Below are 115,343 nucleotides of genomic sequence, written 5' to 3'. Positions count from 1 at the left end.
GGAGACGTATCAACGTTATCTGTTGATATTACAAATCTACGCACAATCATTTCAGAAGTTGTCCGTAAAACTACTGAAGGTGTTGACATGTCCGAAGCGAAAGTTGTTGTTGCAGGCGGACGCGGAGTGAAAAGTGCAGAAGGTTTTGCGCCGTTACAAGAACTTGCTAACCTTTTAGGTGGAGCAATTGGTGCTTCTCGCGGAGCTTGTGACGCGGATTACTGTGACTATTCATTGCAAATTGGACAAACAGGTAAGGTTATTACACCGGACTTATATATCGGAGTCGGTATTTCAGGAGCAATCCAACATATGGCTGGAATGTCTAACTCGAAAATTATCGTCGCGATAAACAAAGATCCAGAAGCAAACATTTTCAAAGTAGCTGATTACGGCATTGTTGGGGACTTATTTGAAGTCATTCCGATGATGATCGAAGAAGTTAAAAAAATTCAAGCCAACTAATTAAAAAGGGCTTGTCTAGTTGCTTTAAATAGAACAGGTGGGGAAGCAGCTCGACTTTTCCCCACCTGTTTTTGCTGTTTATTTTTAAGGGGAATCGTTTTATTCGATTTTGAAAATAGACAGTTCGAGCATAAGCATATATTTAGCCGATGAATTTAGTGCGTGTTACAATGTAGTCAGAGTTACCGATTAAAAGGAGGAAATATTAAATGGCTATTATTAACGCAACTGATAAAGATTTCGCTGAAAACGTAAAAGAAGGTGTCGTACTTGTTGACTTTTGGGCACCTTGGTGTGGACCTTGTAAGATGATTGCTCCAGTTCTTGAAGAGCTTGACGGAGAATTTGAAGGAAAAGCAAGTATTGTTAAAGTAGATGTTGACGATAACCAAGAAACTGCTGGTAAATATGGTGTTATGTCAATCCCTACACTTTTTCTATTCAAAGACGGAGAAATCGTCGAGAAAGTTGTTGGATTCCAACCAAAAGAAGCACTTGCAGAACTAATCTCAAAACACGCGTAAACATTCAAAGCATAATTAATCAAAACCGGGAACCTTCATTGGCTGCCCGGTTTTTTAGTAGGTGAAACTTATTGAATGAATTAATCGAACAAAAACTATCGTTTCTACCTGAGCAACCTGGTTGTTATTTGATGAAAGATCGGCAGGGAACGATCATTTATGTAGGTAAAGCAAAGGTGCTAAGGCAACGTGTACGTAGTTATTTCACAGGGACGCATGATGGTAAAACCCAACGATTAGTAGGCGAAATTGAAGATTTTGAAACAATAATTACGTCATCCAATATTGAAGCATTAATTCTAGAGTTGAATTTAATAAAGCAATACGATCCGAAATATAACGTCATGCTAAAAGATGATAAAACGTATCCTTATTTAAAAATCACAGCCGAACGGCATCCAAAACTAATTATTACAAGACAAGTAAAGAAAGATAAAGGTAAGTATTTCGGTCCGTATCCGAATTCATTCGCAGCGACTGAAACTAAAAAATTACTTGATAGAGTTTACCCTTATAGAAAATGTTATACGATGCCTGATCGTGTCTGCTTGTATTACCATCTTGGACAGTGTTTAGCGCCTTGTGTTAAAGAGGTTACCGCAGAAACATACAAAACTATGGTGGATGACATTACACGCTTTTTAAATGGTGGCTACAAGCAAGTAAAAGATGAGTTGACCGTGAAAATGCAAGCGGCTGCGGAAACGCTAGAATTTGAACGTGCTAAAGAGTATCGCGATCAAATTACGAACATTGAGATGGTTATGGAGAAGCAGTCGATTACAATGAACGATTTTACGAATCGCGATGTTTTCGGTTATTCTGTTTTTAAAGACTGGATGTGTGTGCAAGTCTTTTTCGTTCGACAAGGTAAACTCATTGAACGTGATGTCTCCTTGTTCCCTGTATATCAGGAGCCAGAAGAAGAGATGCTGACATTTATTGGGCAGTTTTATGGGAAGTCAGAGCATCTAAAACCGCAGGAAATTTTGCTTCCTCCAGGAATCGATTCCGATATTATTCGTCAACTGCTAGATGTAAAAGTTTATATTCCACAACGCGGTAAAAAGAAGGATCTTGTTCATATGGCGATGAAAAATGCGGAGAACTCTTTAAGAGAAGAGTTTCACCTGATTGAGCGTCAAGAGACACGAACAATAGGTGCTTGCGAAGAACTTGGTGCAGCGATGAACATTGCAGTTCCGCTACGTATAGAGGCATTTGATAACTCACATACACACGGTGCAGATCCAGTGTCGGCAATGGTGTCTTTTGTAGATGGAAGACCCAACAATCGGGATTACCGGAAATATAAGACGAAGACAGCGGAAGCGCATGATGATTATGGCGCGATGAGAGAAGTTGTGCGCAGGCGATATATTCGAGTTTTGAAAGAGAACTTACCACTGCCAGACCTGATTGTCATCGATGGTGGAAAAGGGCATATGGAAGTGGCCCGCGAGGTTATCGAAGACGAACTTGGTCTATCGATTCCGATTGCAGGTTTAGCAAAAGACGATAAACACCAAACGTCACAATTGTTATACGGGAACCCAGTAGAAGTCATACCGCTGAAAAAAACAAGTGAAGCCTTTTATTTGTTGCAACGAATTCAGGATGAGGTCCATCGATTTGCAATTACGTTCCATAGACAAAAAAGGGGAGCAAGCTCTTTTACTTCTGCATTAGATGGCTTATCAGGTGTGGGTCCAAAACGTAAGAAAATGTTGTTGAAGCATTTTAAGTCGGTAAAGAAAATTCGCGAGGCTACTGCAGGGGAGCTTCAACAAGCGGGATTGCCGTTATCTATAGCAGAATCTGTTGCAAAGCATTTTAGTGAAGAACAGGACACTGAAAAATAGAAAAGGAGATGCAAATGTTCCTTCTGCATCTCCTTTTTGCTATATCTTCGTTTTTGGGTCCCATTTCACATGTATCAAAATGTGCGGATCATTTCGTTTATTGATTTTTTCAGCAAAGCATTCAGTTAAAACACCATTTAGTTTTTGATATTGTTCTGCAATAAAACCAGCTTCGAGATGAAACGTTCTTTCTTTTATATTTATGTATTCACTATCATTTTTTAATTTGAAGAACGCTTCATTTTTCGCTTCTTTTTCAAGAGTGAGTGAACCCCATCCGGCTTCTAAAAAGAAAGTAGGTAATTCTTCTACGTTGAAAACTGGAAATTTTCTAGCGATTTCTTTTCCAGACCAATATAAAATATCGCTCTCATGTGGCCCGAGAATACTTGGCAGCACATGATCTCGTAATAGTTCATAGCCGAATTGGGTCGGCACTCCATACGTACTTTTTTCCAATTTAGTATGCAACCCTTCCAAAGTAATATAATCTGACATTTCATACAAGTAAAGATAAGCTCGTCTTGACCTCTTCAGACTGGAGGAGTACAATAGACATGTTCTAATATTGTACCATGAAGAGGAATGCCGTCAACGAAATTCACGTGTCAAAACGATGTCAATCGCTGACTGCTAACTCAGTAATAAGGGAGGGTAAAAGACTTGTCAAGAGAATCTGATTTTTTCATTCGCCGTCTTCATTCATTGCTTGGTATCATTCCGGTAGGGCTTTTTGTCGCTCAACACTTAGTGATTAACCATTTTGCAACACGCGGTCCTGAGGCATTCAACGCAGCATCTGATTTCATGGGGAATTTGCCATTTGTTTTATATTTGGAATGGTTTATTATTTATATCCCACTCATGTTTCATGCGTTTTATGGTCTCTACATAGCTTTTACGGCGAAAAATAATGTTAAGCGTTATGGCACGTTCCGTAACTGGATGTTCATGCTTCAACGTATCACGGGCGTCTTCTTAGTTGTGTTTATCGCATGGCACGTCTATGAAACAAGAATCCAGAAAGCGTTAGGAGCAGAAGTGAACTTTGATATGATGGCTAATATTTTAGGCAACCCATTCATGTTTGCATTTTATGTTGCTGGCGTACTGGCTGCGACATTCCATCTATCGAACGGTTTATGGTCATTCCTAGTAACATGGGGAATTTCACAATCACCACGTTCACAACAAATTGTAACTTACGTAACGATTGGAGTTTTCCTTGTACTTTCAGTAATCGGAGTACAAGCACTTCTAGCTTTTGTAGTTTAACCTAAATGCAGATTAAAGACTAATGCGTTATTAATTTTATTAATTAAGTAGCAACTAATTGAGGAGTGAACAAATAATGACGAAAAGCAGATTGATTGTCGTCGGTGGCGGACTCGCGGGCTTGATGGCAACTATCAAAGCGGCTGAAGTGGGTACTCCGGTTGACCTATTTTCAATTGTCCCGGTTAAACGTTCCCACTCAGTGTGTGCCCAAGGCGGTATTAACGGCGCGGTAAATACAAAAGGTGAAGGCGATTCGCCAGCAATTCACTTTGATGACTCTGTCTATGGCGGAGATTTCCTTGCGAATCAACCACCAGTTAAAGCAATGGCGGATGCAGCACCTGGAATTATCCACTTAATGGACCGTATGGGTGTAATGTTTAACCGTACGCCAGAAGGTCTTTTAGACTTCCGACGCTTTGGTGGAACATTACATCACCGCACAGCATTTGCGGGCGCAACAACGGGTCAGCAGCTTCTGTATGCACTTGATGAACAAGTCCGTAAATTTGAAGTTGATGGTCTCGTTACGAAGTATGAACACTGGGAATTCTTAGGTGTTGTTTTAGATGATGAAGGTACATGTCGCGGAATTAAAGCGCAGAATCTTCATTCGATGGAAATTCAAGTATTCAAAGCGGATGCAGTAATTATGGCAACAGGTGGACCGGGAATTATTTTCGGGAAATCTACAAACTCAGTTATTAACACTGGGTCTGCGGCATCAATTGTCTATCAACAAGGTGCATACTACTCGAATGGTGAGTTCATTCAAATTCACCCAACAGCAATTCCAGGAGATGATAAACTTCGTCTCATGAGTGAATCTGCACGTGGTGAAGGTGGTCGTGTATGGACGTATAAAGACGGTAAGCCTTGGTACTTCCTTGAAGAAAAATATCCTGACTATGGTAATCTAGTACCTCGTGATATTGCAACACGTGAAATTTTTGATGTGTGTGTAAATCAAAAGCTTGGTATAAACGGAGAAAACATGGTCTATCTAGATCTTTCACATAAAGATCCAAAAGAATTGGATATTAAACTAGGTGGAATTATTGAAATCTATGAGAAGTTCATGGGTGACGATCCACGTAAAGTTCCGATGAAAATTTTCCCGGCAGTTCACTATTCAATGGGTGGATTATGGGTAGATTACGATCAGCACACAAATATTCCAGGTCTATTTGCAGCAGGCGAGTGTGATTATTCTCAACACGGTGCAAACCGCTTAGGAGCAAACTCACTTCTATCTGCAATTTATGGTGGAATGGTAGCTGGACCGAACGCTGTTAATTACATGAAGGGCCTTAAGCGTCATGTAGAGGATCTTCCTTCGACGATTTTCGACGCAGCTCTTAAAGATGAACAGCAAAAGTGGGATGATACACTTAAAATGGATGGAAATGAAAATGCGTATGTATTGCATAGAGAACTTGGAGAATGGATGACGGATAACGTTACTGTTGTTCGTTACAACGATCGTTTGGAAAAGACAGACGAAAAAATTCTTGAACTTCTTGAAAGATACAATAATATTAATATTAACGATACGCAACTTTGGTCGAACCAAGGTGCAACATTTACTAGACAACTTAAAAACATGCTATACTTAGCTCGAGTTATCACGTTAGGTGCATTAAACCGTAACGAAAGTCGTGGCGCGCACTACAAACCAGACTTCCCAAATCGTGATGATGAGAACTTTATGAAAACAACGATGGCAAAATTCGACGGAAAGTCGGCTCCAATCTTCCATTACGAAGAAATCGACGTTTCCCTTATTCCGCCACGTAAACGCGATTACTCCGCGAAGAAAGGAGAATGACGTAAATGAGCGAGACAAATGCTACTGTTCAAAAGACGGTTAAATTTGAAATTCTTCGTCAAAATTCAGCGGATTCAAAGCCATTCTGGGAAGAATTCGAATTAGAATATAGACCGAATATGAACGTTATCTCTGCACTCATGGAAATTCGTAGAAACCCTGTAAACGCTAAAGGGGAAAATACAACTCCAGTTAACTGGGACATGAGCTGTTTAGAAGAAGTTTGTGGTGCATGTTCGATGGTTATTAATGGTCGTCCTAGGCAGTCATGTACTGCGCTAGTTGATCAGTTCACACAACCGATTCGACTTGAGCCGATGAAAACATTTCCAGTTGTCCGCGATTTAATCGTGGATCGACAGTTTATGTTTGACTCACTGAAGAAAATCAAGGCATGGGTTCCAATTGATGGAACGTATGATCTTGGAGAAGGTCCACGTATGCCTGAACGCAAGCGTCAATGGGCGTATGAACTTTCGAAATGTATGTCATGTGGGGTTTGCCTTGAGGCTTGTCCGAACGTGAACGACAAAACGAATTTCATTGGTCCGGCACTTCTATCACAGGTTCGTCTGTTCAACACGCATCCAACAGGTGCGATGAACAAAGATGAGCGTTTAGCTGCTCTAATGTCTGACGGTGGAATTGCAGAATGTGGAAACTCACAAAACTGTGTAGTTGCATGTCCAAAAGGAATTCCTTTGACGACATCAATTGCTGCGATGAACCGCGCAACTTCAATTCAACTATTCAAGAACTTCTTCGGAAGCGACCATATGGTAGACTAATTAATGTCGCCAAATCCTGTCCAAGTATGTAATGTACTTGGACAGGATTTTTTTATGTAAAGAATAGGAATTCTTTACTTTCATTCATAATTGAAGTCTAGTAGTATAATGAGAGTGAGTGAATGCTCATTCACTTATTGATTATAATGTAGAGGGGCAAATAGAGTGAATGCAAATTACATAAAAGATATTTCAAGGTGGGCTTCCAAGTTTGAGTTTTCTGTGAGTGTGTCCGTAAAGTTTTCTGAGACGGATATGTTTGGTCATTTGAATAATATTGTTCCATTTGCTTATTATGAGTATGCGCGCATCGAATATTTTAAACATATAGGCATGATAAACGAATGGTTTGATCCAAAAGGAATGACGATTCCTGTTGTAGCGGATATGCAATGTGATTATTTGAAACAAATATTTTTTGATGAAAAATTAGATGTCTATGTGATGACTGAAGCTTCAGGAACATCTTCTGCCGATATTCATTATATGATTAAGAATGAGAAAGGTGAAATTGTATTAACAGGTAGAGGCTCTGTTGTACAGATTAATCGCGTTACAGGTAAAAGCGAACCTTGGACAGAAAACGCAAGAGCACAAATTAATGGTGAATTAGTCAAATAGCCGTCACAGCCTGAGCTCTAGTCACATATTTTAAGGTGAAAGTGATAGGAGGGGGCGCGTCTTGACAGATGAATCGAAACACCGTTCATTGCTTACAGCAAGGGAACGAGAAATCTTTAATCTGCTCGTTGACGATAATACGACAAAAGATATCGCAGGACGGCTCGGTATCAGTGAGAAGACTGTCCGAAATCATATTTCGAACACGATTCAGAAGTTAGGAGTATCGGGTAGAGCGCAAGCGATTATCGAGCTTTTACGGCTTGGAGAATTGGTGTTGCGCTAGAAAAGTATTGCCTTACGGTAAGAAAAAGGTGACAATGGGAAGATAGGAATAGTTTTCAGGGAGTTGATCTACTTGTCGGAACAGATAACACCACAAATAAATATGAATGACGACATTGCTCGATTGGAGAAGGAGCTTAGGCACATTTCTGCAATCATCAAGCAACAAGGCCGAAGAATTCTTAAGAATTACACGATAACCCCACCGCAATTTATTGCATTGCAGTGGCTATTTGAACATGGTGATATGACGATTGGGGACTTATCGAATCGAATGTTTCTTGCATTCAGCACTACGACAGACCTTGTCGACCGAATGGAAAAAAACAATTTAGTACAACGAATTCGAGATGAGCAAGATCGTCGTGTCGTTCGAATACACCTGCTTAAAGAGGGCGAACGTGTAATTGAAGAGGTTATTGACAAGCGTCGAGATTATTTAGATACGGTGTTATCTGATTTTGATCAAGAGGAAATTAAGAAGTTTTCCTTTTTGCTTTCAAAACTTCATGAAGAGATGAAAGAGGACTGAGGGATTCGATTGGATGCATCTATTGGTATTATCGATTCGGGTGTTGGAGGTTTAACCGTAGTCAAAGAAGTGATGAAACGACTTCCAAATGAATCGATAATTTATATTGGTGATAGGGAACGTTGTCCATATGGGCCGCGACCGGCTGAAGAAGTTCGCGCATACACAATAGAAATGGCTGCTGCATTATCCAAGATGGGCATTAAATTGCTAGTAGTGGCTTGTAATACGGCAACAGCTATAGCGTTAGATGATATACGCGAACTGTTTAGTTTTCCAATTATCGGAGTCATTACTCCAGGGGCACGTTCCGCTGTCAATGCGACCAAGACTGGTAAAATCACTGTTCTTGGGACGACTGCTACAATAAAAAGCAGGGCATATGATTATGAAATTTGGAATCTGTTACCTGATGCGACTGTCTATCGGTTAGCATGTCCTGATTTTGTAGCGATTGTCGAAAGTGGTCAATACAACTCGGAAGAAGCAAGCAAAATGGTTAGGAGAACTCTTGGTGAAATTGAAGATAAAGATTTTGACGCGGTCATTTTGGGTTGTACACATTTTCCGCTGTTAGAAAAGCACTTCGAAAGTCAATTGCCTAAACATGTAAAAATTATTTCATCAGCAATTGAGACTGCTCGGGATGTTGAGCAGGCACTTTTGATTAATGGAATTCGAAATCTTTCAGAGAAACCAGTTCAGCCCATTTTTTTCTCAACTGGGTCTATCAATAACTTTCGGGATATTGTTACTGACTGGCTCTCAATCAAAGAACCTGACGTAAGGCACATACAGTTGTAAAAACCCAGAATGTCGATTTATGACGTTCTGGGTTTTTGCGTATATGAATTAGGTTATGATAAGATGAGTGCGGTATTAAAATGGCGGAGGGAAACTAATATGAGACATGAAAGCAGATTAGCGAATAGAATTAGACCTGTAACAATAGAAACGGATTACTTAATACATCCGGAAGGTTCTGTATTAATTTCCTTTGGGAATACGAAAGTGATATGTACAGCTACGATAGAAGAGCGTGTACCTCATTTCTTACGCGGTAGCGGAAAAGGTTGGGTTACTGCAGAGTATTCCATGTTGCCACGCGCTACAGGACAGAGAACACAACGTGAAGCGTCGAAAGGTAAACTTGGCGGCAGAACGATGGAGATTCAACGGTTAATCGGTCGAGCGCTGCGAGCAGTGGTGGATCTTGAAGCTCTTGGTGAACGGACGATTTGGATTGATTGTGATGTTATCCAAGCAGACGGTGGGACAAGAACAGCTTCAATTACCGGAGCATTTGTGGCAATGACAATGGCCGCGGCTAAAGTACACACAGATAAAAAATTAAAAAAGTTTCCAATTTCCTCAATGCTAGCAGCAATTAGTGTAGGGAAGACATCTGATAATGAATTGATTGTCGATCTTGACTATGTAGAGGATTCGTCTGCAGCAGTTGATATGAACGTAGTTATGACAGGTGAAGGCGCATTCGTAGAGCTTCAGGGTTCTGGAGAAGAAGCGACATTCACTAGAGAAGAAATGAATGGACTCGTCTCATTCGCTGAAGAAGGTATTCAAGATTTGTTTGCAATACAAACAGAAGTACTCGGTGATATTGCGGAATTAATCGGAACAGTGGAAGGCGAAAAATCGTGAAGGAAGTACTAATCGCAACGAATAATAAAGGAAAAGTGAAGGATTTTGAAACACTTTTCCTGCCACTGGGAATTCGCGTTTTGTCTTTGAATGATATTGAAGAGGCTATTGACGTGGAAGAAACGGGTGACACATTCGAAGCGAATGCGATATTGAAAGCAGAAGTTGTTGCTGATATGCTTGGAATAGTAGTTATCGCCGATGATAGTGGTCTTGAGATTGATGCGCTACACGGAGCTCCTGGCGTTTATTCTGCGCGTTTTGCAGGCCCTAAGAAGAACGATGAAGACAATATCGATAAAGTGCTTGCAGAAATGAGCGAAGTACCTCAAAACGAACGCACAGCACGTTTTAGATGTGTATTAGCGATTGCTGGACCCGGTCGGACAACAGAAACGTTTTCGGGTAGTTGCGACGGTCAAATTATCCATGAACGACGAGGGGCAAATGGATTTGGATACGATCCAATCTTTTTCGTACCTCAAAAAGGATGTACGATGGCTGAACTTTCCTCGGAAGAAAAAAGCGAACTATCGCATCGTGGTGCTGCACTTTCAAAACTTCAAGAAAAGCTTCCTAAATGGATAGCCGGAGCGGAGGATAATTAATGAAGATAGTAGTTATGAGCGATTCACATGATGATGTAGGAACGGTGGAAGCCGTTTCCTCACTACAGGGGGATGCAACTTTTCATTGTGGGGACAGTGAACTTGAATTTGAGCACCCTTTTTTAAGTCACATGCATAAAGTAAGAGGCAATTGTGATTTTGACTCGAGTTATCCAAACCATGTCATTGTTTCAATTGGTGGAAAAACAATTTTTATGGTCCATGGACATGAACATAATGTAAATCAATCGCTTTTGTCCCTACATTACGCAGCGTTAGAAAATAACGCAGATATCGTTTTGTTCGGCCACACTCATCTTTATGGAGCGTCAATGATTGAAGGGGTCCTGTTTGTCAATCCGGGCAGTACAATGCAGCCAAGGGGCGGGAAACATCCGACGTACGCTGTGATTGAGTGGGATAAAACCATACGGGTAACGTTCAATAATATGGAGCATAAACAAGTCGATTTCATAGAATTAAAAAACATTTGAAAAAAGCGTTGACATTATATGAATAGTTGCCTATACTAATAAATGTCGTCACATTCGAGTGACTGATTTACAACATGTCTCAGTAGCTCAGCTGGATAGAGCAACGGCCTTCTAAGCCGTCGGTCGCAGGTTCGAATCCTGCCTGGGACGTACATAATTTATGGCAATAAAGTCAAAGAAAAGATCTTCACAAACGTTTAAGTTATAGCGTTTGTGAAGATTTTTTTAATTTAGCGATTATAATCCAACCGTGTCTAGAGGAGATGGTAGATAGAATGGATTAGAGTTTAAACTAAATAGAAACAAAATAGGTAAGTTGTCGGCAAAGAGTAAAGAATTTACTCCTTACCGACAACTTTTTTATTTGTTTTCAAACTATTTTTGAATCGATTACGAATATACTTATAGGGTGGCAAGGAATAGTGGGGAAGTGTGTGATGAAAGATGGACAATGAAGCACTTTGGATTAAGAAAATAAAGCGAACGGGGAACGAGTCTGCGGCAAATGCACTCGTTTCTAAGTATTACAAAGAAATCTATGCATATCTTTATAAGCAAACACTTGACAATGATTTATCGCTCGACCTTACGCAGGAAGTTTTTATTAGCGCTTTGAAATCAATAAAGCGGCGTTTCGAACTTGGTTGTATAAAATTGCTTCTAACCGGCTTGTCGATTATTACAGATCGAAAAGTTATCGGTATGCACAAATAGTAGAACCACTTGAGGAATATGACATTGAAGATATGTTTGATTTAACAGTTGCACTTGAATATAAAGAGGATTATGAGAAAGTAACTGGATTTGAGTATGACTATAAGTTTTTGCTGTTAGTTAATTCACGCCAGAATAGGATGTAATAATGAAGAATATAACCAGATTACTATTGAAAATACGACCTTATACTGTTTACTGGTTAAGCAAACTAAATTTAAAATAGATGCAAAGAAAATCTTTAACTGACATCTCTTCCTTCTGATTTTCAAGTGGATGAATCTCAATTAGGTATAGAAGTTTTCCAATATGCGGTACAATAATAGAAATACGCTACTTCTAAAATTGGGAGGTTACTCATTTGTTTGAAGTCATTAATAAAAAGAAGTTACAATTAGATGCTGCTCGTCCATTGCCGAAATATACATTGAAAAGTTTACGAGAAAAATTATTTCTAGAGTGGACCTATAATTCGAACGCGATTGAAGGAAATACGTTAACCATGAACGAAACGAAAGTGGTTCTTGAAGGAATTACAATTGGTGGTAAGACACTAAGAGAACATTTAGAGGTAATCAATCATCGTGATGCAATTACATATGTTGAAGAAATTGTTCAAATGAAAGAACCATTTTCTGAATGGCAAATAAAAAATGTACATCGTTTAGTACTTAAAGGAATTCATGACGAGTACTCGGGTGTGTACCGTAAAGAACAAGTTTTTATTTCTGGCGCTAGACATACTCCACCAGCGCATTATTTGATCCAAGAAAAAATGGACGAAATGATGACTTGGTATCAAAACGAAGGTGTGCATCTACATCCTGTTGAGCGGGGGGCGATGTTACATGCTATTTTTGTTGGCATTCATCCTTTTATAGATGGAAATGGACGCACTTCAAGACTTTTGCTTAATTTAGAAGTAATGAAGGATGGATTTCCACCAGTTATTATTAAGGTAGAAAATCGATTAGCCTATTATGATGCACTTGACAAAGCACATACGACAGAAGATTACAGTGACTTTATTGCATTAGTAGAACATGAAGTAGAAGATTCTCTTGACTTATATCTGAGTACAATTGGTTAATCCGCGCTATATCAACCTTCTAACGAAGTTAAAGCATCGGTCTATGAGCGGTCAAGTTGCGAACATAGACGTGAGCTTTCTAACTCTACGTTAGGAGGATATTGTTATGATAAAATCAAATTTAGATATTGATCAATTTATGAGCCGATTATTTATGTGAAATAACAAGTAGTTCTCGTTCAAGGCTCTTGATTAAATGAAGAATATACGGAATTATTAAGACGTTCAGAGGAGTCTGAATTATACATCGTTTGCCATTGGAGTTTTGTATCATTGAAAAACAATATAGATATTACATTCTTTGGATTGATATTCATTATGGAAGCGTGTCAAATTGATAGCCTAGATTATAGAGATGAGGGGAATTACCTTGTATCATCATACTAGAAATTAGGTTTCGATCATCTTATTGCGATTCAAAAGGTGTAGTTACAAGAATCATTGATAAAAATGAAATAGATGTATATTGTGTTTATTGTCCTGAAACAGATGAATGTTATTATTTTGATCCTAAGTTATTTGATCAATCGCTAAGCTTAAGAGTAGAGGTACCGAAAAATAATCAAATGCATAACGTAAAGTTTGCAAAGGACTTTCGGGAGCTCCCGGAGTAACTCATCCTTTAAATTTCGTATCCAGAACATTGAAAAATGATTCTTATTCATAAAGATGCAGGATCGAATTCATTGAGAAATCTTGATATCCAGAATGTGTTTAAATGCGATAGTAGATGAAACTTCGATGCACATTTCTCATATCCCAACTAAATAGCTAATCTTACAACGTTACTCAAAATGATACCCATGGATTCTTACTCGCAACTCTTTTTTAAAAAAACCGATAACAAAAACGACACGATGAGAAGCGCTAGCGCCTATCATCGTGTCGTTTTAATATTAATTTAGTGAGAACTTCCGTCTTCTTAACTAATCAATTCTCTAAATCTTTAAGGTCTCGTGAGGATTTAATAAAGATTGACGCGATTAGCCCAACAGTCGCAAGTGTTAATCCAAAAAGAAAAGCAGTTTGAACACCAGCGGTTAAAGATTCACTAGCTGCGGACGGAGCTAGGGGGTCCGTTAGGCTATTCAAATAGGTTGTTTGGGAAGTGGACATAATTGTAATAGCAACAGCTGTACCGATTGCACCCGATACTTGTTGCAAGGTATTCAGTAAAGCAGTCCCATCTGGATAAAGATCTCTTGGAAGTTCGTTCAGCCCGTTCGTTTGCGCGGGCATCATGACTAAAGAAACGCCAATAAAAAGCAATGAATGCAAGATGATCACAGTTAAAATAGAGGTTGATGTCGTTACGTTCGACAAGTTCCATAACATAATCAACATAATTATAAATCCAGGTGTAACGAGTCCTCTTGGTCCGTATTTATCAAAAAGTCGGCCAGTTATTGGAGACATGATTCCGTTTATAATTCCCCCTGGTAAAAGGACGAGTCCTGCTGTTAGCGCAGCTAGTCCTAAGCCAGTCTGCAAGTATAACGGGAAAAGGATCATTGAAGATAAGATAATCATGAATGTTAGAAACACACTTAAAACACCTAATGTAAACATCGGATATTTAAATGCGCGTAGATCAAGCATCGGCTTCTCCATTCGAAGTTGTCTTATTGAAAATAGAACAAGCGCAATAATCCCAATTGCAATGGTCCAAATAACAATGGAACTTCCCCATCCCTTTTCTCCAGCGATACTAAAACCATAGACAATCCCACCAAAACCAATCGTCGATAAAACAATTGATACTATGTCTATTTTAGGTTTAGTTACCGTAGAAACGTTTTGCATATAAAAACCTCCTGCAAGTAATGCAAGAAGAAGAAAGGGAATCGTGACCCAGAAAATCCAATTCCAACTTAACTTCTCAATGATTAAACCTGAAAGGGCCGGTCCAATCGCTGGTGCAACCATCATTACCAATCCCATTAAACCCATAATTGTCCCTCTTTTATTAATCGGGAAAATAAGTAAAACGGTATTGAACATGAGTGGTATTAATAAACCCGTACCAATCGCTTGAATCACACGACCCAGTAGTAAAACACCAAAAAATGGTGACGATGCTGCAACAGTCGTTCCAAGTATAGAAAAGATTAAAGATGCGATAAACAACTGGCGTGTGCTAAACCATTGAATCAAAAGAGCTGAAATAGGAATTAATATCCCTAAAGTTAATAGATAACCTGTTGTCAGCCATTGAACTGTAGAGGAAACAACGTTAAATTCCATCATTAAACTACCAAGCGCCATATTTAAAGCTGTTTCACTAAATAATCCAATAAACCCTGCAATTAAAAAAGAAATTAATATTGGAATCGGCCGAATGACTTGATTTTGTTGCTTTGCAATTGTTGACATAAATAATTCCTCCAATGGTCTATTAGAAGGTTAGTGTACTGGTACAAGTTTGTCAATTATAAAACGTTAAGACATTAGCTTGTTCACTTCGATTGAATGCGATTTTCTCGTGGTCGAATGATTCCAAAATGAATAGCACGAGTTAGAATGGAACATCCTAATAAACAGATTAGAAATGGGGGGACTTCGTTGCATATTACAAAAGTATTCTGGTATGCAATCATCATATGTATTGCAATTGTACTTTGGGGATCTTTTGCCCCAGATCATTTAAATGAAATAACCACTTCTGCGACTAAGTTTATTTATAATCAATTTGGTTGGTTTTATATGCTTGTCATCGTTGTAATGATTAGCTTTTGTTTGTATATGATGTTCTCACGCTTCGGTAAAATCAAACTTGGAAAAGACGACGATGTCCCGGATTTTAGCTTGACTGCTTGGTTTGCCATGCTATTTAGTGCTGGTATGGGCATTGGGCTCATGTTCTTTACAACAGCAGAAACAATTTCGCATGCATTCATTAAATCTCCAAATGCTGTGCCTGGATCGGAACAGGCAATTTTGGATTCCCTTCAATACACTGCGTTGCACTGGGGATTTCACGGTTGGGGATTATATGCTGTTGTCGGTCTTATCTTCGCCTATTTTAAATTTCGTGTCGGTGCCCCTGGGTTAATTAGCGCAACACTTGAACCATTATTTGGAGCAAAGGCAATGCGTGGTCCAATCGGGCAAGTCGTCGATACACTTGCTATCTTTGCAACTGTCGTTGGGGTTGCATCTACCCTCGGATTCGGCTCGGCGCAAATTAATAGTGGGTTAACATTTATGTTTAATGCACCAAAAACATTTTGGTTTCAATTGCTTATTTTAATTATAGCGACTGTTATTTTTATCATATCCGCCTGGTCAGGTATTGGAAATGGGATAAAGTATTTAAGTTCGATTAACTTGTGGCTTGCAATCTTACTTCTGTGCACGCTATTTATTGTAGGGCCCTCGATGTATATATTAAATATGTTTACAACGACAATTGGTAATTATATAAGCAACTTTATACAAATGAGTTTCGAGCTAAAACCAGTAAACGAAGATCAACGGACATGGATTAACGAATGGACAATCTTTTATTGGGCGTGGTGGATCTCATGGGCACCATTTGTTGGAATGTTTATTGCGCGCGTATCAAAAGGACGTACAATCAAACAATTTATTACAGGGGTATTAATCGCACCTACACTTGTAACAATGATCTTCTTTGCTGTCTTTGGTGGCTCGGCACTGAACTTGGAGCAACACGGGATTGCCAAGCTCTCTGAATTAGCTACAGAAACGGTGACATTCGGCATGTTTCAACATTATCCAATCGGAACGATACTATCCTTTTTGACGGTTATCGTCATTGCAATATTTTTTATAACTTCAGCAGATTCAGCCACATTTGTACTCGGTATGTTTAGTACAGGTGGACAACTAAATCCATCGAACCTAGTGAAAATTACTTGGGGACTAATCCTTTCAGCGATGGCTGCAATCGTTATGTACTCTGGTGGGATTGGTGGATTTCAGAACATGCTCATTATTGCAGGACTTCCTTTTTCCTTTATTCTTATTTTAATGCTCCTTTCCTTTTATAAAAAGATCAAGCAAATGGAGTAAATGGCGGAGCAGATACTATTATCGATGAGGCGGGATTATAAAATGAGGCTACTAAACGTTCGTAGAGGTCAGTTTGTTTACTATAAAAATAAATTGCACAAAGTATATTCTGTAAAAACATTCCTAAAAGAGTCTGTTCACCTCATTCGACTGGAGGATTATGAACAACAGCTTGCTACAGCGAAAGACATTGATTATTATAAGCCTAGACATTTAGACAGCTTTATTTTCCTTCAAAAACGTTATACTCTGGATAAAAACGTCAAGGCTAAAGTTGGAGATTTCATTTTAGTAATCAACCCGAAACCAGATTTGCTTGATCACCACCATCTTCATGCGATAGAAATCGTTTCATCGATTGAGAAAAATGGTGTAGTTAGTAATAAATCGAATGGCATCAAACACAATGAATATTGGGTGATGGTACCTGGACTTGAAGAGGATGCAACGATTATTGACTTACAACATCAAGTGGAAGATTTATCGGATGAAGAAATATTGCACCAGGCAGAAGCTGAATTGCCGGAAACGTATATACCTAAAATCGGTGATGTGTATCAAAAAAATGACAGCGACCCTGTTGTGCAAGCAATGATCATAGCTATAAAAGGGCAAGATGTATATTTAGGTGGCAATTTAGAGGTGAAAATGAGCCTGTTAATTGATAATGAAAAATGGAGTTATGTGCCCAATGTGTTGGACTATTAATATGAGGAGACAGAAATAATTAATTTTAGTATTGACAATTTACTTTTAAAACTAAAGCGGGATTTTATGATATTGCCTTCCTAACTAGTATTATCTCTCGTTCAACGGTGCCTGGTATTAAATATCCTGACTCATTTTCACGAAGGAAATAGCGGGAGAATAGAAATAGTTCTATATGCATACGCAATTGAACGTGGCATAGAATGGGCGCTAATCTTTTTATAGATTAGCGCCTGTAGTCCGTACAAAAGGAATATGCATCAATTCGACCAAACAAGTGACTTTAATTTGAACGATCGTTAAGTGATTGTATACTTATTTAATATGACCTTTTTATACGAATTGTAAGGGTGAATAACATTGTAATTTACTCATTCAGCACATTCTTCAAAGTCCATAAATAGAAAGGCAATGCAAAGGGGGAATTAAAATGGATTATGTATTAGATCATGTTGGAATAGCGGTCAGAAGCATTGACGATGCTCTTCCATTCTATCTAAACGTGTTAAACGGGACAGTTGAGGATCGTTATACAAGTGATGTACCTGGTGTTGAAGTACATGTCGCAGTCGTTCGAACCGAGGATAAAATGATTGAATTATTGGAGCCGACGAATAAGAATTCTCCAATCGCTCGGTTTATCAGACAAAAGGGGAAAGGTGTCCACCATGTCGCATATCGGGTGGACGACTTGGACAAGGCAATAACTGATGCAAAAAAGAAAGGGATCCGTTTCTTGGAAGATACATTACGCACGAATGCGCGTGGAAGAAGGTTGATTTACATGAACCCGGCATCCACAGATGGAACGTTGTTTGAGCTTTGTAGTTATTCGGAGGCTACGTGAAAGTCAGATGGATAGTCATATTTAATAGAAGCGCACTGTATAGGATTTTAGAATAATCACTAGGATAAAAAGGCTAAGAACACTATCTCAATTTATCGATTTCATGGTATGATATATCCTACTAATGCCATGACATTGAAAGAAGGTGCAAAAGTGACAGTATATTCCAAGAGAACTAGGCATTTATTGTTTATTCTGTTTGTCACGGTTCTTCTCTTGCCTTTCATCTACCATACACCTACTCATGGCGCAGTTCATGAAAATACATCGTCAGAGACATTTGATTTAGGTATGTACTACGAGATTTTGCAGGATTCAACGAATTCCATTACGATTGACGAGCTGATAGTTGGAGACTATGACTCTTCATTCACACCGAGTACAGAGAAATATTTAGCCTTCTTACATACGAATGATACAATATGGCTGAAATTAAATGTAACCGATATCATTACAAATGATGGACAGATCCATTGGTTGGAATATAACGACAAAATCGAACACCTTACCGTACACGTTGTAAAAGAAGATGGGTCTTACGAGTCATTTGAAAGCGGACTGTTCAACTTAGAGCAACAACCCTTTCACTATCCATCACTTTTATTTCCTATAGAAGGTCCAGAAGTAAAGGAACTCTATCTGCAATTAAACGGCCAGCTACCGTTGACAATATTTACTAAGCTTTACTCCAATAACAGTTTCATAGAGAATGTCATCTCGTATAAATTTTATACAGGTACCTTTTATGGGTTTTTATTAGCTTTGGCATTATACAACCTATTCCTATATTTTTCTTTCAAGGAACGATCTTATTTATACTACACACTCTATATGTTCAGCTTTATGTTGTATCAGGGCACTATGAATGCATTCGATGTAGAGTTATTCGGGCATATCGCTCCACCTTGGCTGTTCACAAAAACACTTGGTCTTAGTTGCAATTTGATGGTTATTTTCATGATATTATTCGGCAAGGAATTTTTAGAAATGAAACGGCATTTGCCCAAAAGCAATCGTTTCCTAAATATCTCGATTGGACTTGCGTTGCTATCGTCAATTGCTTTATTTACAGGAGTTGGCCAATACTATACGGATATATTCATCACGACAATGGCTCTTATCGTCCTGATTTTTCTCTGGATCTCGGGTTTGAGGCTCTTGTTGAAGGGACATAAATCTGCGCGCTTTTATATTTTGGGTTGGAGCATTTTACTTGGAACGATGATTATTCAGGGGTTAGTCATGCTCGGTATCATGCCACTTTCGTTGGCTGTCTTCGAGGAAATACCTGCATACAGTGCAATGTTTGAAGCTCTGATCTTATCACTGGCTTTGGCGGATAAGATTACGTTGATTATTAAAGATAATCGACAGACTCAAAAAGAGTTAAATGAAACGCTTGAAATGAAAGTACTAGAACGAACCGAACAACTTGAAAAAATCCAGGTTGAGTTGGAACATCTTGCAAACACAGATCGCCTGACTCAAATACCTAATCGAGTACTGTTGGACACTGTATTGGCAAGTGAATTCAAGCGCTCCCAAAATGAAAATACTCCTTTTTCTGTCATTCTTATCGATCTTGATGATTTTAAAAGCGTCAACGATACATTCGGTCATCAGGTTGGCGATTATGTATTAGTGGAAACAGCGAAGCTTTTTAAATCATCCGTCAAGGAATCCGACACGGTCGGTCGCTGGGGTGGGGAGGAGTTCCTCGTCATTTGTCCATCAACTTCTTTGGAAGATGCTATACATCTTGCCGAAAAGATGCGAGCAACACTAGCGAATTTCCAATTTGAAAAGGTAGGTCGGAAAACGGCTAGTTTTGGGGTCGCTTCGCAAATACCAGGTGATACATCCTATTCCGTCATTTCGCGAAGTGATAAGGCTTTATATGTCGCAAAAGAAAACGGCAGAAATCGTGTTGAGTTTGTCAAGATGGGGCAGGGCGAAGAACCTCTGCAATTATGATCTAGCCAGCTTCTTTTATTAGTGAATTGATGCGTAATTTAGGGATTTAGTGTTTAATTAAGAATAGACTAAGAGTCGAGAAACCAGTATGAGGTTGGCTCTTGGCTTCTTTTTATTTGGACCACGATTTACTGTCAAAGGAGGATGTATGTGTTTCTCAGGAAAATAACATTACTACAAGAGAAGATACCTTCACAGGAAAACTATCCGTTTTCAATCCCGATTATAAAAAATCTGAGAGAAATTACTATTGAAAACAATGTGACGTTTTTTGTTGGGGAGAATGGCTCAGGAAAATCAACATTGTTGGAAGCAATTGCTGATCGATGTGATTTTAATACGGCTGGTGGTGGGCGGAATAATAGCTATGATGTTTACGCCTCCGAATCAGAACTCGGAAAGTATATTAGACTCTCGTGGCTACCTAAAATAACAAATGGATTTTTCTTGCGAGCGGAATCCTTCTATAACTTTGCAACACATATTGATGAAACCGATGACAATGGCTTTCAAAGTTACGGCGGGAAATCTCTACATCAACAATCTCACGGTGAATCCTTTTTTTCATTATTTCTTCATCGTTTTAAAGGGAAAGCAATTTACTTATTGGACGAGCCAGAGGCGGCTTTATCACCATCAAAGCAATTATCTTTTTTAAGAATCATTCATGACTTAACTTTAAAAGGAGATGTGCAGTTTATTATTGCAACTCACTCTCCAATCTTACTTGGTTATCCAAATGCCTCGATATTAAGTTTTGATAACGATAGGATTACAGAAATTGATTATGAGATGACTGACCATTATAAAATAACGAAGTTCTTTATGGATCGTAGAGAAAAATTACTCTCGGATCTATTTAGTGACGAATAATTAGCGGTCGCTCTACAATGAGCGGCCGCTAATTTTATTATATGGCTACCAAATGGAAAGCAAAATTAGTCGTTATTACTTGGAAAAGCAAATGTTGATGCGGATTCGCTGTTTTCTTCAAACCACTTTTCTGAAACGGTTTTGGTTTTGGTGAAGAAACGCGCCTGGTCTGGCCCGAACATATGTCCATCGCCAAATCTAGAGCGTTTCCAACCACCAAAGTTATGATAACCAACAGGGATTGGAATTGGCACGTTGACTCCAACCATGCCGACGTCGATTTCTGTTGTAAATTTACGAGCGGCTGCCCCGTTATTCGTAAAAATTGTGACACCGTTTCCGAATTCGTGGGCATTGACTAAGTCGATTGCTTCCTCTAACGAATCTACCCGAACGACGTTGCGAGCAGGACCGAAAACTTCTTGCTCATAAATTTCCATGCCAGGTTTGACGTTGTCCAATAGGGTAGGGCCTAGATAGAAGCCATTGGAATTGTTGGCGATGTCTGGGTTGCGACCATCACAAACGAGAGTTGCTCCTTCATCTAGGCTGCGGTCGATAAAACCGATGATTGCATCCTTAGATTGCTTTGTAATAACAGGGCCAAAGTCAACGTCTGAATCTGTATACGGACCTACTTTTAATTTTCCGATTTTGTCGGCCAGTATTTTAATAAGGTTATTTGCAGTTTCTTCGCCAACGGGAATGATTGTGGAAATGGCCATACAGCGTTGCGAAGCAGCCCCATAAGCAGCGCCTAAAAAAGCGTTGGAGACTTGTTCTAAATCAGCATCAGGCATGACAATCATATTGTTTTTGCCCCCACCTAATGCTGTAACACGTTTTCCGTATTTTGAACCGGTTGTGTATATATAATCAGCAACCGCTGTCGATCCTACAAACGAAATGGCTTCAACGGAAGGGTTTTCTAATAGCTCGTTGACCGCATCTTTGTCGCCATTAATGACTGTCCAAACTCCATCTGGTAATCCTGCTTCTTGCCACAGTTCCGCTAAAAATAATGCAGAGCAAGGCACACGTTCAGACGGTTTTAAAATGACCGAATTTCCGACAGCAATCGCCATACTTGTAATGGCGAGTGGCACCATCACTGGAAAGTTGAAAGGGGAAATCCCTGCAACAACCCCGAGAGGCGCTTTTGAGGAATACGCATTAATATCCCCACCGACATTAACAGAATACTCACCTTTTAAAAGGTGTGGGGCATTAATGGCTAAGTCCACGGACTCTAAACCACGCGTGATTTCTCCTTTGGCATCTTCGGTTGTTTTCCCGCTTTCAAGACAAATGATGTCAATGAGTTCATCCATTCGGGTGGTCATTAGCTGACGAAACTTCATAACAACTTCAACGCGTTTCCCAAGCGATAGCGCACGCCATGCAGGAAAGGCTGCTTTAGCTGTTTGGATTGCGGCTTGTACTTCCTCTTTCGTAGCAATAGGGACGCGGGCAATTACTACACCTGTACTTGGATTGAAAACATCTGAGAAGTGACCACTTGTTCCAGCTACAATTTCTCCATTAATAAAATGCCCAAGTTCTTTTACCTCTGTATTCGTTATCATATATCCATTTCCTCCTTTGATTTACGCTTTTCTCAATAGTCCATTGAAAGCGCTTGCATATATACATTAAACGATTCGACTAACTTAATACAATGCTTTTGTTGACTATCAATGAAAAATAGATAGAATTCCAACATCTCCATAATATTACGGGAGGACGAAATATAGTACGTTAAATCAAGATTTTTCATCCTAGTACAAAAAATCTTCATAACTAGTGTGTATTTAGTAATCTAATGACAGTGAGTGAATCATCATTCATATATTGCTTTTCTAATTACACGTTACTATTTAATGCGCTAACACATCTTCTATTAAAAATGCCATATACAAATTGGTTTTTGTAAATGGGTTGGTGGCATCGATATCTAATAGCTGTTCTACTTTTTTTATTTTATATAGGACGGTGTTGCGATGAATGAATAAACGTTCACTAATTTTACTTGTACTGCCATTTTCTTCAAGAAAAATGCGTAAGAATACCACGTAATCGGTATTATGCAGATCATCATACCGATAAAGTTGTCCGAGCATGTCTTTACTAAAGGATTCAATTAAATCCCTGTTTTTCACACCCATGATAATTTTATAGGCTCCAATTTCTTTATGTTTGTATAAGAATCGATTATTGTGCAGCTGTGCTAACTGAATGACAGTAAGTGATTCCTTATAGCTTTTATGAATATTTTTGCAGTCATCATAAAAATTACCTTTGCCAATAATGACATTTAAGTTACCGTTTTTCTGGGTAACTTTATCGTAGATATCTTCAACTGCTTTTGAGAAAGTGCTGTAGGATTTAGTAATTTGTGTTCGGTTGATTAGAAAGATGAGGTGATTTTTATGTTTCAGTCTTAAAAAGCGTTTATATCTATTTTGAAATGCGTGCTGAATGAGGAACTCGTACGGATCGATGCTCCGTGCATCTGTTGTTGTACAAGTGATGATGGCTAATTCTGTGCCTTGTGGAAATCCAAATTGTGTTAAGTTTTGCCTTGTGGAATCGACGTGCTGTTTGTAGTTAAACAGAAAGTTGTAAAGGACTTGGTCTTCGGTGGATTGTTCGCGTTCGTGAGTTGCGATAAATTGAAATGTCGTTTTTAATAGATCGGCTATACGTCGGCCCCAAGGCATTTTAAAGACAGGTAATTGATGCTCATTGGCAAACGAGATGACCGATTCAGGGATGTCAGGAATGTTTGGTCCTGTATTCACGATAAAACCAGCTACCTTTTTAGAGTGCGCAAGTTTAACGAGTTGATCTAAGGATGTATTTTTGTGTGGAAAATTAATACCTGTTGTTACAACTAATTCATTTGGTCGGCAAAGTATCATTGAATCAATGCATTCTACAACGTTAATCCCCGTAACTCTTCGAAACATACCACTTTGTCCAGCGACTAGTGTTAGCATCGGGAATTGAGACCCTTCTATTATTTTTCCAATTGTTGACATAACAACCCCCCCTTAATCATAAACATACCGTACCACAAAAATTGTGCACTTGCACATATCTTTTTGGTTTACTATCTATATCTTCCGAATACTTTGTATATTATGATTTTAGTAGCGAACCCAGATTATTAATAACTAAGAAAGAAGGGACTTGCATATGTATAAGTGTAATAGTAGTCGGTTGCAGGATTCAATTGAACAGTTCAGTCAATTTGGTGCAACTGCAAATGGGGGCGTAACCCGATTATCCCTTTCAAAAGAGGATGTATTAGCAAGAGACTATTTTTGTGAACTATGCAAAGAGTTAGGCATGGATATTCAAGTAGATGACATGGCGAATATCTATGCGCTTCTACCAGGTAAACGAGATTGCCCACCAATTGCAATCGGATCGCATTTAGATTCTGTTGAAAAAGGTGGCAGGTTTGACGGAGTTTTAGGTATTTTAACTGCAATAGAGGCGATACGCACATTAAAGGAAAATAACATTGAAATCGAAATTCCAATAATGCTTGTAAATTTCACGAATGAAGAAGGTGCGCGCTTCGATCCAGCGATGATGAGTTCCGGTGTCCTTACTTCCAAATTTACTAAAGAAAAAATGCTCCAGTCAGTAGATAAAAATGGCATTACATTCCAAGAAGCATTACGAACGAGTGGCTATGAAGGGAAGCAAGAATATCGATTGACTGAAGCCCTCGCATTTATTGAGTTGCATATTGAACAAGGGCCGGTATTAGAAGCAGAGCAACTTGAAATTGGAGTGGTCGAGGGTGTTTTAGGAATGGTGTGCTATGAAATTACCGTGACAGGTGAATCAAATCATGCTGGCACTACTCCGATGTCGATGCGTAAAGATCCGATGATTGTGGCGTCTTATATCATTTCTTCATTGCATGAGCAACTCGGAGAAATTGATGAAGAACTGGTATTCACATTTGGACGTATGCACGTGACACCTAATATCCATACAGTCATTCCGAACAAAGTAGTGTTTACAATGGATTCGCGTCATCAAGATCCAGAGGTGATGCGCAAGGTGGAGAATCTAGTAACAGGACTAGCCTCAGAGGAAAATGGTTGCCGCATTCAACCGGTCAAGCTATGGGGAAGAGAAACAGTATTTTTTGATGAAGTTATTTGCAATGAAGTGGAAAATGCATGTCATGAACTTGGTTATTCCTCGAATAGAATGTTCAGCGGAGCGGGTCACGATGCGCAATATATCGCAAGTATTATCCCATCGGCAATGATTTTTGTTCCGAGTATCAATGGGAAAAGTCATTGCGAAGAGGAAGTAACAACATTTGAAGACTGCACCAAAGGAGCAGACGTGATATTGGAAACCGTGTTGAAACTTCAATCGAAGCTCAGTAAGAGTGGAAAAATCACGCTAAACCAATGAACGACTGTGATACCAGGTGTTCAAAAAAACAACATTTATTATTTGAAGGGTGAGGGTACTATGAAAAAAGTGATTACAGGCGGACTCGTTGTGACAGCTTCAGATATGTACGAAGCAGATATTTTAATAGAGAACGGAAAAATTGTACAAATTGGCCAAAGTTTATCGGTCGAAGGAGCAGAAATTGTAGATGCAACTGGTAAATACGTCATGCCTGGAGGGATTGATCCGCATACGCATTTAGATATGCCGTTCAACAACACCGTGACAGACGATGATTGGAAATCGGGTACAATTGCGGCTGCCTTCGGTGGGACAACGACCATATTGGACTTTTGCCTATCTGCGGGGGAAGAAAAACTTGCGACTGCTGTGGAAAAGTGGCATGAGAAAGCGAAGGGGAAATCAGTCATTGACTACGGTTTTCATTTAATGATCGGTGAATTATCGCCTGAAACAGAGGCCGAGTTACCAGTGGTACTGAAGGAAGAAGGTATAACGTCTGTCAAAGTGTTCATGGCTTACGCAAAAGAATTCCAGGCGTCAGATCGAACACTGTTCAAAGCCTTAAAAATTGCAAAGGACTTGGATGCAGTAGTTATGGTGCACTGTGAAAACGGTTCAGTCATCGATGAATTAGTAGAGGAGGCGAAACAAGCTGGGCAGACTGCACCAATTTATCACGCACTGACGCGTCCCGCAGAATTAGAAGGCGAGGCGACGAAACGAGCTATAGAACTAGCGCATATCGCAGGAGCAAAGCTTTATGTTGTACATGTGACGTGTAAAGAAGCACTAGATGAGGTAATTTCAGCGCGTGAAAAGGGCTATGACGTATACGGGGAGACTTGCCCACCCTATTTAACGCTTGATCAGTCAGCCTTAGCACAGCCAGGTTTCGAAGGAGCCAAATATGTTTGGTCACCACCTCTTCGTCCAAAATATCATCAAGAGCATTTGTGGAATGCGTTAAAGTCCAAGCAACTGCAAACAATTGGCTCAGACCAATGTTCATTTAGTTTCAACGGGAAAAAGCAATTGGGATTAAATGATTTTTCTGAAATTCCAAATGGTGGACCGTTTATTGAAGACCGTTTTAGTATTTTATTTTCTGAAGGTGTTTCGAAAGGACGAATTTCAATCCATGACTTCGTCGATATGATTTCAACGAGTGCTGCAAAAATTTTCGGTCTATATCCGCAAAAAGGAACGATTGCAGTTGGTTCGGATGCGGATATCGTTATTTTTGATCCTACAGTAAAACGTGAACTATCAGCGAGCACTCACCATATGAATGTTGACTACAACCCTTATGAAGGATGGGAAGTAACAGGAGAGCCTATCAGTGTACTTGTGCGTGGGGAATATGTCATTAAAAATAAAAAGTTTGTAGGAACATTAGGTAGTGGCAAATATATGAAGCGTGCATTAAAGCCGGCGATTGCACAACCGATCAACGTGTAGACATCAATCCATAAGGGGGAATGTTTAAATGACTTCGCAACTCGAACGAAATTTTGAAGAAGTAATTAGCAAGATGTCAAAAAATGAAGCGATGGAAGAAGCGAATCGCTGTTTGTACTGTTATGACGCTCCTTGTATTACAGCTTGTCCGACGAGTATTCAAGTCCCGAATTTCATCAAAAAGATTGCTTCCAGTAATATGTTAGGTTCGGCCAAGACGATTATGGAGGCGAATCCCGTTGGAGCAAGTTGTGCACGCGTATGTCCAGTCGAAGTGTTGTGTGAAGGTGCATGTGTGTTAAATTCATCAACCAAGCCAATTAAGATAGGACAACTACAACGTTATGCAACGGATTGGGCAATCGAATCGGGCGTCGAGCTCTTTAAAAAAGGAGAATCAAATGGATTAAAAGTAGCGATTGTTGGTGCTGGTCCAGCTGGTTTAGCTGCAGCGAGAGAGCTTAGTCGCTTCGGTTATAGTGTCACTATTTTTGAGGCAGAAGAAAAGGCGGGTGGCTTGAATAACTATGGTATTGTCTCATTCCGATTACCAAATAATGTAGTTGAATGGGAAGTGTCACAAGTTGTTAACCTTGGTGTGGAAATTAAAACAAACACAACAGTAGGTGTGGATATTTCTGCTGAAGAGATTTTAACACAATATGATAGCGTTATTTTAGCTGTCGGTATGGGATCCGTGCCCAATCTCGGCATTAAAGGAGAGGAACTGGTTGGCGTTCACGATGCTATTGAGTTTATTAAACAGACGAAAGTGGGTGTATTGACAGAAGACTTAATTGGTAAGCGTGTTGCGGTTATCGGTGCAGGTAACACTGCCGTCGATGGAGCAACCAGTGCCGTTCGATTAGGTGCCAATCAAGTAGATATCCTTTATAGAAGAACGGAAAAAGAAATGACTGCCTATCAATTTGAATATGAATTTGCCAAGCAGGATGGCATCGGATTTAAGTGGTTGACAGCTCCGAAACAAATTATTGGGGACGAGTCGGGGAAAGTAGTAGGACTTGAATGCGTGAAGATGAAGCTCGGAGAAGCGGGTGCAGACGGCAGACAACGACCTGAAGTAATTGAGGGATCCGAGTTTGTTATTGAGCTGGACGCGGTCATCAAAGCAATCGGACAAACGCGCTTTGTTTCTCTTATCGAAACGTTCGGATTACAGCATACGAACGGAGTAGTAGATATTGATGAAACGACAATGCAGACATCGAATGAAAAAGTATTTGCTTGTGGAGATGTCGTGTTCGGCAATGGCCAGGGAGAAGCAATGGTGGTAACAGCTGCGCAACAAGGAAAAGATGCGGCTTACATCATTCATGAGCGTTTAAGAAAACCGAGCGAGATTGCATAGGGGGGATGTAGCATGGCGGACTTACGAATTGACTTAGCAGGGATTAAATCACCAAATCCATTTTGGTTAGCATCGGCACCACCTACGAATTCTGGCTATCAAGTGCAACGTGCATTTGAAGCGGGTTGGGGTGGCGCAGTTTGGAAAACATTGGGTGAACCAATTTTGAATGTTTCCTCACGTTTTGCGGCTGCTAACTATAACGGGCAGAGGGTTGCGGGCTTTAGTAATATTGAGCTCATTACAGATCGTCCGTTAGAGGTTAATTTACAGGAAATTCTAGAAACGAAGAAAAGGTTTCCAAATCATGCCATCATCGCTTCATTGATGGTTGAGCCACAGCAAGACAAGTGGCATGAGATTGTCAAAAGAGTAGAAGCTGTGGGGGTTGATGGGCTTGAGCTTAATTTTGGTTGTCCACATGGCATGGCAGAACGAGGAATGGGATCCGCCTCAGGGCAAGTTCCTGAATTGGTTGAAAAGCAAACATACTGGGCGAAGGAAGTTGCACGAACACCGGTTATAGTCAAGCTAACGCCAAACATTACAGACATTACTGTGACTGCAGAATCAGCAGTGCGTGGCGGGGCTGATGCCGTAAGTATGATCAATACGATTAATAGTTTAGTAGGTGTAGATTTAGATTCATGGAATACCGTGCCTCATGTTGCTGGAAAAGGTGCGCATGGTGGATACAGTGGACCTGCTGTCAAACCGATTGCATTAAATATGGTTGCAGAATGTGCACGAAATTCTTCTGTCAATGTACCAATTTCAGGAATTGGTGGAATATCCAATTGGCAGGATGCTGCGGAATTTATGTTGATGGGTGCAACAGGCGTACAAGTATGTACGGCGGCGATGCACCACGGATTCAGTATTGTTGAAGATATGATTGATGGACTGAGCAATTATCTGGATGAAAAAGGAATTGCCTCAGCAATGGACCTAGTCGGACGTTCGGTTCAGCGTTATTCCAATTGGGGTGACTTAGATTTAAACTACAATATTGTTGCTGAAATTAATAATGATATTTGTATTAATTGCAATAAGTGTCATATCGCGTGTGAAGATACGTCACATCAATGTATCGACCTATACACGGAAAGTGGCCGACCGATGCTAAAGGTACGAGAAGTAGATTGTGTAGGTTGTAATTTATGTGCAATTGTTTGTCCGGTAGAAGGTGCGATTTCAATGGTTGAAAGAAAGTCGGTCATTGCGCCAATGTCTTGGAACGAACGTCAATCCGTTATCGGCAATTTTGCTCGATAAAAATGAGTGCGCTTGGTTGTTTAAAGATATGAAGGTATATGTTTTTGACTATAAAGTTGCTTAGAATTCAGCGCCTAGCTCACTGTGGAAAAGATAAAATTTCCAAAAGTCAAAGAGCGACTTCTGAAAATTTTCCTATTTCCTTCGCGAGCTAAACAGGCGCTTGCGCTTTTCTATAATAACTGGAAATCTAATATAAGGGAGAGACATGTATGACAAGTGGTGGCGATTATTTAAAATCACCAGATTTACTTCCAGTTACACATCCAAAAAGAAGTGTTGGGACATTTGGTTTTGCAGTGATTTGGGTAGGAATGGCAATTGTTTTAGCTGCTTTTGCAATTGGTGGATCCGGTATTATAAGTTTATCATTGCCAATGGTGATTTTAGCGACGATAATAGGTTCTGTTTTAATTGGAATATTGATGACATTAATCGGAGATATAGGTGTTGAGCACGGTTTGTCCTTCCCTGTTTATATGCGTGCTCCATTTGGGACAATCGGCACTCATTTACCGTCTCTCGTACGTGGAGTGACAGCAGCATGTTGGTTTGGGCTTAACACCTATTTTGGAGCTATGGCCATCAATGGGATTTTGAACATATTATTTGGCTTTGATTATTGGTTTTTATGCTTCCTAGTATTCGCGGCATTGCAGTTATTTAACACATCTCTCGGGATTAAATCGATTGAGCGCTTTGCAGATTTTGCAGCACCGGTAATTATTCTAATCTCGTGCTGGATGTACTATACGCTTGCTGATCATGCAACGACAGATGGGAAAAATGTGTGGACTTGGATAGAATCACCGACAACGGGATTGGCAGCATTTACAGCATTCATGGTCGTTATCATGGCGAACATGGGATTCTGGGCAACGTTAGCAGCAGATATGCCGACACTATCTCGGTTTTTTAAAGCACCAAAAAATGAGCGCAATTGGTTCAAACGCAATAAAACGCAGTTAGTCGGATCTTTAATCGTCATGCCGATTACCAATACATTTATTGTAACGATAGGTGCAATAGCTTATATGGCTGTAGGATCTGCGGATCCGATAAATGCCTTGCAGCAAAGTGCAACCGGAATTGTATTAGGAATATTGTTGCTAATGATTGTATTGGCCCAATGGTCAACAAACACATCTGCAAACGTTATTCCGGCGGCAACGATATTTTCGAACATTGGTGGACCCAAGGTGCCGTTCTGGGTTGGTGTTATCATTGCGGGTCTTGTAGGAATCTTAGCGCAGCCATGGAGTTTGTTTGGTATCTTAGTCGATGCGCTATTAATCATTGGCGGTATTTTAACGGCAATTGTGGGAATATTATTCGCTGATTATTATTTAATTCGTAAACGTCGTGTAAACGTAAAGGATTTGTACGAGTTAGACGGGCAATATCGGTATATGAATGGCTTTAATTTAGCGGGTTTAATCGCTTGGGTAGTTGGAGGTGGATTAGCCAATATGTTCCCGACGTATTCTGCATTAGTCGGCTTTTTTGCCGGGGCACTAGTGTATTATGTTTTAGCGAAATATTGGTGGTTTAAAAAGTACCCGCAAGCTGAATTAGACAATCCGAGTGACGCGGAGTATTTAGGAATTACAGTTGGTCACGATTGGGACAATATCTCTGTAAAAGCAAGTGAAAGTAAAGCGGCTAATTAGGAAAGAGGGGTGTGTGAATGTCGGATCATTTGTTAAGTATGGATGAAATGAAAAAAGTAGATGACTATTTAGACAAGGGCTTTCATGTCCATTCCGTGTATGAAAATTTAAGTGGGATGTTTGTCGAGTTCGAACGGCAAGAGGAAGAAGCTAATATGCAAATTCTGACTGCTGATGCACGGAAATATTTTGCTGCAAAGCTCCTAGAACAAACAGAGTTATAAATGGGAATTTCAATTTAATAGGAAGTAACGAAAACTCTATTCTATTACTACTGGAATAGAGTTTTAATATTGTCTTTTTATCTTCGGGATGACCTATTTTGTTCTAAAGTGTGAGGTGCAACTCTGACATAATTCAGAATTGTGTCAGAATTGCACCGTGCACAGGCAACGACAATCAAGTCCATGTAGTATAATAGATAGGGTAGGAAAATTACATATTAAAACTTTCGGACAAAATGTTGCAGGAGTAGCATTAGAAGGAAAGTATATAAAAAGAAAGAGGAGATAACTATGCCAGAGGCGAAAAAGATTTTGGATTATATGGAAAAGCATAACGATGAGTTTTTAGAAGTGTTAAAAGGAGCAGTGCTTTTAGAAACCCCAACTGAAGGCGATAAGTTAGATCTAGAAAAATGTAGAAATTATTTCGCGAAAGTTTTTGGTGCCATAGGTTTTAAGTGCACAGTTGTTCCAAGTAATGATAGTCGTTACGGCGACCACTTACTTATGGAATTAGGTGAGGGTGAAGAGCAAGTTCTTTTTGTTGGTCATTATGACACCGTCTATCCAAAAGGTGGATTTGGTGGGTTATGGAAGCATGAAGATGCAAAGGTTTGGGGTCCCGGAGTCCTAGATATGAAGGGCGGAAACGTCCAAGTATATATGGTTGCCAAAGCACTTAAAGAGCTTAATTTGCTTCCCGAAAATAAAAAAATTGTATTTTTCTTAAGTTCAGATGAAGAGGCAGGAAGTTATTCATCGCATATGCATTATGAAGAATTGGCAAAAAAGAGCAAGGCTGCTTTTGTTATGGAAAGTGCAAAAGGCGATGATGTAGGTGGCTTAAAGAGGGGTCGCTATGGCAGAAGTAATTATACATTTATAGCAGAGGGCAAACCTGCACACTCTGGACAGGAACCAGAAAAAGCCGAGAGTGGTTTAATGGAGTTGGCTCAACAGGCTATTTATCTAGAAAGTTTAACCGACATAGACAATGGTATAACGGTTGCATGTACTTGCTTAAAAAGTGGTCATGCTGGATGGCCTACAGTTCCAGGTGACGGTGAACTGACAATTGATGCAAGGTTTTCATCATCAGAGAAGGCTTATGAATTTGATGAAGTGTTCAAAAATCTGAAATCTTTCAACCCAAATGTGAAAATAACGACGAAGGGTGGAATAGAAAAACCTCCGTTTGATGAAACAGACGATAGACACAAAGCTCTTTATACGAAAGCGAAAGAAGTTGGAAAAGAGTTTGGATTGGAAATGGATGGAATCATTACAAGAGGAGGAAGCGATGGGAACTTTACAGCATCTGTTGGCTGTCCAACGCTCGACGGTATGGGAATGAGTGGGGATTTTGTACACCAGCCAGGTAAGGAATATATCAATACGGATCATATTTCAATAAGAGGTGCATTTGTAGCACGTATGGTACTTGAAGTATTACGAGATTAAATAAAACAATGAATATGCTATGAATTGCACCGTGCACTGGCATCAAGATTTATTCAACGGAACGATTTCGGGGAGAAATTACAAAAATCTTTGCATTTGGCGTGTAAAGGACTCTAAAAGTGAAGTCTCCGTAGATAAGGATTATTTGATTTCAATCCCCCACTTCTAAACTAAGAGAAAGTGGGGGTAGTTTAAACGTGCCAATTTAGTAGATGAATATATAATTGGAATTATTCCTGTGATACTTGGAAGGGGTCGTTTATTATTCAAGGGGGATTATCCGAAGATAGATTTACATCCTGACTGCGCAATAATCGTCGATGGAATATCAATGTTGACATATAGTAGAAGATAGACTTAAGTAGTAAAATCTTGATAGGTATGATATAGAGGAAGAAAGATTAATATTCGCTATTGTTGAAAGGTTGAGTGATTTTCAAATCACTTACCTTTTTATTTTTTCATTAATTGCGACGCACACATGCACATAATTTAACCACAGGATTTTTCAGTTTGAACTATTGAAAAATAGGGAAGTGAAAGGTGAAGGAGCTGAAATACTATTGAATAAAACTATTCTTTGGAACCGTATAAAAATGCCTATTGCTTCTATTATTTGGTTGACAACAATGATAAGTATTGTAATGACAACATATAACTTTATTGAGCCATGGATGTATTCAGCTTTTGCACTTATAGCGGTTATTTTTTTCGTAGGAACGGATCGTCTTTCTTTTTTTATTTATATTCTTTTAACTGTTAGTTCTGTATTTGTTGCACTTGTATTTGCTTTTATTCATGAATGGACTACTGCTGAACAAGTGTGGGGAATAGCTATCCATTTTGTATTTCTAATTCATTTGTTTGCTTTGTATAGCCTAGCGAAGTATGTTTTTCAATTTAGTACAGAGAATAAGTTTCTGAGGGAACTCGTATTTCAATTAGAGGGTTATATATCAGAAAGTGGTATTTTATCACACGTGGAATTTGAAAAACGGGCAACAGGTATATTGGCGGGAATGTTAAGGAGAAATGAAGTAGGTTATTATGTTTATGTGGATCTATCTACTATTCCTCGTTCGATTAAGCAAACGGTTATGATGTCAGTGGGAACAATTTTACAAACGACAATAAGAAATCATTATGATCTCGTGGGAAGACATGACAACAATAGTCTCGTGCTTTTACTTCAAAATATAGGTCCTGAAGAATTTGAAATTGTAAAAGGAAGAATAAAGGGGAATTTAGAAGAACGATTTGAAGAAGAGACACTAAAAAAAATAAAATGGAGTATTAAAGAGACAGAAGGACATGCTACCTTGCCGAAGCAGGTGATTCATTCATGAAGCAGCGAACCATAATTTTACTTCTGCTTTTCATAGTATTTATTGTTTTAATAATAGTAGGTGCGATATTTAATATCCTTTACGTGTTACTCTTTACTACATTGCTATTTTTAACTCTTTTATCTTATTATTCTTTATTGCTAGTTGCAGGTGTTTATAATCGATTAAGAACACCGAAGACTCCAATATTGGACTACTATCCCGGTGTCGACATTTTAATTCCTGCACATAACGAAGGCGTTGTTATTAAAGATACGATTGAAGCGATGATTGCTATTGAATATCCGGGTGATTTACAAATTTTTATATTAAATGATAATTCAATAGATACTACTGCGGAAATAGCTCAAGTTTATGATGATGCATTTAAGAATGTGCATCATATTAGAGTACCACCAGGAGAGCCACGCGGAAAATCACGAGTGCTGAATCACGGCTTAAGTATTTCCTTCAATAAATATTATTGTGTGTACGATGCGGATAATCAACCAGAACCGGATGCATTAATAAAGTTGGTCGCTACGGCCGAACAAGATGAGCAATCTGCGGGTGCTGTAGGCTATGTTCGAACGATGAACGAATCAGCGAATTGGCTTACGCGTATGATATCTATTGAATTCCAAGTTTTTCAGTTGCTCATGCAATCTGGAAGATGGCAGTTATTTAAGACGGGCTCTTTGACCGGAACCAATATGCTAGTCAAACGATCTGTAATTGATAGCTTAGGTGGCTATGATCCGTATGCGATAGCTGAGGATGCCGAATTAACATTGCGCATTACAAAAGCCGGTTATTTTTTACCGATTGTTCCAGATTCGATTACATGGGAGCAAGAACCTGAAACGCTTTCTGTCTACATAAAGCAAAGGACCAGGTGGCTTCAGGGAAATCTATATATAGTTGAAAAAACATTAACATCTCCGGGTTACTTTCGTGGAAAACTACTTGTCCATTCAATCCATCAGTTGATGGTATATGTTATTTTTTGGCTTTTTCTTCTCGTTTCTTATGTTTGGTTCATTTTGGGGATATTCGATGTGTTTACAATTGAAAATAGCTACCCGTTATTGTTTATCTGGTATCTATCTTACATTATTTATACAGCACAACTTTTTGCGGCACAGGCGACACAACGAACATTTACACCCATCAACATTTTTATAAGTATTATTATGTATTTTACGTATGCACAACTCTTTTCATATTTGTTTGTCCGAAGCTTAATTTTATATATAAAAGCTAAAAAGAATCGAGAAGTCATCGGATGGGATAAAACTGAACGTTTCGAGGGAAAAACATAAGTTCGATCAAAACAAATGATGTAACAAGTAAATATATTCAAAAAAACACCCTCAAATTCTTTAAGAATTTGAGGGTGTTTTTAGTTTGCTGTGCCTGTGTACCACACAACTTTGAAACAATTCTAAATTGTGTATGAATTGCACCGTGCACAGGCACCCCAAAAAAAATATTATTCCTTATACTTTATAGCAAGGCCTTTCAAGAAGTTCCGCGCATATCTGTCTCCGCATTCTTTGTAATTTCTATGCCCTACTTTTCTCAACACGGCCCCAAGTTCACCTTTTGAAATTGAAATTCCAGCGAGTTCCAATATAGTAAGCATGTCCTCACTAGTAAGGGAAAGGGCAATCTTTACTTTTTTGAGTAGAAGATTGTTCGGCATGTCTTCAATTGTTTGGACAGTTGCTACGTTCACAGTATCTCCTGGTTTTTGCTCTTTTGGTCCTCTTTTGAAAATGATAAGACCATTTAAAAAGGCGTCTAACATAGAAAGAGTACATTCCTTTCGATCCTGAACCGGAGAATCAGCATCTACCTTTTTTAGTAAAGACACGACTTCGTCTATCGATACATTCAAATTACCAAGTTTAAAAATCTCTACCATTTCTGAATTCTTTATATCTAATGCATATCGCAAGCGAATTAGAATATCATTATTATCCATTAAAAAACCTCCAATAAATTAAATCAATAAATTAATAATAGCACAGATGGACAAATTTAACGTTTTTCAATATGTATCGAATCGTATTTTACAGATTTCCTTTTTCTTGCATAAAGTTTTTCACAATAAGCCATATTGTACAGTGATGAATGCAACTAGGAGGATTGAATATGAAAAAAGAAACTAAAGTGAAACGCGAGATGGATAAAATGAGAATGGAAGCTTCTACCGACTTTATAGAAGTCTTGGAAGAAAAGGCCAAGAAACAAAAGGAGTACTGGTACGCTGGGCCTAAAGATTATAGAAAAGCATTAATTGAGAAGTCCCAAGAAATCCTAGGAAATAATGAGAGAACTGAATAACTCCATTTGACTGCCGGCAGTAGTGGAATAAAAACTTTCGGAAATACATCTAGAATTCAAAAACGGCCGGGTGCACGAATGCACCCGACCATTGCTCAAATTTATTTTATTGTTACGAAAATATATATGTCTGCATTGTACTCATCGCCATAGAAATCGACAGTGTTGACTAGAATACTCATTTTAACTTGTTCACTGTCATGTGTTGTGAAAGCTTTTTCAATTGATAACGTATTGTTGTTCATAGCCGAACTGTCAAGAGTCGACTTTAAAATGGGCAGTAGATCAACTTTAATTAATTCGTTGCTGTTTTCATTTTCTAGTAGCATCCAATAGTTGTTATTAGAGAGTTGTTTTATCAAACGATAACTTGACATCCCATTTTCAATTAAGGTAGGCTCGTCGGCATCGACTTCCTTCATTGAACTATTGATGTACATATGCGTTAAATAGTCAGGGTTGCCAATATTTAATACAGATTTATCCTCCCAATTCAAAGTTGCAAACTTTGGCTCAGTGCTTTCTTCATCGGTCAAGGCGTAAATTGGGTTAAATCCAAACGTTCCTTCAAAGTTACTTCCTTGTATTGAATAATCCGAAAGCCAATCTATCTTATTTGTATAACTCATGTTGTCTAAATAAGAAACTGTCTGTGTAATGACCCTTTTATCCTCAATTGAAACAGTTGAATTGGGAATGATCTTGTTGTTTTCAAACATATTATTGGACTCCAATGTTTTTTCAAGCAAATGTATTTGGTTGCTGCGACTTACTGTGAACGCATCGATAGGTGGAGTAATCGAAATTGCCGATAAAACGATTAAAATTGGTACGAGTAATCCGTTCTTTCGAATAGGTAAAAAGCTGAAGATTAAACCAATCACAATTGCATAAAATCCAAACAGGATCACGTAATAACGCCCATGAGTAATTCCCATTTCGCTAATTTTTAAAATGGAAGCGATAGTTTGGAATAGCACAATTGGAACGAGAACTTTCGGGAATATCATTCTAAAAAAGGAAGCGAACTTGTTCTCTAAGTTACTGGCAAGTAAGTAAACGATGAGCACAGTGATTGTATAGGAAACCAAAAGTGGTTCCATTAAGTTCTTTGTCCAAAATTCACCATCCAGATTCAGCAAGATATAAGTGATTAAAATTATGGTGTAGATTGCTGTTAATGGAATGATTATATAAGATATTAAAATCTCTAGAATTGTAGGGCATGCAATCGCTTTTTCGATTTGATGTTCTCTAACCTGAAGTTCTTCCAATGGAATATCATTGTCTTTCTTGCCAAGGTACGCAGGTATAAATGACAAGAAAAAGATGGGTGAAAATAATCCCAATACGATAATTAAAGCATGCGGAATCGTTTTGTCGTTTACTGAAAAAAGAAGATTGTCAACCGTGAAAATTACAAGACTGATACCGCCAGCAATTACAAGGGTAAATAAAATTGTAGTGAAAAATGCTTTAAAAGCAGACATAAATGATTTGTTAAAAGTTAATTTATTTTTAATTGATGGTACCCATATGAAGCCCATTAACAGTGCAAACATTGTAATTCCAGTCTTTGTTGAAGTTTCAATATTGAAGTTTGAAGAAGGATGGATGGCGAAAAAGAATAAAACCGAGAAAATTATTGAGCCTAACATGAGAAGTGTTCGTTCATTTGTTCTCGTGAAAAACCGTTCATAAATATGTTGTGCTAAAGCACTTACAAATGCCCCAACCAAAAATGTGAATGTTAGTTTTAAAAGCTCTTCTGTTTCAGAATTAATGGAGACAATGTTCACTATTGTAGAAGCAACTAGAAACAGTAGTGTTAATGGATAACGAATTGACGCCTCGATTAGTTTTTTGAACTTGACTTCCATTATAGATAGAAATTTAATGGTAATCACCTCTTTCGTAGTCTAACTTCAGATGGTGTATGTTAAATAAAAGAATTATGTCTTTAAGAATATTCTAACTCTTTTATATGCATTTGTATATTATTCGTAAAGACAAGAGAATGGAATCGCTTTTTTCCTTTGGATAAATTATAATTGTAGTCTTGACCGTTTAAGTTCTTTCGTTTAGTCTTTTAGTAGCAAGCGTAAGATAGATTGCACTTAAAATGATAGTTCTATTAGAGTAATGGAAGGGGGTGTGCAAAATGCGGAGGAAATATGGTCGGCTTCGTAAAAAAGAAAATCTGATTGTCTTTCCAGGAACTTTCGAAAGGCTTGTTGAAAAGGGAACGGTCTTTGTTGAAAATGGAGAGTTTGAAGATGCAGTAGAAGCATTTGACCAGGCGATCGTTTATGAACCTCATAATCCAGAATTCCTAGTACCTTATGCCATCGCTTTATATGAAGTGAAAAACTTTGCCAAAGCAAAGGAAATTGCGACTCAACTTTTACATAGTGGAACATCAGAATACATAGAAGCAATGGAATTGTACCTAACGATTAGCATTCAGTTACAAGAGTATGAGGAAGTAGAAATAACGATTGACGCATTAATTAGCGAAGGAATTATCCCTAGCGATCGTTTGAAGAAGTTCAATTACTTACGTGATTTAAATAATCGTTTGGCAAAGCGATATGGTGAAGACTTACCTACACTTGTGGATACATCTTTTACAATGGAAGCTTTTAATGAAATGGATTCAATTATGCAGCAACATGCACTAGCTTCTTTAGAAGGAACAGATTTACAAATCGTGTTGCCTTTACTTCTAGAAATTGTAAAACGATCGGATTTATCGCCACTTGTTATCACATTTGGGCTTACCCTTTTACATCAGATTGGTTTTTCAGAAGAAGTAACCGTTCAGAAGTTTGGTTCTGAATTAACAATAATACCTGCAGACATGGCGCTGCCTGGCCAAGACGAAGTAACAAACAATGTGATTGCTGCAATCGAGCGGATGCTTTCTAAAGATCCATCCCGTCTTGAACTTGCAATAGGTACAGTCGAGAAGTTTGCGATTACAGCATTTCCTTTCGGTTGGGGGGACTATGAAGTAGATGAGATAGCAACAGCATACGTTCAATACATAGATAGCCTATTCTCAGGAACTCATTATCCGGAGACCCCGCTGGATCAATTTATTAAACAAATCGATACAGAAACGGAATTGGAATTAGAATGAAATTTGTTGTAAGATGAACAGACTATGATATACTTAGTTAGTTGTCAATTGGTTATATACGTACGAAAATATATCGATTAAAAGATTCGGAGGGTTTTTATTATGTCAGTTGAATGGGTAAAAAACGAAGGTAACACGGGTACACTTACGGTTGAGGTGCCTGCAGAAGAAGTAAAAGTAGGTATTGATAAAGCATTTAAAAAAGTAGTTAAAGATGTTCAAGCACCGGGTTTCCGTAAAGGAAAAATGCCACGTGCAATGTTCGAAAAAATGTATGGTGTTGAATCACTATATAACGATGCACTTGATTTCATTCTTCCGGTAGCATACGGAAATGCTTTAGACGAAGCTGGTGTTGATCCAATCGATCGTCCAGAAATCGACATTGAGCAAATGGAAAAAGGTAAATCACTAATTTTCAAAGCAGTCGTTACTCTTAAGCCAGAAGTAAAGCTTGGAGAATACAAAGGCCTTGAAGTTACTCGTCTAGATACAGAAGTTACAGACGAAGAAATCGAAGAGCAATTGAAAGACCGTCAAACAGCTTTCGCTGAGCTTGTAGTTAAAGAAGAAGGCGAAATTGAAAATGGGGATTCAGTAAAACTTGATTTTAAAGGTTTTGCAGATGGAGAGCCATTTGAAGGTGGAGAGTCAGAAGGATTTGACCTTGAAATTGGTTCAGGATCATTCATTCCAGGCTTTGAAGAGCAAATGATCGGCATGAAAGTCGGAGAAGAGAAATCAATTGAAATTACTTTCCCTGAAGAGTATCATGCTGCAGAACTTGCTGGAAAACTAGCTACGTTTGAAGTGAAAGTTCATGAAATTAAGTCAAAAGAAATTCCAGAACTTAATGACGAACTAGCTAAAGAAATCGACGAAGAAGTCGAAAGTCTTGAAGCACTTCGTACGAAAATGAAAGAACAAACAGCAACTGAAAAACTAAGTGCGTCTGAAACTGCACTTCGCGATGATCTTGTAGAAGCAGCTGCAACAAATGTTGAAGTTGATATTCCACAAGTAATGATCGATACAGAAGTTAACCGCATGATGGAAGAGTTTGGTCAGCGTCTTCAATCACAAGGCATGAACCTAGAGCTTTACTTCCAATTCTCAGGTCAAGATGAAGAAGCACTTCGTACACAAATGACAGAAGATGCACAGAAGCGCGTTCGTGTTTCACTAACACTTGAAGCAATCGGTAAAGAAGAGAACTTAGAAGTAACTGAAGAAGAAATAACAGCAGAACTTCAAAAGATGTCCGATCAGTTTGGTATGGAGATCGAACAAATTAGAGAAACTTTAGGTGGAACGACTGTACTTGAAAATGATCTTCGTTTCAATAAAACAGTTGAGTTTCTTGTTGAAAATGCAAAGGTTATTGAATAAATAAGTAATATAAGGACAAGGTACGGTAGACCGTACCTTGTTTTACATAGAATAAGGTAAGTTAAATTAAAAAATATAGAAGAATCCTAAATAGTTGATTATAGTCGCTTAATCTTGTAAGATTGGCACGTGAATAGGGGTGAGCATAATGTTCAAATTTAATGATGAAAAAGATAATTTAAATTGTTCTTTTTGTGGTAAATCACAGGAACAAGTACGTAAACTTGTAGCTGGTCAAGGCGTTTATATTTGTGATGAATGTGTAGAACTTTGTGCTGAAATCGTTGAAGAGGAAGTTGGGCTTGAAGAGGGATTTGAGCTTAAAGACGTTCCGAAACCGAAAGAGATACAAAGTATTCTTGATGATTATTTAATTGGTCAGGACCGCGCGAAAAAAGCGCTTTCAGTAGCCGTTTATAATCACTACAAACGTGTAAATTCAGGTAGTAAAATTGATGATGTGGAACTATCTAAGTCAAATATTGTACTTATCGGCCCAACTGGGAGTGGTAAAACGTTATTGGCTCAGACACTTGCACGCATCCTTGATGTACCATTTGCAATAGCAGACGCGACTTCTTTGACTGAAGCAGGTTACGTTGGAGAAGACGTTGAGAATATTTTATTGAAGCTTATTCAAGCAGCAGACTACGATGTAGAACGCGCTGAAAAAGGCATCATCTACATCGATGAGATCGATAAAGTTGCACGTAAATCTGAAAATGCCTCGATAACTCGTGATGTTTCAGGTGAAGGTGTTCAACAAGCATTGCTGAAAATTCTTGAAGGTACCGTTGCAAGCGTTCCTCCACAAGGCGGACGAAAGCATCCACATCAAGAATTTATCCAAATAGACACTACGAATATTCTGTTTATCGTTGGTGGTGCTTTTGACGGTATTGATGATATTATTAAACGTCGTGTCGGACAGAAAGTCATTGGGTTTGGAGCAGATCCAAATACAATCCCAGATGATGTTTCTCTTCTATCTAGATTGATTCCAGAAGATTTACAGCGCTTCGGATTAATTCCTGAATTTATCGGCCGTTTACCTGTTCTTGCAAGTCTTGAACAGTTGAGTGAGGATACGCTTTTCCAAATCCTTACATTGCCGAAAAATGCGATTGTAAAGCAATATCAAAAAATGCTTGGCCTTGATGATGTTGAATTAGAATTCGAAGAAGATGCGTTGCTCGAAATTGCTAAAGAAGCAATTGAACGTAAGACGGGTGCACGTGGACTTCGCTCGATAATCGAAAATATTATGCTAGATGTAATGTATGAACTTCCTTCGTTAGAAGAAGTGAAAAAGTGCATCATTACACAAAAATCTGTATTAGGTAAAGCAAGTCCAATCCTTCTAACTGAAGAAGGTAAGGAAATTAAGATTGGAAAAGACAAAAACTCGGCGTAAGGCCTAAAGGATGAAGCTGACTCCGAATGTGCGTATACATATGCGCCCTACGGTAGTCGGCTTTTTCTACATATCGATGAAAATATTGACAGAGGTGACTTCGGCATGGGAACTATTAAAAATGAACAAATACCATTACTCCCGCTTCGTGGGCTACTCGTATACCCTACGATGGTTATACATATTGACGTAGGACGAGAACGGTCCGTATTTGCGATTGAACATGCGATTGCAAAGAATAATTTAATCTTTTTGGCAACACAGCAAGACATTACTGTAGAGAACCCAGATCCAGACGATCTTTATGAAATTGGTGTTCTTGCTCTTGTTAAATCAATGACTAAATTACCGAATGGAACGTATCGCGTTCTTATTGAAGGAATGGAACGAGCGGAGTGGATGCATTATCAGGAAGATGATTTATTTCCAGTTGTGGATGTAGTCAGTACTCCAGATAGCGTTGAAAAAGATCCTGAAACGGAAGCACTTATGAGAACGCTTCTTCGTTATTTCAAAAAGTATTCGAAAGTTTCAAATAAAGTTACGAGGGAAACATACGACTCGGTTGCGGCAATTGAAGAGCCGGGAAGACTCGCTGATATGATTGCCTCTCATTTGCCACTTAAAATTGTTGCGAAACAAGAAGTGTTGGAAGAGTTTGACGTCAATGAGCGTATGGAATGGCTTCTAAGTCGTTTATCTAATGAGCAAGAAGTGCTTGAACTGGAACGAAAAATTAACAATCGTGTAAAAGAAGCGATGGAACGAACTCAAAAAGAATTTTATCTGCGCGAGCAAATGAAAGCAATTCAGACTGAGTTAGGAGACAAAGATGGCAAAGGGTTGGAAGTTGCCGACTTTTTAAAGCGTCTTGAAAAGGCGGGATTGCCGAGCAGTGCAAAAGAGGCTGTACTTGCTGAAATTGAAAGATACGAAAAAATCCCGACAGCTTCTGCGGAAAGTGGTATTATTCGAGGGTACATTGAATGGCTTGTTTCTTTACCTTGGTCAGATTCGACAAAAGATCAGCTTGATATTAAGGTGTCGGAAGCTATTTTGGACCGTGATCATGCAGGGCTTGATTTAGTTAAAGAGCGCATACTTGAATATTTAGCGGTTCGCCAACTTACGAATTCGTTACGTGGGCCGATTTTATGTCTAGAAGGACCACCTGGAGTTGGGAAAACATCACTTGCGCGTTCAATTGCAGAATCTCTTGGTCGAAAGTTTGTCCGAGTATCCCTTGGTGGCGTAAGGGACGAATCTGAAATTAGGGGTCATCGACGTACATATGTAGGGGCTATGCCTGGTCGAATCATTCAGGGGATGAAAAAAGCAGGGAAAGTGAATCCTGTCTTCTTATTGGATGAAATCGATAAAATGTCGAACGACTTCCGTGGGGACCCTTCTTCAGCAATGTTAGAAGTGCTCGATCCTGAACAGAACTCGACGTTTAGCGACCATTACATTGAAGAGACGTACGACCTTTCGAATGTCTTGTTTATTGCGACAGCAAATGATTTAAGTTCGATTCCTAGGCCGTTGTTAGATCGTATGGAAATCATATCGATTCCGGGTTATACCGAAATGGAGAAGCAAATGATTGCTAAAAATCATTTAATTCCTAAGCAATTAAAAGAGCATGGCTTGAAAAAAGCACAAGTTCGCTTCCAAGATGATGCAATTATGGACCTCATTCGTTATTATACGAGAGAGGCTGGAGTTCGTGGCATGGAGCGTCAAATTGCTGGTATCTGTAGAAAAGCAGCTAAACTAATTGTTGCGGGTGAAAAGAAAAGTGTTACTGTAAGTACAAACACACTTGAATCACTTGCAGGTAAAAAAAGGTTCAGATATGGACAAGCGGAAACTGTCAACCAAGTAGGGGTAGCAACAGGTCTTGCTTATACTCAAGTAGGTGGCGATACGTTACAAATAGAGGTTTCATTATCACCAGGTAAGGGAAAGTTATTGTTAACTGGAAAATTAGGAGATGTCATGAAAGAATCTGCTCAAACAGCTCTTTCATACGTTCGTTCGAAAACGAAAGAATTTGGCATTGCTCCGGATTTCCATGAAAACAACGATATCCATATTCACGTTCCAGAAGGTGCTACACCAAAAGATGGTCCTTCAGCTGGAATCACAATTGTCACGGCATTAGTTTCTGCACTTACTACACGTAAAATCCGAAGAGAAGTCGGAATGACAGGTGAAGTTACGTTGCGGGGGCGTGTGTTGCCGATTGGTGGACTGAAAGAAAAAGCATTGAGTGCCCACCGAGCAGGATTGACAACGATTATTCTTCCTAATGATAACGAGCGTGATATTGAAGATATTCCAGAAAGTGTACGCGAACAATTAACATTTAAGCTTGTTTCAGATGCTGAAGAAGTGCTGAAAATTGCATTGGAGGAAATTGGCATATGAAAGTGCATAACGTAGAAATGATTATGAGTGCTGTTAGACCGGAACAATATCCAACAGAAGGGTATCCAGAATTTGCCCTTGCTGGACGTTCAAACGTAGGAAAGTCTTCATTCATCAATAAGATGATAGGAAGAAAGAGTCTTGCGCGTACTTCTTCAAAACCAGGGAAGACGCAAACGCTCAATTTTTATAAAATCGAAGAACAGTTGTTTTTTGTTGATGTGCCGGGATATGGTTACGCACAGATTTCAAAAAGCGAACGTGCTAAATGGGGTCCGATGATTGAGGAGTATGTAACTACGCGTGAAGAATTGCGTGCGGTTATCCAAATCGTAGACTTACGTCATCCACCTACAGCCGATGATTGTGCAATGTACGATTTTCTAGTGGACTATGATGTTCCTGCCATTATTATTGCGACAAAAGCAGATAAAATTCCAAAAGGTAAATGGGAGAAACATAAAAAGATTGTACGCGAACGTTTACAAATGCGTATCGATGATCCCGTTGTTGTGTTTTCTTCGGAAAAAGGAATTGGCATGGACGAAGCGTGGAAATTGATTGAAAGTAGAATGTAAAACTTGCCCGTTTTGATGGAAATTCATCAAAATGGGCTTTTTTCATCTGCACTGCTGCATATGGATGCTAAGGTTTATTGGAATCAAAAATCCTAATATACTATTCAAAGTCATATGATGTTCATAATTATTTGATTGCAGATAGATGTACTATGTTATAATTAAAACCGTGAATTAGAAATTGAGAGGTGTGACGATTCGGTGCATACAATCATAGTCGGTGTTAACCATCGTACAGCTCCCGTTGAGATTAGGGAGAAGTTATCGTTCGTGGAATCTGAATTGCCACAAGCGATGGAAACATTACAACAACAAAAAAGCATTTTAGAAAATATAATAATATCTACATGCAATCGGACTGAAATATACGCGGTAGTCGATCAGCTGCATACAGGACGCTATTATGTGAAACGTTTTCTTGCGGACTGGTTTGACCTTTCCATTGAGTCATTCGAATCGCATTTAATTGTCCATGAGAATGATCAAGCGATTGAACATCTTATGAAAGTATCTGCTGGAATTGATTCGATGGTACTTGGAGAGACGCAAATTATTGGGCAAGTCCGAGATCGCTTTCTTGAAGCGCAGTCGATAGGAACAACAGGAACAATTTTTAATGAGTTATTTAAGAAAGCTGTAACTTTTGCTAAAAGGGCACATACAGAAACAGCAATTGGCGAAAATGCCTTGTCTGTCTCTTATGCTGCAGTTGAGCTTGGTAAAAAAATATTCGGTACACTTAAAAATAAACATGTAGCAATTCTTGGCGCAGGTGAAATGGGCGAATTAGCTCTACAAAACTTGCAAGGAAGTGGTGCAAGCAAAGTTACAGTTGTGAACCGAACGCTTTCAACAGCAGAAGAATTAGCACAGAAGTTTGATGGAATTGCAAAACCAATGGGGGAGTTGCAATGCACACTTCTGGAAGCGGATATCCTGATTAGTTCTACAGGAGCAACTGACTATGTGATTGACTTTGAACTTATGAAGTATGTTGAACGACTTCGAAAAGGTAGGCCCATCTTCATGGTCGACATTGCGGTACCTCGTGATTTAGATCCGCGAATTACTGAATTACCGAATGTGTTTTTATATGATATTGATGATTTAAAAGATATCGTTGAGGCGAATTTAGCGGAACGTGAGCAAGCAGCTGAACAAATTCAAGAAATGATTTCAGGTGAGATCATAGAATTCAAAGAATGGCTTATTACTCTAGGCGTCGTTCCAGTTATTTCTGCATTGCGTCAAAAAGCGAACCGAATTCAAGCGGACACTATGGAGAGTATTTTAAATAAGATGCCTGAACTTACAGAGCGAGAGAAAAAAGTACTGAGCAAACATACAAAATCGATTATTAACCAACTTTTGAAAGATCCAATTCAACAAGTTAAAGAACTTGCAATGGAGTCGAAATCATCTGAGAAGCTCGCGTTGTTTCAGCAAATCTTTGCAATCGATGAAGAAGTTGCGAATGAAAAAGAAGCGCTTGCGGCACTTTCGAAAGAACGATTGCGTGTTAGAAGAGAGAAGAATGCGATAGCTCAATCTGAATTGTCGTTTTAAATAAGTTCAGTTTGTCAAATAGAGGGTTTTCGTATCTGTATAGATGCAGAAACCTTCTTTTTTTGAAAGGGTTGATGGCCTATGGCTGATATGTCGATGGCAAGGTTGCACGAATGGATGGTCATCTTATATGCAATCAGCCTTGTTTTTTATTTTATAGATTACTTAAATAAAGACAAACTAGCGCATCGAAGTGCATTTTGGATATTGTCGTGTGTATATTTAATGCAAACGGTATTCCTTGTTATGTACATCGTTGAAACGAAAAGGTTTCCGATATTATCGTTGTTTGAGGGCATTTACTTTTATGCGTGGCTTTTAATAACATTATCCATAGTGCTTCATTTATTCTTCAAAGTCGACAGTGCCATCTTTTTTCTGAATGTGATTGGTTTTATTTTGATGACAATTCATACATTTGCGCCTGTACAAATTCATACATCTCCAATTGGTGAAACACTAATTACGGAGTTGTTGTTCATTCATATTACGTTTGCAATTCTTTCGTATGTAGCTTTTGCCATGTCGTTCGTCTCATCCATTTTATATTTACTTATTTATAAAATATTGAAACAGCGAAAATGGTCGAAACAGTTTGCGCGACTGCCATCGCTCCAGCAAGCCGATACAGGCATTATGGTTTCGTTGTTGACTGGAATACCTTTTCTGCTCATAAGCTTGATTTTAGGTGTGCAGTTTGCCTACACGGGGCTAGAAGAGTGGTCGGTCTTTGATATGAAAATTATCGGCTCGTTTCTGTTGCTCTTAATTTATAGTGCTGTATTAGTTCTACGGAAAAGTAATAAGCTAATTGGAAATCAATACGCATGGGTGAACATATATGCATTTTTGTTTGTTATTATTAATTTCTTTCTAGGCAGCAGTTTATCGGAATTTCATTTTTGGATGTAGTTGATTAAAGAGAGGTTGAGAAAACATGAGAAAAATTATCGTTGGAACAAGAAGAAGTAAACTTGCACGGACGCAAACCAATCAATTTATTGAAGCAATGAAAGCTGCAGGTGCACCGTTTGAGTTTGAAGTGAAAATCATCGTTACAAAAGGCGACCAAATCTTAGATGTTATGTTATCTAAAGTTGGAGGAAAAGGTCTTTTTGTAAAAGAAATTCAACAAGCCCTATTTGATAAAGAAATCGATTTTGCGGTACATAGCATGAAAGATATGCCATCCGAATTACCAGAAGGTCTTGTAATCGGTTGTATTCCGCCGCGTGAAGATGCAAGGGATGCATTCATTTCAAATGGTCATGTGAAGTTTTTAGATCTGCCAGCTGGAGCAGTAGTCGGAACGTCTAGTTTACGTAGAAGCTCCCAATTGTTAATGCTTCGTCCGGATCTCGACGTGAAATGGATTCGCGGAAACATTGATACCCGTCTACAAAAGTTAAAAGACGGTGAATATGACGCAATTTTACTTGCAGCTGCCGGCTTGAAGCGCATGGGGTGGAGCGAAGACGTTGTAACTGAATATATGTCTGTCGAGGATTGCATTCCAGCTGTTGGACAGGGGGCGCTCGCGATTGAGTGTCGATCTGAGGATACTGAACTACTCGCAGAATTGAATAAAATGACGGATGAAAAAACATGGAAAGAAGTCGAAGCTGAACGCACATTTTTATTTGAAATGGACGGCTCTTGCCAAGTTCCAATCGGTGGATTTGCAAAATATGACGGCACGAATATTGAGTTTACAGGATATATTGCTTCGCCTGACGCAAGCCAAGTATTTAAACAGACGGTCATTAATTCGGATCCAGTGAATGCTGGAAAAGAAGTTGCGAAAACATTGCGCGCTGAAGGTGCTTCTGAAGTCATCGAGAAAGTAAAGGCAGAGATGGATGCGTAACGGTCAATCGTTGAAAGATGAGACAATCATCTTTACAGGCACACCGAAATCGGAAGATGTGTACGAAATTGTAGCGCAATATGGAGGCAAGCCTGTTTCTTTGCCACTTATTCAAGTAGCAGAGTTGACGGAGTCTACGGATAAATTACGGCTAGAAGCATGTCCAACGTATGATTGGCTTATTTTCACAAGTCAAAGTGCGGTCGAAGCATTTGATGCAAAAATCAAGCGATTTGGAATGGATCCGGATGCGATTCCTTCCAACATTGCGGCAATCGGAACACGTACAGCTGCCGCGCTTGAGAAGATTGGGTTTACGGTTCAATTTATCCCCAGCGTGTTCAGTGCGGATGTGTTCGTCAAAGAATTCAAACCAACTGAAAATGATTTGCGCCGTTTACTTTTTCTTAGAGGTTCAATTGCAGGAGTTACGATTAAAGAAGAACTACCATTTGAAGTTGATGAATGGACAGTTTATACTACGGAAAAAGCAACTCAAAATGTTGATGCGCTTAAAGAGTTGCTACGTGAGAATCAAAAGATCACAATTTTATTTGCAAGTCCATCTGCGGTCAAAGTATTTTCCGAAGAAATTGCACCGACTACAGGTTGGAACGGCTTTAAAATTGGAGCAATTGGTCATGTAACGGAACGTGCACTTATTGAAGCAGGTGCATCCGTAGACGTTAGGCCCGATGTGTACACATTGAAAGACTTGGTATTAGAACTCGTCAAATGAAAAGGATGAAAGCAAATGAGCAACTTACATTTTAGAAGAAATAGACGCTTACGCGGTACAAGTGGACTACGTTCGATGGTTCAAGAAACCGTTTTACGAAAAGAGAACTTTATCTATCCGATATTTGTTGTTGAAGGAGAAGATGTAAAAAATCCAATCCAATCAATGCCGGGAGTGTTCCAATTATCTCTTGATCATCTAGCAACTGAAGTAGATGAAGTTGTATCACTTGGGATTCCGTCAATTATCTTATTCGGTATACCAAATGTGAAAGATGCACTTGGAACTCAAGCGTATGCTGCTGAAGGAATCGTTCAAAAAGCGACTCGTTTTGTGAAGGAACGTCATCCTGAACTTGTTGTTATTGCCGATACATGCCTTTGTCAATATACGGACCATGGACACTGTGGAATTATCGAAAACGGCAAAGTGATGAACGATTCATCATTGGAACTGTTAACACGCACAGCTGTAAGCCAAGCAGAAGCAGGCGCTGATATCATCGCACCGTCTAATATGATGGATGGTTTCGTTGCAGCAATCCGTCAAGGTTTGGATAACGCTGGATTTGAAGATATTCCAATCATGTCGTATGCGGTTAAATATACATCGGCTTATTATGGTCCTTTCCGCGACGCAGCTCACTCAGCGCCGCAGTTCGGAGACCGAAAGACGTACCAAATGGATCCATCAAACCGTATCGAAGCGATGCGCGAGGCGGAATCTGATGTCAGTGAAGGTGCTGATTTCTTAATCGTTAAGCCAGCACTTTCTTACTTAGATATTATTCGTGACGTGAAAAATAACTTTACGCTGCCCGTTGTTGCTTATAACGTGAGTGGAGAATACTCAATGATTAAAGCGGCAGCGCTAAACGGTTGGATCAATGAAAAAGAAGTCGTACTCGAAACGTTGACAAGTATAAAGCGTGCGGGAGCAGATATCATCATGACCTATCATGCTAAAGATGCAGCACGCTGGTTGGAGGAGAAGTAATTGACGAATACGTATGAAAACTCTAAGAAAGCTTTTTCAGAAGCTGTAAATTTAATGCCGGGCGGTGTGAACTCACCTGTACGTGCATTTAAATCCGTCAACATGGATCCAATTTTTATGGCAAGTGGAAAAGGTGCGGTCATTACAGACATTGATGGCAACGAATACATTGACTATGTATTGTCATGGGGACCACTTATTCTCGGTCATAGTGATCCAGACGTAGTAGCAGGTATTCAACGTGTTGCTGAAACCGGAGCAAGTTTTGGTGCACCAACACTCGCTGAAAACGAACTGGCAAATTTGGTTATTGAACGTGTCCCATCAATGGAAATGGTTCGTATGGTTTCATCAGGAACTGAAGCTACGATGAGTGCGCTTCGCTTAGCACGTGGAGTGACTAGCCGTGACAAGATTCTGAAGTTTGAAGGATGTTACCACGGACATGCGGATTCATTGCTTATTAAAGCAGGTTCTGGTGTAGCGACACTTGGACTTCCGGATAGCCCGGGCGTATCAGAATCTGTTGCTAAAAATACAATTACAGTTGCTTACAATGATTTAGAAAGCGTTAAAGTCGCTTTTGATGAATTCGGTGACGACTTGGCTGCGGTTATCGTAGAGCCAGTTGCTGGGAATATGGGCGTCGTGCCTCCAGTACCAGGTTTCCTAGAAGGCCTTCGTGAACTTACAGAAAAGAACGGAACAATCCTTATTTTTGATGAAGTAATGACAGGCTTCCGCGTAGGTTACAACTGCGCACAAGGTCATTACAGCATCACTCCGGACTTGACATGTCTTGGCAAGGTAATCGGCGGAGGGCTTCCTGTAGGGGCTTATGGTGGGAAAAAATCCATCATGGAGAACGTCGCGCCATCAGGCACAGTCTACCAAGCGGGTACATTGTCTGGAAACCCACTTGCAATGACAGCTGGAATTGAAACACTTAAAAAACTAACACCCGCATCCTACGACCAATTCATTAAATTGGGCGATCAGCTGGAAGCAGGTTTCCGTGAAGCAGCAACAAAATACAACATTCCACACACAGTCAACAGAGCGGGTTCAATGATCGGTTTCTTCTTCACAAACGAAAAAGTAACGAATTACGATCAAGCCAAAACATCGGATTTAACACTCTTTGCTGAATACTTTAAACTGATGGCAGAAGAAGGAATCTTTATTCCCCCATCACAGTTTGAAGGCATGTTCCTATCAAGTGCCCATACCGAAGAGCATATCGCTAAAACGGTCGAAGCATTCCATACAGTATTTGCGAAACTTGCAAAGTAAAATTATAAAGCCTTCCTCGAATTAATTTTCGGGGAAGGCTTTTTTGGTTGGGTTTTTGATGGTGGGGAGGGGCGTGTGAGGGCGGTCGTGCAACGAAGCTGGCTCGTAGTACAACGAAAATATTGTGTAGTGCAACCAAGTTAGCTCGTAGTCCAACAATAACTATGGAGCGCAACTAAACTACGTCGTAGACCAACCAAGTCTGGTCCTAGTGCAACCAAAGTTTACGGAGTGCAACAAAGCTCGTTCGTAGTACAACCAAATTTTATGGAGTTCAACCAAAACTATTGAGAGCAACAATGTCTGATCGTAGTCCAACAAATTAACTGAGTGCAACGAAGTCCGCCTGTCGTGCAACCAAACTCGCTCGTAGTACAACCAAAATTCTAGAGTGCAACAAAAATAGGTCGTAGCTCAACCAGGGTTTATGTAGTACAACAAAGCTCGTTTGTAGTGCAACCAAATTTTATGGAGTTCAACCAAAACTATGGAGAGCAACAAAGTCTGATCGTAATCTAACAAATTAACTGAGTGCAACGAAGTACGGTCGTAGTGCAACCAATTTCCATCGTAGTACAACGAAAACTATGGAGTGCAACCAAACTAGGTCATAGCTCAACCAAAGTTTATGTACTACAACCAAGCCCGCTCGTAGTACAACCAAATTTTATGGAGTTCAAACAAAACAATGGAGAGCAACAAAGTCTGATCGTAATCCAACAAATTAACTGAGTGCAACGAAGTCCGTTCGTAGTGAAACAAAACTCGCTCGTTGTACAACCAAAATTCGGGAGTGCAACGAAACTAGTTCGTAGCTAAACCAAAGTTTATGTAGTGCAACAAAGCCAGCTCGTAGTTCAACGAATCAGGTCGTAGTCCAACAAATTAAATGAGTGCAACGAAGTTCGCTCATAGCTCAACCAAACTCGCTCATTGTACAACCAAAATCACGGAGTGCAACGAAACTAGATCGTAGCTCAACCAAGTCCACTCTTAGTGCAACCAAATCCGCCGATAGGCCAACCAACCCCACTCCCATAATTAACCCCCACCTCCTTCTAAGGATATCGATTCGCGCATACAATTGTGAGTGAAGGAATATGAAGGAGGAATTATATGAAAACTGTTCAATGGGAAATGAAAGAACAATTTGCCTTTCCTGAGTTTGCGGGTATTCCAGCAAAGGCTGTAGCGATTAGTGTCACACCACGATTTACGGAAGAACGAGATGAAGACGCCGTCCGTCTGACAGGGATTTATCATATTGCTGCAAATGTTTCATTCAACGAAGGCGAACGTGCTGCAGAATTGTCTGAAAAAGTAATACTCGTAGACGACGTCGACCTTGAAGAGCAAGTTGGTTATTTTGAATATGCAGTTCCGTTGAATATCGATCTCCCGGCAGAAGCGGGGACGCCTCTTGATGTTGTTGTTAAACATTCGAAGTCAGAGGTTGACGGACAAGGCGTTTTTGGAGTTGTTTGGAATGTCGAATGTTCGTATCCAGAAGCGGTCGCACTCGTTCCTGAAACGGCGGAAGTTGAAGAAGAAGCAGTTGCCGAATCAGAAGCGGTTCAAACAGCCATCGCGATAATTAATAAATCCTCGATAAATGCTGACGACGAAGTGCTTTCGTTTATTGGAGAATTACAAGATGGACTCTCAGCTACACTATTTCGGTCAAATGATGTTTTTGTGAAGCGCGAAAGCGAGCCCGGCGAGTAGGCAAAACAGCAGAAAATCCCCAGCCGTTGGAAGAAATAATAAACGCAACAATTGAAAAACGGCAAGTGGAATAATACAGCCTTTACAAAAAAATCTTGTTTTCCGAAGCCATGGTGGGAGCAAGTAAGGGTTATATCCTCTTCTCATGACACGATCCTTTCTTGATTTACTTGACGAGCAGAATGCAGTTCCGATATACTATAGGTAACTGCATATTGATGCGATGAACGGGATAGTACGTAAATTTGTTTGCTAAAGAGAGGGTACCATTGGTGAAAGGACCCGCTAACAATTTGCTGAATGTCACCCGCGAGCAGTTTCTGTGAACCGGACACTTTTTGTTGGATGAAAAATGTCTATAGTAGTGGAAACCGGTTTGAAGCCGTTATGAACGTATGAGGTGCATGGTTTTTTCCTATGCACGAATAAAGGTGGTACCGCGAACAACTCCTTCGTCCTTTAAGGCGATAGGAGTTTTTTTATTTTGTTTTACTGGTAAATAATCCCACTTGAATCAATTGAATGTTATCACGAACTGAATTAAAGGAGGAACAAAAATGTCGGAAGAAAAATTAACAATGCCAACAAAATATGATCCGAAAACTGTCGAAGAAGGTCGCTATGAATGGTGGCTTAAAGGTAAGTATTTTGAAGCACAACCTGAAAGTGATAAAGAGCCTTATACAATCGTAATTCCTCCACCAAACGTAACTGGAAAACTACACCTCGGTCACGCGTGGGATACAACACTTCAAGATATATTGACACGTATGAAACGTATGCAAGGCTATGACGCGCTATGGCTTCCAGGAATGGACCATGCGGGTATTGCGACACAAGCACGCGTTGAGGCAAAGCTTCGTTCAGAAGGAAAAACTAGGTATGATTTAGGGCGCGAGAAATTCATTGAAGAAACATGGAATTGGAAAGAAGAATATGCCTCTCATATTCGTGAACAATGGGGCAAACTTGGTTTAGGTCTTGACTACACACGTGAACGATTCACACTCGATAAAGGTCTTTCAAAAGCTGTTCAAGAAGTGTTTGTAAAACTATATAATAAAAAGCTTATTTACCGCGGTGAATACATTATTAACTGGGATCCCAAAACGAAAACGGCACTCTCTGACATTGAAGTTATCCACAAAGATGTGCAGGGTGCATTCTATCATATGCGTTACCCACTAACAGACGGAACCGGAAGTATCGAAATTGCTACAACTCGCCCAGAAACAATGCTTGGAGATACTGCAGTTGCAGTTCACCCTGAAGATGAGCGCTATAAACATCTGATCGGGAAAATGGTAAACTTACCAATCGTCAATCGTGAAATTCCCATTGTTGCAGACGATTATGTCGATATGGAATTTGGTAGCGGTGCTGTAAAAATCACACCTGCGCATGATCCAAATGACTTTGAAATTGGAAATCGCCATAATTTAGAACGCGTTTTGGTGATGAATGAAGACGGTACAATGAACGAACGTGCTGGCAAATATAAAGATATGGACCGGTTTGATTGCCGAAAAGAAATTGTTAAAGACCTTCAAGAAATGGATGTTTTGTTCGAAATTGAAGAGCATCTCCATTCTGTAGGACACTCTGAACGAAGCGGCGCAGTCGTTGAGCCTTATTTATCAACTCAATGGTTCGTTAATATGCAACCTTTAGCGGATCAAGCAATTGAATTGCAAAAAGGGGAAGATAAAGTCAACTTCGTTCCAAGTCGATTTGAAAATACGTACCTCAGATGGATGGAAAATGTGCATGATTGGTGTATCTCGCGTCAACTTTGGTGGGGACATCAAATACCCGCTTGGTATCATAACGAAACAGGCGAATTGTACGTTGGTACAGAAGCTCCTAAAGATATCGAAAACTGGAAACAAGATGAAGATGTATTAGATACATGGTTCTCATCTGCATTATGGCCGTTTTCGACGATGGACTGGCCTGATGAGGAGAGCGAACAGTTTAAACGCTATTACCCAACAGATGCACTTGTTACAGGATATGACATCATTTTCTTCTGGGTGTCACGCATGATTTTCCAAGGACTTGAGTTCACAGGAAAACGTCCATTTGACGATGTGTTAATTCATGGACTTGTACGTGATTCGGAAGGACGAAAAATGTCCAAATCACTTGATAACGGTGTAGATCCAATGGACGTTATTGAAAAATACGGGGCCGATGCACTTCGCTATGTACTTTCAACAGGTGCTTCTCCAGGACAAGACATTAAGTTTTCAATGGACAAAGTTGAATCCGTTTGGAACTTTGCCAACAAAATCTGGAACGCATCACGTTTTGCTTTGATGAACATGGATGGCTTGAAATTTGAAGAAATCGATTTATCTGGTAAAAAGTCCGTCGCGGATGATTGGATCTTAACACGATTGAATGAAACGATTGACCAAGTAACGAAACTTGCCGATAAATATGAGTTTGGTGAAGTCGGACGTGCGCTTTACAACTTCATCTGGGATGATTTCTGTGACTGGTACATCGAAATGGCTAAGTTGCCAATGCAAGGTGAAGACGAGGCGGCTAAGCTCATGACACGCTCGGTTTTAGCTCACGTACTCGACAACACAATGCGTTTGCTACATCCGTTCATGCCGTTCATCACAGAAGAAATTTGGCAGAACCTACCGCATGAAGGCGAATCGATCACGATTGCTCCTTGGCCAGTTGTAGACGAATCCATGTCCAATAAAACACGTGCAACAGAAATGAAATTACTCATGGACATTATTCGCTCGGTTCGTAACATTCGTGCAGAAGTGAATACTCCAATGAGTAAAAAAGTACCACTTTATATTTCAGTAAAAGACGACAGTACGGTAACTGTTTTGGAATCAAACCGTGCGTACATTGAGCGTTTCTGTAACCCGGAAACACTAACAATTGGAAAAGAAATCTCAGCACCAGAAAAATCAATGTCAGCAGTCGTAACAGGAGCAGAACTATTCTTGCCACTCGAAGGACTCCTTGACATCAACGAAGAAATTGCTCGTTTGGAAAAAGAACTGAAAAAATGGCAAGGTGAAGTGAAACTCGTTCAAGGAAAATTATCGAACGAACGCTTCGTATCCAATGCTCCAGCAGCAGTCGTTGAAGAAGAACGTGCAAAAGAAAAGGATTATCTTGAGAAATATGCGATTGTTGAGAAGCGTATGCAGGAATTGAAAGAACTTTAAACTAACCATGAAAAGGCATCTTGTTAGTCGGAATATGCGACTGGCAAGATGCCTTTTTAAGTTAATTTACTTGGTTTAATTGGAATTTGTAGAAAAAGAGATAATAATGTCCCATAGCCTTCTATGAATATATTAAATACACCAAGAAATAGTAATTTAATTAGTGAATTTTTCCTGTGAAGTGTGGTAGAATAGATTCAAATAAGGCTAATAGATAGTAATAAATTATATTAGTTAGGTAGAATGGATTAGTCATAATTATAATACTAAATAAAACAATGATTGAATATAAAAAGGATGGTGCTTATGACGAAACATAAACACAAAACGCGAATGAATGAAAATGGATTATCGCTTGTTGAAGTCGTTGCATCGATTGTTATTTTAACCTTATTAATTACAACTTTTATGATGATGTTTTTGCAATCCGCTAAAACTAATAAAGCTTCCGAGGAAATTGTGGATGCGACGTATATTGCGCAGACTGAGATGGAGAATATTTATAGTGTACGGAAAATCAATGGTTCAATTTCAGATGAGGCAATTGATACAGCAATTAAAAGTGTCGGATACCCGGATCCACCGTCTACTATTGTAGAGAATGGAAGAGAATGGTTTAAGTATAAAAAAGAAATTGTAAATGAGAATATTAGAATTGAATTAAGGTTAGAGAAAACCCTCGAGTCTATGAAGTTTGTAATTATAGAGGCTTACGAAACTGCGCCGAAAAATACACCCCGAGCAAAAATGCAAAACTTAATAGTTTGGGAGGTCAATCAACCATGAAGAAGTCCAAGAACAATGAAAAGGGCCTAACATTAGTTGAAGTACTTGCTGTGATTGTAATAGGAGCATTGATAATAATTTTGATTTCTAACACTCATTTATTTGGCCAAAAACAATATAAAAATCAATCTGGAAAAGCTGAAGGGTTGTACGATATTAGTTATGCATTAAAGGTGATTACAAAAGAAATTAGGAAATCTGAAACCCCAATTTGGTTAAGCGATACTGAATTTAGTCTAGATGACGTCATTTATAAATTTGATAAAGCTAATGAATCAATAACTAGTAATGGGTCTGTTTTAGTCAAAGATATTACGGATTTTGAAATAGAAGAAACAAATCCCAACAGTAAGTGGAAAATATCAATAGTAAATAAATCGAATAAGAAAGTAGAAACTCAAATTGTGATTAAAAGGGGGATTTAATATGAAAGTTGGGCTGCATTCTTTAAACAGTCGGGGTTTTACACTAGTTGGTGTACTAATGGTTTTAATTGTTTTATCCGTACTTGGTCTAGGCATTACTACTGTTGCCTCAAATTCTCTTAAAATCTCAACAGGAGAACGTGACGACCAATCTGTTTACTATATAGCAGAAGCGGGACTGACAGAGGTCCGAGCTCAAATTAATGATCTTGCAATAAAATCTTTCAATGATGTTGACAAACAATATCAAGAAATTATTAAGCCGGAACAAAAAGAATCATTTTTGATAGAAAAAAGTTTTGAAAATAGATTTTTGGAATCCGCTAGGAATGAAATAGGAACATATATAAGTACGAATCAGCCGAATGTTGAAATCGAATATGAACGCCAATTTGAAGGTAATGGCAAACCAACCGCTACAGTAAGTTTAATACCAAAAGAAAATGAAGATAATACTTATATTATTACTTCGGTGGGCAATATAGATGGTAAAACTAGAACAATATCACAGCTTGTTGTTGTAGCTTTCGGTCATGATCTAGAAACGGATGTAATTAGTCAAAATGGCTCAGGTTCCACTGAAAGTGGGGTATTTAAAGCATGTGCGAATGGCTATTTTAATAGCGCAACTACTAGTGGTACCGTAAAAGTTGAAGGCGATATAATATTAAAAAAAGATAGTACCTTAAGTTTGGGCGGCGAAGATGGTGGTATTGGCGGGAATATTTATTCTTACGGGAATAACCTGTCAATTACAAACTCGGCTCCTATTGGTGGTGGAGTTTATTCGAATGGTTCGGTTAATATAACAAACGCAACAACTATTGGAAGGGACCTATTTGCCCTTGGCGATATCAAAGTTAGTAATTCTGCAACTGTTAAGGGTAGTGTTCATTCAAATGGAACAGTAGAAATTTCAAATTCAATGAAAATTGATAATAACCTTTTAGCACTTGGGAATATTACTTTTACCGGTTATCCGACCATAAAAGGGAATGTTTTTTCTGATTCAATAATTGATATAAGTACCCATCCAGAAATTACTGGGCAACTTTACGCAACTAAGAAAATAAAGATTACTGGTCAACCCAAGGTTTCGGGGGATATTGTTTCAAAAGGTGGAATTACCATTTCGAATGGTCAGGTTAAAGCAAATGAAATATTATCTTCTGAAAATGTAAATACAAATGGAAATAAGTACAATAATGTTAGACAAAATGTTTCTATTGAAGAATTGCCAAAACCTGTTAATGGATTTAATGGTCTTAATAAATTAGTTGATGTTTCTGAGTTATATAATGACATTGATTGCACAGATCTAGATGATGAAAAATTTAAACCTGTAATACCTGATGCAAAATTTCGTAAAGATTCAACCAACCTACCTGGTGGTTCTGAGTCAATTGAATTTACAGACTCAAATAATGAATTACATTTCGATGTATTTAATTATAATAAGTATGATAAAGTTAACATAAAACTTCCGAAGTCAAGCGAGGAAGCCGTTTATTCTCTTTATTTCAATACCCTTAATATGAATAACCGTGATATTCATATTGAAGGAAATGGAAAGCTTAATATATATGTTAAGGACTCGCTATCATTAGGTAAGATTATTCAAGATAAAGATTCGAATGGTAATAAAAGAAGCAATTTTGATACAACTATTTATGATTTAAATGACAAAAAAACGCCTCCTATTTTATCGAATTGGAGTAACTGTAAAATCGAAGCTAACATATATGTGAAGGATGCAAACTTAACAAATAGTGGCTGTCCGATTTATGGAAATATTGTTGTTCTTGGTGAAAATACTGTTACTTTGGCTGGGGATAATAAAACGAATGGACAAATATTTTACTTGCCAGATAGTAAATTTGTTGCCTCTGGTTCCGTTGATATAAAAGGGGCTATAGTTACAAAGGATATGACTGGATCAGGGAATATTAAAATTTCCAATTCCGGACAAGGGGATGGCTATATAAACACGGACATTTTTGATAAACCGTCATCATCAACAGAACATGAGATCAAAAACTATAAAGCAAAAACTCTTTTATTAACTAAACAACAAATAGAGCAATAGTTTTAGGTACCCACTAGCGTTGCATAGCATCCATCATATACAATTTATTGAATTTCTTACCATCCCGGTCAAGACATTAAATTTAAAAAAGGGAACAGGTCCTCAAAAGACCAAATCAGTTCCCTTTTTTTACATATACTTATTGTCTCAATTTCATCTTTTACTCTTTTTCTTTCTGCTTCTTTGCTTTCTCTTTGTCGATAAAATGCTTTCTCGTGATTGGGCTAACAATGGCGAAATCTTCTCCAAACCGAATGGTTTTAGGCTTTGTTTTCGGTACTTTTTGCCGTCCCTTGCTCTTTCTTAACCTTCGATTGAAGTCCTTCACTAGCGCATTTATCGATGAGAAAAGGAATTGTTGCACCGTGCTTAAGAATGTCCAACTGTTTTTGGTCGGTTGATGAATAAGTCTCATGATCTCAGCCAGTGCGCAGGTAATCAATGCAATGTACATTTGATTCCAAATGCCAACGGGAGAATGACTAAATAAATGGCTGACCTTAACGTGCTGTTTGAGCCATTTGAAAAACAGCTCAACATACCAGCGATTTTTATAAGCCTCAAGAATCTCTTCCTCACTCAAATCCAGCCGATTTGTAATCAAATGAAAAGGTATCCCATCATCGTCAATGAATTCGATATACCGAACAGGTTCTTCTCGCGTTAGTATTGATACCAATTCGTTCTTTGTAACTTTAGGATGTGTAGGTTCGTAAGACTTCAACGTTTCCATCTTAAAGGTCTTTCTTATACGAACGAGAAATTGTACATCTCTTTCAATCCATCCACCCATTTTTGTTTTATGGGCATAGCCGCGATCCATAACATACAGGGCACCATCAGCATCAATGATGTGATTAACAGCGTCGGAGTCAGCTACATTCCCGGTTGATGGAATCATCTTTTCGGGAAATATACTATTCGCAGAGGCAGCAACAACACGTACATGCAACTTGATTCCGCAGGAATCTTTAGAGATTGCAGTCCAATTTAATGCATTCTTTGGCAATTTAACATAAGTTCCATCAATTATTCGAAGGGGGCCAACATTGGGATTGAGTCCTTTGGCGTTACCTTTTAGTCTCCAATACTGTTGGGCTAATCGACTAAGTAAGTCCGCCAAATCAGCAGTATTTAAATCAATTAAACGCCGGTTTATTTGCGAATGAATGATAGATTTAACCCCAATTTCTTTCTGAAACTCTTTTTTTGATCGGATACCGGTATCGATTATCCTAAGACTATCCCACTTGCAAAGACTTGCCATAATAAATATTTTTACGACTGAAAAGTCGGTTAGTTTTTTGGCATCATAGTTCATGAGCGGGCAAGCTAAAATGTTTGTTGGTAAATTAGATAAGTATTGACGAAAGACTAAATTTTGGTTTACACTGGTCATGGTAGAGCTCCTTTTTGATAGTGTAGGGAACTGATTTAGTCGTCATTTCCTTACCTACATTAGGAGTTTTTTTGTATTTTAGCAAGTTATTAAACTACTTAGAATAAATCCTTATTAAGGGCATTTTACATATTTTTACACCTACGCAACGCTAGTGTTAGGTACCTGAGCGTGAAACTAATCAGAATATACACTACAATTACATATTTATTAGGTCTATACTGAAAAAGTCGTCGGATTTGTATGTATATACAAAAGTCTGAATTGTTCGTTGTTGTTTATTGCACAGGTACTTTCAAAAGACACTATTCTTCCAACTCTTTTATACAAAGAGCTCCTGATCAAATTGGTCAAGGGGCTCTTTGTGGTTTGTTATTTTAATATGCTAATGCAGTCGTTAGATGATTTGCATCACACACTTTGATAGCAGAAATATATGATGAAGTAGTCTGACTACCTTTTACATCTCAACTAGAGTCATTTTTAAGAAAGTATTATGTTACCTTCTTCCTCCATTACTATCTGCTTTCCATCATTCAATACAATCTCAAGTGGATAAGTAACTGAGGATTTCTTAGAGAAATACCATTTTCTATTTGGTTTAATAAGGACGATAAACGTATCGTCTTTACCTGAAAAGTTCACTATTTTAGGCATGATTTCAGTTCCTCCGCGAAGCGGAATGCCGAAGTCCTGAAGTTGTTCGCTAATCTCCCCTATTAAAGGTGTTGTTATGCTAATTTCACTTCCTGTGAAAAAGTTAAATAATCCATGAGAAACAAATGGGAATGTTTGTTCTTTGTTCGTATATTTGCTATAGTTTAAGTAAATTCATAAATCAGAAAATGGAATGAAGGGATGTGTTAGAATGGTGGTAATGGGGCGTGTGAAAGAGACTTCGATACCCTATCCCCTATTAAGTGAACGAACGCAATTCGTCGCTGAAAAGAAGAACATGAATCACGATCAGTTATTCAAAGAGTTAATCAACCACTTTTTTATTGAGTTCATGGAAGTGTTTTTTCCGGAACAACGTGCAGATATCGACTTTGAATCGATACAGCCATTGTCGGAGGAATTATATACCGATCTACTTGAAGGTGAAAATCGTCGGGTCGATATTGTCATTCAGGCAAAGTTGAAAGGCACGAATACGCTAATCATCGTTCATATAGAACCACAAAGTTCCTACCAATCAGATTTCAATCAGCGGATGTATAATTATTTTGGTTTGCTTTACAATAAATACAGAATGCCGATATTACCCATTGCCGTATTCAGTTATGATTATAATCGGACAGAAAAAAGTCAGTTTACCATCGAGTTTCCCTCTTTTCACGTGTTAACCTTTAATTTTCTTATGTTAGAATTAAAGAAGAAGAACTGGCGGGATTTTTTAAATTCAGATAACCCTGTAGCGGCAGCATTGTTAAGTAAAATGGGATACAAGAAAAAAGAGAGAGTACAAGTAAAAATAGAGTTTTTACGTATGATGGTACGAATGGAGTTAAACCCTGCACGTGCAAGGTTTATAAATGACTTTTTTGAAAACTATTTGAAGTTAAATCAAAAAGAGGAGGAAGAATTCATGAGAGAAATTAGCCAAATGGAGAACGCAGAAGAATTCACAAAACTGCCCAACTCATGGGAAGAACGAGGAATTCGAAAAGGAATTAAACAAGGACTGGAACAAGGCATCCAGAAAGGAATAGAAGAAGCTAAAAGAGAAGTTGTTCTTGAAATGTTAAAAGAAGGTTCTTCGATTGAATTCATCTCCAAAGTAACCCATCTTGATAAAGGAGCAATCGAAAAGCTTAGAGATAACAAATAAGTCGGGTCCATTGTAAAAAGCAATATAGAACGGTGCCAGTCATTCGCACAAATTAAAAAAGCGTGCATAGTGCTTTTGGATTTCCTGTGGTGCTAATAGGTGTATCAAACGCTGCCAGCCACTCATTCAAATAACCCAAATCAGAATAAATCGCTATTCCTTTTGTATATACTTAGATATACAAAAGGAAGAAGGGATGTTATAATGTATGAAAGGTAAAATGATGAAAGGGTGATTCAATTGGTTACTAAAGTGAGTCAATGGGGCAATAGTCTAGGTGTACGTATTCCTAAATCTATGGCAGATAAGTTGGGGATTAAAGAAGGTTCCGAAATAAATATGTATGCTAATGATCATATAATCACGCTAGAACCGGTGAAGAATCATTACACACTGGAAGAATTAGTATCAAAAATAACAGAAGAAAATAAACATTCATCCATTGATACCGGCGAATCCTTGGGAAATGAATTAATTTGAGCTATATTCCGGATAGAGGTGACCTTGTGACGCTAAACTTTAATCCACAAAAAGGGTCCGAACAGGCTGCACATAGACCCGCGATTGTTATTTCTCCAAGGATATATAATGCTGCTTCGGGTCTTGTAATTGTTTGTCCAATTACAAGTGAAATAAAAGGGTATAGTTATGAGGTTGAATTACCCAAAACACTTTCAATAAATGGTGTTATCTTAACAGATCAACTGAAGAGCATGGACATTACAGCAAGGAACATTGTGTTGAAAGAAAGAATCTCAGAAAATAAAGAATTGGAAAATATAATCGAAATATGCCTAGCGAAGATTAAAACATTAGTGGGTTGACTAAAGTCATCCACGCAACTTAACAATCCCACACAGCCTATTGGGGCTATGCGGGATTTTTTTCCAGATAACCACTAAAGTGTTAGTTTTCCCTCTGCATCCAACACAATCTGCTTCCCATCATTCAGCACAATTTCAAGTGGATACGTCTCTGAAAATCTCTTAGAAAAGTACCATTTTCGATTTGGTTTCACAAGAACTATAAATGTATCCTCTTTCCCCAAAAAGTTTACTGTGTTCGGAATAATTTCAGTTGCGCCTCGAAGTGGAATTCCAAAGTCTTGGAGTTGTTCACCAACCTCCATAATATTCGGTGTCGTAATACTAACTTCACTTATATTGAGAAAAGATGCAGTCGAAACTTCCCCAAATAAATCTCGATGTCTTCGACCAATCAACTCTACAATATTTCCTGCTGGGTCTTCAAAATACATTGAATCCGCGTCGAAACTTGAAAAGTATACTTCGTCTCTACTTTCATCACGGTTCAGTGGGATTAAGTCCTGGATCCAATACTTCATCATCGAAAATTGATTGCCAGGAATATTAATGGCGAAATGATAAAAAGCAGGTTGATCCGTATATGAGAACGTAAGAAGGGATTCGCCGATTGTTACTGTGAATTGTGTATCGCTAGATTCAGAAATGGGCAATTCTAATATATTTCCGTAAAAACGTCTTAGTGACTTTATTTTATTCGTATAGAGCTTAACAGATTTGAACATACGATCACCTCGTCTGATTTTTTACTAGATCTGGTAGAATGCAACCAGTACCTAATTATATCATTAATTATCTATTAGAAATGTATTCTACATAAAGTTAAAATAAGCATTCACACTGAGTTATAACTATTCAGTGTGAATGCTTATTTGCTTTTTAATATGAAGCATAAGAGCTTGCGCAATCGATTCATCATGTGTTGAATAAAAAGATCGTGCACCAACAGGATCCTCGATTTCATTTAACAACCAACTACCATCGGGTAACAATAAAAAATCGATCCCGATGTAATCACTTTTGATTGCACGTGCTATGGTTTTTGCATCCTTTTCTTGTGAACTCGATAGGGCGTACTTTTCAACCGAACCGCCTAGGGTATAGTTGGATTTGAACGAACCGTTGCCAGTCCTTTTGACCGCACCGACAACGTCTTCACCAATCATGAAAACTCGTATATCACGTGCGCCCGACTCAATATAAGGCTGTACGATGAGCTCATTAGAAGTGAACAAGTCAAAAACTTTATCAGCATCCGCTTCAGTAGAGCAAAGAAAAACTTCATTGCCACCGTGTCCGTCTACTGTTTTTAAAACAACAGGGTATGAATTGATTTCCTCTATTTTGCGGACTCTTTTTGTAGGTAGAACAGGAACGCCAAGTAAAGTAGCAAGTTCAAACGTACGTAACTTATTATTAGCAATTTTATTAACTTCAGAACGGTTGAACAGCCGAAATCCTTCTGCTTCAAATTCGAATGCACGTTTAGAATCTCTGTCGCGGTAGAGGATAAAGGATGCATCCTGAGAAGGAACTTCCTCACCAATCAGCAACCGCAAGTCAATTCCAATTTTTTCTGCTTCATTAATCAAATCCTCAATAAACAACTGATTTCTCACTGACTCAATCTCTGTGTAATACACATAGCCCTTCATTGAAGTTTCCTTAAAATATACGCAATCATTGCATCCGCAACATTGATGCCGGTCACGTTGTAAATGTTCCGAATATGAGCGGCTGCATTCACTTCGCAAACTAGCGGCTTTTCATTTTCTCCAAACAACAGATCCACTCCTGCGAATTCGGCACCAACAGCATGTGCAGCGCTCAGCGATAATTGTTTTTGTTCCTCAGTCAATTCAATCGCTTCCGCAACTCCGCCATTTGTAATATTGGCCCTGAAATCTATTTCTGAGGAACGATACATCGCCGCAACGATTTCATCGCCGACAATGTTTACGCGAATATCTCGTCCTCTGCTCGTTGCTATGAATTTCTGGAACACATAATCCACACCACGAAGTTCATCGGTTTTTGCGTAAAATTCCTTTTCTGTTTCTATTAAATAGACCTTCATGCCAAACGATCCATGGCCTTCTTTAATGATCATTGGAAGTCCAAGACTTTGCAGGACTTTTTCATAATATCCCGAATCTACTATTGTGAACGAGGAATAGACTTTTGGAGCAATAATTGTTTCAGGCATAGGAATGTTATGTTTTGCTAATTGTAAATACTGTTTTGCTTTATTATCACAAGTTTCGATAACTTCGGGATCATTGAATACCGGTATTCCAAGATTTTTTAAATAAGTAGCTAGAAGTGTATCTTTATCAAGAAACACAACAAAATCAGGCAGTTCCGTGAGATTACTTTCTAGGTTCATCAGAACTTCATAGTTTTTCTTTATTTCTGTATGTACGCCCGCACGATTAGCTGCTTCCTGTATGAGCTCCGCTTGATCTCTGAATTTATCACTTGTTAAACTTCCATTGTAAATTACCCAGCAACTAACCATATAAATTCTCCTAATCATGATATAATTTAACTCTAAATAGATTTTACCATACGGAGGGGCTTTAATGATTCCAAAGCTTGACGAATATAAAAATCGGTGGATGCTAACGAGTGAAAATGCGATTAAACCTGGTCTTGAAGCCATTAAAAGTGCTCTAGCAAAAATGGGGAATCCTGAAAAAAAGTTAAAGATTATTCATGTTGCCGGAACGAACGGAAAGGGCTCTACGATTGCCTTTATGGAAGAACTCTTGAAACAACATGGATATACGACAGGCGTATTTTCTTCACCGGCCATTGTCGATATTCACGATCAAATAAGAATCAATGGCTTACCGATTTCTCCGGAAGAATTAAACCGTTCATTTAAAGATATGAAAGATGCAGGACTAGACGGAATGCTAACGGATTTTGAACTACTAACGGTTGCGGCATTCACATCTTACGAAAGACTTCAACCTGATTATGTCCTCCTTGAAACAGGAATGGGTGGGCGTTTGGATAGTACGAATGTCGCCAGACCGCTTGTTTCTGTTATTACATCGATTGCGCTCGATCATACGGCATTTCTAGGGTCGACAATTCAAGAGATTGCTAAGGAAAAGGCAGGAATTATTAAGAAAGATACACCGGTTGTCATTGGACAACTTCCAGAGGAAGCGCTTAAAATAGTAAAGAGCAAATCGAATAAGGAGAAAAGTCCTTTATTCATCTACGGCAAGCAATTTCCCTTGGTACATCATTCAACGAATCGTAAAATGCGAGGGGCACATCAAGGGATAAATGCAGAAGTTGCAATCGAGGCACTTCGCCTTGCCGGAATTAAATTAGTAGACCCACTCATAGACATGGCACTTCAAGCTACAGAGTTGCCTTTTAGATTTCAAAAAGTCTACCCGAATCTTTTTTTAGATGGCGCACATAACCCAGCAGCAGCGAAGGTTCTTGCGAATACAATTCGAACTGAATTTCCTGGAGAAAAAGTTGATTTTATTATAGGAATGCTGAAGGGAAAAGATATAAAAGGTACGTTAGATGAATTGCTTTCAGTGGCTAAGTCGTTCACATTCATCGATTTTCCGTATGATCAAGCAGCAAAAGGAGATCATCTAATGGAGTTTTGCGAATTTAGTAATAAAAGAGTGACAAAACTTATAAATGATACTATAATACTAGATAGGGAACCTAAAACGAAGACGATAGTCACAGGTTCATTATACCTTTTGACTTCGTTACGATTTGAAATGAAGAGTTAATACGGTTTAGGAGTGAATGTAGCTATGATGCAGAAGGTTAATAGATTTTCCATCTTAGCCCTACTATTGTGGCTACTAATTGTACCGGCTGGAACGGTATATATATTTCAAACTCAATTACCTCAGAGTGTTAACTGGCTTTATATAGGCCTATTTACGATATTGGGAATAGGAACCGTATTAATTCCGATTAATAGAAATGGTAAACCTGTATTCTTAGTTATGTGGTTGACTGTACCTGTCTTTCTTATATATGGTCTCGCTATTGAAATGATAATAATGCAAATTTTTATTTTTGCAACGTTATTTAAAAAGTCTAAAGTACTATCCGTTGTGGATCGCTTCTTTATAAACTCATTGTATTATTTCTTGTTATCTATTATAAGTGCAAGTGTTTTTCATTTAGCTGGTGGTAAAATCGGAACTTTCGATTTTTGGCCTTTGCTCTTGGCAGTGCTTGCCTACCAACTCACACACACATTATTAAATGAGCTAATCATATTTATCTTTGCTTATCATTTAAAGTTGAAATCAATTTATTTAGAGAAAAATCTTCTCGTTAGTGTTGGAATCGTAATTGTAACTCTTCCATGTGCATTAACTCTGTATTATCTATTGGAGTACATTGGCATTGCATCCTTCTTTTTACTCGGTATCCCATTTTTCTTTATTACAATTCTATTTCGGCTTTATAAAAACTCGGAAAAGATTAATGTAAGCTTGCGCCAAGCGGGGGGGTTTGGCCATGAGATTTCGGCGGAATTAAAAGAAGATGATGTTATCGATCATTTCGTTAACAATGTTTCATCAATGTTTAATGCCGAATATACCTATTTATTTGATTATAAGGACGGGTGGTTAGAACCAATACGTGCAATTGAACACGGAAAAATTCTAGAAAATTTGAAAGATACATTTTTCCTAGGACAAGGAGTTGCAGGGATTACACTATTGAAAAATGAACCCGTAATCTTTTACAATAGAAATGAATGGGAAGGCTTGGCGAATGGGTATGTACCAAGTGATATGGAGAGTATTATAGGTTTGCCAATTGTTCGCAATCAAAAGGTTGAGGGGGTACTACTCATTTCATCTGTTCGAAAAGATGGTTTTGAGGAATATCAATTAAAGATTCTAGACCTTCTAAGCTCTTATTTTACAGTTTCTGTTGAAAAAGCGAGATATGTTGAATTGAAAATAAAGCAAAGCAATCGATGCTCATTAACTAAACTGTATAATTATAGATATCTTGAGAATGAAATCGAGGAAAAAATGGATTTGGTAAACAGTGGACATTTGGAGGAATTATCAATACTGATGCTTGATATTGATTACTTCAAGCAAATAAATGATATGTACGGTCATCAGAGTGGTAACGATATACTCGTGAAACTTGCTCGTTTATTCGAAGAAATGCTTCCGAAAGATGGAATTGTTGGAAGGTATGGGGGTGAAGAATTTGTTTATGTTCTCCCTGGTATGTCCAAAACGATTGCTTTATTTTTTGCCGAGAATCTTCGCTTAAAAGTTGAAAGTTTTCCGTTCCGTATTACACCAGATTTAGGTGAAGAGAGGATGCCGATCGATGTGTATATAACAATTAGTGTAGGCGTTTCCTCTGCGCCGATTGATACTGATGAAGCTAAAGCAATCCTTCGAAATGCGGATCGCTCGCTTTACTTAGGGGCAAAACAAACTGGGCGGAACCGTGTAGCGAGCTATGTAAGATAAAAGGAAGGTTGGTGGGGAATAGTGGAAGTATCTAAAAAACAGCAAGTTCAATCATTCATATTATGGTTACTTGTGGCTCCACCAACCGTATACATAGTTTACACCTATTTTCCAAAAGGAGAGCTTGATTGGTTAAACCTGTCATTACTCTTTGTACTCTTAATTAGTACGATGTTTTTACCGATTAAATTTAATGTTGTTACAATTTCATTGGAACGGTGGATTACGTTCGCTATCTTCTTTCAATATGGCGTATTTGCAGAACTGCTATTTATCCAAATAGGTCTTGTGGTGTTGCTTTTTAGTGAAAAAAGTGCATTGCCTTTAATGTATAAATTCACTGCAAATTCATCTATTTATGTCGTTTCTTCCATTGCAAGTGCGGCAATATTTCATGGATTGGGTGGAAAGGTTGGTATGCTCGACTTTTCTCAATTGCTGGTTTTGGGGTTTATCTATTCAGTAGCCTATACGCTCATTAATAATATTGTCCTCAAATTCCACTTTTTTATGAATAAGCAAGTTTATTCACTTCGATCTCAAGGGGCGTTGTGGGATTACATAGCTACAGTCATCGTTCTACCATTTAGTTTATCTTTATATATCTTGGATCTATACTTACAAAACATTTCATTGATTCTTGTAGGTATCCCATTTTTAACTTTGTTAATTGTTGTAAAAATGTATGATACATCAAATGATTTAAATGCTCGACTTACTTTTGCAGGAGAAATAGGACACGAGCTTGCGGACCAGCTTAGTATTGATGAGGTATTGGAAACGTTCCTAAAGAAGTTAAATGGAGTTGTTCCATTTGATAATGCATATGTCGTCGATCTTATAGATGATGTCCATTGCATTCCAATAATGGGAATCGAGTCATCCAAAATCCAAAGAAATGTTCTGGGGATTTCATTCTTACAAGGTAGAGTTGGAGCAAATGGGTTTAATAAGCAAACTTCAAAAATTTATCATAATAAAAAAGAGAGAAAAGAACTTAAAGGTATTGAGTTTACTCAACCTATCGAAAGTGTCATTACCGCGCCAGTAATAAGGAATTATAGAACGGCGGGATATTTAATACTTACCTCTAGAAAGAAGAATATATTCGAGCAAATTGATTTAGAACTGATTGATATTTTGGCTGGTTATTTATCGATTACATTGGAAAAGGCAAGGTATTTCGAAAATACAATTGAAAAAAGTATGCGTTGTGGATTAACGAAGATTTATAATTTTCGGTATCTTGATTCAAAGTTGGATGAAGAAATTATTCGATATCATACAAAGGAAATATCTAAAATGTCTATCCTTATGATGGATATTGATCACTTTAAACAAGTCAATGACACATATGGCCATGAAACGGGTAATGACTTACTCTGTGGACTTACTGAGATATTACAAAAGCATGTGAGTGCGGAGGAGACACTAGCTAGGTATGGTGGGGAGGAATTTGTTATTTTACTACCTGAGAGATCGAAAGAATACGCAATCAATTTAGCGGAAACGATACGTAAAGAAGTGAATAATACGGTATTTTCAGTTGTTCCAGACTTATCGGAAGATCGTTCACCAGTTGAAGTAAGCATGACGATAAGTATCGGTGTAGCCGCTGTTCCAGACGATGCAATCGATGCCAAGAATCTTATGCGAAATGCTGACCGTGCATTGTATATAGGTGGTAAACAAGCTGGTAGAAATCGAGTTGGGGTATACGAGGAACAATTAGTAATAAGTATCTGAATTAAAGAGGTCAAAAGGACTAGGACGTCAGATGAGCGGTTGCTTACTGACGTTTTTTTTATACAAATCTATAAACTCATTGTGATTTTAATCAAAGTTATCTTGCTTTGGTGGGCATAAGTAACCATTAAGATGGGGCGATTTGTCGAAATAGAGAGCGATTTAACGAAATCGTGGTTGCTTAATACTATTTAATGGGTATAATAATAGTATAATAGACATTTTAGGTACAGTTGACTTATTATTCGATAAGGTGTTTTCTAAAGTAGAGGAGGTTTTACTTTGAAATTAAAATATTTTTTCCCAATTATTACATGGTCTATCTTAGCGCTTGTCCTTATAGCTCAAGTGTTGAATCCCTCTTCAGCTGTCTTAGCACAAAGTGAAAGTACAAAAGGACAAATCGCAGGTATTGAAATTGAATCGACAAAAAAGTCTGAAATCCTAGCACAAGTTGTGACTGAAGTAGAGAAGTGGAAACAAAATGACATCATTATACATGGTACAACAGCAAAGATAAGTATGCCAAGTAGTTACATAGACTTTGATATAACCAAGACGGTTGACCATTACATGGCGATAACGACTAAACCATGGTACAAATTTTGGGGCGGAGAAGCAAACGCTCAAATCCTGTTGGAACTAACCTTAAGTAACGAAGTGGAAGAAGCATTGAAAGAAGCACCGTTATTTTATGTAGAAGAAACCCTTTCTGCTATTCAAACACATTCTAGTTTTTTGAAATACGGAGCAATTGAACCAGTAGAAGTCCCTTTAACGAAAGATGTAATGGACCGAATTTCTTTTGAGGTTCAAGAAGTGAAGGTCAATGCAAGTGGTCTTCCTCAAATTGTTGAAGCGTTGAACGATACAACGGTATTAAATGGTGAAACATTTTCACTTCTAGCAATACTAGAGAATTCAAATACAACATATAACGATGAAACTGCAAATTTTGTTGCATCGACATTGTACAGCACTGTTTTACAATCTGAACTGAGTATAAAAGAACGTCATTCGCAAAATAAAGTCCCTAATTACTTACAGCTTGGTGTCGAAGCAAAAGTTGACAGCAAGCGTAACCAAGACTTTGCTTTTGTGAACAACACAAATCGACCCGTTTCAATCTATTCAACACTAGATGGCGGCCGACTTTCTATTGAGTTGTACTCGCTGCAATCAGATACGATAGTAACTATTAAAGTTATGAATCAAGAACTCATTAGTCCGCGGACGATTCAAAGATTGACACCTAATCTTGCTGTTGGACAAGAGAAAGTCGAAGAAGACGGTGCAAATGGGTACCGGGTACAAGTTTACCGATCTATAACTAATGGGAGTTATGAAAAAGACGAACTAATAAGTCGTGATTTTTACCCGCCAAAAAACAAAGTGGTTTTAGTTTCTTCTTTAGAACCACTAGTTAGTCAATCAGGTCCTGACGGTAGTACGAACGATGCGACTACAAACACTCCAGGAACGACTACTGGTGGAAACACCGACACAAATGCAAATGGTGATTCGACTAATAACACGGGTGAAACGAATAACGATAACAATACAGAAAAAGACGACAACGAATCTGTTGTCAAAGAGTACGATAAGGGTGGGAATTTGATCACTTCCGATTCTTATTAAAAGAATGGAGTGGCGAAGTGAGATTTGAAATGCGGAAACGAATCGGTGATCTCTTAGTCGACTCAAAAGTGATTACTTCTGAACAACTGGAATGGGCACTTGCAAATCGAAGTCGAGAGGAAAAGCTTGGTGATTTTCTAATAAGTCAAAAGCTGATCACGGAACAACAACTTATTGAAATGCTGGAATTACAACTAGGAATTCCACGCATTCATTTAAGTCAGCACGTTATTGAACCAGAGCTCACCCAACTCGTACCAAAAGAATTGGCAAAGCGTTCGAACTTAATGCCCGTTCACCGAAAAGGCAACAAGTTAATGATTGCTATGGCGGATCCAATGGATTACTTTGCGATTGAAGAATTGCGAATGGTGACGGGCTGTCAAATTGAAACGAGCATTGCTTCCAAAGATGATATATACCGAACGATAACAAAGTATTACGATTTACAAGAATCAATGGAAGACGCACTTGAAGATATAATGCCTACGAATTTAGATGATGAAACTCAAATAACCGATGAGGATTCTCCAATCGTTCGTTTAGTCAATCAAATCATTGCGAATGGCGTAGCGCAACGTGCAAGTGACATTCACTTTGACCCTCAAGAATCTGAGTTGAAGATTCGGTACCGGGTCGACGGCATTATGCGTGAAGAAAGAAAATTGCCGAAATCGATGCAAAACATAATTATTGCAAGGGTTAAAATTATGGGGAATTTAAATATTACTGAAAATCGGATTCCACAAGATGGGCGCATCAAATCGTTTGTAAACTTCCGAAATATAGATATTCGTCTATCTACATTGCCTACCATTTACGGTGAAAAGATCGTAATGCGAATTCTAGATTTAAGTAGTTCACTAAATAATTTGGAGCAACTTGGATTTTCCAAAGACAATCTGGCTAAATTCCAAACGATGCTTGAACAACCGAACGGCATTATATTAATTACAGGTCCAACAGGTTCGGGGAAGTCCTCAACACTATATGCGGGATTAAATCATTTAAACGATGAAAAAGTAAATATAATAACGGTAGAAGATCCAGTGGAGTATCAACTTGAAGGAATCAACCAAATTCAAGTTCGTGAAGAAGTCGGGTTAACATTCGCAGCGGGTTTACGTTCGATTTTAAGACAAGACCCCGATATCATCATGGTCGGAGAAATACGAGATATGGAAACTGCTCAAATTGCCATACGATCATCATTAACAGGTCATCTAGTATTAAGTACACTTCATACTAATAGTGCAATTGAATCCATTTCTCGTCTAACCGATATGGGAGTAGAAACATTCCTACTATCGTCTTCACTAATTGGAGTCATGGCACAACGGTTAGTACGTCAAATTTGTAAGGATTGTGCAGAAAAACGAGCACCACTTGAACATGAAACAGCAATATTTAAGCGGTACGGTTTCCCGATTCCTGTCATTACATATGGACAAGGGTGTCCAGCGTGTAACGACACTGGCTATCGAGGTCGATTAGCGATTCATGAAATCTTACCGATAGATGATACGATTAAAGCACATATTATCAACCGAAGTTCACCTACAACGATTCGTAACTACTCCAGAACAATTGGGTTTAAAACGCTCGTAGAAGATGGGCTTCAAAAAGTCGCTGAGGGGCTAACAACAACCGAAGAAGTACTTCGAGTTGCGACTTCTGAATAAGGGGGGAAGAAAATGTCGTCTACGATTGAGCAATTATTAACGAAAGCTTTTGAGGAAGATGCATCAGATTTACACATTACATCTGGTATCCCAGCCGTATTTCGGATAGATGGACAACTTCGTCAATTGGATGAACAGAAGTTTATGCCCTTAGAATTGGATCAAATGCTTGCGACAATTTTACCTGAATCAAAAAAAGAAGAGTTTGAAACGAATGGTGAAAGTGACTTCAGCTACGCGCTACCTGGGAAGTGTAGGTTCAGGATCAATGCGTTTCGTCAGCGTGGATCTACCGCAATTGCGGCACGCCTAATTTCAACCGGTATACCGACTTTGGAGCAACTTGCAATGCCCCAAATATTGTATGAATTAGCAAAAAAACCACAAGGCCTTATTCTTGTTACAGGTCCAACAGGTTCAGGGAAATCAACAACTCTTGCGGCAATGATTGATTATATTAATGCAAACTACGCAAAACATATTATTACACTTGAGGACCCGATTGAATACCTGCATTCGCATAAACGTTCGATTGTGAACCAGCGTGAGGTAGGAACGGATACAAATAGTTTCTCCAATGGACTTCGCGCAGCTTTGCGACAGGATCCAGAAGTAATTCTTGTAGGTGAGATGCGTGATTTAGAGACGATTTCAACTGCGGTTACCGCAGCTGAGACAGGTCACTTAGTACTTGCCACACTTCATACGAGTAGTGCAGCGACAACAATCGACCGAATCATTGACGTGTTTCCGCCACACCAACAAAGTCAAATCCGAATTCAATTGGCGAACGTACTGCAAGGGATTGTATCCCAGAGGTTATTCTTGAGAAAAGATGGAGCAGGACGGGTGGCGGCATCAGAAATCTTAATTCATGTACCTGCCGTTTCGAATCTAATTCGCTCTGAAAAGGTCCACCAAATTACGAACGTGATGCAAACGAATCGTGAGTTAGGGATGCATACGTTGGAAATGTCCATTCAACAACTGATTTCAAAAGGCGTCATTAACTTTAATGATGCAAAAGAATTTTTTGATGATGCAGGTGAATTCCAATGACCATCTATAAATACACCGGCCGAACAACGAAAGGTGAAATGAAAAAAGGAATTGTCGATGCCGATTCAAAATCTGCTGCCGTTCTTAAGTTACGTAGACAAGGCATTAACCCAAGGGAAGTTGCGGAATCTACAAATATCCTTCACAAACAAATTACATTTGGACAATCCGTGAAAAACGAAGATTTTGTTATCTATTGTCGCCAGTTTGCTACACTGATTCGGGCGGGAATTCCAATCGTTGAATCGACCAAAATTCTAGCAGAACAAACATCAAGTAAAGGTCTAAAGCAAGCCTTATATGCAGTTGAAGAAGATGTCCGAACAGGTACTGCATTCTCAACTGCTGCAGGAAAAAACAGCAAAGTGTTCCCACAAATGTTTGTCAACATGATTCGTGCGGGAGAAGCAACAGGGAATTTAGACGATACATTAGACCGTCTCGCATTCTATTACGAGAAACAACACAACTTGAAAAAGAAAATACAGTCCGCAATGATGTATCCGCTCGTGTTGCTTGTCCTTACAATCATCGTTTCTGTTTTCTTGTTAATAACCATTGTTCCGATGTTTGTCGATATGTTTGCTGATTTTGATGCAGAACTTCCTGCAATAACAGTAATGGTTATGAAACTAAGCGAATTCCTACAAACGTTTTGGTGGTTAATCGGCCTTATTGCACTTGTTTCTATCTACGCAGGAATGTATATATTTAAAAACAATAAAGACATCAACTATCAAGTGCATTATGTATTACTGAAAGTGCCGCTCTTTGGTAAATTGCTTCAAAAAGCAGCGATAGCGAGAATGTCACGAACACTTTCATCTCTATTTAGCAGTTCCGTTCCAATACTACAAGCGCTGACAATCGTAGAAAAAGTTGTCGGCAACCCAGTTATCGGAAAAGTGGTTTTAGAATCAAGGTCCAGCTTGGAAAAAGGCAGTACCTTATCTGGTCCACTCCAACAAAGCTGGTTGTTCCCACCGTTAGTCACTCAAATGACTGCCATCGGAGAACAAACGGGGTCTCTTGACTATATGTTAGAGAAAATCGCAGACTTTTACGAAGACGATGTGGACAGGTCGGTAGATACGCTGAAATCACTTATCGAGCCGGCAATGATTGTATTTCTAGCGGCGATTGTAGGGACTATTGTCTTATCGATTATGATGCCGATGTTTAGCTTGTATGAACAAATCTGATTTTATTCCTCAGGGGTTCAAGCCCTGCGGAATAAAATCAGAGCCTCCGGCGGATGTCACAGATTTTAAAGGGAGTTAAAGAAGGCAACCTAAGTTCGCTGCGTCCTGCAGCAACGGTTGCATGACCCGCGTCGTGCGGGACTCATGCTCAATTTAAAATCTGGACGCAAACACGTCGAGTCGTGTTTGATAAAGCGTCTTGCATCTTGTGAATATGGATGCATGATATACATATTGAAAGGGGGAGAACAAAACGCAATTAGACTAAATACAGTTTCAATGAAATACAAATAAAAAACAAAACAGGAGGAATACACATGTTGAAAAAATTCAAAAAACAAATGAAAAATGAAAAAGGATTAACGCTCATTGAGTTGCTCGCGGTTATTGTTATTTTGGCGATTATTGCGGCGATTGCAATTCCGGCGATTGGGGGTATTATTCAGAGTTCTAGAGAGAAGGCAGTAATTGCAGATGCTCAAAATGTGTTAGCTGCTGCGGATTTATATTTTCTGGAAAATACTCCTGTTTCAGCAGGAGATGAAATTGTTAAAACAAGTGCAGTAGAATCTAAATATAAACCTTATTTAGATTCTCCAGGTAAATTAACAAGTGCTACAGTAACTTATGTTGAAAACGCTGAAAATAAAATAGTATTTTCAGGAGTTGCTGGAAGTAAAACTGTTTCATCGACTGCAGGCGTGACTAAGACTGAACTTAGTGATAAAGATGTTCTTAAGAATGCAGAAGCAAATAAAGTAAAGGTTACTACACCTCAATAATTAAGAACGACAACTACAGCAGCCACCAACTGCTGTAGCCTCTCTTCTTTCGTTTTCAATCCCGAACAAACGACTCATCGTTTCTCGGGATGGCAAACGAAATAGAATTCGCATAGACAAAGGGGGTCATTCGATGTTCCGTAGAAAAAAGAGTCAGATTACTATGATTGAAATAAATGATTATTTAATTCGTGGACTTTCTATAACTGAAGGTGATTTGACGTCGGCTCGAATAAATGAATATCCACTGGCTCCAGGAAGTGTAGTTAATGGAGTTATTAAAGATGAGCTTGCCTTTTTTGATACGTTGAAAGAGGTTACGAAGTTGTGGAATATTGCGAAGCATGATGTCCGTTTTTTTGTGCCAGATCATTCGGTCATGTTGCGTTCTTTCCAACATCCCGTGGAAGTCACAACGAATTCATTAAAAGGCTTTGTTGAAATGGAACTCGGTCAGTCGATTCACTTACCTTTTGAGAATCCGCTTTTTGATGTGTATGATTATAAAGAAAATGACGGGGAAGCAGTTATCTTTGCTGCACCTGCTGAGGAAAGCGTGAAATTGATTCAACTGTTCGAAGATGTGGATATGAATCCAACGGTTTTAGACGTTCGTACTTTGTCTAATATTCGCTATCTATCGCATGCATCTCTGTTTTCATCGAATCGAACGTATCTGCTTGTAGATTGGTCGCTTCATGCGGTATTCATTACGATTTATTCAGATGGGAATGTGGATTTTCTCAGGTACCAACCATCTGAACGCACGGCAGGGACATGGAGCTATGAATCAGGGGACGATGGGGAAAGTAACTATACATATGATGGGGATCTAAATGAATACCGAAAAGTGATGAGTGAACAAATTTATGAAATTGAACGTATTTTAAACTTCTATCGTTTTTCATTGCATAAAGGTGAAAAGTCCGTAGATCACATTGTAATGCTTGGTGAAAACCCTGAAATGGCTTATTTTATCGAGCAAACGAAAGCAGTTATTGATTTACCATTAACTGTTATTGATAAAGCCTATGTGAATAAAAAGTATTCGCAATTTGAAGCGAAGCATGTTGCTTTACTTGGGTTAGCACTGAAAGGGGGCGCATCCAATGGTTCCTGAAATAAATTTACTTCCACGGAGTGAACGGAAAACAAGCAATCGAAAATGGGTTTTCCTTATTGCGGGCCCTATATTCCTTTTTTTACTGACGTTTCTCGCTATTCAGTATTTTAGTGTGACAAAAGATATTAAACACCTTCAAGCTGAGCAGCAAGCGTTGGAGTTGCAGAAAACGACGTTAACCGAACAACTGGAAGTGTTAGAGGTTCCAGAAGTATTAGACCTTGCGACTTCAGTTCGTTTTATTGAAAGTAAAACGTATGCCGTTTCTCCTTTACTCAAAGAAATTCATGACTTTACGTCAGCCGAGTCCTATTTAAGAGACTTCAATTTTGCTGAAACGGAAATTCAATTTGCTGTCGATATGGAAACAATTTCTGAAGTAGCTACATACGTTGGAGATTTAGATGGCAGTTCGTATTTTGCGGATATAAAAGTTGAAGACATTAGTACGTTTGACCCTGTTTCGAAAGAAGAAGAAGAAGAAGAAACGGTCGACGTGTTCACTGAAGTCGAACGCTTTGCGAACAATTTCACAGTCACAATTGATCCGACATATTTACTTACGGGAGGTGGCTTACGATGAAACAGTCCTCCAGTGACAATAAAACATTATTCCTCCTTGTTGGTATTCTCGTTTTTGTTCTACTAGGTGCATTTTATTATTATGTTATTTATCCGAAAAACGAAACGAAAAGAGCGACAGAACAGTCTGTTGAGCAGCTACAAGCCGAAACGAGTGCACTGGAGAAACAAGTTGCACAGCTAGGTGAGAAAGAAATTGTGCTGACAGATGATTTTGAGCTACGTAAAAAACTACCTAAAAGTCGTGAGTTGGACAATTTACTACGCACGGTCAATGAAGTCGAATTGATTAGTGAAGCGAAGATCGTTTCAATATCCTTTAACAATTACGATGAAGAAGTAGCTACGTCAGGGACGTTTGCGAATGAGGAAGAAGCTTCTGAAGAAGAAACCGCAACTGAAACCGATGAAGAGGTTGAGGAAAATACAGAAGTAGTCGACGAAAAACCAGTAACGCTTATAGACGTTGCAACATTACCTGAACAATTAAAACTAATAACGCTGAGCATTGATATGATGGTTTTGGATTATGACCAATTGCTCGTTTTCTTAGAAGAAATTGAATCGATTGAACGTGTTGTTCGAATTGATTCCGTTGATTTTGTACAAAGTGGAGAAGCGGAAATGATGCAAAAAGACCCGGATGAATTGATACCTGTTACCGTTCAATTAACAACATTTTACTCAGAAGATGTAGTCAAATAGTCGTCTAGTGGTCGGTTATCTTGTCATCTAGACGGCCCAGGAAGTAGGGCTTATTATGACACCATCACAACTATTCATCTACGTAATCGTTTATATGCTTCCAACCTTCTTTTTATTTGGGTTGGGTTGTATGGTAATTATTCAAAATCCAACACGACTAAAGAACCGACTTATAGCCTTGTTGGTTCTTTTGTTTGCAATGCTTTTCTTTATCGAATTCATTAGACATTTACTGCCGCTTTCTATGAGTCCGTTTATTATTAATATTTTCATTGGAAATATTGGTTTGATCATTATTGCGATTATCTGTCATTTGTATATCCATCTCACGCATTCGCATAAGCAAATTAAAATTCCTTTATATCCGTATATTTGTTATGCACCATTTGCACTAATCATTTTATCCATTACCCTAAATCATAACTACATTAACAATTCCGAATACGTCCAACTAGGGATTTGGTTTGCTCCAGTTTTTAATACGCAATATTATATAACAATGACAATTGCGAACCTTTTAATACTAGGACTCGCTATTATTTTATATATAGAATACAAGCGCACGTCCAAATTGAACATACGTAAATTACTCCGTTTTCTAACGATAGGAACTTTACTAGCGTTACTTATCAATATTATTTTTGGATATATTAACTTCGGTGAATATTTACCACCGCATTTTCATATTTTTCTAGGTTTTGTATTTTCTATATTTCTTGCAATCTCGGTAACGCGTTTTCAAATGCTACCTTCTGTTGCCAAAAGGTATCAAATTATGTTTGATTTAAGTCCAACTTCCATATCTGTTGTGAACGGGGAGTGGGAGATATTAGAACTCAATAAAAGTGCGGAGAAAGAATTAGGTTTTTTTAATCAGGAAACGACGAATTTACTTGATTTCGCAGTTACGGAGTCCAATAAAGAAGTGTTTGCTCAGTTAAAAATAGAGTTGCAAAAACAGCGGGTTCTGTATGACTACGCAATCGTTTTTGATGTATTGGAGTTGGATGAACTCTTTTATTATTCTGTCGATGCATCCCTCGTTACAATTGATGAAGAAGAAGTTTATTATATTATTTGGCGCAATGTGACCGAAGAATTGAAAAATGAACGTCTTGTCCAACATATGGCGTATCACGATGGACTGACGGAACTTCATAACCGTGCGTATTTTGTATCTGAAGTCAAAGAGCGAATGGTGACACTTTCCGAACAGCCGAATTACCAGGCTGCGATGGCGTTGATTGATTTGAATGGCTTCAAAGCAGTCAATGACACGTATGGGCATGCAATTGGTGACAAAGTGTTGCAACATACGGCATTTATTTTAAAGGATTCAATTCGAAAGAACGACACTGTGGCGAGACTTGGTGGCGATGAATTCATCGTATTCTTGGAAGACTTTCCAACAAGAGAATCAGTGGAGAATTGGATTTTACGACTTCGTGAATATTTTGAATCGCATCCATTTTTGGTAGAGGGTGTATCGATTGAAATAAAGCCAAGCATTGGCCTGGCTTATTATCCAATCGATGCGGAAAGTTTTGAAGATTTATTCCAGCTTGCAGATATGAAAATGTATGAGGATAAAGTGAAAACGAAACAAATGGGATAGAAGGTATAGGGTGCTAGTAACTGGCATACAGATGGGAGTCATTGCATGGAAATAGTAATAGCTGTGTTCTTTTTTCTATATGGAATCGTTTTCGGTTCATTTTTTAACGTCGTTGGCTTGCGGGTGCCAAAAAAAGAATCGATTGTATCGCCGCCGTCCCATTGTACGACTTGTAACCGAAATCTAGGCATACTCGATTTAATCCCGGTTTTTTCGTACTTATTTTTACGTGGTAAATGTAGGGGTTGTGGCTCCAAGATAAGTGTGGTTTATCCGGTTATGGAATTTGTGACGGGTGTTTTGTTTGTGCTTTCTTATTTAAGGCTAGGCATAAGTTGGGAACTTGTCGTAGCGCTTCTTTTTATGTCTCTTTTGGTCATTATTACGGTGTCCGACATTGCATATATGCTAATACCGAATAAGGTGCTCCTGCCGTTCGCTGTTGTGTTGTTTATCGTTCGATTGATTTCTCCACTCACACCTTGGTGGGATAGCTTACTCGGTGCGGTAGTAGGGTTTGGAATCCTGTATCTAATTGCTGTCCTATCGAAAGGTGGCATGGGTGGAGGAGACATTAAACTGTTTTTTGTTATTGGGCTTGTGTTGGGTACAGTGCACACACTTTTGACGTTGTTTCTAGCAGCACTTATTGGCACGATTATTGGTTTTATTATTTTAAAAAGGTCTGGGAAAGGTCGAAAAACACCGATTCCTTTTGGCCCATCCATTGCACTAGCTGCGGTCATTTCCTATTTCTGGGGTGCAGACATTGTCGCATGGTATGGAACTCTGTTCAGTTAAGTCGATAAATTTTTCAAGCAAGACGACAAGCGTCTTGCTTTTTTTCATTCTAATTCTGCTACGGTTAAATCAATCACGCCTCGGCGTGATTGTGTCTAGATTTTGAATTGAGCAAGGAAGGCAGTCTAAGTTCGCGACGTCCTGTCGCAACGACTGCATGACCTACTTCCTGTAGGCCCCAAAATCTATGACATCCGCCGGAGGCTTTGGGTCAACAGGATGTTGATCACTCAGACTTTGCCGCAGGACGCGGCGTTTTTAGTCTGAGTTCCACTATTCAGCTATTGATTAAGATTGCAGTTATCTCGCCATGTATGGAAGTGGGAGTATTGTACTGAATAAAATTAAAACGGGGTGGTCGAGAATGAAATTTGGTAAACGATATGCAAGATCAACAGTAATCATGGCTATGCTACACGGCGTCCTTATTGGGATTGCCGGCGTGGTAATTATAGGAATCATTCTAATTGGATCGGATGGAAAGAAGCCGAACGCAGAACCGAAGCCAGACGATGTGGAAATTCCAATTACAGGACCAGCGCCTGTTGACGTAGAAAAACCCGCTTTACCTGTAGGGAAATCGATCGAGTTTTTCGCGAGGCAGCATGGTGTTTTTTCGTCCTCTGAGTCCGCGCAAGCTTTTATGAATGAGGATCCTTCTTTAGCTTCTGCTGCTGTAGTGAAAGGGGCAGGCCAGTATTATGTATGGTCTTCGATTGGGACAACGGAAGAGGAAATCATGGACAGCGAATCTGAGGAAACGTTTCGGAAGCGACTCGTTGTCGATGCAGCTGCTTGTCAGACAGTTGGAGCTGCAAGTCTTCAAGAAGTGCTGTCGATGACAGATGTGTCCAAAATAAATATTTCGGATACGAAAAAAGAAGGCGAAGAACCATCGGAGTTTGATAAAAATATGACTGCTATCACTACGTTTACCAAGGATATGAGACTAGTTCGATTGCATCTTTTAGCGCATTATACGGTTGCGCAACCATGTGCCACTATTACGTTTTGACTATCAAATCGGGGGCAGTTTTAATTATTGCTTAATCAAGACAATTTTCGCCTTCTGAAATTTACGTTAAGATAGGGAGGAAGGGGGAATTGGTATGAAATTTACTACGCAACAAACGATTGTTCTTGCATCAGGTTCACCGCGCAGGAAAGAATTATTTAGTACACTTGGCGTGCCATTTGAAGTAGTTGTTAGTGATATGCCTGAGGACAAATTTACAAGTGATTTAAGTTTTATCGACTATGCGCAAAGTCTTGCGATTTCTAAAGCATCGGCTGTTGCAAAGAAGTATCCGGAAGCGGTCGTTATCGGCGCAGACACAATTGTTGTCTTTAAAGACAGAGTTTTTCCGAAGCCTAAAAACGAAGCCGAGGCAAAACGTTTCTTAAGGGAATTATCGGGTCGTACACATTCTGTTATTACGAGTGTAGCGGTACGTTCTGAGGGTGGAATGCACGTATTTTCGATTGAGACAAGCGTTACATTTTACACACTCGATGATGCTCTGATTGACGCGTATGTTGCTTCCGGGGATCCATTAGACAAAGCAGGAGTTTACGGCATTCAATCGGGAGGCGCACTGCTTGTTGAAGGAATTCAAGGGGACTATTACGCAGTGATGGGGCTTCCGCTTGCGGAATTAACAAGGCATTTGCGACATCTTGGGATTCTTTTGTTGGAAGGAGAGGGTCCGACAAGTGACGAGTGATCTCCAACATAAAATGATGATTCGAGATGTGCATATTGCGGACAGGCCACGAGAACGCCTCATTAGACAAGGTGCAAGCAGTTTATCGAATCAGGAACTGATTGCAATCTTACTTCGAACGGGGACTAGACAGGAATCTGTCCTAGTTCTCGCCAATCGAATTCTTTCTACGTTCGATAAAATACAAGATTTGAAAGATGCGACCATTGAGGAATTTATGACTGTGAAAGGTGTCGGTGAAGCAAAGGCCGTTCAATTACTCGCCGCCGCCGAAATTGGTAAACGCATTTATCAAAAACATTCTGAAGGTCGTTACACAATACGATCACCAGAAGATGCGGCTGCTTATTTAATGACAGATATGAGTTCTTTAAATCAAGAACATTTTGTAGTGTTGTTTCTCAATGTAAAAAATGAAGTACTTCATAAACAAACCATTTTTATTGGCTCCCTCAATTCATCAATCGTCCACCCACGCGACATTTTCCGCGAAGCCGTCAAACGTTCCGCCGCCTCACTCATTTGCGCACATAACCATCCCAGCGGCAATCCCGCACCATCACCAGAAGACATTGAAGTTACGAAAAGATTAATGGAAGCTGGGTCGGTCATGGGAATTGAAGTGATCGACCATGTAATTATTGGCAATCATAAATTCATAAGCCTGAAAGAAAAGGGATATATGTAGGTCAAATTGTCTGCTTATGTACTCATTTTAGGAAACGGTACATGTGACACTGTAATTTTCTTCTGTAATCCGCTATACTGTGTTGTATGCGTTGATGAACACCGTAATTAAGCGGTAAGGAAGAAAGGAAGAACACATTTGTTTGGATTTGGATCTAAAGATGTCGGGATTGACCTCGGCACAGCAAATACATTGGTTTTTATTAAAGGAAAAGGCATTGTTCTACGTGAACCTTCAGTAGTAGCAAAGAATACACATACAGGTGAAATTGTTGCAGTCGGTAGTGCTGCAAGAAATATGATTGGTCGTACACCAGGTTCGATTGTAGCAACACGCCCGATGAAAGACGGAGTGATTGCAGATTTTGAAATTACAACGGCAATGATTGAACACTATATGAAAGAAGCAATGAAAGCGTCTGGCGGCTCATGGAAGAAGCCTAACGTCATGATTTGCGTACCTTATGGCATTACTTCTGTCGAGCAACGTGCGGTAACAGACGCATCGAAACAAGCAGGAGCAAAAGAAGCATTTACGATTGAAGAGCCATTTGCAGCAGCAATCGGCGCTAATTTACCAGTTTGGGAACCTACTGGAAGTATGGTCGTCGATATAGGTGGCGGAACGACTGAAGTTGCAGTTATTTCACTAGGCGGAATCGTTACAAGCGAATCAATTCGTGTTGGTGGCGATACGATGGATGCAGCAATTACATCTTATATTCGTAAAACATATAATTTAACAATCGGTGAGCGTACTGCAGAAGCAATTAAAATTGAAATTGGCTCAGCAAAAGTAATTGGTACAGCTGAAAAGATGGAAATTCGTGGTCGTGACCTATTAACAGGTTTACCAAAAACACTTGAAATTACTTCTGAAGAAATTGCGGGTGCACTTCGCGAATCCATTGCACAAATTATTGATGGCGTTAAGAAAACACTCGAAACTACACCACCAGAATTATCTGCTGACGTAATGGAACGCGGAATCGTCCTTACAGGCGGCGGTGCATTATTGAATAATTTGGATAAAGTAATTTCAGATGAAACAAATATGCCGGTATTCATTGCAGACGATCCACTTGATTGTGTCGCAATTGGTACGGGAAAAGCTTTAGATAATTTCGAAATCATTAAAAAAATGCAGACTAGATAAGATTGAGGGAGGATAAGGGCAATGCCGCGATTTTTTTCAAATAAACGACTGATTTTACTGCTTGTGGGCGTCATCGTCCTCGTAGCTTTAATTTCATTCACCCTTAAAGAACGGCATACTGCCTCGCTTCCAGAACAAATTGTGAAGGACGTCGTCGGTTTCGGACAATCACTTGTTTCGAAGCCGGCGCATTACATAAAAGATGTTATTGGCAACGTCGAAGGGATACTGAATACATATGAAGAGAACAAAGTTTTAAAAGAACGTTTGACTGAATATGCATCGAGTCAGGCTGAGTTGCTAGATATTCGTTCTGAAAACGACCGATTACGTGATATAATAGGTAAAGAGCAAGATCTTCGATCATACGAACCAATCCATGCGACGGTTATTGCTAGAAACCCAGACCAATGGGAGAAAAGAATTATTATCGATAAAGGTGCAATTCACGGGATTGAGGTCAATATGGCGGTTTTAACGGCATATGGTTTAATCGGAAAAGTGGTACTCGTAACACCTTTTGGTTCTACGGTTGAGTTACTTTCAACAGAAAATCGAGAATTGCGCGTATCTGCAATGATTCTTGGTGAGAATTCAGCTTATGGGATGGTTGAAGGATATGATCGTACACGTGGCGAACTGATAATGAAGTTAGTCGATTCGACTTCTGAAGTGGAAATTGGTCAAAAGGTGAATTCCTCTGGACTAGGTGGGATTTTTCCGGAAGGACTTTACATTGGAGAAGTGACGGAAGTATCAACGGCTGACTACGGTTTGACGAAAGTTGCTAATATTCGTCCAGCCGCAAGCTTTTCATTGCTTGACCATGTGATTGTTGCAAAACGGAGTTCAACGTTAGTAGACGGGACCGATGGAAATGGGACGGAAACTATCGAGGGGGAGGATGGATCATGATCAGATCTATCATCCCTCTTATTGTAATCGTTTTATTCTTCCTAGAACCGATATTTAGTCTCTTTTCGCCGGTTGAGATAGCCGGTACACTATACACGCTCGTCCCTCGTTTTGTCATCGTTTTTCTAATATTTTTAGTCGCCTATTACAATAATAAAGCTGCAATCGTTTACGGAATCGTGATTGGGCTCTTGTATGATATGTTCTACATTGATATTATTGGATTATATGCGTTTCTTTATCCGTTAATTTGTTTGATTGCAGCGATGATTTTTCGGCGAGTGTACATTCATATTGCGACTGTGATGTTCCTATCATTAGTTCTTGTTGCTCTATTAGAAGTTCTATCCTATGGTTTTGCTAGTTTAATATCATTGACCACCATCGATACAGATGAGTTTATATCTGGTAGACTTATTCCAACGATGATTGCGAATTCATTATTTGTTGTAGTATTTGGTTGGTTTTTCAAAGTACTAATTTACAAACGTGTGCTGAAGCTAGAGAAAACGGCGGTGTAAGTGAATGGAATGCGGGGTGACGCCAATGACGAAGCAGCAAAATGTGATGATTAAAGGGACAAAAGATGGACTTGTCCTTCGGCTAAATGATAAATGCGCTTATTCAGATCTACTAGTTGAACTTCGCGAGAAAGTTGCGAAGGACGGCTTAGAAGGAATATCTGAAGTGCAAGTACATACCGGCAATCGTTTTTGTAGCGAGGAAGATTTGAAAGAAATAATGAATACAATTCACCAATCACCGAATCTACGAGTTTCAAAGATTCAGAGTGATGTTGTTTCGATGGAAGAATGCAACCGACGCGTTGTTGAAGGCCAATCAGAAACATTTGTAGGAATAGTTCGTTCAGGTCAGGTGATCAGAGCAAATGGGGATCTTGTCATAATTGGAGATGTAAATCCCAATGGGCGAGTCATTGCAGGTGGAAATATTTTTATTCTTGGCAGATTAAAAGGAATTGCCCATGCCGGAGCAAATGGGAATACAGAAGCTGTTATTGCTGCATCTTGGCTTGAAGCTACGCATTTGATGATCGCTGATAAAATAGAGTTGATGACGGATGAGCTGACGATATTATCGGAACACCCTGAAATGGAATGTGCTTATTTGCATACAAATGGTTTTATTGCAATTGATCGGTTGCAAGAGCTTCGGATTTTACGTCCGGAGTTGTCAGCATTCAAAGGAGGAAGCTAATGTGGGAGAAGCAATTGTAATAACATCTGGAAAAGGTGGGGTTGGTAAAACAACAACAACCGCAAATCTTGGAACTGCATTGGCCCTTCAAGGTAAGAAGGTATGTCTTGTAGATACAGATATAGGTTTACGTAATCTCGACGTTATATTGGGCCTTGAAAACCGTATCATCTATGATCTTGTTGATGTAATCGAAGGTAGATGTAAAGTCCATCAGGCACTCGTAAAAGATAAACGTTTTGAAGATCGCCTATTTTTATTGCCAGCGGCGCAGACGACCGACAAAAACGCAATCAATGGCGAACAGATGAAAACGCTTATTACGGATTTAAAGCGAGACTATGATTATGTATTAATAGATTGCCCTGCTGGAATTGAACAAGGATTTAAAAATGCGGTTGCTGGAGCCGACCGTGGTATTGTTGTGACAACGCCAGAAATCTCGGCAGTTCGCGATGCAGATCGAATTATCGGCTTGCTTGAGCAAGAGGATATTGAACCGCCTAAATTGATTATTAACCGTATTCGACGTCGCCTCGCTAATTCAGGCGATGCACTTGATATCAACGAAATTACTTCGCATTTATCTATTGATTTATTAGGAATTGTTCTTGATGATGAAAACGTAATTTCTTCATCGAATAAAGGTGAGCCAGTGGTAATGGATCCAACAAACCCGGCTGCTATCGGTTACCGAAACATTTCTCGTAGAATTCTTGGGGAGTCTGTCCCGCTTATGTCGTTAGACGTAGGAAAGCCTGGATTCTTCGCTAAAATAAAATCCGTCTTTGCTAAATAACAACTTTGAAACTCCTGAAGCGTAAATTCAGCGCTTTCAGGGGTTTTTTATTTTGGCTATGTTACATAATAATATTGTTGATTTCCATTACTGGCCCGAAGTCGCCGTCTTCCACTTCAATTAACTAGGTGTGTACAAAAATCTCTTGTTCCACTAACCTTGAATCCCAACAGTCCAGCGAAGAAGCGACAAGTGTGAGCCGAAGTAGGAAGACCGACAGTGAACTTCTGACGGTCTTCCTACGGGAGGCCATCACCAAGCGCCGAAGCGATATTTTCACACCTTCTCCATTATTAAGAGAGTTCATTTACAAGTTAATATTCAACAAAATTGCAAATGAAGACTTTTGGTTTAAACCACGAATACTTTGTCTATACTAATTCTCTCTCATCCTACATATACTAAAAAAAACGGGTGGTGGAGCTGGGTGAAATGGCGGACGAAGTGGATTGTGGCAGTAATTTTAACACTACTAGTAATCGGTGTCGCAAAATTAGAGTCGATGGGTGTAATTGACAAGCCAGTTACACAGTTTGTATCAACTGGAGAAGACTTTTTAGTGATGAAAAAGTGGGTTGCTTCGTTAATGGAAGACCCTGAAGCGCAAAAAATAATGGTAACGGCTGGCCAAGAAGATGCCGTTCTTTCTGGTTATGAAACGATGCAACCTTACCAGGACGGTGTTTTAATTTCGTATACAAATCCTTTAGCAATCAATGCACAAGGGAATGGACTCATCATTTTTACCGGGTATACAAGTTTAACAGGCAAGACGGTAACGGTGCTTTATGACAATGGAGATGAGGTAACCTACGGATTTGTTGGAATGTTTTCCAAGTTGCCGTATACAACTGTCAAAAAAGGGGACACGCTCGCTTTAATGGACGAAAACGCTATTTTTCTAATGGTCAAACAAGATGGTGTTAAATTGGATTCGTCTATGTTGCCGGCATATCTTTCTGGAACGGTGGAATAAATGAAGTTTCGTTTGCATCCCGTCCTGATTCCTGTGTTTTTATATTTAATGGTTACGGGTGGGTTCTCCGTATATGCTCTAATCTTCGTTTCGCTACTCCTTCATGAAGCGGGTCACCTCATCGCTGCAAAAGCGACAGGCATGCGGGTGAGGTCATGCACCATTATGCCATACGGAGGCGAATTGGTTATTCCGGGACGTCTCCTTGCACCCAAAAAAGATCGTTTGATTGTCGCGCTTGGAGGACCCTTAGCGACACTTTTACTGCTCGTACTCGGACTTCTTATTTCATTTCCTGGAGACGATGTATTTATCCGCATTCAAGTGGCGCTCTTACTCCTGAATTGTTTACCTATCCTGCCTCTTGACGGTGGACAGGCATTGGTGGCGTTACTTGAAACAAAGGGGAAAGAGCACGACACTCGTTTTGCTATGCTTTTCTATTCAATGCTGGTTCTCTCAACCTCTTTTATTGTATTAGCCTTCCAACTTCCGAAAACAATCCCCTATGCATTGCTAGCGCTTTTCCTGCTCATTCAAAATATCGCAGCGTATCGATTCAGAAAGTATGAAAAAGCGTTCCTTGATTTGAAAAGAATCAGTTGACGGAGTTAAATATATATGGTAATATTCAAATGTTATTGTTTGTAGCGCACCTGTGCTACAACCGCACTGAAAAGGTTTAAGTATCCACTTGGATCACCTTTTAAGGCGAGTCTGAGTTTATGAGGAGGTGCAAGTATGTACGCAATTATTGAAACTGGTGGAAAACAAATTAAAGTTGAAAAAGGCCAGGAAGTTTATATCGAAAAACTAGCAAATGAAGTTGATGAGGTTGTCACTTTCGACAAAGTGCTATTCGTAGGTGGAGACGACGTAAAAGTAGGCGCTCCATTCGTGGAAGGTGCTACTGTAACAGCGAAAGTTGTTCAGCAGGGCCGTGCTAAAAAAATTACGGTTTACAAGTATAAACGCAGAAAGAATTACCACAGAAAACTAGGTCATCGTCAGCCATTTACTAAAGTCGTTATCGACGGCATTAGTCTGTAAGGTCGACATGATAAAAATTAGTGTGATTAAAGAACCTTCAGGCCGCATCCATTCATTTGAGATGTCGGGTCATGCAAATTCTGCAGAACATGGGAAAGACTTAGTATGTGCGGGTGCATCGGCGGTATCTTTTGGTGCAGTCAATGCAATTATCTCACTTACAGGGAAGACACCCAACATCCAACAAGGATCAGACGGTGGATACTTAAAGGTCACCTTTCCAAAATCTAAAGATGACGATCACGATACACAGTTGATTGTACAAGCAATGATTGTTTCTTTACAGACGATTGAACAAGATTATGGGCAATATATAAAAATCATCTTCAAAAAGTAGGAGGTGGCACATATGCTACGTTTGGATCTCCAGTTTTTCGCATCGAAAAAGGGAGTTGGATCGACTCGAAATGGTCGTGACTCACACTCAAAACGTCTTGGCGCAAAACGTTCTGATGGACAATTTGTTTCAGGCGGATCAATCCTTTACCGTCAACGCGGAACGAAAATTCACCCAGGTGAAAACGTTGGTCGTGGAAGCGATGATACACTTTATGCGAAAATCGATGGCGTCGTGCGCTTTGAGCGTCTCGGCCGTAATAGAAAGAAAGTCAGCGTTTACACTGAAGTTAAAGAAGCGTAAACATAGACAAGGCGGACTGCATGTTAAGTGCAGCCCGCTTTTTTAATTGATTCATCTCACTTTCCGGATACTAGTCACTTAGATTTTTGTTTAGCGTAAAAAGTACTAAAAATGCTATACTGTATTTATCTTCGTTTGGCAGGTGTTTAAACGCCTGCCAAACGAAGATAAAAAGTTCACCACTACACACGGTAGCGGTTGTATGGCCAACTTTTTCTGATCTAAGGTAAAAAGGTAGGGTGAATCGATTGATAAAACGAGAGTTGAAAGTACTTGAAGCATTGAAATTTTCGCACCATGATTATTTAAACGATTTGCAACTTATATTAATGTATATCGATCTTGGAGAACCGTCTAAAGCAAAAGAGACAATTCAACGGACGACCTATAAAATGGGGCAGTTGTCCAAGCTAAGCCAATTAGGTTTACCTGCAACAGAACAATGGATTGCTACGTTCAGTTGGGTGTATTCTACCTTTGAAACGACCGTCTTATGTACAGTAAGTTCTGGAAATCGAAAAGCGGATGACCGAATACTGGCATGCTATCTAGATGCTGTATTTAGCGATTTAGAAGATAGTATTGATCCGCTAACTGAATATGAAGCGCATTTTGAAGTGTTTGGTTCGCAAAATGAATGGTGCATAGAGATAACGATTAACGGTGGATTGAACGGTAGAAAGCAATTGCCTGAAGCAGACGTTAATTTTATCGTAGAAGAAACGATTTTGGAGAATAAATGGAAGCTCACGATACGTGGAAATTAGGAGGAAAATAAATGTTTGTCGATCATGTAAAGATTTTTGTTAAAGGTGGAGACGGTGGAGACGGGATGGTTGCGTTTCGTCGAGAGAAGTATATCGCATATGGCGGTCCAGCTGGTGGAGATGGTGGTAAAGGTGCGGATGTCGTATTTAAAGTAGATGAAGGCCTTCGTACACTAATGGATTTTCGTTACCAACGTCATTTTAAAGCACCCCGCGGGGAACATGGATTAAGTAAAAACATGCATGGAAAAAACGCGCCGGATATGGTTGTTAGTGTGCCACCGGGTACGGTAGTTACAGATGCACTAGACGGTCATATCATTGCCGATCTAGTTGAGCATGGTCAAACTGCCATCATCGCAAAAGCAGGACGTGGAGGGCGTGGAAATAGCCGCTTCGTTACTCCTCAAAACCCAGCTCCTGAATTATCAGAAATGGGCGAACCTGGTGTTGAGCGCGAAGTCATTCTTGAATTGAAAGTTCTAGCAGATGCGGGTCTTGTCGGATTCCCAAGCGTTGGAAAATCGACGTTACTATCTGTTGTTTCTGCAGCAAAACCTAAAATTGCGGACTATCACTTCACGACGCTTGTTCCAAATCTCGGTATGGTAGAGATTGAAGATGGTCGCGGATTTGCACTTGCAGACCTTCCAGGGCTCATTGAAGGTGCTCATGAAGGAATTGGGCTCGGTCATCAGTTCTTGCGTCATATCGAGCGTACACGCGTTATTATCCACGTAATTGATATGTCTGGGATGGAAGGGCGCGATCCTTACGAAGACTATTTAACAATCAATCAAGAATTAGAGCAATACAACTTACGATTAATGGAACGTCCACAAATTATTGTTGCGAATAAGATGGACATGCCTGAAGCTGAAGAAAACCTTGAAATTTTCAAAGAGAAATTAGCGGATGAGAATGCACTTATTTTCCCAATCTCGGCCCTAACAAGACAAGGTCTTGATAAGCTTCTATTCGCAGTAGCAGATTTACTCGAAGTTACTTCTGAATTCCCTCTAAATACTGTTGAATTGGATGAACAAAATTCAGTTCTCTACAAATATGATGGAGACGACGTCGACTTTAAGATTAGCCGTGATGATGATGGCGCGTTTATGTTAACGGGTTATACAATTGAGCGTCTGTTTAAAATGACAGATTTCAACTTTGATGATTCTGTTCGTAAATTCTCTCGTCAAATGCGTGGAATGGGCATTGATGATGCTCTTCGTGAACGCGGTGCAAAAGATGGAGATACAGTTCGTCTACTAGGATTCGAATTTGAATTCCTCGAATAATAAATAGATATGTCTGTGGTAAGGGGGAGTTTTCATGAAACAATTAGGGGAAGGTCGTTTTTATCTCGTTCGAGAAGACGTTCTTACTGAATCAATGCAAAAGACCTTAGAAGCCAAGCAGTTATTGGCAAGCGGCGAGGAAATGACGATTCAAGAAGCTGCGAAACGAGTCGGATTGTCTCGCAGTGCTTTTTATAAATATCGTGATTCTGTCTTCCCCTTTGAGTCCATTGCTCGCGAGCGAATTCTTACGATTTTCATTCAACTTGAAGATCGGAAAGGGTCGCTTGCGACATTACTCAGAATCGTCTCGGAAGCAAAGTGTAACGTGTTGACGATTCATCAAACCATTCCAGTCCAAGCGAGAGCGAATATTACGTTATCCCTTGATGTGACGGAAATGCCAATAAAAATGGAGGCATTTCTACAAAGGCTAAAATCACCTGACTTTGTGGATTCGGTTTCTCTTATCAGTTCCGGAGCGCTCTAATATAAAAGGGGGATTCATCGTTGAAAGACAAAAAATATACACCGACCGTTGCCTATTTAGGACCTGAAGCAACTTTTACGCACATTGCGACGGATTTAATATTTGGTTCAGAGGGCTTGTTGCCAAAGCCTACAATTCCAGATTGCATCGAAGCAGTAACGGCAGGTCATGTAGCATACGCCGTTATACCGATTGAAAATGCACTTGAAGGTTCGGTTCCACTCACCATCGATTATATGTTTCAAGAAAAAAATCTGTTCATCAATGCCGAAGTTTCCATACCGATCGATCAGCACTTAATGGTGAATAAAAAGCAAAAGGATTTTATCGATGAAATTGAGTCCGTTCACTCTCATCCGCATGCGTTAGCGCAATGTCATAAGTATTTAATGTACCGTTTTAGAAGAGTTCCGCTTAAGCAAACAACTTCGACTGCGGCGGCTGCAAAGTATATTTCAGAAAATCCCGATGAAAAGATTGCGGCGATTGGAAATTTGCTTGCTGCTGAAAAATACGATTTACATATTGCTGAAGAAAAAATTCATGATTTTCATTATAACCATACACGGTTTGTCGTTCTTTCCCTTCGAAAAGGTGATTTGGAAAAAGAAGGTCACTCAACCGAACGGAAGACAAAGCTAATGGTTAAATTACCAGAAGACGACCGCTCAGGTGTGCTTCATCAAGTTCTCTCTGTTTTTGCATGGCGCAGGCTCAATTTAAGTAAAATTGAATCACGGCCACTGAAAACTGGATTAGGGAATTACTATTTCATCATAGATGTGAAGGAATCGGAAGAGCATCCAATGATGAAAGGTGCAATGGAAGAGCTAGCGGCGTTAAATTGTAAAGTTCGCTCGTTTGGAAGCTATTATACATACGAATAAAAGTCGTTCCGTCCTTTTTTGAGGATGGAGCGATTTTTTTGTTGGCAATTTTTGCGTTGTTCTCGTAACGCTTAGGTTTGCTCCCGTAACGCTAAGGTTTATTCCCGCAACGAGTAAGTTATTCCCGTATCGACTCAAGTTGCTCCCGCAACGACTCACTTTGCTCCCACAACGCAAAATTTCACCACTTTCGAACGAATAGGCTATGTCAAATAACTCTGTTGATAGTAGATCAAGAATTTTTACACTTATCGTCGAGTGGAGGGTTTGAAAATGTCGCTGCGTCGCTCGGTGATGGCCTCCCGTAGTAAGCTCGTCAGAAAACCGCTGTCGATCTTACTACTTCGGCTCACACTTGTCGCTTCTGCGCTGGACAATTTGAATTCCAGGCTGTTGGTTTTTATATAGTGGAACAAAAAACTATAGCACACTCCTAGTTGATTGAAGTGAAAGACGGCGACTCCGGGAGGACAGCGGGTCAGGTGAAACAACAGCGGGTTGGTCCACCGCATGCCCTCCGGAATGCGTCAGGGAAAGATCGAACTTTATCTTTCCGCACTTCAGGGAAAGATTGCACTTCATCTTTCCGCTTTTCGGGTCTGAAACGGAAATCAACGTGATAGATACGCTTACTCGAGTACTATTGTGTAATAAGTTTTATCAACATTATTATTTAACATAGCTAACGAATAAAAAATAACCTTATCCTTATTTCATCCAACTAAAGATAATACGCGTCTTTTTTATTCATAAATGGGCGTTGACCACATATAAATGGTAAGAGGGAATGGCTCGTTGTCATATAGGGTCACAAGGGCGGGTGTCCGCTCATACGATGAAATGATGGAAGGGGGAAAAAGTTAAGTGAAAGTTCATATTGTGGTTAGAGGGGATACATTGTGGAAGATTTCGAGGCAATACGGGATCCCTTTTGAAGAGTTGAAAAGAGTAAACGCGCACCTTGCTAATCCGGATTATATCGTGCCAGGCATGAAGATCTTTTTACCGGCTATGCATCATGGAGGAAAAGAACCAAGTAAAGGTGGGGTGCAGGCGAAACCGCAGGCAAAGCCACCGGTGAAAACAACTGCGCCGACTAAAGGAGAACAAAAACCGAAACCACCCGTTTCAAAGCCTGTTCATTCAACACCACCGCCAGTTGTTTCGAAGCCGACTCCACCGGCGCAACCAATACCCGTTCGACCAGTACCACAAGCTCAGCCAACTCCACCGGCGCAACCGATACCAGTTCCGCCTATTCCACATGCTCAGCCAAGGCCAGCTCCACCAGTGCCACAAGCTCAGCCAATGCCACCGACACCACAACAGATGCCAATGCAACCTTGCGTTCATCCGATTTTTGCCGTTCCGTGTGGCTGGATGCCTATTTACGATGCAGACTGCTATCCATTCATGCATCCTGGACAAATGCAACATGTGCCAATGCCAGCCGCACCGCCACCAGTTCAAGCACCAATGCAACGTCCACCAATGAGGGCGGAAGAAAGTCCTGGACCTGTGTCAATGCCTGAACGAGAAAAAGGTTCCGTGCCATATGGTTGGAAAATACTTGAGTCTCCTGAGATGGATTTTGATGAATCTCCTTTATTTACGGTGCCACGACCTCAGATTGATCAGGAATCTCCAAAAGTGATGGAATCAACGAATCCTATGCAACAACCACAGGTCCAACCGTACGCGGGAATGTGTCATATGTGTGGATGTAGTCCGTGTAGATGTATGCAGGCACCACCGAATGGATATGGAGGCTATCAAGCAATGCCGACGCACTCACAACTGCCGAGCCATGTTCAGATGCATTTTTGTAACGCCTGTCACCAGCCCGTTCAACAAATGCCTTTCCATATGATGCCATATTCACAGCAGGGACAAAACTGGCCAGGAAGCTACTGAGTAGTCTATGGAGACAGAAGGAAAATTAGAGAAGATTAAAGATAACGTCTGGAAGCTGGAGAAAGAAGATGCCCATTTTTCGGTAAAACAGTATCAATCTTCCTCTGTTGCAGTCAAGGTGAGGCATGTTCATGATGTACTTGAATCGATTTCCTTTCCGTATATTGTACCGGTACTGCCTTCCGTGGACAGTTTAGTGTTCGTTCAACCTTGGCTTGATAAAGTAAGACCCGTTAATTTTAAGAAGAGAGCAGACCGAACAGACTCATTATCCGCATTGAATGAGCTTCATAATACGATGCAACAAGTCGATTGGTCCGCTTCGGTATATTTGCATCCTTATCCCCTTCTTGAGAAATGGCAAGATCGAATCATTCGGTTTCGCGAAATTAAAGATGCTTGTGCAACGTACATTGGTAGAAAACAAGTTGAAGAGATTTTGTTTTATGCCGCAAATGCTCTGAGTATTGTCAAAAAAACATATAAAGACAATCTGAATGGAACTTTGCTTCACGGGGATGTGGTACATCACAACATCCTTCGGGATCAAGATGGCATGATCCGGTTCATCGATTTTGATTTGGCAAGTACGGGTCCTGCAGGAACGGAAATTGCGTTATGGATTCACCGGGTACTTCCACAAATTGATTACGACATCCAATTTTTATTGAATGAACAGCCATCTTTAAAAAATCTGGACAGTTCTTCTTTATCACTGCTTTTATTTCCAAATGAATTGCTTCGGGAATGGCTGCACTTTTTTTCATTACCTATATCAAGCAGAGATAAACAAGTAAAAAATTTGATCCCTTTTACAGAATCCGCACTCTCACATTGGCCCGAATTATGGTATAATGTTGAGCGGATGAAAAATTAGGGGGTTACATGATGGCGGGACATTCGAAGTGGAATAATATAAAAAACCGTAAAGGTGCTCAAGATGCTAAGCGCGGAAAAGTATTTCAAAAAATGTCTAAAGAAATTTTCGTGGCAGCAAAAGCGGGTGGACCAGATCCAGATATGAATCCAGCACTTCGTCTTGCTGTTGAAAAAGCAAAAAGCGTCAACGTGCCAAACGATATTATAAAACGTGCAATTGACAAAACGACAGGTGCAGGTTCTGAAGAGAATTACGATGAAGTCATCTATGAAGGATACGGCCCTGGTGGAGTTGCGGTTTTAGTGTTTTGCTTAACGGAAAACCGAAATCGAACAGCACCGAACGTCCGACTGGCTTTTAGTAAGAATGGCGGGAACCTCGGTGAAACGGGTTCTGTTGGCTATATGTTTGATCGTAAAGGTCGTATGTTTATTGAACGTACGGAAGAAACCGACGAAGATATGGTCATGATGGCCGCACTTGAGGCAGGCGCAGAGGATATAGAGTCCACTGATGATGGATTTGAAATTATTACAACTCCGTCTGACTTTTTAACGGTAAAGGAATCTCTAGAAGCTGAAGGAATTGAATTTATTTCAGCGGAGATTGAAATGGTTCCATCAATGCATACGGCTATCGCCGACGAAAACGAAGAGAAATTCGAAAAAATGCTTGAAATGCTTGAAGATGATGACGACGTGCAAGACGTGTATCATAATGCGAGTGAGGAGTGACCGCTAATTAGGCGGTCATTTTCTTTTGTTACCGGGGCTTCTTTGCAGGAATGCTCGAGGTACAAGAAAGTGCGTTCGTATGCTATACTAAAAAGCATATATGTAAGGGGGAAGTTTCGTGTACGATTACATAAAAGGGTTAGTGACAAGGGTGACACCTGAATACATTTCGCTCGAACAAAATGGTGTTGGATGGCAAATAATGACTCCAAATCCTTACTCATTTCATAAAACAGAAGAGATCCAACAAGTATTTACATACTTACATGTACGTCAAGATATTCAGTTGCTCCTTGGCTTTAAAACATTGGAACAACGGGAGCTATTCAAGAAACTAATAACCGTTTCTGGGATTGGCCCAAAAGGTGCGCTTGCAATATTAGCGAGCGGTATTCCATCGCAAGTAGTCGGCGCAATTGAACGAGAAGATGAGACATTCCTTGTTCAATTTCCAGGAGTCGGCAAAAAGACGGCTCGCCAGATGATCCTTGATTTAAAAGGAAAGTTGCATGATTTGTTTAGTGAAATCGATATGCCGGATGATGAACATACACTTCTGACAATGGCTGAAAACGGAGCTTTAGATGAGGCGATCTTAGCACTTGAAGCTCTAGGTTACTCACATCGTGAACTGTCGAAAGTGAAACCGAAGATGGAAGAAGAAGACTTGGACACGGAAGGCTATATGAAAAAAGCATTGCAGTTGTTATTGAAAAAATGATCTTTAGGGTGCAGTCACTCACACAATTTGTGTGGTTGACTGGTTATTGAAAAAGTAATTGGAGGGTGAAAGATGGAGGACCGCGTCATTTCAGGAGAAACCACAAATTTTGATGAACGATTTGAACAGTCGCTCAGACCTCAGTTTCTAAGCCAGTACATTGGTCAAGAAAAAGTGAAGAACAACCTTGATATTTTTATAGAGGCGGCAAGAGGACGTAGTGAAAGTCTTGACCATGTATTGCTATATGGCCCTCCAGGTCTTGGGAAGACGACGTTAGCGACCGTTATTGCTAATGAAATGAACGTCAACATTCGAATGACAAGTGGACCAGCAATTGAACGTCCTGGTGACTTAGCGGCGGTAGTTTCTTCGCTTGAGCCAGGTGATGTTTTATTTATAGATGAAATTCATAGACTGAACCGATCAATTGAAGAAGTTCTTTATCCAGCAATGGAAGACTTTTGTCTAGATATTGTTGTTGGGAAAGGGCCTACTGCACGATCGATTCGATTGGATTTACCTCCATTTACACTCATTGGTGCGACAACTCGGGCAGGTGCTCTCTCTGCGCCACTTCGGGATCGTTTTGGTGTTCCTCTTCGTTTGGAGTTTTACGAAGAAGAACCGCTGACGGAAATCGTTGTCCGAAGTGCGGATATTTTTGATGTGACAATTGACCGGGCAGCAGCAATTGAGATAGCTAAGCGCTCACGTGGGACCCCGCGTATTGCTAACCGTCTTCTTCGTCGTGTTCGTGATTATGCCCAAGTACGAGCCAATGGTAAAATCATCTTGAAGACGGCTCAGGAAGCGTTGGAAATGCTGCAGGTGGACTCGCATGGTCTGGATCACATTGACCATAAATTGGTTACGGGTATGATCGAACGTTTCCGCGGTGGTCCGGTCGGTATTGACACAATCGCTGCAAGCATTGGTGAAGAATCGGTGACGATTGAAGATGTGTATGAACCGTATTTACTCCAAATTGGATTTATCCAACGAACGCCTAGAGGAAGAATTGTCACACCTCTAGCTTACACTCATTTCGGCTATGAAATGCCAAGTGAAACTAATACGTAACTGACTTATAAAGGATGGAACTACGAATGGATGTTAATGATTTTGATTTTGATTTACCTGAATCTTTAATTGCACAAACACCACTTGAAGACAGAACAGCAAGTCGGTTAATGGTGTTGGATAAAGAAACAGGTCAAGTTGAGCACCGTAACTTTTTAGCCTTACTCGATGAACTTCAACAAGGCGACATGCTCGTTCTAAACGATACGCGTGTGCTTCCAGCAAGACTTATGGGAGTGAAGGAAGGAACGGGTGCGGCAATAGAAATGCTTCTCTTAAAAGAAGTTGGCGGGGATGAGTGGGAAACGCTTGTAAAACCCGCAAAACGAATTAAAATGGGTGACAAGGTGACTTTTGGAGATGGTCGTCTTGTGGCCGTTTGTACGGGTGTTCTTGAACAAGGTGGGCGGATATTCAAATTTGTCTATGAAGGTATCTTTTATGAAATCCTTGATGCACTTGGGAATATGCCTCTACCTCCTTATATTACGGAATCGCTGGACGATAAGGAGCGCTACCAAACTGTATTTGCTAAAGAACGTGGTTCGGCAGCAGCACCGACAGCAGGCCTTCATTTTACGGACGAACTCCTAGAGAAAATTCGTGCAAAAGGAATTGGCGTTGAATTCATAACGCTCCATGTTGGACTCGGAACATTCCGGCCTGTTAGTGTGGATACGATTGCGGATCACAAAATGCATTCCGAATATTACAATGTGTCGGAACGTACTGCTCGAGCGATTAACCAAACAAAAGAAAACGGTGGTCACGTCATTGCAGTTGGAACGACGTCTGCGAGAACGCTAGAAACGATTGCGAAAGCAAATGATGGCAAAATTGTGTCTTCAAGTGGGTGGACGTCCATTTTCATATACCCTGGATACGAGTTTGCAATTCTTGATGGCTTACTAACGAATTTTCATTTGCCAAAATCAACTTTAATTATGCTCATCTCCGCACTTGCTTCACGAGACTATGTACTTGGCGCATACAAGCAAGCGGTTGAGGAAAATTACCGCTTCTTTAGTTTTGGAGATGCGATGTTTATTAAACCACCCGAAAGAAAGGAATTTTAACATGCCAGCAATTCGCTATGAACATATAAAAACTTGTAAACAAACCGGAGCACGTCTTGGAATTGTCCATACGCCGCACGGTTCGTTTGAAACGCCTACGTTTATGCCTGTAGGGACGCAAGCTACGGTAAAAACAATGTCTCCTGAAGAATTAAAAGAAATTGGTTCAGGTATTATTTTAAGCAACACGTATCATTTATGGTTACGTCCGGGACATGACATTGTTAAAGAAGCGGGCGGCCTTCATAAATTTATGAATTGGGACAAGCCGATTCTTACTGATTCAGGTGGGTTTCAAGTGTTCTCATTAAGTAAATTTCGTACTATTGAAGAAGAAGGTGTCCATTTTAGACATCACCTGAATGGAAGTAAACTCTTTTTAAGTCCAGAAAAGGCGACGGAAATCCAAAATGCACTTGGTGCCGATATTATGATGGCTTTTGATGAATGTCCGCCATATCCTGCAACATTTGAGTATATGAAAGCAAGTGTTGAACGGACGTCAAGATGGGCAGAACGTTGTCTAAATGCGCATGGGCGTGCGAATGATCAAGGTCTTTTTGGAATTGTTCAAGGCGGCGAATTTGAGGCGCTTCGTAAACAAAGTGCAAAAGACCTTGTCTCAATGGATTTCCCTGGGTATGCAATTGGTGGCCTATCTGTTGGCGAATCGAAAAGAGTGATGAACGAAGTACTTGAGTTCACAACACCGTTATTGCCAGCGGACAAACCCCGCTATTTGATGGGTGTAGGTTCACCTGGTTCGTTAATCGATGGTGCAATTCGCGGAATTGACATGTTTGACTGTGTATTGCCCACTCGCATTGCGCGCAATGGTACGCTAATGACGAGCTCGGGTCGATTGAACATTAAAAATGCTCAATTTGAACGTGATTTTGGTCCACTTGATGATAAATGTTCGTGTCATGTGTGTAAAAATTACAGCCGTGCATACATTCGTCACCTAATTCGCGCAGATGAAACATTCGGAATTCGATTAACTTCGTATCATAACTTGCATTTTCTACTCAATTTAATGCAGAATGTAAGAGATGCAATTCAAAATGATTGCCTCGGAGATTTTAGAGAAGAATTTTTTGAAAACTACGGATTTAATAAACCGAATGCAAAAAACTTCTGAATCTTGTATAATGGATTGTGATTGAAAGGGGGATAATAAATAATGGATTTAATGCAACTATTACCATTCGTGGCTATGTTCGCGGTGATGTGGTTTTTACTCATCAGACCAGCGCAAAAGAGACAGAAAGCAACGAAAACAATGCAAAGTGGATTGAAACGTGGAGACGCGGTCATTACAATTGGCGGAATTCACGGTACGATAGATGCTGTTGATGATACATCTGTCTATTTGAAAGTTTCAGATAGCACAACAATGCAGTTCGATCGTCAAGCAGTTGGCCGAGTAGCAAACTAAAGAACAGATTGAATCATAAGGCGGTAGCTATCTAGGTAAATACCTAGTGCTACCGCCTTTTTGTGTTTTGTGTATATAGCTTAAACAAGATTGGGCATCCTCATATGTAGGAGGGTGATAGCGTGAATGAATTATTAATAATTAGTTTCCGAACTGTTTTTTTATATATACTCATCTTAGTTGTTTTACGAATTATGGGAAAAAGAGAAGTAGGAGAATTAAGTATTATTGACGTTGTTGTTTTTATCATCATGGCAGAGGTGGCTGCTTTTTCACTTGAATCGCCGGATGAAAATTTAATAATTACTATTGTACCCATCATTATTCTCCTTTTAATCCAACTGCTGTCGTCCTTTATATCCTTAAAAAGTAAGAAGTTTCGTGATCTTGTAGATGGGGATCCGTCCGTTATCATTCGTCATGGTGAAATTCTCGAAGATGAAATGAGAAGACAACGATACAATTTAGACGATTTATTTCAACAACTGCGTGAAAAGGAAATTGGTTCCATACATGAAGTCTCTTTTGCGTTTTTGGAGCCGTCCGGAAATTTGTCTGTGTTCAAATTTGGAGATACGCAACCTGTTTTGGCCCTTATATCCGATGGGGTTATTCAAAGCCGGCATATTTCTATTATTGGAAAGACGGACGAGTGGTTAATTGAAGAACTGAAAAAGCAAGGAGTCGGTGATTATACGCATGTATTTTATTGTTCATTCGAGAGCGAGGAACTAAATTATCAGCTAAAAATGGACTATCATTGACTTTTCAATAAACGCTTGAATAAGCGGAAGTCACTAATCTTTATTTGTCCGATTAGAACTAAAATGACTGCAAGGAAAAGTGATGTAATGACGCATTCTAAAAGAAGTCCATTACCGCCAATGGGAATGAAGATCGGTCTTCCAATTGCGGTCAAAATAAATGCAGCATATGGCAGCACAAACATAGTGAATCCAGTAGCAGTTGATTTGTTTTTACGCAATGTTGCTATATGAAGGAAGGACGTTATGAGCACGCCGAAACCGATGGCGAGCACGGCGCCTGTTTCTTGCAATCCTTCTTGTGAAGCGAGGATGAACATCACACCTAGCTTAGCGATCCCTCCATATACTGAGTTCATCATCCCTGCTTTAGCGTCACCCGTTGCTTGTAAAATGGAGTAAAGCGGACTCTGGATATAATAAAAGAAAAAAACAGGGGCCAATATGGTCATATAAGAACCACCCTCAGTAATATGAAACAACTTCTCTGCTAAAACCTGTCCGTGAACAAAAAAGACTGCGGCAGCAAAAGAACCAGTTAAAGCGGATAAGCGAAGTGCTAAGTGAATGCGGTCCCGCAGTTTCTTTTTATTTGAAGATGCCACAGCTCCACTAATGGCAGGTACGAGAACGACAGAAAGCGCATAGGGAATGAATGCAGGGAAGAGTAAGAGTGGTACGAGTACGCCTGAAATAATTCCATATAACGAAGTGGCTGCGACGGTTGTAACACCTGCCAGTGAAAGTGCACGCAAAAAAATAATGGGCTCAAGAAACCATGTAAACGTTCCAAATAAACGACTTCCAGAAGAGGGAAGTGCGACAGATAGAATTGGTTCTAACGGATAACGTCCAGCTTTTTCAGTCGATTTTGGCTGTTTCCTTTGTTGTTGTCGATATTTAAAAAGAAGATAAAGAACAGATGTGATTTCAGCTAGTAACGTTACAAGCATTGCGTAAGCAGCATTCATAGAGTTGTTATCATGGGACAGTATGATTGGCAAAAACCACGTAATAAGTACTATCCGAAAAAATTGTTCAATAATTTGAGACCAAGCTGTTTCCTCAATGCGCGCAATTCCTTGAAAGTAGCCACGAACCAATCCACCGATTGCTGCAATCGGAACAATCGCAATCCCTGTGTAGAGCGCAGATGCTGAATCTGGATTCCCTAACAGTGTTTCGGCTAAAAAAGGAACAAAAAGAATCGAAGCGGGAATAAATACCGCTGCAGTTATGATTGTTATGAAGGTCGCGCTTTTCATGACCGATGGAATTTTTGTAGTTTGCCCTTTTGCCTCCAGTTCCGCAATCACTTTAGCAATTGCGATGGGAACGCCTAATTGAACAAGTGTTAAGAAGAAGATAAACGCAGGATATGCCGTCATATAAATACCGACGGCCTCTTCACCAGCAATTCTCATAAATTGAATTCGGTAGACGAATCCAAGTAGTTTAGATAAAAAAACAGCTACCATTAAAATAGCCGTCCCGCGAATATAGGAAGCCAAATTGAACAACTCCTTCTCAATTCCGTCCATTTGTTATACACTAAACCTATGCATAAGAGTTCGTCGATACGACAGAAAAGAAAGGAATGAGGTCAGATGGAAATTCAATTCAATCAACTATTCAGTCATATGCTACCTGCACTTGAAAGTAAGAAGAACGAATTCCATCTATACGGATACACAACAGTTACCGAGGAAGATATATGGACATATTGTGTCCAAAAGAAATGGCGTCGAAAAAACGTCGATTCGATGCGGACTTATGAGATTGCAAATGATATACTGCAATTATTACCTGCGGCTTTCATGACCTTTACGCAAATTGAAGAGCAGCGCGCTTCTGACTGGTTTTCAGATATTAATAGTGACGAATTGCAAGCTTTATTGGCACCGCAAAAAAAGAAAGATTAACAGGAAGTACACAAGTCTATTTGACACATGAATCATCGTCTTTCATAATTAGACTTGTTGTGTTTTGGAGTGTATACATAGTTCGTAAACATAGCACTCCACATTAAGAGGGGGATATTTTAAAATGAAGACTAGAGGACGAATAATTGCGTTCTTGTTACTGCTCGTCATCTTCGGAGCGACGATTGGAACAACAGTAAACCCAATAATGAAAGATGTAAAACTAGGTTTGGATTTACAAGGTGGATTTGAAGTTCTTTACCAAGTGGAATCGTTAAAAGATGGTGAAGAAATAACGAAGACCATGGTTCAAGATACACGAAGTGCTTTATCCAGAAGGATTGACGTACTCGGTGTTGCTGAACCAAGTATCCAAGAAGAATCGGGGAACCGAATACGTGTGCAACTTGCGGGTGTGAAAGACCAACAATCCGCACGTGAAATCCTTTCAACTCAAGCAAACTTAACGTTTAGAGATGTGAATGACCGCATCCTTCTTGATGGGAATGATTTAAGAGAAGGAAAAGCGAAAGCGAATTTCGGGGAATTTGGAGATCCGGTCGTTACATTGGAACTAAAAGATCCGAAAAAATTTGGGGAAGTAACGACAGAAGTTTCTCAAATGAAGCCAAACAATCAGTTAGTTATTTGGTTGGATTTTGAAGAAGGTGTTGATTCATTTGCTGCTGAGATTCAAAAAGCAGATCCAAAATTTGTTTCAGCTCCAAACGTCAAAAATCCAATCAACTCATCAAGTGTTGAAATCTCAGGAAGTTTTACAACGGACGAAACAAGAGAACTTGCTGGAATTTTGAATGCAGGTGCATTACCTGTTCATCTTGAAGAGATTTACTCTACGTCTGTCGGGGCACAGTTCGGAGAGCAGGCACTAAGTAAAACAATTTTCGCAGGAATCATTGGTATTGCCTTAGTGTTCCTATTTATGCTTGTATTCTATCGTTTACCAGGATTTGTAGCGGTAGTTACATTATCGGTTTATATTTTCTTAATATTACTCGTCTTCACGCTCATTAATGGTGTACTGACACTACCGGGTATCGCTGCACTTATGTTAGGTGTCGGTATGGCTGTAGACGCCAATATATTAACGTATGAACGGATTCGAGAAGAACTAAGAGTAGGAAAATCGATAGAAACTTCTTTCGTGTCAGGAGCAAAATCATCATTTACTGCTATTCTTGATGCCAACATTACGACAATGCTTGCAGCAGTCGTCCTCTTTATTTTCGGGACAAGCTCTGTTAAAGGTTTTGCGACAATGTTAATCATCAGTATATTGGTTAGCTTCTTGACTGCTGTATGGGGCTCACGTTTACTACTCGGGCTGTTAGTGCGTAGTGGTGTTCTAGATAACAAGCCTGGACTTTTTGGAATCGCAGCAAGTCGTATCCACGCACCAGAAGAGGAAGTTAAAACGCTTGATCTGACAACGAAATTTGATCGTTTTGACTTTGTTAGCGTGCGGAAACGTTTCTATGTAATTTCTGCAATCCTACTTACAACAGGGATCATTGTGCTTGGAATCTTTAAACTGAACCTAGGCATTGATTTTGCAGGTGGTACACGTGTAGAAATTCTAGCAGACGAACGTTTATCTGCCGATGAAATTTCAGAGTTTGTCGAGACAATCGGCCTTTCATCTAGTGATATTGTAATTTCTGGAGACGCAGGAAATATCGGTGTTGTACGCTTTAAAGAAGAGTTCAAGCAAGCGGAAATTAATAGCCTTAAATCTGCAATTGCTGAAGAATATGGTGCGGAACCAAACGTCAGCGCGGTTTCGGATACTGTAGGAAAAGAACTCGCGATGAATGCATTCTATGCCCTCATCTTTGCGTCAATTGGAATTGTCATTTACGTCGCATTCCGTTTTGAATGGCGAATGGGTCTTGCTTCAATTATTGGCCTAATCCATGATGCGTTCTTTATGGTTGCGGCATTCAGTATACTTCGATTAGAAGTCGATATAACATTTATCGCAGCTGTTCTAACGATAATTGGGTATTCGATAAACGATACGATCGTCACATTTGACCGAATCCGTGAAAACCTAAATGATCGTGTTGAAGTGAAAGATGCTTCAGAACTTGCGGATATTGTGAATAAATCACTTCGCCAAGTATTAGGAAGATCAGTGAATACAGTACTTACGGTTGTGTTCGTTGTTGTGGCACTTATGATTTTGGGAGCTGCTTCAATTCAACCGTTCGCTATTGCACTTCTAATTGGATTGATCGCAGGAACGTATTCTTCAATCTTCATCTCAGCGCAAATCTGGTATGAATTGAAAAAACGTGAACTTAAAGAAGATCGTCCACTTAAAGTTAAACAAGAAAAGAAGCAATGGGGATCCGACGAACCAGTCGTTTAATGAATTGCTAAGATTTGTAAATGTAAGTTTCAGTTGTTTAATGAACAGGGTATACTTAACGTATACTCTGTTTTTATTTATTATTTTAAAGGGGGAATTGACTATGAAATTACAATGGGAATTGGTTGTTGGATTATTATTTGCGATTGTTATTGCTGTTTTTGCTGTTGTAAATGTGGATCCAGTACCCGTTAATTATGTTTTTGGGGAAGCGGAGTGGCCACTTGTTCTTGTTATCTTATGTTCCGCCTTATTAGGTGCTGCGATCAGTACATTTATCGCAATGTTTAAAGCGGTTGTTACAGGCCGTCGCATTAAAGAACTACAAAGAGAAATTAATGAAAAGGAAATTCTTATAGCAAACCAGCAAAATGAACTAGCTGAATTTCAAAAAGTTCCTGGTGAAAGAATGCCTCAAGAAATCCGAGTTGAAGATTTGACTACCTAAAAGAAGGTACTGTTTCGGACTTACACTCTGAAGCAGTATTTTTTTGTGCATTTCTTTCAGTAGGTCCTTGCTTCAGCTATAATGAATGAAAGGAAGTGAACGTTTTGATTGAATCGAAGAAAAAGTGGTTAATTGAAAGACCTGATGAGCAACTTGTGACTCAATTAGTTGATGAACTAAAAATACCTACAGTTCATGCGAAGATACTCGTATCAAGAGGGATTACAGATCCAGGAGAAGCGAGTACCTTTTTACATATGGATGTTTCTGCAATCCATGATCCTTACTTATTGTATGATATGGAAAAAGCAGTAACGTTAATCCGACAAGCAATTGCGAACAATAAAAAAATAGCTATATATGGGGATTACGACGCCGATGGAGTAACAAGTATTTCTGTTTTAATGACCGCATTGGAACGGCTTCAAGCGGATGTATTTTTTGTGATTCCCGATCGGTTTGAACATGGATATGGGCCGAACAAGGATTTGTTTCAAGAAATATACGAACAAGGTGCATCTTTGATTATTACAGTTGATAACGGTGTTTCAGGTTTTGATGAAGTAGCTTTTGCTAAAACGCTAGGAATGACGGTTATTATTACGGATCATCATGAAGCAGGGGAACAGTGGCCAGAAGCGGATGCAATTATCCATCCTAGACACCCAGAAGGTGCTTATCCGTATGGAGAGCTTGCAGGAGTGGGTGTCGCCTTTAAATTAGCTAGTGCACTGCTCGGTGATACGCCACTCGATTTGTTGGAGCTCGTTGCAATTGGAACTGTAGCAGATCTTGTGCCATTACGTGATGAGAATCGGTATTTTGTTCAAGAAGGAATTAAACGAATGCGTACAAGTCGAAGGCCGGCAATTCAGGCGCTCTCCAGGGTGGCAGGCGTTGAGCAAGCAACACTTACTGAAGAGTCCTTAGGATTTATGATTGGGCCTCGTATTAATGCCGCTGGGCGCTTAGGTGACGCTTCGCCTGCTGTTGAACTCTTAAAAACGGATGATGCACCAACGGCCATGTTGATTGCAAAAGAATTGGACGATTTGAACAAGGAAAGACAAGCACTTGTAGCGAATATGACAGAAGAAGCTGAGTCGATTATTTCAGAAATGTATGGAGAACAAATCCCGCTTGTTTTTGTCGTTGCTAAAGAAGGTTGGAATTCGGGGGTCGTTGGAATCGTTGCATCCCGCCTGACAGATAAATATTACCGTCCGTCTATCGTCCTCTCGATTGATGCCGAAAAAAACGAAGCAAAAGGTTCTGCAAGAAGTATTGATGGATTTAATATGTATGAGGAACTATCAAAAAATGCACATATACTACCTCGCTTCGGAGGGCATCCTATGGCAGCGGGAATGTCTTTAGGAGTAGAGGATGTTGAAGCGTTGCGGACGAATTTGAATACTCAAGCCGAAACAGTTTTGACTGCAAATCAATTAATTCCGACACTTGCAATCGATGTACCGCTCTCAATTGAAGAAATCGATGTGAAAGTTCTTGAATCACTTGAGCTGTTACGTCCATTCGGGATGGGATTTGCCAAGCCGGTTTATTTACTTGAAAATGTGGCCATGAAATCCGTCCGCCAAATCGGAGCAGCAAAAAACCACTTGAAACTGGAGTTAGGAAATGGATCAGACTCATTAGATACAATCGGATTTGGTCACGGTCCGTTGGCAGATCAGCTCACACCAGGAGTAAAAGTTTCCGTAACCGGTGATCTCCAAGTTAACGAATGGAATGGCAATAAGAAACCACAACTTCTTTTAGAAGATATTCGTTCAGATGAGTGGCAACTTTTTGACTTGCGTGGAATTCGTGAACCATCAAGATGGTTGCATACAATACCGAATGAACGCACAGCTTTTATAACATTTCAAGAGAGCACGGCATCTTATTTTAGTACGTTACTAAAAAATGTACCGATTTTCCAATATGGGAGAGACGAGATAGATGATGTGGACACTCTTGTTCTTCTTGATATTCCGAATGAACCTTCATGCCTGGAGAAATTGGTCAAGAGTGTAGATCCAAATCGAATATATGCTCATTTTTATGTATCTGAATCAACTTATTTCGACGGCTTGCCTGCTCGCGAACAATTTGGATGGTATTATAGTTTTCTTAAAAAGCAAGGAAGCTTTAACTTTGTAAATGACGGTGAGAAATTAACGAAACATAAAAAGTGGAAATCCGATTCAGTTAATTTCATGACAAAGGTGTTTTCTGAGCTTGAATTTGTTAAGATAGAAAATGGTTTGATTTCTGTTCTTGAAACTGCAGGAAAAAGGGATTTGTCCGAAGCACCTGCCTATAAAGAGCGTGAGAGAAAAATGAAACTTGAAGAAAAACTGCTGTATGCACCATATATGGAATTGAAAAGATGGTTCGATACGTTACGTAACGACACTGTCGACAGGGAGGAACAGGAATGAATTTAAAAGATTATGTAACAATTGTACCGGATTATCCGAAAGAAGGGATTAGCTTTAAAGATATCTCTACAATTATGGATAACGGTAAAGTATATAAATATGCTACGGATGAAATTGTTAAGTTTGCAAACAAAGTTGGGACGGATATTATTGTCGGACCTGAGGCAAGAGGATTCATTATTGGATGCCCGGTTGCTTATGCGCTAGAGGTTGGTTTTGCACCAGTACGTAAGCCAGGTAAATTACCACGTAAAACAATTAGCGTTGAATATGAACTTGAATATGGAACAGATACGCTTTCAATTCATGAAGATGCAATTAAGCCGGGTCAACGTGTGCTCATCGTCGATGATTTGCTTGCGACAGGTGGAACAGTTGGAGCGACAGTTGAACTGGTTGAAAAACTAGGTGGAGTTGTTGCAGGTTGCGCATTCCTTATCGAATTATCTTATTTGGATGGCAGAGAAAAGCTAAAAGGCTATGAGACGCAGGCCTTAATCACTTACTAATTAATGGCAGTTGAATACTAAATAGCAATAAGAAACACGCTAGGCGTGATGAATTGAATGAGTCTTCCGTATAAATAGCGGAGGGCTTTTCTTTGCATACCACTTTACAATTGGATGCATTTATACATACAATAGAGGAATATGATTGAATTGCGAAGGAAGTCGAAAGGGGTAATAAAATGGCGAAAAATCGTGGCATGACGGAAGATGACATATTTGTGCTCGTATCAAGCTACATGAATGAAGAGCATGTTGAGTTCGTCAAAAAAGCATATGAGGCTGCGAAAACCGCTCATGAAGGACAATTTAGAAGCTCCGGAGAAGCGTATATCCTTCATCCAGTTCAAGTTGCCGGAATTTTAGCTGAACTTCAGATGGACCCTTCGACAGTTGCAGCAGGCTTTTTACATGACGTCGTAGAAGATACAAACATAGGTAGAGATGATATTGTTCGAGACTTTGGGGAAGAAGTTGCCATGCTCGTGGATGGTGTCACGAAACTCGATAAATTAAAATATAAATCAAAAGAAGAAAAGCAAGCCGAAAATCACCGTAAAATGTTCGTTGCTATGGCACAAGACATTCGGGTCATTCTTATTAAACTTGCAGACCGTTTACATAATATGCGCACCTTGAAGCACGTTTCAGAAGAGAAACAACGCCGTGTCGCATCAGAAACACTAGAAATATTTGCACCGCTTGCGCACCGATTAGGGATTTCAGCGATTAAGTGGGAACTTGAAGACATCGCGCTACGTTACTTGAATCCGCAACAATATTACCGGATCGTTAATATGATGAAGCAAAAGCGTGTTGAACGAGAAAATTATTTAAAAGATGTAATGGAGCAAATTAAATCAGATTTAGCAAAAATGGATATTGAAGCTGAAATGTCCGGTCGTCCGAAGCATTTGTATTCGATTTACCGTAAGATGGTTGTCCAAGAAAAAGAATTCAATGAAATCTATGACCTTCTTGCAGTCCGTATTATCGTATCGAGCATTAAAGATTGTTACGCAGTTTTAGGAATCATCCATACGCTTTGGAAGCCAATGCCAGGTCGATTTAAAGATTATATCGCAATGCCTAAGCAGAATTTATACCAATCGATTCATACGACAGTAGTAGGACCAGCAGGAGATCCATTAGAAGTGCAGATTCGAACAGAAGAAATGCATAACATTGCAGAATTTGGTGTCGCAGCACATTGGGCTTACAAAGAAGGAAAGTCAGCTTCAGCTGAAACGAGCAATATTGACTCGAAATTAACATGGTTTCGTGAAATATTAGAATTTCAAAATGAATCTTCTGATGCGGAAGAATTTATGGAGTCTTTGAAGTTCGATTTGTTCTCGGACATGGTCTATGTGTTTACGCCACAAGGTGATGTAATGGAGTTGCCTGCGAAGTCTGTTCCAATCGATTTTGCTTACCGTGTGCACTCTGAAGTTGGAAATCGAACAATTGGTGCTAAAGTGAATGGGAAGATGGTGACCCTTGATAGAGAATTACATACAGGGGATATCGTTGAAATATTAACTTCAAAACAGTCATTCGGCCCAAGTCGAGATTGGTTGAAAATCGCAAATACTTCGCAAGCAAAAAATAAAATTCGCTCTTATTTCAAAAAACAACTTCGCGAAGAAAATGTAGTAAAAGGTCGGGAAATGATTGAGCGTGAAGTAAAAGCGCAAAACTTTGATCCTAAAGATGTTCTTTCTCGAGAAAATATCAAACGAGTTTGTGAGAAATATAATTTTACTTCCGAGGAGGACATGTGTGCAGCTGTGGGTTTCAATGGAATTACTGCACAACAAATTGTCAACCGTTTGTCGGAAAGGCTTCGAAAAGAGCGCGAACAACAGGATACGTTGGAAAAAATTGTGTCAGAAATGCAAACCCTTCCACCTAGAAGAATGACAGAATCTGGAGTAATCGTAAAAGGAATTGAAAACCTGTTAATTCGATTGTCTAAATGTTGCAACCCGGTTCCGGGGGATAAGATTGTTGGTTTTATCACAAAAGGCCGTGGCGTATCGGTTCATCGAACAGACTGTCCCAACATCCTATTGGAGAATGAAGACAACGATCGGATAATCGACGTCGAATGGGCAATTGGACAAGATGAAAATCGTAAAGAATTCCAAGTTGATATTGAAATCACTGGGTTTGATAGGCAAGGGTTTTTGAATGAAATTATGATGGTTGTAGCGGAAACGAAAACACCTATTGTTGCTGTAAGTGGAAGAGCAGATAAAGAAAGCATTGCAAAAATATCGATGACGATAAAAATTACGAACATCGCACATTTGCATCGAATTGTTGACCGCATCAAGCAGGTTCGAGACATTTATTCTGTAGAACGTGTAATGAATTAATAATGTGAGGGATTTAAATGAAAATTGTTTTGCAAAGATCGGGTCCTGCTTCGGTTCGGGTTGACAATGAATTAACAGGATCTATTGAAAAAGGGTATGTATTACTCGTTGGTATTACGCACTCGGATACGGAAGAAGACGCAACATACATCGCAAAGAAAATTGCGAATCTTCGTTTATGGGAAGATGAAGAAGGGAAGATGAACAGATCTATCCTTGAAGCAGGCGGAGATATATTATCGGTTTCACAATTCACATTGTATGGGGATACGAAAAAAGGGAGACGCCCAAGCTTTATTGAAGCGGCAAGACCTGAACAAGCCGAACCCCTATGGGAATTGTTAAATCAGAAACTCCAAGATGAAGGCTTAGTCGTCCAAACAGGTATCTTTGGCGCAATGATGGACGTCCAACTTATCAACGATGGGCCAGTTACGATTATTTTAGAGTCGAAATAAGTGCAAAAGGACCTTGCCTTCAACGTGGTAATCCTTCTAGATCACGGGTCCCAAAGTTGAAATAACAAGCCAATCACCATTAAATTAGTATTGTAATGAGCATCGCATTTGCGATGCTTTTTTCAATTTTTTCAATTTCTTAAGGAACTTTGTGGTAATTTTTATGTGATAGCGTTAGGATAAATGTATATTCGGAATTCAACAAGCCGGTGATTTTGTTATATAAAAACTTTAGATGATGAAAGTAAAGAAAAGGGGATATCAATGAAAACATTCACCCGAATATGTCTTATTTTTGGAGTTATCATATTTGGTATCGCTTTCCTTTTCGTAATTTATTTTCAATATGGTCTTCCGTGGAAACATTCACAAATGAAAAAGGAAATGACGCATTACTTAGAAGACAGATATATGGATGATTTTACACTTGAAAAAGTCCGCTTCGATTTTATGCATGGAAAGAGCTACTTTAGCTATGCCACAGCTTCATCAACGGGAGTTAATTTTTATGTTGAACGCTCTTGTAAACGCTATACTAGAATGGACAGTTATCGCCAAACAAGATTGAACACTTTTCGACACTAAATAACCCTACTAATCTATACTTATAGTTAAGATTAGGGGGATCGAAAGGTGAAAAAATTAATGTTATATCTAGAAATT

The 115,343-nt window shown here is 39.4% G+C and carries 109 protein-coding genes, 1 tRNA gene, 1 pseudogene and 2 other annotated features (1 of these 113 running past the window's edge); of the genes and pseudogenes, 98 read left to right on the top strand and 13 right to left on the bottom strand.

The genetic code is table 11. The features are described from left to right. The 3 genes from ACXYMX_RS05725 to uvrC all read left to right on the top strand — a co-directional run. A protein-coding gene (locus tag ACXYMX_RS05725; RefSeq protein WP_459043280.1) for an electron transfer flavoprotein subunit alpha/FixB family protein crosses the window boundary here: on the top strand, positions 1-465 show its 3' portion. 510 nt of this gene lie to the left of the window's left edge; the window shows 465 of its 975 coding nt (coding positions 511-975); its start codon lies off the left edge, out of view; its stop codon occupies positions 463-465. Positions 466-674: 209 nt separating this feature from the next. Further along, a complete protein-coding gene (gene trxA / locus ACXYMX_RS05720) occupies positions 675-989 on the top strand; it encodes a thioredoxin (protein ID WP_459043279.1) in 315 nt (104 codons plus the stop codon). A 71-nt stretch (positions 990-1,060) separates the two neighbouring features. Then, complete coding sequence (uvrC, locus tag ACXYMX_RS05715) at positions 1,061-2,851, top strand: excinuclease ABC subunit UvrC (RefSeq protein ID WP_459043278.1); 1,791 nt, start codon at positions 1,061-1,063, stop codon at positions 2,849-2,851. A 39-nt stretch (positions 2,852-2,890) separates the two neighbouring features. Here the strand turns inward: uvrC and ACXYMX_RS05710 are convergent, their stop codons facing one another. Next, a complete protein-coding gene (locus ACXYMX_RS05710; RefSeq protein ID WP_459043277.1) occupies positions 2,891-3,310 on the bottom strand; it encodes a YslB family protein in 420 nt (139 codons plus the stop codon). A 204-nt stretch (positions 3,311-3,514) separates the two neighbouring features. Here ACXYMX_RS05710 and ACXYMX_RS05705 point away from each other — a divergent pair, with 204 nt between their 5' ends. The 14 genes and pseudogenes from ACXYMX_RS05705 to ACXYMX_RS05640 form a co-directional block, all read left to right on the top strand. Beyond that, positions 3,515-4,126: a succinate dehydrogenase cytochrome b558 subunit gene (locus ACXYMX_RS05705; RefSeq protein WP_459043276.1), complete on the top strand. Its 612-nt coding sequence runs from the start codon at positions 3,515-3,517 to the stop codon at positions 4,124-4,126. Positions 4,127-4,202: 76 nt separating this feature from the next. Next, positions 4,203-5,957: a succinate dehydrogenase flavoprotein subunit gene (gene sdhA / locus ACXYMX_RS05700; protein WP_459043275.1), complete on the top strand. Its 1,755-nt coding sequence runs from the start codon at positions 4,203-4,205 to the stop codon at positions 5,955-5,957. A 5-nt stretch (positions 5,958-5,962) separates the two neighbouring features. Continuing rightward, positions 5,963-6,745, top strand: a complete 783-nt coding sequence (gene sdhB, locus ACXYMX_RS05695; protein ID WP_459043274.1) for a succinate dehydrogenase iron-sulfur subunit — start codon at positions 5,963-5,965, stop codon at positions 6,743-6,745. Between the two features lie 165 nt (positions 6,746-6,910). Then, complete coding sequence (locus ACXYMX_RS05690; protein WP_459043273.1) at positions 6,911-7,366, top strand: acyl-CoA thioesterase; 456 nt, start codon at positions 6,911-6,913, stop codon at positions 7,364-7,366. A gap of 61 nt (positions 7,367-7,427) precedes the next feature. After that, a complete protein-coding gene (locus ACXYMX_RS05685) occupies positions 7,428-7,652 on the top strand; it encodes a helix-turn-helix domain-containing protein (RefSeq protein WP_459043272.1) in 225 nt (74 codons plus the stop codon). Between the two features lie 102 nt (positions 7,653-7,754). Beyond that, the gene (locus tag ACXYMX_RS05680; protein ID WP_459043320.1) at positions 7,755-8,183 is read left to right on the top strand and encodes a MarR family winged helix-turn-helix transcriptional regulator; all 429 of its coding nucleotides are present in this window, start codon (positions 7,755-7,757) and stop codon (positions 8,181-8,183) included. 9 nt (positions 8,184-8,192) lie between these two features. Beyond that, on the top strand, positions 8,193-8,987 hold the full coding sequence (gene racE / locus ACXYMX_RS05675; protein ID WP_459043271.1) for a glutamate racemase: 795 nt from the start codon (positions 8,193-8,195) through the stop codon (positions 8,985-8,987). Between the two features lie 99 nt (positions 8,988-9,086). Next, the gene (gene rph / locus ACXYMX_RS05670; RefSeq protein WP_459043270.1) at positions 9,087-9,845 is read left to right on the top strand and encodes a ribonuclease PH; all 759 of its coding nucleotides are present in this window, start codon (positions 9,087-9,089) and stop codon (positions 9,843-9,845) included. Then, on the top strand, positions 9,842-10,453 hold the full coding sequence (locus tag ACXYMX_RS05665) for an XTP/dITP diphosphatase (protein ID WP_459043269.1): 612 nt from the start codon (positions 9,842-9,844) through the stop codon (positions 10,451-10,453). Before rph ends, ACXYMX_RS05665 begins: the two co-directional genes overlap by 4 nt. After that, positions 10,453-10,947, top strand: coding sequence for a metallophosphoesterase (locus ACXYMX_RS05660; protein WP_459043268.1), 495 nt, complete (start codon positions 10,453-10,455; stop codon positions 10,945-10,947). The genes ACXYMX_RS05665 and ACXYMX_RS05660 overlap by 1 nt, the downstream gene beginning before the upstream one ends. Before the next feature lie 76 nt (positions 10,948-11,023). Further along, positions 11,024-11,097 (top strand) — tRNA-Arg (locus ACXYMX_RS05655). A 294-nt stretch (positions 11,098-11,391) separates the two neighbouring features. Then, positions 11,392-11,661: an RNA polymerase sigma factor gene (locus tag ACXYMX_RS05650; protein ID WP_459043267.1), complete on the top strand. Its 270-nt coding sequence runs from the start codon at positions 11,392-11,394 to the stop codon at positions 11,659-11,661. A 361-nt stretch (positions 11,662-12,022) separates the two neighbouring features. Next, a complete protein-coding gene (locus tag ACXYMX_RS05645; RefSeq protein ID WP_459043266.1) occupies positions 12,023-12,751 on the top strand; it encodes a Fic family protein in 729 nt (242 codons plus the stop codon). A 380-nt stretch (positions 12,752-13,131) separates the two neighbouring features. After that, positions 13,132-13,365 (top strand): annotated as a pseudogene (locus ACXYMX_RS05640) (group I intron-associated PD-(D/E)XK endonuclease); the annotation flags it as partial. A 316-nt stretch (positions 13,366-13,681) separates the two neighbouring features. Here ACXYMX_RS05640 and ACXYMX_RS05635 read toward each other — a convergent pair. Continuing rightward, positions 13,682-15,124 (bottom strand): DHA2 family efflux MFS transporter permease subunit, encoded by a 1,443-nt coding sequence (locus tag ACXYMX_RS05635; protein WP_459043265.1) that lies wholly within the window; start codon positions 15,122-15,124, stop codon positions 13,682-13,684. A 147-nt stretch (positions 15,125-15,271) separates the two neighbouring features. Between ACXYMX_RS05635 and ACXYMX_RS05630 the strand changes: the two genes are divergently transcribed. From ACXYMX_RS05630 to ACXYMX_RS05610, 5 genes are all read left to right on the top strand, one after another. After that, positions 15,272-16,786, top strand: a complete 1,515-nt coding sequence (locus ACXYMX_RS05630; RefSeq protein WP_459043264.1) for a BCCT family transporter — start codon at positions 15,272-15,274, stop codon at positions 16,784-16,786. Between the two features lie 42 nt (positions 16,787-16,828). Next, positions 16,829-17,494, top strand: a complete 666-nt coding sequence (locus ACXYMX_RS05625; protein WP_459043263.1) for a hypothetical protein — start codon at positions 16,829-16,831, stop codon at positions 17,492-17,494. 430 nt (positions 17,495-17,924) lie between these two features. Then, positions 17,925-18,341: a methylmalonyl-CoA epimerase gene (gene mce, locus ACXYMX_RS05620; protein WP_459043262.1), complete on the top strand. Its 417-nt coding sequence runs from the start codon at positions 17,925-17,927 to the stop codon at positions 18,339-18,341. A gap of 153 nt (positions 18,342-18,494) precedes the next feature. Then, positions 18,495-20,315, top strand: a complete 1,821-nt coding sequence (locus ACXYMX_RS05615) for a sensor domain-containing diguanylate cyclase (RefSeq protein WP_459043261.1) — start codon at positions 18,495-18,497, stop codon at positions 20,313-20,315. A gap of 150 nt (positions 20,316-20,465) precedes the next feature. Next, on the top strand, positions 20,466-21,188 hold the full coding sequence (locus ACXYMX_RS05610; RefSeq protein ID WP_459043260.1) for an AAA family ATPase: 723 nt from the start codon (positions 20,466-20,468) through the stop codon (positions 21,186-21,188). 65 nt (positions 21,189-21,253) lie between these two features. Here ACXYMX_RS05610 and ACXYMX_RS05605 read toward each other — a convergent pair whose 3' ends face one another. Together ACXYMX_RS05605 and ACXYMX_RS05600 are read right to left on the bottom strand one after the other, a co-directional pair. Further along, positions 21,254-22,774: a CoA-acylating methylmalonate-semialdehyde dehydrogenase gene (locus tag ACXYMX_RS05605; protein WP_459043259.1), complete on the bottom strand. Its 1,521-nt coding sequence runs from the start codon at positions 22,772-22,774 to the stop codon at positions 21,254-21,256. A gap of 291 nt (positions 22,775-23,065) precedes the next feature. Further along, positions 23,066-24,229, bottom strand: coding sequence for a PucR family transcriptional regulator (locus ACXYMX_RS05600; RefSeq protein ID WP_459043258.1), 1,164 nt, complete (start codon positions 24,227-24,229; stop codon positions 23,066-23,068). 157 nt (positions 24,230-24,386) lie between these two features. Between ACXYMX_RS05600 and ACXYMX_RS05595 the strand changes: the two genes are divergently transcribed. The 9 genes from ACXYMX_RS05595 to ACXYMX_RS05555 all read left to right on the top strand — a co-directional run bounded on the left by ACXYMX_RS05595 (position 24,387) and on the right by ACXYMX_RS05555 (position 35,747). Continuing rightward, the gene (locus ACXYMX_RS05595) at positions 24,387-25,634 is read left to right on the top strand and encodes an allantoate amidohydrolase (RefSeq protein ID WP_459043257.1); all 1,248 of its coding nucleotides are present in this window, start codon (positions 24,387-24,389) and stop codon (positions 25,632-25,634) included. A 60-nt stretch (positions 25,635-25,694) separates the two neighbouring features. Then, on the top strand, positions 25,695-27,098 hold the full coding sequence (hydA, locus tag ACXYMX_RS05590) for a dihydropyrimidinase (RefSeq protein ID WP_459043256.1): 1,404 nt from the start codon (positions 25,695-25,697) through the stop codon (positions 27,096-27,098). A gap of 28 nt (positions 27,099-27,126) precedes the next feature. Beyond that, the gene (locus ACXYMX_RS05585; RefSeq protein WP_459043255.1) at positions 27,127-28,470 is read left to right on the top strand and encodes an NAD(P)-dependent oxidoreductase; all 1,344 of its coding nucleotides are present in this window, start codon (positions 27,127-27,129) and stop codon (positions 28,468-28,470) included. 12 nt (positions 28,471-28,482) lie between these two features. After that, positions 28,483-29,745 carry an NAD-dependent dihydropyrimidine dehydrogenase subunit PreA gene (preA, locus tag ACXYMX_RS05580; RefSeq protein WP_459043254.1) on the top strand — a complete coding sequence of 421 codons (1,263 nt, stop codon included), beginning with the start codon at positions 28,483-28,485 and terminating at the stop codon, positions 29,743-29,745. A 212-nt stretch (positions 29,746-29,957) separates the two neighbouring features. Further along, positions 29,958-31,415, top strand: a complete 1,458-nt coding sequence (locus ACXYMX_RS05575; RefSeq protein WP_459043253.1) for an NCS1 family transporter — start codon at positions 29,958-29,960, stop codon at positions 31,413-31,415. 17 nt (positions 31,416-31,432) lie between these two features. Next, positions 31,433-31,639, top strand: coding sequence for a hypothetical protein (locus ACXYMX_RS05570; protein WP_459043252.1), 207 nt, complete (start codon positions 31,433-31,435; stop codon positions 31,637-31,639). Positions 31,640-31,930: 291 nt separating this feature from the next. Next, positions 31,931-33,100 carry a M20/M25/M40 family metallo-hydrolase gene (locus tag ACXYMX_RS05565; RefSeq protein WP_459043251.1) on the top strand — a complete coding sequence of 390 codons (1,170 nt, stop codon included), beginning with the start codon at positions 31,931-31,933 and terminating at the stop codon, positions 33,098-33,100. 563 nt (positions 33,101-33,663) lie between these two features. After that, complete coding sequence (locus tag ACXYMX_RS05560; protein WP_459043250.1) at positions 33,664-34,446, top strand: hypothetical protein; 783 nt, start codon at positions 33,664-33,666, stop codon at positions 34,444-34,446. Continuing rightward, positions 34,443-35,747 carry a glycosyltransferase family 2 protein gene (locus ACXYMX_RS05555; protein WP_459043249.1) on the top strand — a complete coding sequence of 435 codons (1,305 nt, stop codon included), beginning with the start codon at positions 34,443-34,445 and terminating at the stop codon, positions 35,745-35,747. The genes ACXYMX_RS05560 and ACXYMX_RS05555 overlap by 4 nt, the downstream gene beginning before the upstream one ends. 170 nt (positions 35,748-35,917) lie before the next feature. Here the strand turns inward: ACXYMX_RS05555 and ACXYMX_RS05550 are convergent, their stop codons facing one another. After that, on the bottom strand, positions 35,918-36,412 hold the full coding sequence (locus ACXYMX_RS05550; RefSeq protein WP_459043248.1) for a YehS family protein: 495 nt from the start codon (positions 36,410-36,412) through the stop codon (positions 35,918-35,920). Between the two features lie 170 nt (positions 36,413-36,582). Between ACXYMX_RS05550 and ACXYMX_RS05545 the strand changes: the two genes are divergently transcribed. Further along, positions 36,583-36,774, top strand: a complete 192-nt coding sequence (locus ACXYMX_RS05545; RefSeq protein WP_459043247.1) for a hypothetical protein — start codon at positions 36,583-36,585, stop codon at positions 36,772-36,774. 101 nt (positions 36,775-36,875) lie between these two features. Here ACXYMX_RS05545 and ACXYMX_RS05540 read toward each other — a convergent pair whose 3' ends face one another. Beyond that, entirely contained in the window at positions 36,876-38,681 is a 1,806-nt protein-coding gene (locus ACXYMX_RS05540) for a DUF4153 domain-containing protein (RefSeq protein WP_459043246.1), read from the bottom strand. A 254-nt stretch (positions 38,682-38,935) separates the two neighbouring features. Here ACXYMX_RS05540 and ACXYMX_RS05535 point away from each other — a divergent pair, with 254 nt between their 5' ends. The 11 genes from ACXYMX_RS05535 (at position 38,936) to hemL (ending at position 52,188) form a co-directional block, all read left to right on the top strand. Beyond that, a complete protein-coding gene (locus tag ACXYMX_RS05535) occupies positions 38,936-39,916 on the top strand; it encodes a tetratricopeptide repeat protein (RefSeq protein ID WP_459043245.1) in 981 nt (326 codons plus the stop codon). Positions 39,917-40,018: 102 nt separating this feature from the next. Further along, positions 40,019-41,305: a trigger factor gene (gene tig / locus ACXYMX_RS05530; protein WP_459043244.1), complete on the top strand. Its 1,287-nt coding sequence runs from the start codon at positions 40,019-40,021 to the stop codon at positions 41,303-41,305. A 148-nt stretch (positions 41,306-41,453) separates the two neighbouring features. Then, a complete protein-coding gene (clpX, locus tag ACXYMX_RS05525; RefSeq protein WP_459043243.1) occupies positions 41,454-42,719 on the top strand; it encodes an ATP-dependent protease ATP-binding subunit ClpX in 1,266 nt (421 codons plus the stop codon). Between the two features lie 105 nt (positions 42,720-42,824). After that, positions 42,825-45,149 carry an endopeptidase La gene (lon, locus tag ACXYMX_RS05520; protein WP_459043242.1) on the top strand — a complete coding sequence of 775 codons (2,325 nt, stop codon included), beginning with the start codon at positions 42,825-42,827 and terminating at the stop codon, positions 45,147-45,149. Beyond that, positions 45,146-45,727, top strand: a complete 582-nt coding sequence (gene yihA / locus ACXYMX_RS05515; RefSeq protein WP_459043241.1) for a ribosome biogenesis GTP-binding protein YihA/YsxC — start codon at positions 45,146-45,148, stop codon at positions 45,725-45,727. The genes lon and yihA overlap by 4 nt, the downstream gene beginning before the upstream one ends. A gap of 201 nt (positions 45,728-45,928) precedes the next feature. Then, the gene (gene hemA / locus ACXYMX_RS05510; protein ID WP_459043240.1) at positions 45,929-47,293 is read left to right on the top strand and encodes a glutamyl-tRNA reductase; all 1,365 of its coding nucleotides are present in this window, start codon (positions 45,929-45,931) and stop codon (positions 47,291-47,293) included. Positions 47,294-47,374: 81 nt separating this feature from the next. Next, a complete protein-coding gene (locus ACXYMX_RS05505) occupies positions 47,375-48,205 on the top strand; it encodes a cytochrome C assembly family protein (protein WP_459043239.1) in 831 nt (276 codons plus the stop codon). A gap of 25 nt (positions 48,206-48,230) precedes the next feature. After that, the gene (gene hemC, locus ACXYMX_RS05500; RefSeq protein WP_459043238.1) at positions 48,231-49,160 is read left to right on the top strand and encodes a hydroxymethylbilane synthase; all 930 of its coding nucleotides are present in this window, start codon (positions 48,231-48,233) and stop codon (positions 49,158-49,160) included. Beyond that, entirely contained in the window at positions 49,153-49,899 is a 747-nt protein-coding gene (locus ACXYMX_RS05495; RefSeq protein WP_459043237.1) for a uroporphyrinogen-III synthase, read from the top strand. The genes hemC and ACXYMX_RS05495 overlap by 8 nt, the downstream gene beginning before the upstream one ends. 15 nt (positions 49,900-49,914) lie before the next feature. Continuing rightward, complete coding sequence (gene hemB / locus ACXYMX_RS05490; RefSeq protein ID WP_459043236.1) at positions 49,915-50,895, top strand: porphobilinogen synthase; 981 nt, start codon at positions 49,915-49,917, stop codon at positions 50,893-50,895. Further along, positions 50,896-52,188: a glutamate-1-semialdehyde 2,1-aminomutase gene (gene hemL / locus ACXYMX_RS05485; protein WP_459043235.1), complete on the top strand. Its 1,293-nt coding sequence runs from the start codon at positions 50,896-50,898 to the stop codon at positions 52,186-52,188. Positions 52,189-53,104: 916 nt separating this feature from the next. On the opposite strand, the gene ACXYMX_RS05480 is transcribed toward hemL, so the two are convergent. Then, positions 53,105-53,227: a hypothetical protein gene (locus ACXYMX_RS05480; RefSeq protein ID WP_459043234.1), complete on the bottom strand. Its 123-nt coding sequence runs from the start codon at positions 53,225-53,227 to the stop codon at positions 53,105-53,107. A 77-nt stretch (positions 53,228-53,304) separates the two neighbouring features. On the opposite strand from ACXYMX_RS05480, the gene ACXYMX_RS05475 reads away from it, so the two are divergent. The 5 genes from ACXYMX_RS05475 to ACXYMX_RS05455 all read left to right on the top strand — a co-directional run bounded on the left by ACXYMX_RS05475 (position 53,305) and on the right by ACXYMX_RS05455 (position 60,413). Next, positions 53,305-53,913, top strand: coding sequence for a hypothetical protein (locus ACXYMX_RS05475; RefSeq protein ID WP_459043233.1), 609 nt, complete (start codon positions 53,305-53,307; stop codon positions 53,911-53,913). A 214-nt stretch (positions 53,914-54,127) separates the two neighbouring features. Beyond that, positions 54,128-54,376, top strand: a binding site (T-box leader). A 94-nt stretch (positions 54,377-54,470) separates the two neighbouring features. Further along, positions 54,471-57,116, top strand: a complete 2,646-nt coding sequence (locus tag ACXYMX_RS05470) for a valine--tRNA ligase (RefSeq protein WP_459043232.1) — start codon at positions 54,471-54,473, stop codon at positions 57,114-57,116. Between the two features lie 306 nt (positions 57,117-57,422). Further along, positions 57,423-57,902 (top strand): type IV pilus modification PilV family protein, encoded by a 480-nt coding sequence (locus tag ACXYMX_RS05465; protein ID WP_459043231.1) that lies wholly within the window; start codon positions 57,423-57,425, stop codon positions 57,900-57,902. Further along, positions 57,899-58,327, top strand: coding sequence for a PilW family protein (locus ACXYMX_RS05460; RefSeq protein WP_459043230.1), 429 nt, complete (start codon positions 57,899-57,901; stop codon positions 58,325-58,327). Before ACXYMX_RS05465 ends, ACXYMX_RS05460 begins: the two co-directional genes overlap by 4 nt. Before the next feature lies 1 nt (position 58,328). Continuing rightward, positions 58,329-60,413 (top strand): PilX N-terminal domain-containing pilus assembly protein, encoded by a 2,085-nt coding sequence (locus tag ACXYMX_RS05455; protein ID WP_459043229.1) that lies wholly within the window; start codon positions 58,329-58,331, stop codon positions 60,411-60,413. A 160-nt stretch (positions 60,414-60,573) separates the two neighbouring features. Here the strand turns inward: ACXYMX_RS05455 and ACXYMX_RS05450 are convergent, their stop codons facing one another. After that, positions 60,574-61,812 (bottom strand): IS4 family transposase, encoded by a 1,239-nt coding sequence (locus tag ACXYMX_RS05450; RefSeq protein WP_459043228.1) that lies wholly within the window; start codon positions 61,810-61,812, stop codon positions 60,574-60,576. Positions 61,813-62,295: 483 nt separating this feature from the next. Then, entirely contained in the window at positions 62,296-62,547 is a 252-nt protein-coding gene (locus tag ACXYMX_RS05445) for a hypothetical protein (RefSeq protein ID WP_459043319.1), read from the bottom strand. 133 nt (positions 62,548-62,680) lie between these two features. Between ACXYMX_RS05445 and ACXYMX_RS05440 the strand changes: the two genes are divergently transcribed. The 3 genes from ACXYMX_RS05440 to ACXYMX_RS05430 all read left to right on the top strand — a co-directional run bounded on the left by ACXYMX_RS05440 (position 62,681) and on the right by ACXYMX_RS05430 (position 64,467). Beyond that, entirely contained in the window at positions 62,681-63,643 is a 963-nt protein-coding gene (locus tag ACXYMX_RS05440) for an Rpn family recombination-promoting nuclease/putative transposase (RefSeq protein WP_459043227.1), read from the top strand. 240 nt (positions 63,644-63,883) lie between these two features. Beyond that, entirely contained in the window at positions 63,884-64,123 is a 240-nt protein-coding gene (locus tag ACXYMX_RS05435; RefSeq protein ID WP_459043226.1) for an AbrB/MazE/SpoVT family DNA-binding domain-containing protein, read from the top strand. Positions 64,124-64,149: 26 nt separating this feature from the next. Beyond that, positions 64,150-64,467 carry a type II toxin-antitoxin system PemK/MazF family toxin gene (locus tag ACXYMX_RS05430; protein WP_459043225.1) on the top strand — a complete coding sequence of 106 codons (318 nt, stop codon included), beginning with the start codon at positions 64,150-64,152 and terminating at the stop codon, positions 64,465-64,467. A gap of 74 nt (positions 64,468-64,541) precedes the next feature. Here ACXYMX_RS05430 and ACXYMX_RS05425 read toward each other — a convergent pair whose 3' ends face one another. The 3 genes from ACXYMX_RS05425 to ACXYMX_RS05415 all read right to left on the bottom strand — a co-directional run bounded on the left by ACXYMX_RS05425 (position 64,542) and on the right by ACXYMX_RS05415 (position 66,985). Then, entirely contained in the window at positions 64,542-65,192 is a 651-nt protein-coding gene (locus ACXYMX_RS05425) for a glyoxalase (protein WP_459043224.1), read from the bottom strand. 126 nt (positions 65,193-65,318) lie between these two features. Next, on the bottom strand, positions 65,319-66,122 hold the full coding sequence (locus tag ACXYMX_RS05420; protein ID WP_459043223.1) for an ATP-grasp domain-containing protein: 804 nt from the start codon (positions 66,120-66,122) through the stop codon (positions 65,319-65,321). Beyond that, on the bottom strand, positions 66,119-66,985 hold the full coding sequence (locus ACXYMX_RS05415; protein WP_459043222.1) for an ATP-grasp domain-containing protein: 867 nt from the start codon (positions 66,983-66,985) through the stop codon (positions 66,119-66,121). Before ACXYMX_RS05415 ends, ACXYMX_RS05420 begins: the two co-directional genes overlap by 4 nt. 64 nt (positions 66,986-67,049) lie before the next feature. On the opposite strand from ACXYMX_RS05415, the gene ACXYMX_RS05410 reads away from it, so the two are divergent. The 39 genes from ACXYMX_RS05410 to ACXYMX_RS05220 all read left to right on the top strand — a co-directional run bounded on the left by ACXYMX_RS05410 (position 67,050) and on the right by ACXYMX_RS05220 (position 104,126). Continuing rightward, entirely contained in the window at positions 67,050-68,240 is a 1,191-nt protein-coding gene (locus ACXYMX_RS05410; RefSeq protein WP_459043221.1) for a bifunctional folylpolyglutamate synthase/dihydrofolate synthase, read from the top strand. Positions 68,241-68,264: 24 nt separating this feature from the next. Further along, complete coding sequence (locus ACXYMX_RS05405) at positions 68,265-69,971, top strand: sensor domain-containing diguanylate cyclase (protein ID WP_459043220.1); 1,707 nt, start codon at positions 68,265-68,267, stop codon at positions 69,969-69,971. Between the two features lie 21 nt (positions 69,972-69,992). Beyond that, the gene (locus ACXYMX_RS05400) at positions 69,993-71,717 is read left to right on the top strand and encodes a sensor domain-containing diguanylate cyclase (protein ID WP_459043219.1); all 1,725 of its coding nucleotides are present in this window, start codon (positions 69,993-69,995) and stop codon (positions 71,715-71,717) included. 282 nt (positions 71,718-71,999) lie between these two features. Beyond that, on the top strand, positions 72,000-73,355 hold the full coding sequence (locus ACXYMX_RS05395) for a VanW family protein (RefSeq protein WP_459043218.1): 1,356 nt from the start codon (positions 72,000-72,002) through the stop codon (positions 73,353-73,355). 29 nt (positions 73,356-73,384) lie between these two features. Further along, positions 73,385-75,037, top strand: a complete 1,653-nt coding sequence (locus tag ACXYMX_RS05390) for a GspE/PulE family protein (RefSeq protein WP_459043318.1) — start codon at positions 73,385-73,387, stop codon at positions 75,035-75,037. A gap of 12 nt (positions 75,038-75,049) precedes the next feature. Next, on the top strand, positions 75,050-76,096 hold the full coding sequence (locus ACXYMX_RS05385) for a type IV pilus twitching motility protein PilT (RefSeq protein ID WP_459043217.1): 1,047 nt from the start codon (positions 75,050-75,052) through the stop codon (positions 76,094-76,096). Further along, a complete protein-coding gene (locus ACXYMX_RS05380) occupies positions 76,093-77,298 on the top strand; it encodes a type II secretion system F family protein (protein WP_459043216.1) in 1,206 nt (401 codons plus the stop codon). Before ACXYMX_RS05385 ends, ACXYMX_RS05380 begins: the two co-directional genes overlap by 4 nt. Positions 77,299-77,615: 317 nt before the next feature. Beyond that, positions 77,616-78,080: a prepilin-type N-terminal cleavage/methylation domain-containing protein gene (locus ACXYMX_RS05375; protein ID WP_459043215.1), complete on the top strand. Its 465-nt coding sequence runs from the start codon at positions 77,616-77,618 to the stop codon at positions 78,078-78,080. Between the two features lie 133 nt (positions 78,081-78,213). Beyond that, on the top strand, positions 78,214-79,200 hold the full coding sequence (gene pilM, locus ACXYMX_RS05370) for a type IV pilus biogenesis protein PilM (RefSeq protein WP_459043214.1): 987 nt from the start codon (positions 78,214-78,216) through the stop codon (positions 79,198-79,200). Continuing rightward, positions 79,190-79,786, top strand: a complete 597-nt coding sequence (locus ACXYMX_RS05365) for a PilN domain-containing protein (RefSeq protein ID WP_459043213.1) — start codon at positions 79,190-79,192, stop codon at positions 79,784-79,786. The genes pilM and ACXYMX_RS05365 overlap by 11 nt, the downstream gene beginning before the upstream one ends. After that, positions 79,783-80,490, top strand: a complete 708-nt coding sequence (locus ACXYMX_RS05360; protein WP_459043212.1) for a hypothetical protein — start codon at positions 79,783-79,785, stop codon at positions 80,488-80,490. The genes ACXYMX_RS05365 and ACXYMX_RS05360 overlap by 4 nt, the downstream gene beginning before the upstream one ends. Before the next feature lie 55 nt (positions 80,491-80,545). Next, positions 80,546-82,105, top strand: a complete 1,560-nt coding sequence (locus ACXYMX_RS05355) for a GGDEF domain-containing protein (protein WP_459043211.1) — start codon at positions 80,546-80,548, stop codon at positions 82,103-82,105. Between the two features lie 45 nt (positions 82,106-82,150). Continuing rightward, positions 82,151-82,906, top strand: coding sequence for a prepilin peptidase (locus ACXYMX_RS05350; protein WP_459043210.1), 756 nt, complete (start codon positions 82,151-82,153; stop codon positions 82,904-82,906). 364 nt (positions 82,907-83,270) lie between these two features. Beyond that, the gene (locus tag ACXYMX_RS05345; protein ID WP_459043209.1) at positions 83,271-83,921 is read left to right on the top strand and encodes a hypothetical protein; all 651 of its coding nucleotides are present in this window, start codon (positions 83,271-83,273) and stop codon (positions 83,919-83,921) included. 94 nt (positions 83,922-84,015) lie between these two features. Beyond that, positions 84,016-84,630 carry a Maf family protein gene (locus ACXYMX_RS05340; protein ID WP_459043208.1) on the top strand — a complete coding sequence of 205 codons (615 nt, stop codon included), beginning with the start codon at positions 84,016-84,018 and terminating at the stop codon, positions 84,628-84,630. 13 nt (positions 84,631-84,643) lie between these two features. Continuing rightward, positions 84,644-85,318: a RadC family protein gene (gene radC / locus ACXYMX_RS05335; protein WP_459043317.1), complete on the top strand. Its 675-nt coding sequence runs from the start codon at positions 84,644-84,646 to the stop codon at positions 85,316-85,318. A 138-nt stretch (positions 85,319-85,456) separates the two neighbouring features. Beyond that, on the top strand, positions 85,457-86,473 hold the full coding sequence (locus ACXYMX_RS05330; RefSeq protein ID WP_459043207.1) for a rod shape-determining protein: 1,017 nt from the start codon (positions 85,457-85,459) through the stop codon (positions 86,471-86,473). Positions 86,474-86,494: 21 nt separating this feature from the next. Beyond that, positions 86,495-87,388 (top strand): rod shape-determining protein MreC, encoded by an 894-nt coding sequence (mreC, locus tag ACXYMX_RS05325; RefSeq protein ID WP_459043206.1) that lies wholly within the window; start codon positions 86,495-86,497, stop codon positions 87,386-87,388. Continuing rightward, positions 87,385-87,909 carry a rod shape-determining protein MreD gene (gene mreD, locus ACXYMX_RS05320; RefSeq protein WP_459043205.1) on the top strand — a complete coding sequence of 175 codons (525 nt, stop codon included), beginning with the start codon at positions 87,385-87,387 and terminating at the stop codon, positions 87,907-87,909. The genes mreC and mreD overlap by 4 nt, the downstream gene beginning before the upstream one ends. A gap of 25 nt (positions 87,910-87,934) precedes the next feature. Continuing rightward, on the top strand, positions 87,935-88,606 hold the full coding sequence (gene minC / locus ACXYMX_RS05315; protein ID WP_459043204.1) for a septum site-determining protein MinC: 672 nt from the start codon (positions 87,935-87,937) through the stop codon (positions 88,604-88,606). 1 nt (position 88,607) lies between these two features. After that, positions 88,608-89,405: a septum site-determining protein MinD gene (minD, locus tag ACXYMX_RS05310; protein ID WP_459043203.1), complete on the top strand. Its 798-nt coding sequence runs from the start codon at positions 88,608-88,610 to the stop codon at positions 89,403-89,405. A 427-nt stretch (positions 89,406-89,832) separates the two neighbouring features. Further along, positions 89,833-90,381: a hypothetical protein gene (locus ACXYMX_RS05305; protein ID WP_459043202.1), complete on the top strand. Its 549-nt coding sequence runs from the start codon at positions 89,833-89,835 to the stop codon at positions 90,379-90,381. Beyond that, the gene (locus ACXYMX_RS05300) at positions 90,382-90,987 is read left to right on the top strand and encodes a site-2 protease family protein (RefSeq protein WP_459043201.1); all 606 of its coding nucleotides are present in this window, start codon (positions 90,382-90,384) and stop codon (positions 90,985-90,987) included. A gap of 49 nt (positions 90,988-91,036) precedes the next feature. After that, positions 91,037-91,110 (top strand) — a sequence feature (ribosomal protein L21 leader region). 12 nt (positions 91,111-91,122) lie between these two features. Then, positions 91,123-91,431: a 50S ribosomal protein L21 gene (rplU, locus tag ACXYMX_RS05295; RefSeq protein ID WP_459043200.1), complete on the top strand. Its 309-nt coding sequence runs from the start codon at positions 91,123-91,125 to the stop codon at positions 91,429-91,431. A 7-nt stretch (positions 91,432-91,438) separates the two neighbouring features. Further along, complete coding sequence (locus tag ACXYMX_RS05290; RefSeq protein WP_459043199.1) at positions 91,439-91,768, top strand: ribosomal-processing cysteine protease Prp; 330 nt, start codon at positions 91,439-91,441, stop codon at positions 91,766-91,768. Positions 91,769-91,780: 12 nt separating this feature from the next. Further along, entirely contained in the window at positions 91,781-92,071 is a 291-nt protein-coding gene (gene rpmA / locus ACXYMX_RS05285) for a 50S ribosomal protein L27 (RefSeq protein WP_459043198.1), read from the top strand. Between the two features lie 248 nt (positions 92,072-92,319). Next, positions 92,320-92,838, top strand: coding sequence for a Spo0B domain-containing protein (locus ACXYMX_RS05280; protein WP_459043197.1), 519 nt, complete (start codon positions 92,320-92,322; stop codon positions 92,836-92,838). A gap of 11 nt (positions 92,839-92,849) precedes the next feature. Further along, a complete protein-coding gene (gene obgE, locus ACXYMX_RS05275; RefSeq protein ID WP_459043196.1) occupies positions 92,850-94,139 on the top strand; it encodes a GTPase ObgE in 1,290 nt (429 codons plus the stop codon). Between the two features lie 34 nt (positions 94,140-94,173). After that, the gene (locus tag ACXYMX_RS05270; RefSeq protein WP_459043195.1) at positions 94,174-94,629 is read left to right on the top strand and encodes an ACT domain-containing protein; all 456 of its coding nucleotides are present in this window, start codon (positions 94,174-94,176) and stop codon (positions 94,627-94,629) included. Positions 94,630-94,649: 20 nt separating this feature from the next. After that, the gene (gene pheA / locus ACXYMX_RS05265; protein ID WP_459043194.1) at positions 94,650-95,516 is read left to right on the top strand and encodes a prephenate dehydratase; all 867 of its coding nucleotides are present in this window, start codon (positions 94,650-94,652) and stop codon (positions 95,514-95,516) included. Between the two features lie 864 nt (positions 95,517-96,380). After that, the gene (locus tag ACXYMX_RS05260) at positions 96,381-97,430 is read left to right on the top strand and encodes a LysM peptidoglycan-binding domain-containing protein (RefSeq protein WP_459043193.1); all 1,050 of its coding nucleotides are present in this window, start codon (positions 96,381-96,383) and stop codon (positions 97,428-97,430) included. A gap of 7 nt (positions 97,431-97,437) precedes the next feature. After that, positions 97,438-98,307: a phosphotransferase gene (locus ACXYMX_RS05255; protein WP_459043192.1), complete on the top strand. Its 870-nt coding sequence runs from the start codon at positions 97,438-97,440 to the stop codon at positions 98,305-98,307. Positions 98,308-98,318: 11 nt separating this feature from the next. Continuing rightward, positions 98,319-99,044 carry a YebC/PmpR family DNA-binding transcriptional regulator gene (locus ACXYMX_RS05250; protein WP_459043191.1) on the top strand — a complete coding sequence of 242 codons (726 nt, stop codon included), beginning with the start codon at positions 98,319-98,321 and terminating at the stop codon, positions 99,042-99,044. Between the two features lie 118 nt (positions 99,045-99,162). Next, positions 99,163-99,765, top strand: coding sequence for a Holliday junction branch migration protein RuvA (gene ruvA, locus ACXYMX_RS05245; protein WP_459043190.1), 603 nt, complete (start codon positions 99,163-99,165; stop codon positions 99,763-99,765). A gap of 72 nt (positions 99,766-99,837) precedes the next feature. Beyond that, the gene (gene ruvB / locus ACXYMX_RS05240; protein ID WP_459043189.1) at positions 99,838-100,848 is read left to right on the top strand and encodes a Holliday junction branch migration DNA helicase RuvB; all 1,011 of its coding nucleotides are present in this window, start codon (positions 99,838-99,840) and stop codon (positions 100,846-100,848) included. 26 nt (positions 100,849-100,874) lie between these two features. Beyond that, complete coding sequence (gene queA / locus ACXYMX_RS05235; protein ID WP_459043188.1) at positions 100,875-101,924, top strand: tRNA preQ1(34) S-adenosylmethionine ribosyltransferase-isomerase QueA; 1,050 nt, start codon at positions 100,875-100,877, stop codon at positions 101,922-101,924. A gap of 1 nt (position 101,925) precedes the next feature. Then, positions 101,926-103,065, top strand: coding sequence for a tRNA guanosine(34) transglycosylase Tgt (gene tgt / locus ACXYMX_RS05230; protein WP_459043187.1), 1,140 nt, complete (start codon positions 101,926-101,928; stop codon positions 103,063-103,065). A gap of 42 nt (positions 103,066-103,107) precedes the next feature. Beyond that, a complete protein-coding gene (yajC, locus tag ACXYMX_RS05225; protein WP_459043186.1) occupies positions 103,108-103,362 on the top strand; it encodes a preprotein translocase subunit YajC in 255 nt (84 codons plus the stop codon). Between the two features lie 122 nt (positions 103,363-103,484). Continuing rightward, complete coding sequence (locus ACXYMX_RS05220; RefSeq protein WP_459043185.1) at positions 103,485-104,126, top strand: DUF421 domain-containing protein; 642 nt, start codon at positions 103,485-103,487, stop codon at positions 104,124-104,126. Here the strand turns inward: ACXYMX_RS05220 and ACXYMX_RS05215 are convergent. Continuing rightward, positions 104,120-105,637: a putative polysaccharide biosynthesis protein gene (locus ACXYMX_RS05215; protein WP_459043184.1), complete on the bottom strand. Its 1,518-nt coding sequence runs from the start codon at positions 105,635-105,637 to the stop codon at positions 104,120-104,122. The genes ACXYMX_RS05220 and ACXYMX_RS05215 overlap by 7 nt on opposite strands. 96 nt (positions 105,638-105,733) lie before the next feature. Here ACXYMX_RS05215 and ACXYMX_RS05210 point away from each other — a divergent pair, with 96 nt between their 5' ends. The 8 genes from ACXYMX_RS05210 (at position 105,734) to ACXYMX_RS05175 (ending at position 115,265) form a co-directional block, all read left to right on the top strand. Next, on the top strand, positions 105,734-106,048 hold the full coding sequence (locus tag ACXYMX_RS05210; RefSeq protein WP_459043183.1) for a post-transcriptional regulator: 315 nt from the start codon (positions 105,734-105,736) through the stop codon (positions 106,046-106,048). Positions 106,049-106,172: 124 nt separating this feature from the next. After that, a complete protein-coding gene (gene secDF / locus ACXYMX_RS05205; protein WP_459043182.1) occupies positions 106,173-108,440 on the top strand; it encodes a protein translocase subunit SecDF in 2,268 nt (755 codons plus the stop codon). 103 nt (positions 108,441-108,543) lie between these two features. Beyond that, entirely contained in the window at positions 108,544-108,888 is a 345-nt protein-coding gene (locus ACXYMX_RS05200; RefSeq protein ID WP_459043181.1) for a LapA family protein, read from the top strand. A 104-nt stretch (positions 108,889-108,992) separates the two neighbouring features. Continuing rightward, positions 108,993-111,335 carry a single-stranded-DNA-specific exonuclease RecJ gene (gene recJ / locus ACXYMX_RS05195; protein ID WP_459043180.1) on the top strand — a complete coding sequence of 781 codons (2,343 nt, stop codon included), beginning with the start codon at positions 108,993-108,995 and terminating at the stop codon, positions 111,333-111,335. After that, the gene (locus tag ACXYMX_RS05190) at positions 111,332-111,844 is read left to right on the top strand and encodes an adenine phosphoribosyltransferase (protein WP_459043179.1); all 513 of its coding nucleotides are present in this window, start codon (positions 111,332-111,334) and stop codon (positions 111,842-111,844) included. Before recJ ends, ACXYMX_RS05190 begins: the two co-directional genes overlap by 4 nt. A gap of 179 nt (positions 111,845-112,023) precedes the next feature. After that, on the top strand, positions 112,024-114,222 hold the full coding sequence (locus ACXYMX_RS05185) for a RelA/SpoT family protein (protein WP_459043178.1): 2,199 nt from the start codon (positions 112,024-112,026) through the stop codon (positions 114,220-114,222). A gap of 17 nt (positions 114,223-114,239) precedes the next feature. Beyond that, entirely contained in the window at positions 114,240-114,680 is a 441-nt protein-coding gene (dtd, locus tag ACXYMX_RS05180; RefSeq protein WP_459043177.1) for a D-aminoacyl-tRNA deacylase, read from the top strand. A 264-nt stretch (positions 114,681-114,944) separates the two neighbouring features. After that, on the top strand, positions 114,945-115,265 hold the full coding sequence (locus ACXYMX_RS05175; RefSeq protein ID WP_459043176.1) for a hypothetical protein: 321 nt from the start codon (positions 114,945-114,947) through the stop codon (positions 115,263-115,265). Positions 115,266-115,343 lie beyond the last annotated feature (78 nt).

Source organism: Sporosarcina sp. CAU 1771 (genome assembly GCF_054482775.1).
This window is presented reverse-complemented; position numbering and strand designations above follow the sequence as displayed.

Excerpts from the sequence above, each read along its gene's own strand:
- ACXYMX_RS05470 (WP_459043232.1), top strand. The coding sequence starts at position 54,471 with ATGTCGGAAGAAAAATTAACAATGCCAACAAAATATGATCCGAAAACT.
- ACXYMX_RS05505 (WP_459043239.1), top strand. The coding sequence starts at position 47,375 with ATGGCTGATATGTCGATGGCAAGGTTGCACGAATGGATGGTCATCTTA.
- mreC (WP_459043206.1), top strand. The coding sequence starts at position 86,495 with ATGCCGCGATTTTTTTCAAATAAACGACTGATTTTACTGCTTGTGGGC.
- ACXYMX_RS05565 (WP_459043251.1), top strand. The coding sequence starts at position 31,931 with ATGCCAGAGGCGAAAAAGATTTTGGATTATATGGAAAAGCATAACGAT.
- ACXYMX_RS05605 (WP_459043259.1), bottom strand. The coding sequence starts at position 22,774 with ATGATAACGAATACAGAGGTAAAAGAACTTGGGCATTTTATTAATGGA.
- ACXYMX_RS05300 (WP_459043201.1), top strand. The coding sequence starts at position 90,382 with ATGAAGTTTCGTTTGCATCCCGTCCTGATTCCTGTGTTTTTATATTTA.
- mreD (WP_459043205.1), top strand. The coding sequence starts at position 87,385 with ATGATCAGATCTATCATCCCTCTTATTGTAATCGTTTTATTCTTCCTA.
- ACXYMX_RS05345 (WP_459043209.1), top strand. The coding sequence starts at position 83,271 with ATGAAATTTGGTAAACGATATGCAAGATCAACAGTAATCATGGCTATG.
- ACXYMX_RS05185 (WP_459043178.1), top strand. The coding sequence starts at position 112,024 with ATGGCGAAAAATCGTGGCATGACGGAAGATGACATATTTGTGCTCGTA.
- yihA (WP_459043241.1), top strand. The coding sequence starts at position 45,146 with ATGAAAGTGCATAACGTAGAAATGATTATGAGTGCTGTTAGACCGGAA.
- rpmA (WP_459043198.1), top strand. The coding sequence starts at position 91,781 with ATGCTACGTTTGGATCTCCAGTTTTTCGCATCGAAAAAGGGAGTTGGA.
- ACXYMX_RS05355 (WP_459043211.1), top strand. The coding sequence starts at position 80,546 with ATGACACCATCACAACTATTCATCTACGTAATCGTTTATATGCTTCCA.
- ACXYMX_RS05365 (WP_459043213.1), top strand. The coding sequence starts at position 79,190 with ATGGTTCCTGAAATAAATTTACTTCCACGGAGTGAACGGAAAACAAGC.
- pilM (WP_459043214.1), top strand. The coding sequence starts at position 78,214 with ATGTTCCGTAGAAAAAAGAGTCAGATTACTATGATTGAAATAAATGAT.
- ACXYMX_RS05600 (WP_459043258.1), bottom strand. The coding sequence starts at position 24,229 with ATGTCAACAATTGGAAAAATAATAGAAGGGTCTCAATTCCCGATGCTA.
- ACXYMX_RS05660 (WP_459043268.1), top strand. The coding sequence starts at position 10,453 with ATGAAGATAGTAGTTATGAGCGATTCACATGATGATGTAGGAACGGTG.
- secDF (WP_459043182.1), top strand. The coding sequence starts at position 106,173 with ATGAAGACTAGAGGACGAATAATTGCGTTCTTGTTACTGCTCGTCATC.
- ACXYMX_RS05495 (WP_459043237.1), top strand. The coding sequence starts at position 49,153 with ATGCGTAACGGTCAATCGTTGAAAGATGAGACAATCATCTTTACAGGC.
- ACXYMX_RS05360 (WP_459043212.1), top strand. The coding sequence starts at position 79,783 with ATGAAACAGTCCTCCAGTGACAATAAAACATTATTCCTCCTTGTTGGT.
- ACXYMX_RS05210 (WP_459043183.1), top strand. The coding sequence starts at position 105,734 with ATGGAAATTCAATTCAATCAACTATTCAGTCATATGCTACCTGCACTT.
- ACXYMX_RS05650 (WP_459043267.1), top strand. The coding sequence starts at position 11,392 with ATGGACAATGAAGCACTTTGGATTAAGAAAATAAAGCGAACGGGGAAC.
- ACXYMX_RS05680 (WP_459043320.1), top strand. The coding sequence starts at position 7,755 with ATGAATGACGACATTGCTCGATTGGAGAAGGAGCTTAGGCACATTTCT.
- ACXYMX_RS05410 (WP_459043221.1), top strand. The coding sequence starts at position 67,050 with ATGATTCCAAAGCTTGACGAATATAAAAATCGGTGGATGCTAACGAGT.
- ACXYMX_RS05625 (WP_459043263.1), top strand. The coding sequence starts at position 16,829 with ATGAGGCTACTAAACGTTCGTAGAGGTCAGTTTGTTTACTATAAAAAT.
- ACXYMX_RS05255 (WP_459043192.1), top strand. The coding sequence starts at position 97,438 with ATGGAGACAGAAGGAAAATTAGAGAAGATTAAAGATAACGTCTGGAAG.
- ACXYMX_RS05570 (WP_459043252.1), top strand. The coding sequence starts at position 31,433 with ATGTCGGATCATTTGTTAAGTATGGATGAAATGAAAAAAGTAGATGAC.
- ACXYMX_RS05405 (WP_459043220.1), top strand. The coding sequence starts at position 68,265 with ATGATGCAGAAGGTTAATAGATTTTCCATCTTAGCCCTACTATTGTGG.
- sdhA (WP_459043275.1), top strand. The coding sequence starts at position 4,203 with ATGACGAAAAGCAGATTGATTGTCGTCGGTGGCGGACTCGCGGGCTTG.
- ACXYMX_RS05340 (WP_459043208.1), top strand. The coding sequence starts at position 84,016 with ATGAAATTTACTACGCAACAAACGATTGTTCTTGCATCAGGTTCACCG.
- yajC (WP_459043186.1), top strand. The coding sequence starts at position 103,108 with ATGGATTTAATGCAACTATTACCATTCGTGGCTATGTTCGCGGTGATG.
- rplU (WP_459043200.1), top strand. The coding sequence starts at position 91,123 with ATGTACGCAATTATTGAAACTGGTGGAAAACAAATTAAAGTTGAAAAA.
- ACXYMX_RS05460 (WP_459043230.1), top strand. The coding sequence starts at position 57,899 with ATGAAGAAGTCCAAGAACAATGAAAAGGGCCTAACATTAGTTGAAGTA.
- minC (WP_459043204.1), top strand. The coding sequence starts at position 87,935 with ATGACGAAGCAGCAAAATGTGATGATTAAAGGGACAAAAGATGGACTT.
- ACXYMX_RS05450 (WP_459043228.1), bottom strand. The coding sequence starts at position 61,812 with ATGACCAGTGTAAACCAAAATTTAGTCTTTCGTCAATACTTATCTAAT.
- ACXYMX_RS05545 (WP_459043247.1), top strand. The coding sequence starts at position 36,583 with ATGAAAAAAGAAACTAAAGTGAAACGCGAGATGGATAAAATGAGAATG.
- ruvB (WP_459043189.1), top strand. The coding sequence starts at position 99,838 with ATGGAGGACCGCGTCATTTCAGGAGAAACCACAAATTTTGATGAACGA.
- ACXYMX_RS05350 (WP_459043210.1), top strand. The coding sequence starts at position 82,151 with ATGGAAATAGTAATAGCTGTGTTCTTTTTTCTATATGGAATCGTTTTC.
- radC (WP_459043317.1), top strand. The coding sequence starts at position 84,644 with ATGATGATTCGAGATGTGCATATTGCGGACAGGCCACGAGAACGCCTC.
- ACXYMX_RS05555 (WP_459043249.1), top strand. The coding sequence starts at position 34,443 with ATGAAGCAGCGAACCATAATTTTACTTCTGCTTTTCATAGTATTTATT.
- ACXYMX_RS05250 (WP_459043191.1), top strand. The coding sequence starts at position 98,319 with ATGGCGGGACATTCGAAGTGGAATAATATAAAAAACCGTAAAGGTGCT.
- hemB (WP_459043236.1), top strand. The coding sequence starts at position 49,915 with ATGAGCAACTTACATTTTAGAAGAAATAGACGCTTACGCGGTACAAGT.
- ACXYMX_RS05190 (WP_459043179.1), top strand. The coding sequence starts at position 111,332 with ATGAATTTAAAAGATTATGTAACAATTGTACCGGATTATCCGAAAGAA.
- tgt (WP_459043187.1), top strand. The coding sequence starts at position 101,926 with ATGCCAGCAATTCGCTATGAACATATAAAAACTTGTAAACAAACCGGA.
- lon (WP_459043242.1), top strand. The coding sequence starts at position 42,825 with ATGGGAACTATTAAAAATGAACAAATACCATTACTCCCGCTTCGTGGG.
- ACXYMX_RS05425 (WP_459043224.1), bottom strand. The coding sequence starts at position 65,192 with ATGTTCAAATCTGTTAAGCTCTATACGAATAAAATAAAGTCACTAAGA.
- ACXYMX_RS05200 (WP_459043181.1), top strand. The coding sequence starts at position 108,544 with ATGAAATTACAATGGGAATTGGTTGTTGGATTATTATTTGCGATTGTT.
- ACXYMX_RS05390 (WP_459043318.1), top strand. The coding sequence starts at position 73,385 with ATGCGGAAACGAATCGGTGATCTCTTAGTCGACTCAAAAGTGATTACT.
- ACXYMX_RS05175 (WP_459043176.1), top strand. The coding sequence starts at position 114,945 with ATGAAAACATTCACCCGAATATGTCTTATTTTTGGAGTTATCATATTT.
- ACXYMX_RS05290 (WP_459043199.1), top strand. The coding sequence starts at position 91,439 with ATGATAAAAATTAGTGTGATTAAAGAACCTTCAGGCCGCATCCATTCA.
- ACXYMX_RS05475 (WP_459043233.1), top strand. The coding sequence starts at position 53,305 with ATGAAAACTGTTCAATGGGAAATGAAAGAACAATTTGCCTTTCCTGAG.
- ACXYMX_RS05440 (WP_459043227.1), top strand. The coding sequence starts at position 62,681 with ATGGTGGTAATGGGGCGTGTGAAAGAGACTTCGATACCCTATCCCCTA.
- ACXYMX_RS05375 (WP_459043215.1), top strand. The coding sequence starts at position 77,616 with ATGTTGAAAAAATTCAAAAAACAAATGAAAAATGAAAAAGGATTAACG.
- ACXYMX_RS05465 (WP_459043231.1), top strand. The coding sequence starts at position 57,423 with ATGACGAAACATAAACACAAAACGCGAATGAATGAAAATGGATTATCG.
- ACXYMX_RS05550 (WP_459043248.1), bottom strand. The coding sequence starts at position 36,412 with ATGGATAATAATGATATTCTAATTCGCTTGCGATATGCATTAGATATA.
- ACXYMX_RS05595 (WP_459043257.1), top strand. The coding sequence starts at position 24,387 with ATGTATAAGTGTAATAGTAGTCGGTTGCAGGATTCAATTGAACAGTTC.
- ACXYMX_RS05635 (WP_459043265.1), bottom strand. The coding sequence starts at position 15,124 with ATGTCAACAATTGCAAAGCAACAAAATCAAGTCATTCGGCCGATTCCA.
- sdhB (WP_459043274.1), top strand. The coding sequence starts at position 5,963 with ATGAGCGAGACAAATGCTACTGTTCAAAAGACGGTTAAATTTGAAATT.
- dtd (WP_459043177.1), top strand. The coding sequence starts at position 114,240 with ATGAAAATTGTTTTGCAAAGATCGGGTCCTGCTTCGGTTCGGGTTGAC.
- obgE (WP_459043196.1), top strand. The coding sequence starts at position 92,850 with ATGTTTGTCGATCATGTAAAGATTTTTGTTAAAGGTGGAGACGGTGGA.
- ACXYMX_RS05535 (WP_459043245.1), top strand. The coding sequence starts at position 38,936 with ATGCGGAGGAAATATGGTCGGCTTCGTAAAAAAGAAAATCTGATTGTC.
- mce (WP_459043262.1), top strand. The coding sequence starts at position 17,925 with ATGGATTATGTATTAGATCATGTTGGAATAGCGGTCAGAAGCATTGAC.
- ACXYMX_RS05385 (WP_459043217.1), top strand. The coding sequence starts at position 75,050 with ATGTCGTCTACGATTGAGCAATTATTAACGAAAGCTTTTGAGGAAGAT.
- preA (WP_459043254.1), top strand. The coding sequence starts at position 28,483 with ATGGCGGACTTACGAATTGACTTAGCAGGGATTAAATCACCAAATCCA.
- queA (WP_459043188.1), top strand. The coding sequence starts at position 100,875 with ATGGATGTTAATGATTTTGATTTTGATTTACCTGAATCTTTAATTGCA.
- rph (WP_459043270.1), top strand. The coding sequence starts at position 9,087 with ATGAGACATGAAAGCAGATTAGCGAATAGAATTAGACCTGTAACAATA.
- ACXYMX_RS05270 (WP_459043195.1), top strand. The coding sequence starts at position 94,174 with ATGAAACAATTAGGGGAAGGTCGTTTTTATCTCGTTCGAGAAGACGTT.
- ACXYMX_RS05455 (WP_459043229.1), top strand. The coding sequence starts at position 58,329 with ATGAAAGTTGGGCTGCATTCTTTAAACAGTCGGGGTTTTACACTAGTT.
- ACXYMX_RS05575 (WP_459043253.1), top strand. The coding sequence starts at position 29,958 with ATGACAAGTGGTGGCGATTATTTAAAATCACCAGATTTACTTCCAGTT.
- ACXYMX_RS05420 (WP_459043223.1), bottom strand. The coding sequence starts at position 66,122 with ATGAAGGGCTATGTGTATTACACAGAGATTGAGTCAGTGAGAAATCAG.
- ACXYMX_RS05380 (WP_459043216.1), top strand. The coding sequence starts at position 76,093 with ATGACCATCTATAAATACACCGGCCGAACAACGAAAGGTGAAATGAAA.
- hemC (WP_459043238.1), top strand. The coding sequence starts at position 48,231 with ATGAGAAAAATTATCGTTGGAACAAGAAGAAGTAAACTTGCACGGACG.
- ACXYMX_RS05630 (WP_459043264.1), top strand. The coding sequence starts at position 15,272 with ATGGAACATCCTAATAAACAGATTAGAAATGGGGGGACTTCGTTGCAT.
- trxA (WP_459043279.1), top strand. The coding sequence starts at position 675 with ATGGCTATTATTAACGCAACTGATAAAGATTTCGCTGAAAACGTAAAA.
- ACXYMX_RS05415 (WP_459043222.1), bottom strand. The coding sequence starts at position 66,985 with ATGGTTAGTTGCTGGGTAATTTACAATGGAAGTTTAACAAGTGATAAA.
- tig (WP_459043244.1), top strand. The coding sequence starts at position 40,019 with ATGTCAGTTGAATGGGTAAAAAACGAAGGTAACACGGGTACACTTACG.
- ACXYMX_RS05585 (WP_459043255.1), top strand. The coding sequence starts at position 27,127 with ATGACTTCGCAACTCGAACGAAATTTTGAAGAAGTAATTAGCAAGATG.
- clpX (WP_459043243.1), top strand. The coding sequence starts at position 41,454 with ATGTTCAAATTTAATGATGAAAAAGATAATTTAAATTGTTCTTTTTGT.
- ACXYMX_RS05480 (WP_459043234.1), bottom strand. The coding sequence starts at position 53,227 with ATGGGAGTGGGGTTGGTTGGCCTATCGGCGGATTTGGTTGCACTAAGA.
- hydA (WP_459043256.1), top strand. The coding sequence starts at position 25,695 with ATGAAAAAAGTGATTACAGGCGGACTCGTTGTGACAGCTTCAGATATG.